The sequence below is a fragment of the Gordonia sp. NPDC003429 genome (assembly GCF_053588575.1).
In genome coordinates, this window is record NZ_JBSFQF010000008.1 from 1 (window position 1) to 115,343 (window position 115,343).

Sequence of the window (115,343 nt, forward strand, 5' to 3'; positions counted from 1 at the left end):
CCACCAACATCACCCCGTGGGCTGCGAGATCGACTGACGATCACAACAAGGAACTGGCTCTAGAACTGCCTGGACCGGTTATCGGGGACCTGCCAAACTCACGATCACGTCGTGTCCGGCATCGAGCAACGCGCACACCAGCCGTGATCCGACGTAGCCGGACGCTCCGGTCACAAGGACTCTCATGGGCGCCACGATAGACACGCTCGAGTGGCGTGGCCCACTTGTGATCGCCCGCCCGCTCCGGTCACGAAAAGGTCACGGCGACGATGTGCTCGCCCGCCGGTACCGCTCGGCGATCGCGGCGTGGCGATCTGCGGCCGCCTCGCATTCCCGTCGCAGCGACTCGGGTTCGATCACGGCGAAGTCATGGCCGAACTTGTGCAACCAATACGCGATCGAGGTGAGGGATCTGCTGTACACCGTGAGCTCGCAACTCGTCTCGTCCGCCGATTCCAATGTGCCCCAGGCGTCGTCGACCATCGGTGAGATCGTCTCGGCGGGCGCGTACACCCGAACCCGTGCGGCGGCCTGGCGATAGACCTCACCGAGGCTGCGCGCCAGGAAGGCGGCGGCATCGCCGCCGGGCAACTCGCGTGGCGTAAACCGTGGTCCGGTGGGTGTTTTCGGGTCGAGCCTGTCGACCCGGAACGAACGCCAGTCCTCCCGGCCGAGATCCCAGGCCAGCAGATACCAACGAAAACCGTTGCGCACCAAACGATGCGGCTCCACCTCTCGGCGGCTCTCGGTGCCGTCGCCGCGGCGATAGTCGAACCGTAGGCGTTCGTGTCGATGGCACGCGGTGGCGATCTCGGTGAGATGCTCGGCCGACACCGTCGCGTCGCCCCTGCTGTGCGGCACCGCATCCATCGACAGCGCATCGAGGCGGTGGCGCAGTCGAGACGGCATCACCTGCCGAAGTTTCGTCAGTGCACCGTCCGACGCCTCGGCCATGTCGGAGACCGAGCCGGTGGAGATCGCGTTGAGCCCGAGCGCGACGGCGAGAACCTCTTGATCGTCGAGCAGCAGGGGAGGCATCTCCGCGCCGGCGCCGAGCCGGTACCCGCCGCCCACCCCGACGGTGGCGTCGACCGGATAACCGAGCTCACGCAGCTTGTCGACATCGCGCCGAACCGTGCGCGTGGTGATGTTCAACCGCTCGGCGAGTGCAGCGCCCGACCACTCGCGCCGCATCTGCAGCAGCGACAGCAGCTGCAGCAGACGTGCCGATGTCTCCAACATGACCTCATCGTGCCCCACATCGCGGACAGATGCCGTCCGCATTGAGGGTCGAGAGTCACCGGTCCGTCGCGGCCGCGGTGTCAGCTCGTGTGCGTCTGGAAGAACTGCCAGATCAGCGACGTCGCCGAGATCGAATCGCTCACCTGTCCGGCTGCGCGGTTGCCGGTGGAGCCCGGCCAGCGGTGTGTGCCACCACGAATGCGGTAGTGGGTGATCTCGCCTCCGCGTAAGCCGCTGCACCACGGCCAGTCGAGGCGGTCGACGAAGACGTTGACCGGCACCGTCACGGGGGTGGTGCCACACCCTGCCTTCGCGGCCCACATGTGCAGCCAGTCGGGCACCGACCAGTACCGCTCGCCGAAGCGCACACCCCCGTCGTAATGGATCACGCCGTCGGCGGTGCCGTGGAAGTCGATGATCGACGCGGCCGGCGCCGCCCCGCAACCGGACATGGTCTGCTGATAGAACGCGCCGCTGACGATGCCGAAGGCGGCGAACTCGCCGGGCATCCGGCAGGCCAGCACCGACACCATTCCACCGCCGTTGGAGCGACCCACCGCGTAGATGCGGTGCGAATCGACGCAGGTCGACGCCCGAACCTCGCGCAGGATAGCGCGGGTGAACGCGATGTCGTCGGAGCGCGGCGACGAGTACGGTGCGCCCTGCCAAGAGACCTTGTTGTCGGTGCCACGCAACCCATCCGGGTACACAACGATCGCCGGGAGCGACGAGAGCCGGGTGTAGGTCTCGAAACTGGTGCTGCGTTCGGCGTGTCCGTGGTAGGCGACGATCAGCGGGTACGACGAGAGACCGGTGTAACCGCTGGGCAGGTGCACCCGATAGGTGCGGCTGACGCCGTCGACCACCGTGGTGTGACCGGTACTGCCCGCGGTGGCGCGAAGTGTGCCGAGCCCGCAGCCCGTGTCGGCCACGACGTGTCGAGGTGCCGCCGCGGCCGGAGGGGTAACGCCGGCGGCGATGACTGCACCGACGAGCACCATCAGCACAAGCGCACGGGTCAGCGATCGCCGGACACAGCGCTGGTCGGGTTCGGGCACGCGCTACAGCCTAGACGGTCGCGATGACACATCGCGCGCGGTAATCGGCCGAAACCTGCGCTCAGGCCGATGCCGCGGCAGAGCCGAGTTCGATCGTTGCCGCCGCGGCGGCGCCCCCCGTCTGCGATCCTGAACCGATGCGGAGGTCGGCACGACGACGGCGATCACCAGTGGTTGCCGCCGTGCTCGTGGCGCTGGCGTGTGCGCTACTCGCGCCGTCGGTGGTCACTCCGGCGGTAGCCGGTGCCGCACCGCGCGCGGTGCGTCCGGTGCCTGCCGGCTTTCTGTGGGGTGTTTCGTCGTCGGGTTTCCAGAGCGAGGGATTTTCCCCGGACAGCAACTGGGTGCGCTACGAGCGGGCCGGTCGCACCGACGATCGAGTGGGCACGTCGGTGGACTTCCGGCATCGCTATGCCTCCGACATCGCGCTCGCGAAAGGACTGGGCGTCAGGGTGTATCGCGTGAGCGTCGAATGGGCGCGCATCGAACCCCGGCCGGGTGTGCTCGACACCCGCGAAATCTCCTACTACGACACCATGATCGCCGCGATCGTCGCCGCGGGGATGCGTCCGATGATCACCCTGGACCACTGGGTGTATCCCGGATGGATCGCCGACCGCGGCGGCTGGGCCGATCCGCGCACCACCGGCGCGTGGCTGCGCAATGCGCGATTCGTCGTCGACCGTTACGCGCACTACCACCCCCTGTGGATCACGATCAACGAACCGACGTTCTACGTGATCAACGAACTACGGATGGGCGGTCTGCCCGCCGCCCTGGCGCCGGCCATGCTCGACCGGCTCGTCGCCGCGCATCGCGCCATCTACCAGCACATCCACCGTCGCGACCACACCGCGATGGTGTCGTCGAACATCGCCTACATGCCGACTGCGGAGCCGGCCATCGACACCACCTTCGTCGACCGGGTGCGCGACACCCTCGACTTCCTCGGCGTGGACTACTACTACGCGGGCACACCGACCGACCTCAGCGCCATCAACGCGGCCACCGGCTCGCCGTGGCAGGCGTCCATCGCCGCCGACGGCCTCTACTACGCCCTGCGCGACCTGGCGCGCCGCAACCCCGGCATACCGCTCTACGTGGTGGAAACGGGGATGCCCACCGAGAAGGGTGCGCCTCGCCCCGACGGCTACCGGCGCGGCGATCACCTGCGTGACCTCGTCTACTGGGTGCAGCGCGCCCTCGGCGACGGTATCCCGGTGCTGGGCCTGAACTACTGGAGTCTCACCGACAACTACGAATGGGGTAGCTACACACCCCGATTCGGCCTCTACACGGTGGACGTGAAGGCCGATCCGGCGCTTCGTCGCCGCCCCACCGACGCGGTGCCGGTCTATCGGCAGATCACCGCGGACGGTGGGGTTCCCGCCGGCTACCGGCCCAGTCGCCCACCGCAATGGTGTTCTGTGGTGGCAGCACCCGACAGCTGTGTTCAACCGGTCCGCTGAGAACGACACGACGATCAGGAGAATCCATGCCACACACCCACATCGACAAGGCCGCGATCACCGACGCACTGCGCGCCCAATGGGCCGCACTGCGAACACTGGCCGGCGAGCTCACCGACGCGCAGTGGTCGGCACCCGCGGTGCTGTCGGGCTGGTCCAACGCCGACGTGATCGCGCATGTCGTCGGCACCGAGAGCATGTTGGCCGGACGCCGACCGCAGGCCGCGGACATCTCCGGCCGCTCGCACGTCCGAAACCCCATCGGCGAACTCAACGAGGGCTGGGTGGAGCATTTCCGCGATCGGCCGCGCGCCGACGTTCTCGCCGCATTCGACGAGATCGTGGGGGTGCGCACCGCGGCACTCGAAGCGATGTCCGACGAGGAGTTCGACGCCGAGGCCATGACCCCCGCGGGCCCCGACACCTATGGGCGTTTCATGCGCATCCGTGTATTCGATTGCTGGATGCACGAACTCGATCTCCGCGACGGCGTCGCGGTCGCACCGCCCTCGGACCCGGTCACGGCGGGCTGGGCGTTCGACGAGATCGAGGCCTCGCTTCCGTTCGTCGTCGGCAAACGCGCAGGTGTCCCGTCGGGCCGACGGGTTCTCATCGAACTCACCGGACCCGGGGGACGCACCGTCCGGATCGCGGTGGACCAGCGCGCCGCCGCGGTCGAGGAGTTTCCCGACGGCGACGCGTCGGCCGATGTGTCCTTGCGGGCCGACACCGCCGTGTTCGCCCGACTCGCGGGCGGTCGGCGCGACGCGGACCCCGGCGCGGTGCGCATCGACGGCGACGAGGCACTCGGCAAGAGCATCCTCGACCGGCTCGACTATGTCATTTGAATAATCCAGGTCATTTGAATAATCCAGCGCGCAGGGGAGTAGCGATCACTACTGCACGGTGGCGGTGGTGACGATGACCGGCGTCGACGGACGGCCGTATTTCGCGTCGGGTTTCGCGGGGACGTAGCCGGCCGCGACGACTCGGTCGAGGACAGCGAGCCCGGCGTCGTCGACGGTGCCGACGATCGTGTAGGCCGCCGGCTGGTCGACCGGTTTGGTGAGCATGAAGAACGCGCTGGCGGCAAACGTCTGCTTCGGGTCCTTGCGGTCGGGCGGATCGACGTTGACCACCGCGATGGAGCCGCGCGGGTAGGTGACCAGTGGTCGTCCCTTGTCGTCGTTGCCGCCGGCCGCGACCAGGTCGGTGGGGAACTCGTCGGGGCTCGACCATCCCGGATTCGAGTCCTGCCCGCCGGTGGGATCGCCGCAGATGAGGTAGCCGTCGCCGACTCGGTGACACGTGGTGTTGTCGTAGAAGCCGGACTTGGTCAGCGACACGATGGCACCGACGTTGCACGGCGCCTTCGCGCGGTCGAGTTCCAGTCCGATCGAACCCGCGGTGGTGTTCATCGTGACGTCCACGGTTCCGGTGTCCGGCTGTTGCGCAGCGGGTTTGGGAGCTTTCGGTCCGGTGACCGGGGTGTCGTGGAACTCGCATGTCGCGGCGGCGACGGGCGTCGACGACGACGTGGCGGGTCCGGGCGGTGGTGAATCGCCGCCACCGGACACCAGAACCACCGCGGTCACCGCGAGCGCGACCACCGCCACGCCGATGATCGAGAACACCGCGATCATCCGCCCGCGCCCGGGCTTCTTCGGCGGCGGCCCGCCCGGCGACCACGGCCCCGAGAACGACTGTGGTCCCGACGCCGACGGCGGTGGGCCGGATGCGCCCCCGCCGCCCGCCGGGGCGGGCGGGCCCGCGGGCCAGGAGCCCTGCGGCCCGGACGGGTGCTGAGCGGCGTGCATATCGGGGCGGCCGTAGAGTCCGCGTGGCATCGTAGGGCCCGATGTCGCGGCCCCACCCAGCGGACCGACCACGGTGGGCCCGGACCCGATCCCGGGCGGCGGTGTCGCCGGCGGACCCGGGCGAGGCGCGAGACCGGGTGCCGGGCCGCGCATCGGTGTCGTGGGTGCCGACAACGCGGCGGCGGCCGCGCGCATCATCTCCCGGGCGCCGGAGTACCGCTCCGCCGGATTCTTCGCCATGCCCTTGGCGATCACCGGGTCGAGCGGCCCGCCGGTTGTCGGCGGTGGTTTGGTGATGTGCGAGGTCATCAGCGCCTGATCGGAGTTGCTCTCGAACGGGGTGTGACCGGTGATGGACTCGTAGAGCACGCAGGCCAGCGAATAGATGTCGGCCGGGGGACCGGCGGGGGCGTCGTCGAATCGTTCCGGTGCCATGTAGGCCAGCGATCCGAGCGCGGTTCCCACCATGGTGTAGCGGGGGTCGGTGGTGCCGTGCGCGATACCGAAGTCGACGAGATACGCGAAGTCCTCCCCGTCGACCAGGATGTTGTCGGGTTTCACGTCGCGGTGGACCAGGCCGTTGCGATGGGCGGCGTCCAACGCACCCGCGATCTGGCTGAGCAGCGCGACCGCCCGTGCCGGGTCGAGTGGTCCGTCGGCCAGGACGGCCCGCAGATCCCTGCCGTCGACCAACCGCATGTCGATGAACAGCAGGCCGTCGATCTCGCCGAAATCGTGGATGGGGATGATGTGCGGGTCGGACAGCCGCGCGGCCGTGCGTGACTCGCGTTCGAACCGGTCGCGGAATTCGGCGCTCTGGATGTACTGCGGTGGAAGCAGTTTCAGCGCGACCGTGCGTTCCTTCGTCGTGTCGTACGCCTCGTACACCTCGCCCATACCGCCGCGGCCCAGCAGCTTTCCTATGCGGTAGGGGCCCAGCTGCTGACCCGTACGCGTGTTCGGCGCGCTCATGGGTTCGGCCCGGTCATGCGTGTGGTGTCCTCCGAGTGGTCGCGCGGCGGTGCGGGTGACGACGCCATCCGCGTCGGATTCGCCCGTTGGGAATGGTGCTCACCCTATCGGCTCGGATGTCGGATCGAGCGACGTGTCGGCCGGTGAGACGACAGCGATCCTGGGCTTTTGACGGGAAATCCGCGATGCCACACTCGCAGATTCGCGGTACTTCAGCGTTTGTCCTTCGTTTGATCGACTTCGCCGACGTCGCCGGGCTGCGGGTCCCGGCGGGCACGCCCGCGACCGAATTGGCGAGCCGCGGCACCCGAGATGGTTCGCGCCGGCAGCGGGTCGCTGAGCAGGGTCCGCACCAGTGCCGCGGACGGTTCCAGCGGAGCGTCGCTGCCCACCACCACCACATTGCCGGTCCGTCTGCCCTTGAGCATCGCGGGGTCCGCGACGAGCAGGACATTCGCGAACACCTCGGCCACCGCGGCCGCGTCGGCCCGGACCAGCTCCAGGTTGCGGCCGTCGCCACAGTTGGCGAGGTACAGACCCCCGGGCGCGAGCACCCGGCGGACCGCACGGACGAATTCCACCGTCGTCAGGTGCGACGGAGCGCGGTCACCGTCGAACGCGTCGCACCTGACGTCGCGGGAACCCTCCGTGAGCGCCTCGACAACCTCACGTGCGTCGCCGACGCGGATGCGCAGGGCGGGCGCCCGTGGCAGGTCGAACCACTCCCGCACCAGTCGCGCCAGGGTGGCGTCGATCTCGACGGCAACCTGGCGGGCGCGCGGATACCGGTCGGCGAGGTAGCGGGGCAGTGCGCAGGCCGCGCCACCGAGATGCAGCACGCGCAGCGGTGGCGTCGCGCCATCCCCACCGTCGCGGTGCCCGTATCGATCCTCGATGACCGCGGCCATCTGCCGCAGATACTCGAAATCCAACGTGGTGGGGTCGTCGGGATGAATGTGCGAGCTGTGCGTGCCATTGATGAGCAGGAGCCAGCCACCCGAGATCGGGTCCGGCTGCAGTTCGGCGATGCCGGTGTCGATGCGGTGATTGCCGGGAACGGGGGTGGGGACTGATCTGACCATCGAGCAGTCCATGCTACCGGTGCGGCGATGCGCGTTAGGATCGCGCGATGACCGATCCGCGTGGCCGCCACCGCCGATGGGCCACCGCGATCGGCCTCGCTGCCGGGTTCGTGCTCGACCGTCTGGTGGCCGACCCGCAGCGGCTGCACCCGGTGGCCGGACTCGGGCGGGCGATCGCGGTCACCGAACACCTGCTGTACGCCGACTCGCGGATGCGGGGAACGATCTTCACGGCGGCCTGGGTGGCCGCGGGCGCCACGGCGGGCACCTGCGCGCAGCGGGTCGCGATGCGTAGCAGCTCACCGATTCCGCTGCTCGTCCTGACCGCGGCCACGACGTGGACGGTGCTGGGCGGGACCAGTCTCGTCCGGGTGGGCGATGAGGTTGCCGACGCGCTGGCCGCCGGCGACATCGGTGCCGCGCGCGCGACGATCCCCAGCCTGTGCGGTCGCGATCCCGAATCGCTCGACGCCGCGGGAATCTGTCGTGCCGCCGTGGAGTCGATTGCCGAGAACACCTCCGACGCCACCGTCGCGCCGCTGCTGTGGGGTGCGGTCGCCGGGGTCCCCGGTCTGCTGGTGTACCGCACGATCAACACACTCGACGCGATGGTGGGATACCGCAACGAGCGATACCGCAGGTTCGGGTGGGCGTCGGCGCGGTTGGACGACGCGGCGAATCTGATCCCGGCGCGGGTGACCGGCGTGCTCACCGCCGCCATGGGTTCCCGATCACGCGCCGCGCTGGGGTCCTGGCGGCGCTACGCGCGGCGTCACCCGAGCCCGAATGCGGGCGTGGTGGAGTCGGCGTTCGCCGGTGCCCTGGGTCTGCGACTCGGCGGCCGTACCGTCTACCCGCACGGTGTCGAGGAGCGACCGGTGCTCGGTCGCGGGCGGCCTCCCGGGGTCGTTGAGTTGCGCGCGGCCGCCACGCTGTCGGAGCGGGTGCAGGCCGCGGCCGTGCCCGTTGCGGTGGCGGTGGTGGCGGGGTCGATCCTCGGGGTCAGCCGCCGTAGCGTTCGGTGAGTTTGTCGCGCACCTGCTGTGGGGCGTGTTCGGTGTCGGGTCCGGCTCCGATCCGGGTCAACTCGTCGTCGGGGCCGGTCGGAGTCTCGCCACGCAGTTCCGCGCGTCGCAGGCGGCGCCGGGCGGCCCGGTCGGGTGGTGGTCGGCGTCCGGCCGCTGGTGCCTCGCCAGGCGCGGGTTCGCTGACGGAGTCCGGGTCGCCGACACCCTCGGCCGCGGCCTTCGCGCGGCGCCGCTGCCCGATCTCGGAGTAGATGAAGTAACCGGCGCCGAGCGGGGCCATGATGCCGAAGGCGAGCCACTGCAGCCCGTAGGACAGGTACGGCCCCGAATCGAGCTGGGGCAGCGGGATCTCGCCGAGTGATCCCGGCTGGTCGGGCGAGAGCTGGATGTAGAACGGATCCATGCGGGTGCCGGTGGCGCGGGCCAGTTCGGGCGGGTCGACGGTGTACATCGACAACGCCCCGTCCACCATCCCCGCGCCGCGCCCGGCGATGGTGCCCTCGGCGGCCCGGATGCGTCCGGTGATGGTCACCTCGCCGGACGGGGGCGCCGGAACGTCGGGCAGTCCGCCCTGCTGTGGCCGCACATAACCGCGGTCGACGGCCAGTACGCGGTCGCCACCGGCCACCCGGAACGGCGTCAGCACCTCCACCGCCGGCTGTTCGTCGACCGAACGAAGACGGACCAGCGCCTGTTTGTCGGTCAGGAACTCGCCGGTCATCGTGACCTCACGCCATTCTTTGCCGGCGTCGAAGACGCCCGGAGTGGTCAGCGATTCCAGCGGAGCCGGTTTGATGGTCACCGCCTGTTCGATCAGGTGATTGCGCTCGGAGGTTCGGGTGTTCTTGCCCAGCTGCCACGGCGCCAGGATGGAAAAGCACAGTGCGGCGAATGCGACCACCACGATGGCCAGGGCGATCCACCCGGGCCGCAGGAAGGTTCGCAGCGTCCGCATACCTCAACGTTACTGTGCATCGCACACCCCGAGACGGCGGCGGGTGGCGATCAGCACCCGATGGTCGGGCGCGTCAGCGCTCCGCCAACTCGGCATTGACCCAGGCGAGCAGGCCGGGCATGGCGCCCTCGATCTGTTCGCGTGCGACGGCGAAGTCGGCTTCGGTGCCGTAATAGGGGTCGGCGAGGTCGAGGTCGTCGCCGGCAGCGGGATCGAAACTGCGCAGCAGCGTCACCCGGTCGCCGAGGCGTTTGCGTTCGAGTTCCTTCACGTGCCCGGCGTCCATGGCAACCAGCAGGTCGGCGTCGAAGTGGTCCGGGCTGAGCTGCGACGCGACGTGACCGTCGGAGTACCCGTGCGCGAGCAGTTCGGTCCGTGCGCGATTGTCGGCGGGCTCGCCCACATGCCAGCCGCTGGTGCCGCAACTCGACACCTGCACCCGGTCGGCGAGTCCGGCGTCGGCGAGCGCGGAACGGAAGATGTTCTGCGCCATCGGCGAACGGCAGATGTTGCCGGTGCACACGAAACACACGTGCAATTGATCAGACACCCAGCACCTTTCGCAGATCGGAGACGGTCTCGACACGCCATGCGGCGTCGTGCCCTTCTCCGGGCAACGCGTATCCCCATCCGACGACGATCGTGGGGATACCGAAAGCCGCCGCACCCTCGACGTCGTGCGATCGGTCGCCGATCATCACAGCCGGCCGATCGAGGCGCGGCGGGCCCGAATCGGGGTCAATGTCCAATTCTGCCAAAGCATGGGCGATCACGTCGGATTTGCTGCGCCGCGAGCCGTCGTCGCTGGCTCCGGCGATCACCTCGAAGTACCCGGCCAGGCCGAAGTGGTCGAGGATGGTGCGCGCGGTGTTCTGATTCTTCGACGTCGCAATCGCCAGTCGTCGGTCACTTGCCGACAGATCGGCCACCAGATCGGCGACACCGTCGAACAACGCATTCTCCAGCCACCCGACGTCGGTGTAACGGCGCCGGTAGGCACGCATCGCGGCGTCGGCGGTGGCCTGGTCGAGCCCCAGCCCGAGCAGGGTGTCGATCATCGGCGGTCCGGCGATTCCCGCCACCACCTCGTCGGGTGGGGGTGGTGCGCCCACCGCGTCCAACGCATGCCGAAAACTGTTGGCGATACCGGCGAAACTGTCGGTGAGGGTGCCGTCGAGGTCCACGAGCAGGGTCGTGGCCGGGTCGCGGGGGTCTGCCTGCAACATCACGGTTCCATCGTGCACGTAGGCTCGTCGGGTATGACGGTCGGGCCGGTCCACGGCGTTCCGGAATGCACGGAGGAACTGCGCGCACCCGGGCGTCACGGCGACGCCGACACGGGTGCCGGGTTGATCGACTTCGCGGTGAATGTGCGGGGCGACCCGCCTGCGTTCCTTCGCGACGCACTGGTGTCCTCGCTCGCCGACGTGACGTCCTATCCGGGCCAGGCACTGGTCACGCGGGCGATCACGACCATCGCCGACCTGCACGGCCGCGACCCCGCCGAGGTGATGCTTCTCGCCGGGGCCGCCGACGGCTTCGAGGCATTGCCGCGGCTGGGCGCGACTCATGCCGCGCTGATCCAGCCGTCATTCACCGAACCCGAGATGGCGCTGCGAGCCGCCGGAACCCGGATCAGCCAGGTGGTGCTGCCGCCGCCGTGGGTGCTGCGCGACACCGACAGTGCCCACCTCGTGCCACCCACCGCCGACCTGGTGGTGCTCGGCAATCCCACCAACCCGACCTCGGTGCTGCATCCACGAGCAGCCATCGAGGCGATGCGTCGTCCCGGACGGATCATCGTCGTGGACGAGGCGTTCGCCGATCTCACCACCCACCCGGTGACCGGTCGGCGTGAACCCGAGTCGCTGGCCGGCGTCGCGCTTCCCGATGTCGTCGTCATCCGCAGCGTCACCAAGACTTTCGGCCTGGCCGGGCTCCGCGCCGGCTACCTGCTCGCCCCGCCCCACCTCGTCGAGCGGCTGAGCCGCGGCCGTCGCCCGTGGCCGGTGTCGACGCCCGCGCTTGTCGCCCTCGCCGAATGCTGTGGTCCCGACGGCCGGCGGTACACCGACCGGGCCGCGGAACAGATGATCGGCGAGCGGGCCGCGATGGTCGAGCGGCTCACCGATGCGGGGGTGGCGGTGTGCACCCACCCGGCCGCGCCCTTCGTACTCGTCGCCATGCCGAACGGATTGCAGGTCAGGCAGGCGCTGCGGGACCGCGGATTCGCGGTCCGCAGTTGTGCCAATTTCGTCGGGCTCACCGACGACCACCTACGGTTGGCGGTACGTCCCGCGCAGCAGGTCGACGCCCTGCTCGATGCCCTCACCGGGGCGCGAAAGGAGGTCGGCGATGGCACCGGCTGAGCAGACCGCGACGACGGTCGGCGACGTGATCGATCTGCTCGATCTGGCCTACCCGCCCGCACTCGCCGAGACGTGGGACGCGGTAGGGCTGGTCTGCGGCGACCGCGACGAACCGGCGCGACGCGCCCTGGTGTGTGTCGACGTGACCGACGCGGTCGTCGACATCGCCTGCGATCCCGACGCCGCCGTCGACATCATCGTCGCCCACCATCCGTTGCTGCTGCGCGGCGTCGAGTCGGTGGCCGCAGACACCCCGAAAGGTCGTGTGCTGCACCGGCTCATCCGGGCGCGCACCGCCCTGTTCACCGCGCACACCAACGCCGACAGCGCACGCCCCGGGGTCTCCGACGCGCTCGCCGATGTCCTCGGCGTACACAACACCTCGCCCATCGAGCCGAAAACCCGCGCGCCGATGGACAAATGGGCTGTGATGGTGCCCGAAGGCAACGCCGAGCAGGTGACCGAGGCGATGTTCGCCGCCGGCGCCGGAGCGATAGGCGAGTACCGCGACTGCGCGTGGTCGGTGGTCGGGACGGGCCAGTTCGAGGCCCAGGACGCGGCCAATCCGGCGATCGGGGAGATCGGGCAGCGCACCCACGTCGACGAGGCACGAGTCGAGATGGTCGCCGCGCGACGCATACGACGCGATGTGCTCGCCGCGCTCCGCACCGCCCACCCGTACGAGGAACCGGCATTCGACGTCCTCGAACTCGCCCCCATCGACTCCGACACGGGTCTCGGACGCATCGGCACCCTGCAACGCCCGATGACCGTGCGCGAGTTCACCGCGCTGGCCGCACGACGACTGCGCACGCCGTGGGGCGTGCGGGCCGCCGGCGACCCCGACGCACTGGTGTCGCGGGTGGCGGTGTGCGGCGGTGCGGGCGACTCGCTCCTCGGCGCCGTCGCCGCAGCGGGCGCCGACCTGTACCTCACCGCAGATCTGCGCCACCATCCGGTCGACGAGGCCACGCGTGCCGGCGGGCCGGTGCTGGTGGATGCGGGGCACTGGGCGACGGAGTTCCCGTGGTGCCCGCAGGTCGTCGAACTGCTCGGTGGTGCCCTCGGGATCGACGCCCGGGTGTACGCGGCGCCCACCGATCCGTTCACCGTGCATGCCGATGCCTGAGCCCACCTGCGGGCGCGTACGGTGGAGCGAACCCGAGACCGAGGAGGTGCGATGAAGATCGATGCTGCGGCACAACGACTCCTACTCGATCTGGCCGACGCCGACGCCGAACTTGCCCGGATCGATCACCGTGGCCGCACGCTGCCCGAGGACGCCGAGATCGCCGAACTGACCCGCAAGCTGGAGTCGACACGCGACGACCACGTCCGCGCCGAGATCTCGGCCGAAGACCTCACCCGCGAGTACCGCCGCGTCGACAGCGAGGTCACCGGCATGTCCGACCGCGAGAAGAAGGACTCCGCGTTGCTGACCGGAGGTGGCCTCGCCGCCAAGGCGCTCTCCGAACTGCAGCACGAGCTCACCGGGCTGGGTCGCCGACGGGCGATGCTCGAGGACGACCTGCTCGAGATCATGGAACGGCAGGAGGCGGTGGAGGCCGAGCGTCAGCGGGCCTCGGCCACGGCCGAACACCTCGAGACCGAACTGGCGGCCGTCCGTGACCGCCGGGACACGGCGTATCAGGAGATCGAAGCCGACCGGCAGGCGGCAACCGAGCGACGCGCGGCGATCGCTGCCGACATCGCGCCGGAACTGTCGGCGATCTACGAGCGGCAGCGTGCCGCGGGCAAGGTGGGTGCCGGACTATTGCGGGCCCGCCGCTGCGGCGCCTGCCGAATGGAGATCGACCGCGGCACGCTCGCGTCGATCGCCGGGGCCGACGCCGACGAGGTGATCCGCTGCGAGGAGTGCGGCGCGGTGCTGGTGCGGACCGGCGAGTCGGGTCTGTGAGCCACCTCGCCGGAGCGCGCCGGCGGTGAGCGCTCCCTCGTGGCAGGGCCAGCGTGCACGGCCGACCCGCATCGTGCTACTCCGGCACGGCCAGACACCGCTGTCGGTGGATCGGCGGTATTCGGGCAGGGGAAATCCCGCGCTCACCGATCTCGGTGAACAGCAGGCGAAGGCCGCCGCCGCACGCATCGCCGCCGAATCCCCCGTCGCCGCCGTCATCAGCTCGCCACTCGACCGTGCCCGGCTGACCGCGCAGGCCGTCGTCGACCGCATCGGTGGCGAGGTGATCTGCGACGCCGGGTTCGTGGAGAACGACTTCGGCGAGTGGGAGGGGCTCACGTTTTCCGAAGCGGCGCATCGTGATCCGAATGTGCACGCGCGCTGGCTCGGCGACCCCACCGTGCCCGCCCCGGGCGGCGAGAGCTTCGCGCAGGTCGCCCAACGGGTGATCGCCGCCAAGGACGAGGTGGTGCGGCGATACCCGGGCGAGACGGTGATCGTGGTCTCGCATGTGACCCCGATCAAGACGTTGCTGCAGCATGCATTGAGGGTGGGACCCGAGCTGTTGTTCCATCTGCACCTCGACCTGGCGTCGGTGTCGGTCACCGAGTTCTTCCCGGACGGCGGGTCGGTGGTGCGGTCGGTCAACGAGACCGCACACCTGCGCTGACCCGTCTGCGGTCCCGCTATCCTGAACGGGCGAACGAGTCGGCCGGGCGGCCGCGGCGCGCGGAACGACCGGTCACCGGGGACGCCGCACGCCGAGGAAAGTCCGGACTCCACAGAGCAGGGTGGTTGTCAACGGCAACCCGGGGTGACCCGCGGGACAGTGCCACAGAGAACAGACCGCCGGTCGCGAGACCGGTAAGGGTGAAACGGTGCGGTAAGAGCGCACCAGCGACACGGGTGACCGCGTCGGCTCGGTAAACCCCACCCGGAGCAAGGCCGAAGCGCGCACCGGTCGGTGCGCGTGCGCGGGTGCACGAGGGCTGCTCGCCCGAGCCCGCGGGTTGGCCGCTCGAGGTACCCGGCGACGGTGTGCCCAGATGGATGGTCGCCGCCGGCCCCGACCCGGGGCCGGAACAGGATCCGGCTTACACGCCGACTCGTTCGCCCCCGTTCTGCGTGCAGCGCCCCGCGGGAGGGTGCGCTCACATACTGTCGCTGGTGTGCAGCGCAGATTCTCCGCACCCGACATCGACTTCGACGCGATCCGTACCGAACTCGGGGTGAGCGAGGACTACGGTGACGCTGCGCTCGCCGAGGCCGAACACGCGGTCGACGCCCATGCCGCCGACCGGGAAGACCGCACCGACCTGCCGTTGGTCACCATCGACCCGCCGGGGTCGAAGGATCTCGACCAGGCCGTGATGATCTCGGTCACCGAGGACGGGTACGAGGTGAACTACGCGATCGCCGACGTGGCCGCGCTGGTGATCCCCGAACACGCACTCGATGCGGAGAGCCGCCGCCGCGGCAGCACCATCTACTTTCCCGACGGATCGGTGCCGCTGCACCCGCGGGTGCTCTCCGAGGGCGCCGGATCGCTGCTGCCCGACCGGATTCGGCCCGCCGTGCTCTGGACGATCCTGGTGACGCCGCAGGGTGCGGTCGCCGACGTGGCGGTGCGCCGCGCGTCGGTACGCTCGGTCGCCCGCCTGGACTACGCGGGGGTGTGGGCCGACGCACGGTCGGGCAGCTTGCACCCCGCGATCGCCGCACTGCCCGCCTTCGGGGAACTGCGACACCGGGTGGCGCTGGCCCGGGGAGCGATCGAACTCGACCTGCCCGATCAGGAGGTCGTGCGCGAACCCGACGGGTGGACACTACAGATCGCACCGAAGACGCCCGCCGACATGTGGAACTCCGAGCTGTCGCTGCTCACCGGCATGTGCGCGGGAACCATCATGCGCGACGCGGGGGTCGGGCTGCTCCGGACCCTGCCGCCCGCCGCGCCCGAGGCCGTCGACGACCTCGCGGCGACCGCCACGGCACTCGGGGTGACGTGGCCCACCGGAGCCACCCCGGGACAGTTCCTCGCCGGGCTACCCGCCGACACTCCGCAAACGCTCGCACTGATGTCGCATGCCGCGTCGCTGATGCGGGGTGCGGGCTATCTCGCGTTGCCTGCCGGGACGGGCGAGAGCCGGACGCAGACGCCGAATGAGATGGTGCACGCCGCGATCGGGGGCGTGTACGCGCACGTGACAGCGCCGCTGCGCCGACTCGGTGACCGCTTCGCCACCGAGGTGTGCCTGTCGGTCACCGCTGGCGAGCCGGTACCCGATTGGGTGATCCGCGCGTTGCCGACGATGCCGAAACTGTTGCGCTCGGCCGATTCACTCGGTTCTGCCGCCGACCGGCAGAGCATCGACCTCGCCGAGTCCGTCGTACTCGCCGACCGCGTCGGCGAACGGTTCGACGCCGTGGTGCTCGCCGCCGCCACCGACACACGTCCGGCGCGCATCGTGATCGACCAACCCGCGATCATCGCCGCGTGTGAGGGCAGTCCCGCGCAGGCGAGCCGGCTTTCGGTGCGGCTCGCCGCCGCCGACCCCGCCACCCGGACAGTGCTGTTCTCGCCCGCGACGTGACGTTCAGAGCTTCTTCGCGGCCTTCCGGTACGCCTCGATCGCGCGCGCACCGTCGAACTCCTGATGCGCGTCGATGCGACCGAGGACGAACAGATCGTGCCCGGACAGTTCGCCCGACGCGGCCAGCTCCGCCAACCGTGACCGGTTGATGTGGGTGTCGTTGTAATCCCCGAGAGCCGACTGGATCTCCTTGGCGACGTCGCCGATCTGCCGATACTTCTTCTTGCCCAACGGCTCGGCGGCGTCGGTGCTGTAGCGCAACCGCTTGGCGCGTTTACGGATGGTGTGCAGATGCTCGGACCACTCGTCGGAGCCTTCGGCGAGGCCGGCCAAGGTGCCCTGCGCCTTGCGGATCTGCTTGCGGCTCTTGGCGATCGCCTTGTCGACGGCATCGGAGGCCGACATGTCCGCGTCCGGGCCCGGCGGCGGGTCGGCGATCAGTTCGTCGATCGCGTCGAGCAATTCGAAGTAGCGGTTCGAGTTCATCGCCGCGTGCGCGGCCCGTATCGCGCGGTCGTGCACCGCCGATTCGGCTCCGGTGAGCACGCTGCGCAGCGCATCCGACGCCGACTCGCTGCGCAGCAGCGACGTGTCGATCGCCAGCTGCACCTCTGAATCGCGGGCCTCACCGAGGATGCGCGCCAACAGTTTCAGTTCGGCGTCGAGGTGCGCGGTGCGCGCCGCGTCGAGCACGGTGGGAAACCCCGAGAGCACGCTGCGCAGGCGTCGGGTGGCCACGCGCATCTGATGCACGGCGTCGTCGGCATCCACTCGGACCAGGGGGTCGTAGGCGATCAACGAGTTGCGATGGATCGCGACGTCGGTGATGACGAGTTCCAGGGCGGTGGGGTGACGCCCCAGTGCGGGCACGGCGTTGTCGGCGGCAGGCGTGGAACCGATTGCCCGGGCGAGCTTGGAAGCGCTCGACGGTTCGGTACCGCCGGCACCGCGCAGCAGCTTGTGGGCTGCTTTGAGCAGCTTGGGGGTGCCGCCCTCGAGGAGTTCGAACTCCCATTCCGACCACTGCTGCGAGGCCCCGCCGGGCAGCAGCGACTGCGCGGTCACGCGATCCTCGGCGAACTCGGCGAGCGGTTCGTCGTCGACGCCGAGCAGGGTGGTGATCGTGCGCGAGGTGGAGATCGCCGCCACCGGGATCAGCGGGCGGTGCCGGGTGAGGGCGAGCACCGGAATCAGCAGCGCGTCGGGGATGTCGCCGTCGGCGGGAGCGTCGTCGAAGCCGATGCGGAGCTCGCGACGTGCACCGGGAACGTCGGCGGGGCGCTTGAGGTGCCAGCCCTCGTCATGGCCGCCGCGGCGCCGGCGCATGGTGATCTTGTTGGTGGCCAGATCGAGGTTCTCGGTGTCGAAGTAGGTGGCGTCGAGGCCGAATGTCTCCGGGACCCTGGCCGACACCACACCGGGCAACACCCTCAGGTCCGGGGCGGCGACGTTCGACCCGACGTCGAACTTCAACTCCACCTCGACCTGTTCGGTTGGCGGCACGGGTCCTCCTGTTCGTCGCTTGAATCCAGTCTAGGGCAGCGGAATCATCGGTCGGCGAAGGCGTCGGTGGCCTCGATGAGGTGATGCTTGATTCCCGGTTCGAACGATGCGTGGCCCGCATCGGCCACGATGTGCAGCGTCGCCGACGGCCACGCCCGGTGCAGATCCCATGCGCTGCGCAGCGGACAGACCACGTCGTAGCGTCCCTGCACGATGACGCCGGGAATGCCGGCAATGCGGTCGATGTCGCGCAGTAACTGACCGTCGTCGAGGAAGCCGTGATGGACGAAGTAGTGGTTCTCGATCGAGGCGAAGGCGAGATCGAAACGTGGGCCCGCGTCCTCCTTCGCCGCCGCGGCCTCCTCGGGTTTGGGTAGCAGGTAGCTGGTGGCCTGCTCCCACCCGGTCCACGCTCGGGCCGCCGACTGCGCGACGTGCGGATCGTCGGAGGTGAGCAGCCGGTGATAGGCGGCGACGAGGTCGCCGTCGCGTTCGTCGTCGGGAATCGGGGCCAGGTACGACTCCCACACATCGGGGTAGATGTGGGCGGCGCCCCCGTTGTAGTACCAGTCGATCTCGCTGCGACGCAGCAGAAAGATGCCGCGCAGTACCAGCTCGGTCACCCGATCGGGGTGTGTCTGCGCGTAGGCGAGACCCAGCGTGGAACCCCACGACCCGCCGAACACCTGCCAGCGATCAATGCCCAGGTGCGATCGCAACGCCTCCATGTCGGCGATCAGCTTGGGTGTGGTGTTCACCGACAGGTCGGCTCCGTCGGCGATGTGCGGACGCGACTTGCCGCAGCCGCGCTGGTCGAACAGCACGATGCGGTAGCGCGCCGGATCGAAGAAGCGTCGCTGGTCCGGCGCGGTACCGCCACCGGGGCCGCCGTGCACGAAGACGGCCGGTTTGCCGTCCGGATTCCCCGAGGTCTCCCAATAGATCTGCTGCCCGTCACCGACGTCGAGGTGGCCCCGTGCATATGGTTCGAGGGCCGGGTAGAAGTCGCGCATGCCCCAACTGTAGGGGGCGCCGATGGCTCGTGCGCCGGTGTCGGCGCACGAGCTGCTCAGTAGCTGTGTTCGGGACCGGGGAACACGCCGCGACGCACCTCGTCGGCGTATGTCGCTGCGGCGGTGCGCAATTGCCCGCCCACGTCGGCGTAGCGCTTGACGAACCGAGCGGTTTTGCCGTGGGTGAATCCGGCCATGTCCTGCCAGACGAGCACCTGGGCGTCGGTTTCGTTGCCCGCGCCGATACCCACGGTGGGGATGGTGAGCTTACGGGTGATCTGGCCGGCGATGTCGGCGGGCACCATCTCCATCACCACGGCGAAGGCTCCGGCCTCCTGCACGGCGATGGCGTCGGCGATGAGCTGGTCGGCGCCATCACCACGGCCCTGCACACGGAACCCGCCGAGTCCGTTGACGCTCTGCGGGGTGAAGCCGATGTGGGCCATCACCGGGATGCCTGCGGCGGTGAGGGTGGCGATCTGCTCGGCGACGCGTTCGCCGCCCTCGAGCTTGACCGCGTGCGCACCCGCCTCCTTGAAGAAGCGCACCGCCGAGGCCAGCGCCTGTTGCGGTCCGGCCTCGTAGCTGCCGAACGGCAGGTCGGCGACCACGAGGGCGTGCGGTGCTCCGCGCACCACGGCGCGGGCCAGCGGGATCAGTTCGTCGATCGACACCGGGATGGTGGTGTCGTAGCCGAGGACGACGTTGGCGGCGGAGTCGCCCACCAGCAGAACCGGGATTCCGGCGTCGTCGAAGATGCGGGCACTCGAATAGTCGTAGGCGGTGAGCATCGACCATTTCTCGCCGCTTTCCTTCATCGCGGCGAGATGATGCACACGGGTGGTGCGGCGCCGGGCCGTGCCGGAATCGGTGGGGGTCGAATCGGGGGTCGCGCCGTATACGGGCACGTCTGAAGAGGTTGCCTCAGGCGACATCGTTGTCTCTTTTCTTCCTCGAGTCCTGCGTGGCAGGTACCCGGGCGGTTGATGACACCCCGATTCTCCCATCAGGCAACCTGTCGGTAACCCGGCACCGGAGTGTCATTGCTCACATCTTCGCCCGGACCGACGCCGTACGATTCGCGGCATGCCGGGCGGATGCGGGGGAGGTCGAGCCCGTCGGCGGGAGTGGTCGCGCCGAGTGCTGCCCGCCGTATTCGTGGTCGCGATCGGCCTGGTGTCTGCCTGCGCGCCCGCATCGCGACCCGGTGACACCGGCGCGATCGGATGGGAAGCGTGCCCGGACGCGCCCGCGGTCGGCGACCTGGCAGGGCGTCTGCAATGTGGTCTGCTGCGCGTGCCGCTGGACCCGGCCACGGGTGGCGGCACCGTGACGCTGGCGCTCGCGCGGCTACGCGCTTCCGGACCCGCGCAGGGCACGGTGGTGATCAATCCGGGCGGGCCGGGCGCCTCGGGGGTGCGGTATCTGCTGGGGGCGGCGCCAAGCCTGAGCGCCATGCGATTCACTCTCGATCACGACGTGGTGAGCTTTGATCCGCGGGGTGTGGGCCGCTCTACGCCGACCGTCCGGTGCCGCACCGACGCCGAACGCGACGCGCAACGCTCGGCCGATCTGGGAGACCGGTCGCCGGCGGGGATCGCCGCCGCAGAACGCGACGCCCGCCGTGTCGCCGGACTCTGCCGCACGCGCGTGGGTAGCGAAGTGCTGACCCGCCTGGGCACCGGCTTCGTTGTCGAGGATCTCGAGCGTATCCGAATCGCTTTGGGAGAGAACCGAATCGACTTTCTCGGGTACTCCTACGGATCCCGGCTGGGCATCGAGTACGCGCGCAATCATCCGTCGCGCATCGGGGCACTGGTCCTCGACGGCGTGGATGATCCCGACGCCGATCCGATCGCCGCGACGCTGGCCCAGGCGCGCGCTTTCCAGGATGTGTTCGCGGGTTTCGCCGCCGACTGCGCCCGGATTCCGGAGTGCCCGCTGGGTGCCGATCCCGCCGGTGCGGTGTCGGAGTACCAGCGCCTGGTCCGGCCGCTGCGGCAACGCCCGGTCCGCGTTGCCGACGGTCGCCTGCTCACCTACGACGCCGCGGTGGAGGCGACCGGCATGGCGCTGTATCGGCGCGACCTCTGGCCCACCTTGCGTTCGGGGTTGGCCGGCATCGCGCCCGGACCTGATGGGCAGAACCGGGGCGCGCAAACCCTGATGTCGTTGGCCGACACGATGGAGGGCCGTGACGCGGCGGGACACTACGACAACTCGGCCGACGCGTTTCTGGCGGTGCGGTGTGCGGACGGTCCGCAGATCACCGATCGCGCGCTGGTGGACCGGTTGGATCGGGAGCAGCGGCAGGCGGCGCCGTATGCCGACGACGGTCGCGGCACCGGCCGTGGTGCGCTTGATGAGTGTGCATTCTGGCCGACATCGGACCGGCGGCCTGAGGAGGCCCCGCGACGAGAAGGCATCGCCGATGGCGCGCCGACACCGGTGGTGGTGGCCACCGTGCACGATCCGGCCACCCCGTACGCGGCGGGGGTTGCGGCGGCCACTCGGCTGCGGGCCCGGTTGATCAGCGTCGGCGGGTACGGCCATACGGCAGCACTGCAGGGAAACGTCTGCGTGGACTCGGCCGTCGATGCCTATTTCTCGCGTCTCGCGATTCCGAACGGCCCTCTCACATGCTGAGATTTGCGGTACATTTCCGCAGCATGTCGAGTTCGAATTGTGAATGTAACACGGATTTAACAGGCTACTTCTAATGTCGGCGATCATGGATCGCCAAAAGGAATTCGTGCTGCGGACCCTCGAAGAGCGCGACATCCGATTCGTGAGGCTGTGGTTCACCGACGTACTCGGCTATCTGAAATCTGTGGCGATCGCGCCGGCCGAACTCGAAGGAGCATTCGCCGAGGGCATCGGATTCGACGGCTCGGCCATCGAGGGTTTCTCGCGTGTATCCGAGGCCGACACGGTGGCCCGTCCCGATCCGTCGACCTTCCAGATCCTTCCGTGGACCACATCCGCCGGCCAGCATCACTCGGCCCGCATGTTCTGCGACATCGTGATGCCCGACGGCACACCGAGCTGGGCTGACTCCCGCCAGGTGCTGCGTCGACAGCTCAACAAGGCCGCCGAGCGGGGTTTCAGCTGCTACGTGCATCCCGAGATCGAGTTCTTCCTGCTCAAGGAGGCGCCGCTCGACGGCAGCGTGCCGACACCGGCCGACTCGGGTGGATACTTCGACCAGGCCGTGCACGACGCGGCCCCCAACTTCCGCAGGCATGCGATCGAGGCCTTGGAGTCGACGGGCATCTCGGTGGAGTTCAGCCACCACGAGGGTGCCCCGGGTCAGCAGGAGATCGACCTGCGCTATGCCGACGCGCTGTCCATGGCCGACAACGTCATGACATTCCGGTACCTCATCAAGGAAGTGGCGATCGGGGAGGGAACCTGGGCGACGTTCATGCCCAGACCCTTCAGCGAGCACCCGGGTTCGGCGATGCACACCCACATGAGCCTGTTCGAGGGCGAGACCAACGCCTTTCACAATCCCGACGATCCGATGCAGCTCTCGGCGACGGGCAAGAAGTTCATCGCCGGAATTCTGCACCACGCCTCCGAGATCAGCGCCGTCACCAACCAGTGGGTCAACAGCTACAAGCGTCTGATCCACGGTGGCGAGGCGCCGACGTCGGCCACCTGGGGAGGCGCCAACCGCTCGGCCCTGATCCGGCTGCCGCTCTACACCCCGAACAAGGCGTCCTCGCGCCGCGTGGAGATCCGCAGCCCCGATTCCGCGTGCAATCCCTACCTCACGTTCGCAGTGCTGCTCGCGGCCGGACTCAAGGGCATCGTGGAGGACTACGAGCTGCCAGACGAGGCCGAGGACGACGTGTGGGCGCTCACCCCGGGCGAGCGGCGGGCGATGGGCTACAAGGAGCTGCCCGGCAGCCTCGCCGAGGCCCTGCACGCGATGGAGGGTTCCGAACTCGTCGCCGAGGCGCTCGGCGAGCACGTCTTCGACTACTTCCTGCGCAACAAGTGGACCGAGTGGAACGATTACCGCAGCCAGGTGACCCCGTTCGAGCTGAAGCGCTACCTGCCGCTGTGACGTGGCCCGGCGAACATGCCACCCGGGGTGGCCGCCGACCCCTACGATGACCTCATGATGCGCATCGTTGTTCGTGTCCTGGTGTATTTGATCTCCGCGGCGATCGGTATTCTCGTCGCCACCGCGATCCTGGACAAGATGACCGTCCACGTGGCCGGCTTCCTGCTCGCGGTGATCATCTTCGCTGCCGCGCAGGCGATCCTCAGCCCGTTCATCGTCAAGTTCGTACATCGAAACGCGGAAGCGTTCATCGGCGGAGTGGGCCTGGTATCCACGTTCGTCGCGCTACTGCTTGCCTCCTTGCTCGGCGGCGACGGCATTTCGATCAGTGGCGTGGGCACCTGGATCGCAGCCACGGTGATCGTGTGGGTGGTGACAGCCCTGGCCACCCTGGTGGTGCCGTGGCTGCTGGCGAAGGCGGGCGTGGCGCACGCCCGTGAGAACCGGGAGAGTGGGGCGAAATAGCGGATTGCACGACCCGCGCTTCCGGCACGATCGGCCGGGCCGCTATTTTCGGGGTGTGACAACTCTTCGTGGCCGTGGTGGCGTGCCGGGCGTGGGGCGGCTGGGTCTACTCGACCCCTCGGCGTCGGTGAGCCTCGACGAGCTGGGGTGGAACGACGAGGAATCGGTCGATCTGCTCTGGGCGCTGTCACGGGCTCCCGACCCCGACCTGGCGCTGCGCGCCATGGTGCGCCTGGCCGCCACGGACGGATCGGAGTGGGCGGAGATCGATGCGCGGTTGCGGTCGAACACCGGATTCCGTGGCCGGCTTTTCGCGGTGACGGGGTCCTCGGACGCGCTGGCCGACCATCTGGTGGCCGAGCCGCAGTCGTGGCGTCTGCTCCTCGAGGACGAACTGCCCGACCGTGACGAGGTCTTCGCGCGGATGCTCGACGCGGTTGATGCGACCGCCGAGCCCGGCGAGATCGAACAGGGCAACAGCATCTACCGTGCCGGATTCAGCGGGCCCCGCGCGGTGGTCGCATTGCGGTTGGCCTATCGCAACCTGTTGATGGAGGTTGCGGCGCACGACGTGGCCTCGACCGTCGAGGACGAACCGGTACTCGCGTTCCCGGAGGTGGGTTCGCGGCTGGCCGATCTTGCTGACGCGGCGCTGACCGCTGCGCTGGCCGTGGCGTTCCGCGAGGTGTGCGCCGACCGGCCGATCCCGGTGCGGCTCGCGGTGATCGCGATGGGCAAATGTGGTGCGCGCGAACTGAATTACGTCAGCGACGTCGACGTCGTCTTCGTGAGCGAACCGGCCGACGGCACGTCGGCGCGGATCGCGGGGGAGATGATGCGCGTCGGTACGCTGGCCTTCTTCGAGGTCGATGCGGCGTTACGACCCGAGGGCAAGGCCGGTGCGCTCACCCGGACGCTGGAATCGCATGTCGCCTATTACCGTCGGTGGGCCAAGACCTGGGAGTTCCAGGCGCAACTCAAGGCGCGCCCGATGACCGGCGACATGGAACTCGGCGAGCGATATCACGAGGCGCTCAACCCGATGGTATGGCAGGCCGCGGAGCGAGACGACTTCGTGCCGGAAGTGCAAGCGATGCGCCGGCGCGTGGAATCGCTTGTCCCGGAAAGCGAACGCGACCGCAACCTCAAACTGGGCAGTGGCAGCATCCGCGATGTGGAGTTCGCGGTGCAACTGCTGCAGATGGTGCACGGCCGGGTGGACGAGACGTTGCGGGTGCGTGCCACGGTGGACGCACTCAACGCGCTCACCGCGGGCGGATACGTGGGACGCGACGACGGCGCAAACCTCACTGCGTCGTATCAGTTCTTGCGCCTGCTCGAACACCGCCTGCAGTTGCAGCGACTGTCCCGCACCCACATGCTCCCCGCGTTCGACGACGAGGAGAACATGCGGTGGCTCGCGCGGGCGGCGCACATCCGCCGCGAGGGCGATCTCGACGCCACCACGGTGCTGCGCAACCAGATCAAACACCAGAGCCTGCGGGTTCGACGACTGCATCAGAAACTCTTCTACCGGCCGCTGCTCGACGCGGCGACCCGATTCAACACCGACGAGCTGACGCTGACCGACGTGTCGGCGCAGCGCCGACTGTCCGCACTCGGTTACGCCCAGCCCGACCGCGCGCTCAGCCACATCCGGGCGCTCGCCTCCACCGGCGGCAGGCGGGGCCAGGTGCAGCGATTGCTGCTGCCGCAGCTCCTCGAGTACATCGGCAACACCCCCGATCCCGACGCCGGGCTGCTGAACTATCGCAGACTGTGCGACCTGATGGACAACGAGTGGTTCCTGCGGCTGCTCCGCGACGACGGTGTGGTGGCCAAACGGCTCATGCACGTGCTCGGCGCGTCGGAGTACATCGCCAACCTGCTGATGCGTTCACCGGAGGTGATCCACCTGTACTCCGACGGCGCCGGCGGCCCCAAACTGTGTGAGGTCGATTCCGGTGAAGTGGCGCGCGGACTCGTGGCATCGACGGTGCGGCAGCCCGATCTGCGGCGCGCGGTGGCGGTGGCGCGATCGCATCGGCGGGCAGAGTTGGCGCGCATCGCATCGGCCGACGTGCTCGGGATGATGGACGTGCCGCAGGTGTGCGCGGCGCTGTCGAGTGTGTGGGCCGCGGTGCTCAATGCCGCTCTCATCTACGCGATCCACGATTCGGAGGTTCGCGACGCCGGGAACGCCGGATCGGGGAGCGAGGAATCCGAAACCGGGGGATCGGGGACCGGGGATGGCGGGATCGACCCGCAGGCCAATGCGCCCGCGCGGATCGCCGTCATCGGAATGGGCCGGCTGGGCGGTGGGGAGCTGGGCTACGGTTCCGACGCCGACGTGCTGTTCGTGTGCCAGCCGAATCCCGGCGTCGACGAGTCGGCTGCCGTGCGGTGGTCGCAGACGATCGCGGAGAAGGTCCGCTCGATGCTGGGCTCCCCGAGCGACGACCCGCCGCTTCAAGTGGACACCGGGCTGCGTCCGGAGGGACGAAACGGCCCGGTGGTGCGGACCCTGGCCGCCTACGCCGCGTATTACGAGCAATGGGCACAGCCGTGGGAGATCCAGGCACTGCTGCGGGCGCACCAGGTGGCCGGCGACGATGCGCTGGGCGTCGAATTCCTGCACATGGCCGACCGGATCCGGTATCCGGCGGGAGGCGTGTCCGCCGACGCGGTCAAAGAGATCCGGCGGATCAAGGCCCGGGTCGACGCCGAGCGACTACCACGGGGAGCCGATCCGGCCACCCACACCAAGCTCGGTCGCGGTGGGCTCGCCGACATCGAGTGGACCGTCCAGCTGATGCAGTTGCGCTACGGTCACCGCTTCCTGTCACTGCACAACACCTCGACGCTGCAGACGCTCGACGCCATCGGCGCCGCGGAACTGTTGAGCGAGAACGACGTCGCCCTGCTCAAGGACGCCTGGCTCACTGCGACGAAAGCGCGTAACGCGCTCGTGCTGGTGCGTGGAAAGCCCATCGACCAGTTGCCCGGCCCCGGCAGGCAGCTCCGGCAGATCGCGTTCGCCGCGGGATGGCCCGACGATCAGGCCGGCGACTTCCTGGAGAACTATCTGCGCGTCACCCGTCGGGCGAAAGCCGTGGTACGCAAGGTCTTCGGAGCGTAATGCGCAGAGCCGCATTCTTTCTGCTGATCGTATTCGGCTGGGTGCTGCTGGCCGTGGTCGCCGTGGCGGTATGGCTGCACTACTACCCCTCGCGTGGCGAACTCAGCATCTACCTGACCAGCGCGGTACCGTACGCCATCGTCCCGGGTGTTCTCGCGCTGGTGCTCTTCGCGGCGTTGCGGCGATGGATGATGCTCTCGCTGACCGTCGTCGCGTCCCTGGCCCTGTGCTACACGCAAGCGCCACTGTGGGTCTCGCAGACCGCACCGGCCGGAGAGCGATTCACCGTGGTGTCGTCGAACCTGCTGTTCGGTGGGGCCGACATCGACCAACTCGCGTCGATCGTCGCCGACGCGGACGCCGATCTGGTATCGCTGCAGGAGTTGACGCCCGAGGCGCTGGCGAAGGTGCGTGCCGGCGGCATCGGCAGACAGCTGCCGTACTCCTACGCGATACCCGGACCGGAAGCGGTGGGTAGCGCGTTACTGAGCAAACACCCACTCACCGATCAGGCACAGATCCCGAACACGGTGCTGCACAATCTGTCTGCGCGCACGTCACTGCCCGGCGCGCCGGACGCGCAGGTACTCGCAATCCATCCCGCCGCACCTCTGCGCGGGCAGAGCAACACTTGGCTCGATGACTTCGGATCGGTCCGGGACTACCTGCGATCGCTTCCACCCGGACCCGCGATCGCGGCCGGCGACTACAACGCAACCTGGGATCAGGCGCGGTTCCGGGAGTTACTGCAGAACGGTTTCGCCGCGGCCACCGACCAGGCCGGGGCGGGATTCGTCCCGACCTTCCCCACCGATCGATGGGCGCAGCAGCCGCTGATCGGTATCGATCACGTCCTCGTGCGCGGGTTCGTGGCGACGTCGGTGCACACTCACGAGCTGCGCGGCTCCGATCACCGGACCATCGTGGTGAACCTGGTGGCCGGGTGAGGTCCACGCGCGTGTGCCGGGATCGCCGGTCGTTGGCGCCCCCTTCGGTGGTATCGCCGTCGGTGGTATGACTGACACATCATGTCCACGTCCACGATCTCCGCGCGCCTGCGTGCGGCAACAGCTGCGGCTCATCAGCAGGCCGAGAACGCGACCTTCGTCGACGACCTGATGTCGGGGCGGCTCGACGTGGATGCCTACCGGCGCCTGGCCACCCAACTGTGGTTCGTGTACCGCGCGCTCGAAGATGTGGGTGATGATCTGGCCGGTGATCCGGTCGCCGACGCGGTTCTCGACGATCGCCTCCGCCGAGCGGCGCGGCTCGACGCCGACCTCGCCGCGCTCGGGGCCGGCGCGGCGAGAACGCCGTTACCGGCCACGCGGCGCTATGTCGATGCGATCAGCGCGACGCGGCACGATCCGGTGCGCTTCGTCGCGCACCATTACACCCGCTACCTCGGTGACCTCTCCGGCGGACAGATTGTGGCGCACCGGATGCGCCTGCACTACGGACTCGACGAGACGACGCTGAGCTTCTACGCATTCGACGGAATCGACAAGCTCAAGCGATACAAGGATGCCTACCGGGAGCGGCTCGATGCGCTCGGACTCGACGACGACGGCGTCGAGCGACTTGTGGCCGAAGCGGTGGCCGCCTTCGGTCACAACCAGCAGATGTTCGCCGACCTCGACGCCGCGCCGGTGACGTGACCCGCGCGGCGCAACCGTTGCGAGAAGGCTAGAGCACTTCCACCCTTGAACCCACAGTGAGCACGATCTCATTGCGGTCGTCGGAGGAGTGGACGAGTTCGACGAGGCGCTCGTCGGTGCCGTGCGGTGAGGTGGTGCGGACGACTCCGTGCATCCCGTCGAAGCTGATGCGGTCTCCGGGGGCCAGATCTTCGACAAAGCGTGTTCTAGGGGCCATGAATTAACGGTAAAGGAAAAGTGGCGAGGACGTGAGGGAAGAAAGTCCCTGACTTGATACTTCTCGGCAATCGCGGTGTTCAGCGCCTCGACTCACGTCGGGCTTCGCAAGGACACAATTCCCTCGAGGACACCCAGATATGCGGTGCCGGTCGGTCCGATCGCGATTCCGGCGTAATTGTTGTTGAACAGTGGTCCACTTCCCGCCGGTCGCTGCCACACGATGGCGCCCGTGCGGAAATCGATGGCCGTCCACGACCAGGGAGCCATGACGCCGGAGTTCTTCGTGTAGGTGTACACCAGCCCCGTGGCCAACGACAGTTTCGGCACCACGCTCGGCGCGGCAACCGTGTGATTGGTCCACCGCACCGAGCAACCCGACTCCGACACGTCCACACGCGCGAAACCCGGCGTCGATGACCCACCCAAAGACGTTCTGGCCGTTGAGTATCCGTAATTGTTCTCCACCACCAGAGAGTTGCCGGCCGCGATGAGGGAGTTCTCGGTGGCGCTCGCGCCGCGCGAGAACACCGGAGTGGTGCACAGCGGTGTGCGGGACGCCGAGGGCCCCGTCCGATACACCACGACATTCATCGGGTCGGCGTTGTCGGCGATCGCGACGTAACCGCCGGGCAGCAACGCCGGAGTGGTGCCGCTGCCGTCGTCGACCTGACCCGGTTTGTGCTGCCGACTGTTGGGGTAGGTCACCCGCCAGTCGATCTGCGGTGTTCCGTCGGCCGCGGCATGCAGCCGCAAGAGTTCGCGGTTGGTCACGACGTAGACGTCACCGTCGGAGCCGGTGGCGAACGAATTCTCGATTTCGCCCTCGGCTCCGGAACCCACCCGAATCACGCGGAGGGTCCCGCTCGCGGCGTCGACCGTCCCGATGACGCCGTTCTCCTTGCCGACGAACCAGAGCAATCCGTTCGAATCGGGCAACGTGGAGGTCAGTGTCTCCGATGGGCGCAGGTGCACACCGATGTCGATGTCGGCGACGCGCACGAGACCATCGCCGGCACTGTTCTCCCCGACGATGAGCAGGTGCCGATCACTGGTGCCGATCACCGCCTGATCGCGGTTGTTGAGATAGAAATACCCGCCGCCGCCGAAGCCGTTGAGCGTGCCGGACTTCGCCGCGCCGGTCACGAGGGAACCCGAATTCGAGGGGAGGGGGTACCGCGCGATCTCGGCCAGCGTGTTCGGGTCGAGGAGGTAGAGCCCGCGGACCGCACCGATGCAGGTCGTCAGGATGCGTCCGCGCCGGTCAAAGGTGATCGAAGCGCATTCTCCCGGAAGACTATTCGACCGTACCGTGCTGAGCCCGGCCGCTGGTCCGGCACGGTGATAGGTGTTGGTCTGCCAGGCGTCGTTGTGGATCGAGGCGTCCGGGTTGGGCGCCATGAAGCGATTCTGATAGAACGGCGCCACACCGTCGACCGGACGTGGGGTGACGGCGGAGTGCAGGCTCATCGTCGGCGCCGCCTGGCCGGGGATCGGGATCACCGGCCCGGCCGCGTGCGCCGGCGACGGTGTGACAAGCGCGATCACCGGCAACAGGAGCGCGAACACTCGGCGAAGCATCATGTCCCACAGTCGATCACCAGAGAGTGCGTCGAGCAAACATCTGTATTGAATTTCTCATCGAGATTTCACGATCCGTCGATGAGTATGCCCAGGCCGTCGAGCACGATGGACAGGCCGAAGTCGAACTGTTCGGCGAAGAAGTCGTCGTCCGGTGTCGCCTCGGCCATCGCCGAGCGGACCGCGGCGGCCAGGCTCGGCATCGACTCGGCGTCGATCACCGCACCGACGAGCGCCTCGTATGCCGGTTCGGCCGCGGTGGCGGTCGGTGTGGGAAACATGCCCAGCTGGGTGCTCTGCCGGACATGTTGCCGCACAAATCCGTCGACGACGAGCAGCGCATTCAGTTTCTGCTGTCCGCTCAGCGCGGTCTCGTCGAAGGCTTGCAGTCCGGTATTGGTCCAGGACAACACATTCGGTCCCATCGGCGGACGAGACAACGGCAGCGTAGCCAACCACGGGTGAGTACGGAAGCCGTCGACAGCTGCTCTCGCCCACGCCGTGATCCGATCACGCCACGAACCCGACGCGGTCAGTGCCGGATCGGCGCGACCGTAGGCCTCCTCGGCGAGGATCTCCAGGACGTCTTCTTTGCTGTCCACATATCGGTAGAGCGACATCGTCGTCATACCCAGTTCGTCCGCGATCGCCTTCATCGTGACCGCCTCCCATCCACTGCGGTCGGCGATGGCTGCGGCGGTCCGCCCGATGTCGCGCACGGTGAGGGTGGGCTTGGGTCCGCGTCGTGGCGTCGGATTCTCGTGTCCCCACAGCAGTGCGAGGTAGCGGGGTATGGGAACACCCTCGTCGTTGGCGGCCATGCCAAGCATTCTACTAACTGCTTGCAAAATACACAGTTAGTCCATATATTTGCGTACGGACTAAACAGTCTACGTCATACGCAGAAAGGAAGTGGTGATCGTGACTCGTTCACCCTGGATCGGACTGACCGCGTTGTGCCTGCCGATGCTGATCGTGTCGATGGATGTCTCGGTGTTGTTCTTCGCGGTTCCCTATATCGCCGCCGACCTGGCACCGACGCCCGAGCAGCAACTCTGGATCTTCGACGTCTACGGCTTCATCCTGGCCGGTCTGCTGCTCACGATGGGTTCGCTCGCCGACCGGATCGGGCACCGACGGCTGTTGATGCTCGGCGCCGCTGCCTTCAGTCTGGCGTCGATCGGAGCGGCACTGTCGACGTCGGCAGAGATGTTGATCGGCGCACGCGCGCTGCTGGCTGTTGCCGGGGCGACCCTCATGCCGTCCACTTTGGCAATGATCCGGCACATCTTCGACGACGAGTCGGCACGCACCAAGGCCGTCGCGACGTGGAACGCCGTGATGGCCGGCGGCGTTGCGGTCGGTCCCATTGTGAGTGGTCTTCTGCTGGAACACTTCTGGTGGGGATCGGTGTTTCTGATCAACGTGCCGGTGATGGCCGTCCTGCTCGTCGTGGCCCCGATCCTGTTGCCCGGAAACACCGGATCGTCGGCACGCCGTGTCGATGTCCTCAGTGCATTGCTCGCCCTGGCTGCTGTGCTGCCTACGGTGGCGGCCATCAAGAACCTCGCCGCCGACGGCTGGTCGTGGGTCCATCTGGTGGTGCTGGGAATCGGACTCGCGTTCGGAGCGGTCTTCGTTACACGCCAACGACGGATCGATCAGCCCATGCTCGACGTAGGGCTGTTGGCCGAACGGCGTTTCGCCACGTCGATCTGGATCAATTTGATCTGCATGTTCGCAATGCTGGGTAATGCCGTGCTGATGACCCAATATCTGCAGTCGGTGCTGGCGTTTTCACCATTGCGCGCCGCGCTGTGGAGTCTGGTGCCCTCGATCGTCGTCGGGGTCGCCGCCCCGGTGGCGGCGGTCGCCGCCGGACGTGTCGGCCGGCCAATGGTGATCGTGGCCGGATTGCTCGTTGCCGCATGCGGATTCGTGGTTCTGGCGGCACTGACCACATCGGATTCGATCGTGAGTGTGCTGATCGGAGCGTCGATACTGGCAGCCGGCATCGTCGCGGCGACCTCCATGATTGCCGACTATGTCGTCAGTGTGGCGCCGGCCGACCGAACCGGCGCTACATCGGGTCTGCTCGAAACGTCGAGTGAACTCGGCGGAGCACTCGGCATCGCGATACTGGGCAGCGTGGTCAACGCTGTGTACCGCACCACGTTTCCGGATGGCGCTGCCACCGGCGAAGCAACTCGCAGCTTGAGCGCTGCCCTGGTCGAGGCCGCCCACCTGACGCCCGAACGCGCTGGGCCGCTCACCTACGTCGCACGTTCGGCGTTCGTCTCCGGACTCACCGCCGCAAGCTGGGTGGGCGCCGGAATTCTACTGGTCACCGCGGTACTGGCGTCCTTGGCGATGCGCCGTCGACCCGTCGAGAAGCCCCCGGAATCGTCGGATGTGCTCTCGCGAGGCTGAACGCAAACCGGTCGAGTCGACCAACCGGTCGCCGACATGAAGCGGCCCGCCCGGACGCGCGGGCGGGCCGAATCATCACGTGCGACAGCCGATCAGCAGTCGTAGTAGAGCGCGAACTCGTAGGGGTGCGGGCGGATCTGCACCGGCTCGATCTCGTTCTCACGCTTGAGCGCGATCCAGGTGTCGATGAGGTCCTCGGTGAACACGCCACCGGCGGTGAGGTATTCGTGATCCTCCTCGAGCTTGTCGATCACCGCGGACAGTGAGGTCGGTGCCTGCGGGATGTCCTTGGCCTCTTCCGGCGGAAGCTCGTAGAGATCCTTGTCGACGGGCTCGTGCGGCTCGATCTTGTTCTTGATGCCGTCGAGTCCGGCCATCATCATCGCCGCGAACGCCAGGTACGGGTTGCCCGAGCTGTCCGGGCAACGGAATTCGAGGCGCTTGGCCTTCGGGTTGTTGCCGGTGATCGGGATACGCACGCAGGCACTGCGGTTGCGCTGACTGTACACCAGGTTGATGGGAGCCTCGTAACCGGGCACGAGACGCTTGTAGGAGTTCACCGTCGGGTTGGTGAACGCCAGCAGCGACGGCGCGTGGTGCAGGATGCCGCCGATGTAGTAGCGCGCCAGGTCGGACAGACCCGCGTAGCCGGCCTCGTCGTGGAACAGCGGCTTGCCGTCCTTCCACAGCGACTGGTGGGCGTGCATACCCGACCCGTTGTCGCCGAAGAGCGGCTTGGGCATGAAGGTCACCGTCTTGCCGTTCGCCCACGCCGTGTTCTTGATGATGTATTTGAACAGCATCACGTCATCGGCGGCGTGCAGCAGCGTGTCGAACTTGTAGTTGATCTCGGCCTGACCGCCGGTGCCCACCTCGTGGTGCCCGCGCTCGAGGACGAATCCCGCGTTCTGCAGGTTGGTCGACATCTCGTCACGCAGGTCGACGTAGTGGTCGTAGGGTGCTACGGGGAAGTAGCCGCCCTTCGGGCGCACCTTGTAGCCCAGGTTGGGTGATCCGTCCGGATCGGTCGGCGAACCGGAATTCCACCAGCCCGACTCCGACTCGACCTCGTAGAACGTGCCGTTCATCTCGGATGCGAACGCCACGGAGTCGAAGATGTAGAACTCTGCTTCGGCGCCGAAGAAGCAGGTGTCGGCGATCCCGGTGGAGGCCAGGTAATCCTCGGCCTTGCGTGCGACGTTACGCGGATCGCGGCTGTAGGCCTCACGGGTGAAGGGATCGTGGACGAAGAAGCTGAGGTTCATCGTCTTGGCCTTGCGGAACGGGTCGATCCGTGCGGTCGTCGCGTCGGGCAGCAGCATCATGTCCGACTCGTCGATCGACTGGAATCCACGGACCGACGAACCGTCGAACGCCAGACCGTCCTCGAACACCGACTCGTCGAAAGCCGACGCGGGGATCGAGAAGTGCTGCATCACACCGGGCAGGTCGCAGAATCGGATGTCGACGTACTCGACACCTTCTGACTTGATGCCCTCGAGAAGTTCTTCGTTGCTGCTGTACACCGTGCGGTGACTCCTTCACTTGTCGCCGGCCAGACGCGCCCCGAGGGTTCGCCTGGCATGCCTGGACCGCCACCGAGAGACAGCAGCGGATCTCTGACTGAAACCTATGGATGTGACGTTGCACGCACGTCAATTGCGTGTTTCTCATCTGTTACGCGCACTCGACGGGGGGCATTACTCACTATTCCCGAAGACGACCATACGTGGAGGGTGAATCGGCCCACTCCCGGATCCGGCGGGTCGCGTACCGCCACCTGCTCCTACCATGGAACCCATGGACTATCGCGCCACCTGTCTCGGCCCGACCCGCCCCGATTCGGCCTGGGTGGGCTGCTGATGGGGCGCGCCACCGGCTCCTGGCTCTCGGGACCGCAGTCCGGCCAGAACGTCGACATCGAGTATCGCGGCGCCGATCTGGGGCTGCCCGAGTACGGGCCGGGCTCGCTGGCCGGCGGATGGCATCGCACCGCGGCGCTGTTGCTGGACTGGCTGATCGCCTACGGTCTCGCGCTGCTGTTCGTGCGTCTCGACTCGCCGACCATCAGCACGATGGTGCTGGGCGTGTGGTTCGTGATCGGCGTGGTGACGGTGTCGATCTTCGGGTTCACACCGGGGCAGTTCGCCCTCGGACTGCGGGTGGCACGCGTCGATCACGGGCCTGACCGCGCGGCCGCCGAGGTTGCCGGCGAAGAGCCGACGGCGGCCGTCGGCCCGGTGCGCGCCCTGGCGCGGCAGGTCCTCATCGTCTTCATCGTCCCGGCCCTGATGAACGACTACAACGGGCGGGCTCTGCACGACCGCGCGACCGGCACCGCGATCATCCGCACCCGCTGACCGGTGGCTACGCCGCCGCCGATCGTCGGCCTCACCACCTATCTGCAGCAGGCACAAACCGGCGTCTGGGATGTGCACGCCAGCTTGTTGCCACATGTGTATCTCGACGGTGTCACGCGCGCGGGCGGGGTGGCGGTGATGTTGCCGCCGCAGGCAATCACCGGGGCCGAGGCCGTGATGGCGGGACTCGACGCGCTGGTGCTGACCGGTGGCAAGGACGTCGACCCGGCACGGTACGGCACGGTTCCGCATCCGGAGAACGACGCCCCGGACCGAGCACGGGACGACTGGGAGTTCGCGCTCCTCGACGCCGCGCTCGCGCAGGGCGTGCCGGTGCTCGGCATCTGCCGCGGAGCGCAGGTGCTCAATGTGGCCCTCGGCGGAACCTTGCACCAGCACCTACCCGACGTGGTGGGGCACTCGGGCCACCGAGCGGGAAACGCGGTGTTCTCGGCGACCGACATCACGGTGACGCCGGGCACCCGGCTCGCGTCGCTGGTCGGTCACCGGGTGACCGCGCAGTGCTATCACCATCAGGCGATCGATCGGGCTGCCGACTCGCTGACCGTTTCCGCATGCGACGCCGACGGGGTGATCGAGGGGGTTGAGAGACCCGGAGAACCGTTCGTGCTCGGGGTCCAGTGGCATCCCGAGGAATCGCCCGACGACCTGCGGCTGTTCACCGGGGTGGTCGATGCCGCGCGCTCACGCCGTGACTCACGGTGCCGATGACGGACGCCGTATCGGGCACGTCACGTGGCAAGTCGACGGCCGCTCAGCGGCGCTTGGCGGCCCGTTGCATGCTGCGCATCTTGGCGTTCGCGGGAACCGGTCCCTTCGGCATCGCCGGGCCGGAGGTCCGGCCGCCCAGGGCCGCCAGACGACCCTCGAGCGCATCCATGCGCTTGCCGTCGATGTTCTTGGGCAGTTTGTTGAGGTGTTTCTCCAGCTTCGACAACTGGACCTGCCCGTCCTCGTTGCCCACGTACACCTCGTAGATCGGGGTGTCGCCCACCACGCGTGCGGCCTTCTTCTTCTCCTGTGCCACCAGCGATTTCACCCGGGTGGGGGAGCCCTCGGCGACGAGAATGATGCCGGGCTTGCCGATCACCCGGTGCACCGCGTCGAGGTGACTGGTACCGGCAACGGCCTGACTCACCCGCCACTGCCCACGCATGTTGCTCAGTGCCCACCCGGCGGCGCCCGGCTGGCCGTCGGCCTTGGTGTACACCGATTTCTGGACACGGCGGCCGAAGAGTACGAAGGCGGCGAGCAAACCGAGGATCACACCCATCGGGGTGAAGAGCCAGACATTCCCGAACGCGAGGCCGAGCACCACGAAGATCGCCACGATCACCGCGAACACGCCGACCATGTACGGGATCAGCCGCTTGTCTTCCTTGCGCTGCATCTGGAAGGCCTGCCACAGCTGTTGGCGACGCTCCTTGGACGCCTTCTTGCGGGCCTGCTTCGCAGCGGCCTTCGCTTCCTTGCTCGTGGACTGCGCCTTTGCCATGCCGTCCAGGATACGGCTCAGCGGGCGAGGCGCTGCAAGAGGCTCGATGCCTCCTGGCTCGCCGACCCCTCCTCGGCGAGATGCGCCATCGCCGGCGACAGGGTCCGCCCGTGGTGTGCCATGGCCTGTGCGTAGAGCCGCCCCGCCCGGTAGGACGAGCGCACCAGCGGTCCGGCCATCACCCCGGCGAAGCCGAGGTCGCGCGCGAAGTCGGAGTGCTCGACGAATTCTTCGGGCTTGACCCACCGCTCCACCGGATGATGGCGCGGCGAGGGCCGCAGGTACTGGGTGATGGTGAGGATGTCGCAGCCGGCGTCGTGCAGGTCGACCATCGCCTCCCGCACCTCGTCGGGGGTCTCGCCCATGCCGAGGATGAGGTTCGACTTGGTGACCAGGCCGAAATCGCGTGCCTGGGTGAGCACATCGAGGGACCGGTCGTAGCGGAATGCGGGCCGGATGCGCTTGAAGATGCGTGGCACGGTTTCGAGGTTGTGGGCCAGCACCTCCGGGCGTGCGTCGAAGACCTCGGCGAGCAGGTCCGGCTCGGCGTGGAAATCGGGAATCAGATTCTCCACGCCGGTACCGGGATTGAGCTGATGGATGGCGCGCACCGTCTCGGCGTAGAGCCACGCGCCCTCGTCGGGGAGGTCGTCGCGGGCCACACCGGTGATGGTCGAGTAGCGCAAGCCCATGGCCTGCACGCTCTCGGCGACCCGGCGGGGCTCGTCGCGATCGAGTTCGGCGGGTTTGCCGGTGTCGATCTGGCAGAAGTCGCAGCGTCGGGTGCACTGTTCACCACCGATGAGGAAGGTGGCCTCCCGGTCTTCCCAGCACTCGTAGATGTTGGGGCAGCCGGCTTCCTCGCACACGGTGTGCAGGCCTTCGCGCTTGACCAGGCCCTTGAGTTCGCTGTACTCGGGGCCCATCGTGGCACGGGTCTTGATCCACTTGGGTTTGCGCTCGATGGGGGTCTGCGCGTTGCGGATCTCCAGGCGCAACAGCTTGCGGCCGTCCGGCGCGTTGGGCGTCTGCGCTGCGACCCGGGAGGTGGACGAGGGGGTGGGATCTCCGGTCACGGTCACCGCACCGATGCTACGCGCGGTGCGGTGAGGGTTCCCGTCGGCGCGGGACCGCGATGGTCGAGGGCGAACGCGACTGCTTCGGCGACCGGACCGATGACATCGTCGACACCGATCGGTGCGCCGGCCTCGGCGCACAGGGACGTGACGCCCGCGTCGGCGATGCCGCACGGCACGATCGCGTCGAAGGCACTCATGTCCGGATTCACGTTGAGGGCGAAACCGTGCAGGGTGACCCCGCGTGCCACCCGGATACCGATCTGACCGAGCTTGCGTTCACCCGCGGCGTCGCACACCCACACCCCCGAGCGTCCCGCCACGCGGCCCGCGTCCACACCGAAGTGGGCGCACACCTCGATCAGCGCCGACTCGATGCGCCGGACATAGTCGACGACGTCGAGGGGCTCGGCGAGTGCCACGATCGGGTACCCGACGAGCTGTCCGGGGCCGTGCCAGGTGATACGCCCGCCCCGGTCGACGTCGACGACCTCCGCGCCGTTGGTGGGCCGGTCGGCGTCTTCGGTCCGCTTGCCCGCGGTGTAGGTCGACGGGTGTTCGAGCAGCAGCAGCACGTCGTGATCGAGCGCACCGCCGGCACGGTCGGCGGCCAGGGCGTGCTGGTGGTCATAGGTGGCGCCGTAGTCGACGACGCCGAGGCGCGAGACCTCGACGGGCGTGTCGACGACGCGGATTGATTCCCGGCGGGTGCGCTCGCTCATCGCCGCCTCAGGCTGTCGCGTAGGCCAGGGCCGCGGAGAGGTCGGGATGAGTGAACTCGAAGTGGTTGTCGGTCAGCACACCGGGTGCAACGCGTTGACTGAACAGAATCATTTCCTCGGCCATCTCGCCGCCCGCCAGCCGGGCCGCGAAGGCCGGCACCTTGAACAGGGTGGGCCGGTGCACCGCACGCCCGAGCTCGTCGACGAACGTGGCGAACCGAACCGCCCCGGGGGCGGCGAGGTTGACGGGACCGCGGACCGACGAGGTCAGCAGGAATTCGATCGCACGTACCTCGTCGAGAAGACTGATCCACGAGAAGTACTGCTCTCCGCTGCCGATGCTGCCGCCGAGACCGAGGGTGAACAACGGCTTGAGCTTGCCCAGAATGCCCCCGGAGGGCGCAAGCACCGGTGCCGTCCGCAGCAGCACCACCCGGGTGTCGGGGCCGGCGTTGGCGGTGGCCGCGTCCTCCCAGTCGGTCACCAGGTCGGCCAGGAATCCGTCACCGGCGGGGGTGGATTCGGTGGCCGGGGTGTCACCGGTGTTGCCGTAGAAACCGGTGGCGCTCGCACTGATGAAGGTGGGCACCGCGGCGTCGCGGACCGCCTCGGCGATCACCTCTGTCGGGGTGACGCGCGAATCACGCAGTTCCTGTTTGAATCTGCCCGTCCACCGCTGGTTGCCAACCCCGACACCGCCGAGACTCACCACCGCGTCCGCACCGTCGATCGCCTCAGCGGGCACCCCGATGGTCTCGGGGTCCCAGGCGAACTCGTCGGCGGCGTGCGGCTCACGCCGGACCAGGCGCCGCACGGTGTGGCCGGCATCGGTCAGCGCGGTGGTCAGGGACGACCCGATCAGTCCCTGTGAGCCCGCGACGGCAATGAGCATCGGTTCCGTCAGAGCCCGAGATCCGCGGCGAACTCGCCGGCCTCGAGTCGCTTCTTGATCGTGGTCAGGAAGCGGCCCGCGTCGGCGCCGTCGATCAGGCGGTGATCGTAGGTCAGCGGCAGATACGACATCGACCGCACCGCGATCGACTCCGAACCGTCCTCACCGGTGATCACCACCGGACGCTTGACGATCGCGCCGGTGCCCAGCATCGCCGCCTGCGGCGGAACCAGGATGGGGGTGTCGAACAGCGCGCCCTGGCTGCCGATGTTGGTGATCGTGAAGGTGCCGCCGGCCAACTCGTCGGGCTTGAGCTTGTTGCTGCGGGCCCGGCCCGCGATGTCGGCGATCGCCCGGGCGAGTCCGGCGATCGACAGATCATCGGCATTGTGGATCACCGGCGAGAGCAGGCCCTGCTCGGTGTCCACCGCGATACCGAGATGCACCTTCTCGTAGTAGGTGATCTCCTTCTTGTCCTCGTCGATCGACGCGTTGACGTTGGGATGCAGCTTGAGCGACTCGACCACCGCCTTGGCGATGAACGGCAGGAACGTCAGGTTGACGCCCTCGGCGGTGCGGAACGAATCCTTGGCCGCCTTGCGTAGCGTGACGATCTTGGTCATGTCGACCTCGAACACCTGGGTGAGTTGTGCGCTGGTCTGCAGCGACTCCCGGGTCTTCTTCGCGGTGATCTGCCGAATGCGGTTGATCTTCTGGGTGGTGCCGCGCAACTCGGCGAGTTCCGGACGGATCTCCTTGCCCGCGCTCGGCGCCGAGGGTGCCGCCGGGGCGGCGGCAGCGGGTGCCGGGGTGGGCTCTGGTTCGGGAGCCTTCTTCGCCTCGGCCGCAGCGAGGACGTCCTGCTTGCGAATGCGACCGCCGACGCCGGTGCCCTTCAGCGAGTTGAGGTCGATGTCGTTCTCCGCGGCCAGCTTTCGCACCAGCGGGGTCACATACGGCGTCGACTCCATGGTCGGCGGCTCGGACTCCGTCGCCTTCGCGGGTTCCGGCTCCGGTTCCGGCTCGGGCTCCGGTTCCGGTTCGGGCTCGGGCTCCGGCTCGGACTTCGCGGGTTCCGGCTCGGGTTCGGGCTCGGGCTCGGGCTCCGGTTCGGGTTCGGGTTCCGGTTCGGGTTCGGACTTCGCCGCCGCGGCGTCTCCGATCACCGCCAGCTTGCCGCCGACCTCGACCACGTCGTCCTCCTCGGCGACGATCTCGAGCAGCGTGCCGGCAACCGGCGACGGAATCTCCGTGTCGACCTTGTCGGTGGACACCTCGAGCAGCGGTTCGTCGGCGGCCACTTCGTCGCCCACCGACTTGAGCCAGTTGGTGACGGTGCCCTCGGTGACCGATTCGCCGAGTTCGGGCATCAGCACGTCCGTGCCCGACGACCCGCTCGGAGCGGCCTTCGCCGTCGGCTTCTCCGCCGGGGCGTCGGAGTCGGTCGAGGGTGCTTCCGGTTCGGGTTCCGGTTCGGCGGCGTCCTCGGGCTCGGTGCCGCCCGACGACGCGGAATCCGATGAGTCGTCGTCGGCGGGCGACTCGCCCTCCTCGCCGATCAGGGCCAGATCGCCGCCGACCTCGACCACGTCGTCCTCATTCGCGATGATCTTGGTGAGCACGCCCGACGTCGGTGCGGGGATTTCGGTATCGACCTTGTCGGTGGAGACCTCGAGCAATGGCTCGTCGGCCTCGACGGTGTCTCCCTCCTCCTTCAGCCACCTGGTGACTGTCCCCTCGGTGACGCTTTCACCGAGGGCGGGCATCTGGACGGAGAAGGCCATCGTTGTTGACTCCTCAACTCGACGTGTGTCTGTGGTGGTGCCGGTGGCGGGTGTGTCACCGGATCCGGGTGGCTGCGGGTGGTCGGCCCCCACGCGTGTAAACCCTACCCGCCGGTGGCCCGGCACACGTGGCATGTCGGCACGAGGGTCACTGTGGGTTCACCGGCGGGTCACCGGCTCACCCGTTCTCGCCGATGTCCTCGAGAACCCGGGCGATGGTGCGGACGGGTACGCCCGTACCACCCTTGGGGGTGTAGCCCCACGGGCCGCTGGTGTTGAAAGCCGGTCCGGCGATGTCGATGTGGGCCCATTGCACGCCCTCGGGCACGAAGTCCTTGAGGAAGAGCCCTGCGACGAGCATGCCGCCCCAGCGGTGCGGTGCCACGTTGGCGAGGTCGGCGACACGGGATTTGAGGTCGGCGCGCAGCTCGCTCGGCAGCGGCATCGGCCAGGCGTTCTCTCCGACCTCTGCCGAGAGTTCGGCCACGCGGTCGCGGAAGTCGTCGGTCCCCATCACACCCGAGGTGCGGTTGCCCAGCGCCACCATCTGCGCGCCGGTGAGCGTGGCGGTGTCGATGAGGTAGTCGGGCTCGTCCTCGCAGGCGCGCACGATGGCGTCGGCGAGTACCAGACGCCCCTCGGCGTCGGTGTTGATCACCTCGACGGTGGTGCCGCCGTACTGGGTGAGGACGTCGCCGGGCCGCTGCGCGGTGCTCGACGGCATGTTCTCGGCCATCGGGACCGTTGCGGTCACCGACACGTCGAGGCCCAGCCGCGCGGCGAGGATCGTCGCGGCGATGACCGCCGCGGCACCTCCCATGTCGGAGGTCATGTTCTCCATGTTCGCGGCCGGCTTGATGGAGATGCCACCGGTGTCGAACGTGATGCCCTTGCCCACCAGAGCGACCTTCTTGGCGCCCTTGGCGCCGGCGTGGGTCAGCCGTACCAGGCGGGGCGGGCGGGAACTGCCCTGTCCCACGCCGATGACGCCGCCGTAGCCGTCCTTGGCCAGTTGCGCGTCGTCGAGGATCTCCACCTTCAGTCCGGCCTTGCTGCCCAACGCCCGAGCACGCTCGGCGAACTCGGCCGGGTAGAGGTGGCTCGGCGGAGTGTTCACGAAGTCACGGGCGATGGCGGTCGCGTCGGCGACGGCGACGGCGTGGTCGAGTTCGGCGGCGGCCGCTTTGCCGGTGTCCTCGACGAGGAGCCGAACGGTGGACGGTGGGGTCTTCTTCGGCCGGGACTTGTCGGAGCGGAATTCGTCGAAACGGTACGAGCCGAGAAAGAACCCCTCGGCCACCGGCGCGATCGCAGCGGTCGCGAGGGTGGTGGCGACCTGCGTGTGCCCGTCGAGCGCACGAGACACGACCCCGGCGGCCTGTCGGAGCTTCTCGTCGTCGTCGAGGTCGTCGGCGGACCCCACGCCGACGGCGACCACGACGTCGACGCCGAGGGTCGGCGGTGCGGGCACCGACGTCACCTCGCCGTGCTTGCCGGTGGCGCCGAGTGCGGTCAACGCGGTGGTGATCGCCGACGCCTGCGCGTCGTCGAGCACGCCGTCGCCCACCACGAGGGTCGGTGGCTCGTCGGCGTCGGGGTCGGGGGAGATGAGGCCGATGACCAGGGCGTCATCCGCCTTGTCGAGGGAAGAGGCCAATTGGGTCTGTGGGCCGCGTGTGCGGTCGACGTTCTCGTTCTTGCTCACGGGTCAACTCTGCCACGTCATTTGGCGGACCGACATCGCTGCCCCGTTCGGTCGGCCGGCGCCGGTGTGGCACCTAGGCTGACGCGGTGACCAGCACTACCAGCGCGTCGCACAACCGACGGAGGTGGCCCCGGGTCGCCGGCGCGGCGATCCTGGTGGCCATCGTCGTTGGGGTGGGCGCGGTGGTTGCGGTGCATCGGGCATCCGACCCCGACGGCACGCTCACCCGTGCGGCGGGCACGCCCTTCCTGGGATCGGCGCGACCGCGTTTTCCCGCCGTCGACACCGCCGGGCTGAGTCCGGTACGGGCGCGGATCGTCGCCATCGTGCACGCCCAGTACGACGAGAACGCGCCCGGCACTACGTATTCCGACGGTGTCGAGGAGTCGTGGTGCGCCGACTTCGTCAGCACCACGATGCGCAAGGCGGGAGTGCCGTTCGACAACCCGAATTCGGGGTCGTGGCGGATCCCCGGTGTGGCGACGCTGACCGACTATCTGCATGCCAGCGGGCGGTGGCGTCCGCCGACCCGCACCCCCGAACCCGGGGACATCGTGCTCTACGACCAACCCAGTCACTTCCGCCAGCACACCAACATCGTCGTCGCACGCCACGGTGACACCGTGACCACTGTCGGGGGTGCCGAGGCGCAGGGCGTCACGCTGGCCCATTTCGACGTGCGCACCGTAGGCGGGATTCAGGGATACGGGGTGCCGTGAGGCGCGAGACCGGTGAATCACCTGGCTGACGCGAGTCCCGCCGGGGATGGTCGCAGGCTGAAGCGGGGTGACCCGTGCTTGCGGCGTGACGCTAACCTGAGCGCCATGACCGAACTGCTCGCCGGACCCATCGCCGATCGTCACAGCGCCCTCGGAGCCACGTTCGCCGAGTTCGGCGGATGGAGCATGCCCGTCTCCTACGCGGGCACCGTCGCCGAACACACCGCGGTGCGCGAGGCGGTGGGCATCTTCGACGTCAGCCATCTCGGCAAAGCTCTCGTCGCCGGGCCGGGCGCGGCGACGTTCGTCAACTCCACACTGACCAACGATCTCGGCAAGATCCGCCCCGGAAAGGCGCAATACACGTTGTGCTGCAACGACTCCGGCGGTGTGATCGACGATCTGATCGCCTACCTGGTGGCCGACGACGAAGTGTTCCTGGTGCCCAATGCGGCCAACACCGCCACGGTGGTGGCGGCGTTGGCCGCGGTCGCACCCGACGGGGTGGAGATCACCGATCAGCATCGGGATTACGCGGTGTTCGCAGTACAGGGCCCCAAGAGTCCCGACGTGCTCGCGGCGGTGGGGTTGCCCACCGAGATGGAATACATGGCCTTCGCCGACGCCGAACTGCGTGCCGGCGACGCCGCCTATCCGGTACGGGTGTGCCGCACCGGATACACCGGCGAACGCGGCTACGAGATCCTGCCGCGGTGGGACGACGCCGGCCCGGTGTTCGACGCTCTCCTCGCGCAGGTGAGTGCGGCCGGTGGCCAACCCGCGGGCCTCGGCGCGCGCGACACACTGCGCACCGAGATGGGATACGCCCTGCACGGGCATGAACTGTCCCCGGACATCACGCCGAATCAGGCGCGCACCGGCTGGGCCGTCGGATGGGACAAACCCGCCTTCTTCGGTCGCGACGCGCTGCGCGCCGAGAAAGAGGCCGGACCCGTCCGCCGGCTGTACGGGCTGCGCGCCACCGGCCGTGGCGTGCCGCGTGCGGGGTTGAGCGTGCTGTCGGGTCCCGGTGGCGAGAAGGTGGGGGAATGCACCTCGGGGACCTTCTCGCCGACGCTCAAACAGGGGATCGCGCTGGCGCTGATCGACACCGCGTCGGGCATCAAGAAGGGCGCCGAGGTGGTGGTCGACGTGCGTGGACGCGCACTAACCTGCGAGGTGGTGATCCCGCCGTTCGTCGAGTCGCACGTGTGACCCCGGGGCAGGGGCCGGTCGGGGTGTACGCCGCGGTTCGAAATCGATTGCGGTGCGGCGCTACCATTGCGCAATGACCTTGCAGTTCACCCGTACCGAGCATCCGCATCCGGTGTCGGAGACGCGGCGCGCGGAGATTCTCTCCGCCCCCGGTTTCGGCAAGTACTTCACCGACAACATGGTGCTGGTGGATTACGACGTGGACCGGGGCTGGCACAACGCGAAGGTGACGCCCTACGGTCCGATCGCGCTCGACCCGTCGGCGATGGTGCTGCATTACGGCCAAGAGGTCTTCGAGGGACTCAAGGCGTACCGGCAGCCCGACGGCTCGATCGCGGCATTCCGGCCCGAGGCCAACGCGTTGCGATTGCAGCGCTCTGCGGAGCGACTGGCGATGCCGCCGCTCCCGGTGGACGACTTCATCGGCTCGCTACGCGCGCTGCTCGACGCCGACAACGAATGGGTGCCCGATGCCGGCGGTGAGGAGTCGCTGTATCTGCGGCCCTTCATGTTCGCCTCGCAGGCCGGCCTCGGTGTCAACGCGCCGTCGGGTCAATACGTGTACGCGGTGATCGCCTCACCGGCCGGGGCGTATTTCTCCGGCGGGATCAAACCGGTGAGTGTGTGGCTGAGCACCGAGTATGTGCGTGCCGCGCCCGGCGGCACCGGGGCCGCCAAGTGCGGCGGCAACTACGCGGCCGCGTTCCTCGCGCAGGCCCAGGCCACCGCCGAGGGCTGTGACCAGGTGGTCTGGCTCGATGCCGTCGAACGTCGTTTCATCGAGGAGATGGGCGGCATGAACCTGTTCTTCGTGTTCGGTTCCGGCGCGGACGCGCGACTGGTCACGCCGGAACTGACCGGGTCGTTGCTGCCTGGTATCACTCGCGAGTCGCTGCTCACCCTGGCGACCGACGCGGGGTTCTCGGTGGAGGAGCGCCGGATCAGCACGGAGGAACTGCGCAAGGGCGTCGCCTCCGGCGACATCACCGAGGTGTTCGCGTGCGGCACCGCCGCGGTGATCACCCCCGTCGGCCGGGTCAAGGGCGAGACCGAGGACTACACCATCGGCGACGGGACCACCGGTGAGGTCACCCAGGCGCTGCGTGACACGCTCACCGGGATTCAGCGCGGCACCTTCGCCGACACCCATGGCTGGATGACCGAGCTGTATCACCGCTGAGGCGGTGTCGGCAGCCGCCCAGAATTTCTTTCCCGTGAAGGCGGGTATCGGGGACCGCAGGTGTCCGCGATACCCGTCATTCTCGTCGTGACCGATCCCCGATCCGAGGAGAGAGCAATGGGATTTCTGGCACCGACCGTCACCGACGAGCACGACGCCCTCACCCGATTCCTGGTGCAGCAATGCGAGCAACTGCGGACCACCGCGCTCGGGCTCGACGACGCGCAGTCGCGGCTGACCCCGACCGCGGGCGCACTGTCCATCCTGGGTTTGCTGACCCACGTCGCACAGTGCGTGGAGATGTGGATGTCGAGCGTGGAGAGCGCACCGGCGCGGCGCACCGTTGAGCAGGTCGCGGAGCTGACCGCACAGATGGGGCTGCCCGTGGAGAACTTCAGCGGGGCGGAGGTACCCGATCTCGGTCTCGACGACGTGGTCGCGGTGTACGACCGGTTGGTGACATCGCTTCCGGCGCGGATCGCGGTGTTCGATCTCGACGCCCGGGTGCCGGTGCCCGACGCGCCGTGGTTTCCCAAGGACCTCGAGTCGTGGAACGTGCGATGGGTGTTGGATCACTTGATCACCGAGGTGGCGCGGCATGCGGGTCAGGCCGACATCATCCGGGAGAGCATCGACGGCGCCATCGCCTATGAACTCAACGCCCGCGCCGAGGGGCAGGAGTGGCACGGCTGATCGACTCGATCCACGATCCGGCTAGATCAACAGCCCAACCAGGGCGATCGCCGTGCCGAGTTCGATGACGGCCCCGAGTACGTCACCGGGGATGCCGCCCATCCGGCGTGCGCAATGTCGGGTGAACATCCACGCGAACCCCAGCACGACGAGCGCGGTGAGCGCCGCCCGCACGGACCCGCCCGGTCCGCTGTCGGCGGCGCCCGCCAGCCCTGCACAGACGATCGCGATCGGGATCCACACCCATATCGACCACCATTGTGTTCCGGCGACCAGGGCGCCGAATCCGTCCGGATGAGCCGGTCGGAGTCGGCGTCGACAGGCGACGATCACCGCCACCCGTCCCAGCAGCACGGCCACGGCGATCTCGGCCCACCGGTGCTGTTCGCCGAGAGCCGCGATACCCGCGGCCTCGATCAGCATCACGACGACGACGGTGGCCACCCCGAACGGCCCGGTGCTGCCGCTGCGCATCACGTCCGCGACCCGTTCGGGCGATCCGTAGCAGCCGAGACCGTCGGCGGTGTCGGCGAGGCCGTCGAGATGCATGCCGCGGGTCAGCAGCGCGAGCGCGGCCACCGTCAACACGCCGATCAGTGTCGGCGGGAGCGCGGTCTGCGACAGCGCCCAGGCGAACGCGGCCGCGATGGCGCCGAGCAGCGCCCCGACCACCGGCACCGCGGTGATGACGGCGCCGCCGAAGCGCCGGTCGATCGTGTGCGGGGCGGGCACCGGGATCACGGTGAGCCACGACAGCGCACCGCCGAGGGCACGGACGGGGCCGACGCGCCCCGTGCGGTCGCGCTCGGTCACGACGGATCAGACGCTCGCGCCGCGCGTCGCCGACTCGGTATCGGCGGATTCGCTGACACCGGCCTCACCGAATGTCGCCATCCCGCGCAGGATGTGCACCGACGAGGTCACCGTGGGCAGCGCCATGAGTGCTCCGCTGCCCTCGCCGAGCCGCATCCCGAGGTCGAGGATGGGTTCGAGGTCGAGGTGCTCGAGTGCGAAGGAGTGCGCCGGTTCCACCGAGCGGTGTCCGGCGACCCACCACCGCGCCGCACCAGGCGCGAGGTCGGCGGCCAGTAGCGCCGCGGCGGTCACCACCACGCCGTCGAGGATCACCGGCGTGCGGCGCACCGCGGCCTGGGCGAGGAATCCCGTCATCGCCGCGATGTCGGCGCCGCCGACGGCGGCGAGCAGGGCGAGGGGATCGTGGATGTAGGCGCGTCCACGTCGCATGCCGTCGCGGATCGCGGCGGTCTTGCGCATCCAGCCCAGGTCATCGATGCCGGTGCCACGGCCCACCACCTCGACCGGCTCGTGCCGGGTGAGCGTGCCGACGATGACGGCGGCGGGCGTGGTGTTGCCGATGCCCATATCGCCGGCGATCAGAAGATCCACGCCGGAATCGACGAGATCGTCGACGATCGCACGGCCGGCGGCGAGAGCCTCGCGGGTCTCGGCGAGGGTCAACGCATCCTCGACCCTCAGGTCGCGGCTGCCGCGTCGCACCTTGAATGTGGAGATCTCCGGGGCGGTGTCGGCGTCGACGGCCATGTCGACGACGCGAACCAGCGCGCCGCCGGCGCGCGCCAGCACATTGACCGCCGCACCACCGGTCGCGATGTTCGCCACCATCTGCGCGGTGACCTCCGGCGGGTAGGCCGAAACACCGTCGGCCGCCACGCCGTGGTCGCCGGCGAAGACCACGACGGTCGGCTGCTCGATCGGCCGGGGCGGGCAGACGCCTTGGCATGCCGAGATCCACACCCCCAATTCCTCGACGCGGCCCAGCGAACCGGTGGGTTTGGTCAGCGAGCGCTGGCGGTCTCGGGCGGCGTCGGCGATCTGTGCGTCGGGCGGATCGATGGCGTCGAAAACCTCGGCGTCGGTGGGATCCACGCGGCCGGCGGTCACCCCGAACGCCGCCGCCGCGGACACGCTCGACGGGGATGTGGGCACGCTCGACGCGGTTGTGGGCACGCTCGACTCGGATGTGGGCACGCTCGACGCGGTTGTGGGCACGTTCGGCAGCTCCACGACCCGGCCGGCCACGACCAGCAGCACGCGATCGCAGACGGCGGCGACGGCGGCGTTGAGCGTCCCCAGCCGGTCCTGGAACACCCGGCCCGCCGGGGTCGGCGGCACCGGCGAGAGTCCCACCTCGGGGCTGATCAGCACGAGGTCGGACTCGAATGAGTCGACGGCCGCGCACAGATCGCCGATGTCGGCGCCCCCGTCACCGCCGGCCCAGCCGTTCGAGGCGTCGAGCCGTGCCGCGAGCCAGTTGCCCAGGTCATCGATCAGCGTGGGGGTGGCTGGCGCATCGCGCAGCGCCGCGGTCAGTTCGGTGGTTTCGACGGTGGTGTAACGGGAGTCGCGCCGGCGTTTGTGGGCGTCGACGCGCGCCACCCAGTCCGCGTCGGAGGTCAACGTCGGACCGGTCGCCAGGTAGCGCACCGCGTCGTGAGCCGCCAACAGCGATTCGCCGACCGCGGATTTGCCCGACCGCACGCCCCCGAGCACCAGCGTGCGGGTGCCCCTCGTGGTCATCCTCGCGTCAGACCGCGTCGCCGGGGGACACCTGCGGCTTGGGCGCCCGCATCATGCGCAGCTGCATCGCGCGCGTGAAGGCGTACCAGCCCAGACGGAAGCCGGTGTCGGTGGAGTCCGGGAATCGTTCGGCCACACGTCGATTCACCATGCGCCCGAGGATCACGCCGTCGATCGCCATGAACAGGACGAACACGAGCAGCACATACGTCGACAACGCCTGGATGCTGGGCAGGAACATCACCACGATCAGCAGGATCGCGAACGGCATGAACAGTCCCGCGAAATTGCGACGGGAGTCCACGAGGTCGCGGGTATAGCGCCGCACCGGCCCCTTGTCCCGTGGCATCAGATACCGTTCGTCGCCGGCCATCATGCGCTCGCGCTGCTCGAGGCGCTGCGCCTTTCGATCGTCGGCGGCCTTGCGCCGGTCCTCCCTGCTCAGCGAGGTCTTGAGTTCCTTCTTGCGGGCGCGCGCCTCGGCGCGGGTGGTGGGCGGCGGCGCCACCGGGCCGCGTCGACGGCCCTGTGCCTCACGTCGTGTCGGCGTCGGCCGACCCTTGCCGGGGGTGTACGCACTGCCCTTCGACTCGGTTGCCTCGTCGGCCTCGGTGTGTGCGGAGTCCTGCGTGGACACCGCGCTTTCGACGGCCGAGTCGTCGTCCTTCTTCCATGGCAACTTCACATCCACGAGGGTAGGTGATCCGCGCTGCCGGGGTTCCCCGACCTCCCTATACTCCCGGCATGCGCATCCTGATCGCGCCGGACTCCTTCGGCAATACCCTCACCGCGGTGCAGGCCGCCGATGCGATCGCCCGCGGCTGGGGTGGTGTCCGTCCCGCAGACGACCTCGTGCGCGCCCCGCAATCCGATGGCGGACCGGGGTTTGTGGATGTGCTCGCCACCCGGTTCGGTCGCACGATCACCGAGACCGTCTCCGGGCCGCTCGGCGCATCGGTGTCGGCGCAGTGGCTGCTCGACGACCGCGATCCCGCGCACCTCGTCGGGTACATCGAATGCGCGCAGGCGTGCGGCCTACATCAACTCGGTGGCGGTCCCACGCGCCGGACGTCGCTGGCCGCCGACACCTACGGCGTGGGTCAACTCGTCGATGCCGCCGTGCGCGCCGGTGTGGCCGAGGTGGTGGTGGGCCTGGGCGGCAGCGCCACCACCGACGGAGGACGCGGCATGATCGACGCCCTCGGCGGCCCCGACCAGGCGACACGACGGATGGCGGGGATCGCGGTGGTGGCCGCGTCGGACGTGGAGAATCCGCTCCTCGGGCCCCTCGGCGCAGCGTCGGTGTTCGGTCCGCAGAAGGGCGCGGATCCGGACACGGTGGGTGTGCTCGAGGAGCGGCTGACGCAGTGGTCGCGCGTCCTGGCCGGGATGTCGGGCAACGACGTGAGCGCCGAACCGGGGGCGGGTGCCGCGGGCGGCCTGGGGGCAGCCCTGCTGGCACTCGGCGGGCACCGCGTGTCGGGTGCGACGGTCGTGGCCGACGCCACCGATCAGGTCGCCGAGGTGAGCCGTGCCGACCTCGTGGTGACCGGCGAAGGCAAGTTCGACTCCCAGACCCTGCGGGGCAAGGTTGTGTCGGCGCTCACCGCCACCGCGTCGGCGGCCGGCATACCCACCGTGGTGTTCGCCGGACAGGTGACCTTGCCCGCCGCCGAGATCGAGGCCGCGGGGATCGCCGCGGCGTACTCGATCGTGGAGATCGCGGGTTCGGTCGAGGTGGCGATGAATGACGCCGACCATCAACTGACCCTGCTGGCCGCGCAGGCCGCCGGGCGGTTCGCGCGGGAATAGCGCGACGGGGAGTACCGTTGATGACGAAATCCGGACACCGGAACCCGACATCCAGATCCTCGACACCGAAATCCTCTTCTCAAGAGCCTGGACACCGACACAAGGAGCATCGATGACCGTGCAGAACGAATCCGGCACCGCCACCACCACCGGTGTCATCCTCACCGACGCAGCTGCGGCCAAGGCCAAGGCACTGCTCGACCAGGAGGGGCGTGACGACCTCTCGCTGCGTATCGCGGTGCAGCCCGGCGGTTGCGCGGGCCTGCGCTACCAGCTGTTCTTCGACGATCGCAGCCTCGACGGCGACGTGACCGCAGAGTTCGCCGGTGTCACCCTCGCGGTCGACCGGATGAGTGCCCCTTATGTGCAGGGCGCCACGATCGACTTCGTCGACACCATCGAGAAGCAGGGTTTCACCATCGACAACCCGAATGCGACCGGCAGCTGCGCCTGCGGCGACTCCTTCAACTGATCGACCGCACCTCCACATCGACCGCACCCCGACGCCGGGGTGCGGTCGATTGTCGTGTGCCCCCCATCGGCCGCCACGCACGGTTGGGTAGCGTGTGGGTGCCGTTCATGTTGTGTTCATCACTGCACCCCGAGAGGTCGTCGCCGTGACAATCGTCGTCTGTGGCTCCATCGCAACCGATCATCTGATGAAGTTCCCGGGCAAGTTCTCCGAGCAGATCCTCGGTGACCAGCTCGATCACATCTCGCTGAGCTTCCTCGTAGAAGACCTGGTGATCCGGCGCGGCGGGGTCGGCGGCAACATCGCCTACGCGATGGGTGAGCTCGGCGGTTCGCCGGTCCTCGTCGGCGCGGTGGGATCGGATTTCCACGACTACCGGCAATGGCTCGAGGCCCACGGCGTGGATTGCAGCGCCGTGCAGGTCTCCGACGTACACCACACAGCGCGATTCATGTGCACCACCGACGAGACGATGGCACAGCTGGCCACGTTCTATGCCGGGGCGATGAGCGAGGCACGCGACATCGACCTTGCCGGCGTGCTCAATCGAGTGGGCGACACCGACCTCGTCCTGATCGGCGCCGACGACCCCGCCGCCATGCTGAGCCACACCAGGACGTGCCGCCGACTCGGCGTCCGGTTCGCCGCCGATCCGTCGCAGCAACTCGCCCGGCTCGACGGGGAGCAGGCGCGTGAGCTCATCGACGGCGCGGCCTATCTGTTCACCAACGAATACGAGTGGGGCCTGCTGCGGCAGAAGACGGGGCTCTCAGAAGCGCAGGTGTCCGAACTCATCGGGGTCCGGATCACCACCCTGGGTTCGGGCGGCGTCGAGGTGGTCGACCGGGACGGCACCCGTACGCACGTCGCGGTGGTGCCCGAAACCGAGAAGGTCGACCCCACCGGCGTGGGCGACGGATTCCGCGCCGGTTTCCTCTCGTCGCTGTCCAAGGGACTCGGCTTCGAGCGGGCCGCGCAGGTGGGTTCGATGGTGGCGGTGCTGGTTCTCGAGACGGTGTCGACACAGGACTGGACCTGGGACCTCGACACCGCGATCGCGCGCATCGAAGGGGCCTACGGCGCCGAGGCGGCCAAGGAGATCGCCGAAGCCCTCTAGGACCGGCGGTTACAGCCGGACGGGGTAGCTGTGGTCGGTGATCTTCGGTTCCAGCGAGCGTTCGACGAAGATCGCGTGCCACACCATGAACATCAGCACCGTCCACAGGCGGCGGCTGTTGTCCACCGTCCCGGCCCGATGCTCGTCGAGCATGCCGAGGATCATCGGCTTGTTCAACAGGTGGTCGGTCTGCGACGAGGTGATCGTGGTGCGCGCCCACTCGTACATCTCCCCGCCGGCCAGCCAGTGCCGGATGGGAACCGGGAAGCCGAGCTTCTTCCGATGCAGCACGTGCGGTGGGACGATCTGCTCGAGTGCCTTGCGCAGCGCATATTTGGTGGTGCCGTGCGAGATCTTCTCGTCGTAGGGGAGTTGTTCGGCGATCGCGAACACCTCCGGGTCCAGGAACGGCACCCGCAGTTCGAGTGAGTTGGCCATCGTCATCTTGTCGGCCTTGACCAGGATGTCGCCGCGCAACCAGGTGAACAGGTCGATGTGCTGCATGCGGGCCACCGGGTCCCAGCCCTTGCTCATCGCGTAGATCGGCGCGGTGACGTCGGTGTGTGTCCACTCGGGCCGGTACTTACGCAGCACCGCGGCGAGCCGTGCCTCGTCGAAGCTGCGCGCGTTGCCGTAGTAGCGCTCCTCGAGTGTCATCGAACCGCGGTGCAGCAGGCTCTTGCCGCGGGTGCCCTCCGGGATTCGGTCGGACATCTTGCCGGCGAGGCGGCGCGCCGAACCGGGTAGCCGGTCGAACGCCGACAACGAGAGCGGTTCCTTGTAGATGGTGTAGCCGCCGAACAGTTCGTCGGCCCCCTCGCCGGAGAGCACCACCTTGACGTGCTTGCGCGCTTCCTTCGCGACGAAGTACAGCGGGACGAGCGACGGGTCGGCCACCGGGTCGTCGAGATACCAGATGATCTCGGGAATCGCGGCGATGTACTCCTCGGGACTGACCACCTTGACGATGTGGCGGGCACCGATCGCCTCCGCCGATTCGACGGCCACATCGATCTCGGAGTAGCCCTCGCGTTCGAAGCCGGTGGTGAAGGTGATCAGGTCCGGATTGTGCCGGATGGCCAGTGCGGCGATCGCTGTCGAGTCGATGCCGCCGGAGAGAAACGAGCCCACGGTGACGTCGGCGCGCATGTGCTTGGCCACCGAATCGGAGAGCACCTCGGCGATCTCGTCGTAGCGTTTCTGCCGGTCGGCGTCGGTGAACGGGCGCACCGTGAACTGGGGGTCGAAGTAGCGGCGCATCGCCGGTGGCTGCCCCGGACGGACCGTTGCGTACGAGCCCGATTCGAGTCGGCGGATCGAGCTGTGCAGCGTCTCGGGCTCGGGTACGTACTGCAACTCGACGTAGTGCTCGAGCGCGCGCACGTCGAGTTCCTCCGACAGCCCGAGGTGGCCGATCAGCTCCAGCAGGCTCTTCTTCTCACTGCCGAATGCGGTGCCGCCCGGGCCCGTCGCGATGAACATCGGCTTGATGCCGAACCGGTCGCGGGCCAGGAACAGGTTGCGTGTCTCGGTGTCCCAGATCGCGAAGGCGAACATCCCGCGCAGGCGGCGTACCGACTCGGGACCCCAGTGGTGGAACGCCGCGACGATGGCTTCACCGTCGCCCTGCGTGGCGAACTGCGCGCCCTTCTCGCGGGCCAGTTGCTCGCGCAACTCGAGATAGTTGTAGATCTCTCCGTTGAAGACCAGTGCGTACCGTTCCGGATTGTCGGTCGGGCCCCAGCGCAGCGGCTGGTGTGAGTGATCGATGTCGATGATGGACAGCCGATTGAACCCGAACACCAGATCGGTGTCGTTCCAGGTGCCCGGTTCGTCCGGGCCGCGGTGGCGCATGCAATGCGAAGCGTCGGCCACCAGCTCGACGGCGTCGGCGGCCGTACCGTCGGCGGACAGAAGACCGAGCAAACCACACACCAGAAAAGCCTCTTTCGACGCGGATGACGGGGGCCGGGATGGATACCCGGGCTGCCTGACGAGTATGCCGTATCCGCGGAAGACCAACCCGTCGGCCGGAGCCGAGCAGGAGGTTCGCGGGCCGTGCGGGCCGCGACGCGCGGAAAACGACGCGCGTTCACACCCCAACCGAAAAAGTTCCCACGAGTTGGTCTACGCTGCGTAGTACATGGCGCGACGACCGTTTTTCGGTGGCTGGGCCCCGTTCACAGAACCGGGGCGGGAACCGAAACCGGACGATGGTGTCAGTGCAGGTCAGGTGGGATGCGACTCGGTGCGCGGCAACTGCGCGGCGGGCGAGCAGGAAGGCGTGAAATTGGCACACGGTGAACGGTCCCGCGTACGGCGTGCAACGTCCGCGTCGCGGAAGGCCAACCGGGTCGGCCTCAAGCGGGTCGGAGCTGTCGTGGCGCTCGGTGTCGGTGCGCTGTTGATGTCGGGTTGCGACGCCCGCACCGCGATGCGATTCGGCTGGCCGGCGGGTGTGACCCCGGAAGCCACCGACATGGGCAATCTGTGGACCTGGTCGGTCATCACCGCGCTCGTCATGGGAATCCTGGTGTGGGGCCTGATCTTTTGGACCATCACCTTCCACCGTCACAAGTCGGCCCCGGGCAAGGACGAGTTCCCCCGCCAGACCGCATACAACGTGCCGCTCGAATTGGCGTATACCGCCATTCCTTTCGTCATCATCGCGGTGCTCTTCTACTTCACCGTCATCGTGCAGACAACGGTGGAGAAGAAGACCGACGATCCCAAGGTCGTCGTCGATGTCACCGCGTTCCAGTGGAACTGGAAGTTCGGCTACCGCGAGGTGACCTTCGCCGACGGCGCCAAGTACGACGGTTTCGTCCGCGGGGCGAACCCCTTCGAACTGCAGGTGCAGCAGAGCGAGAAGATCGGCAGCGGCGAGACCATCGAGATCCCCGGACCCGACGGCGGACGCAGCGATGAGGTGCGCGACTACCTGCAGTTCAACAAGATCGAGACCATCGGTTCGTCCTCGACCATCCCGGTTCTGGTGGTGCCCACCGACCGTCGCATCGAGTTCGACCTGGCCTCGGCCGACGTGGTGCACTCCTTCTGGGTGCCCGAGTTCCTCTTCAAGCGCGACGTGTTGCCGTTCCCGAAGCAGAACCACAGCGACAACTCGTTCCAGGTGTCTTCGATCGAGCGCGAGGGCGCATTCGTGGGCCGCTGCGCGGAAATGTGCGGCACCTACCATTCGATGATGAATTTCGAGGTGCGTGCGGTCTCTCCGGAGGACTTCGACACCTACATCAAGTACCGCGAGGGGCATCCGGCCGTGACGCCTGCGCAGGCGCTGCAGTACATCTGCCAGCAACCCAACTCGGTGGTCACCGTTCCCTTCGACACGCGACGACAGTCCAACGGAACCGCAACGGCGACAGGTGATCCGAACAACACTCGCCTGCCCAACTGCACGATCGGAGCGCAACAGTGAAAATCGAGGCCCGGATCTTCGAACTGCTGACGGTCTTCTTCTTTCTCGCGGGCGTCGTCTACACCATCCTCACCGCGATCACCAGCCGTGGCGTGGAGTGGGTCGGTGTGGTCGGCATGTTCTTCAGCGCCGGCCTGACACTGATCGCGGGCACCTACTTCAGGTTCGTGTCACGGCGCGTCGAGATCCGTCCCGAGGACTACGAGGACGCCGAGATCGAAGACGGCGCAGGTGAACTCGGTTTCTTCAGTCCGGGCTCCTGGTGGCCGATCCTGATCGCCGGCAGCGCCGCACTGTTCGCCATCGGCTTCGCGACGAGCAATTTCTGGCTCGCGATCTTCGCAGCAGCCTGCATCGTGGGTTCGGCGGCAGGTCTGGTGTTCGAGTACGTCGTCGGTCCCGAGAAACACTGACGATCATCAACCTCACGCGCCGCGTCCGGGAGATCCCGGACGCGGCGCGTTCGTGTTGCGCCCGTTCAGATGTGACGGGGCGTGACACTTGTGCCGTACACCTCGAGTGATCGGTAGTCCACCCGGAACCGCGCATCCCGGTAATCCTCGCCGACCTCGCCGTCGTGCGCGACGACCACCGGATCGTCTGCGGTGAACCGGAACTGCGGTGTTTGCACCTCGTGGTAGAGCGGTGACCGCTGCAACCGGCCGGTGAGCGCGCTGGTGGCCAACCGCAGCACCGTGAATCGCCGGCCGGCGTCGATGTAGCGGATGTCGAGCAGGCCGTCGTCGAGCCTGGCACGACGCGCGGGAGCGAACCCCGATGAGCCGTACATCGAATTGCCCAGCAGGAACAACGAGGTCTCGACGGTCCGCCCGTCCACGGCGATCCGCACCGGTTCGGTGTGCCGCACGATGTGCACGAGTGCCCACACCGACGCGGCCACCTTGCCCATCCGGTGTTCGAGGCGTGAGCGGGCCCGCACGAAGTGGGGATAGGCGCCGATGCTCGCCGTGTTGAGAATGAGGCGGGTGTCGTTGAGCCACACCGCATCGACACGTGTCACCGTCCCGGTACGCAGGGCGGCGATGGTGTCGTCGACGGTGGCGCAGCCGATATCGCGGGCGAAGTGATTGAGTGTTCCCGCGGGGAACACGGCCAGCGGGATTCCGGCACCATGGGCCGCGGCGGCCACCGTCGACACGGTACCGTCGCCGCCGGCCACGGCCAGCACCTCGGCACCCGCCGCCGCGGCCTGCGCCACTTCGGCATAGTCGTCGTCGGGGCCCAGTTCCACGATCTCGGCATGCGGCAGTGCTGTGCGTACCCGATCGATGACGTCGCCACCGTTGCCGTCTCCCGCAGTGGGATTGGCGAGCACGACGACGCCCTCTCCGTGCGGTCGAGGACGTGTGCCAACCAGTGACGGGTCGGCGATCGAGATGTGGCGCACGGTGATCGGAGGAGCGATCTGGCCGCCGAGGGTTGCGATTCCGGCGCCGATGCCCCAACCGATGATCACGTCACCCGGGTAGTGCGCTCCGGTGGCGACCCGGGAGAGACCGACCAGGCCGGCCAGCGCGGAGGTGATCAGTCCGGCCGGCGGTGACTCCAGTGCCACACCCACGGCAAAGGCGGCTGCGCTCGCCGAGTGTCCGGACGGCAGCGAGTTGGACGTCGGCTGATGAGCACCGCGTCGCGGGATCGGGACCAGCGTGGGGGTGGGCCGCGGGCGCCGCCGGACGCGTTTGGCCACTTGGTTGGTGAACGCGCTGGTGACCCCCAGGGACAGCACGCCACGCACCGCGCCACGCTGCAGCCGGGTGTTGCCGGTGAGCAACATTCCCCCGGCGATCGCGAACCACAGCTTGCCGTGATCGGCGGCACGCGACAGCGGTGGCATCGTCTCGTCGAGCAGCCGATTCGGTGATCGCGCAAGGGTTTCGAAGAGTTCGGCGTCGAGGGTACCGAGTCCACGGGTGAGCTCACGCACGTGCGACTGCAGGGCGTCCTGGTTTCCCGACCCGGTGGGGTGGGGGAGGGGACGGGGCCGGCGAAGACGTCTGGGGCGCATCAGTCCACCGTAGGTGATGGGACAGGAAAGAAACTCGGCTGCCGACACGATGGACGTGTCGGCAGCCGAGATGTGTCTCGCCCGCGGGTGCGGCTACTCGAGCGGGTTGCCGCCCTTCGCCTGCAGTTCGCGCAACGCCTTCTGTTCGGCGAGTTCGTTCTCGTGCTCGACGTCCACGTTGCGTCGCTGCTCCTCCGGCGGATCGGCCAGCAGAATGGAGCCGGTGCCGGGCGCACCCGACGATCCGAGCTTGTTCATCCGCTTCGGCAGTGCTGCACCCTCGTAGGGCAGCGGAATCGGGTGGCCATGATCGTCGACAGGTCCGAGGGGCTGGTGCACCTCGATGTACTCGCCCTGCGGCAGCCGCTTGATGATGCCGGTCTCGATGCCGTGCTCGAGCACCATCCGATCGCTGCGCTGCAACGCCAGTGCCCAGCGGTAGGCGATGAAGTACGCGATCGGCGGCACGATGATCAGGCCGATACGGCCCATCCACGTGGTCGCGTTGAGCGAGATGTGGAACTTGAGCGCGATGATGTCGTTCATGCAGCTCAACGTCAGGATGATGTAGAAGGACAACGCCATCGCGCCGATCGCGGTGCGCACCGGGGTGTCACGCGGCCGCTGCAGCAGGTTGTGATGGGCGTCGTCGCCGGTGAGGCTCTTCTCGATCCACGGGTAGGCGAACATCACCACGAACATGATCGTGATGATCACGACCACCCAGAAGATCGCGGGAATCGTGTAATGACCCAGGTACAGCTCCCAGGCGGGCATCAGACGCGCCAAACCGTCGGTCCACATCATGTAGATGTCGGGCTGGGAGCCCGCCGACACGTGCGCGGGGTTGTAGGGCCCGAGCACCCAGACCGGGTTGATCTGGAAGATGCCGGCCATGATGGCCAGGATGCCGGCGGTCAGGGCGAACATCGCACCACCCTTGGCAGCGAAGACCGGCATGATGCGGACGCCGACAACGTTCTTCTCGGTGCGTCCCGGGCCGGGGAACTGGGTGTGCTTCTGGTACCAGACCAGCGCGAGGTGTGCGCCGATGAGCGCCAGGATGATGCCCGGGAACAACAGGATGTGCAGCACGTACAGGCGCGGGATGATGATGTCGCCGGGGAACTGGCCGCCGAACAGCGCCCAGTGAATCCAGGTGCCCACCAACGGGATTCCGAGCACGATGCCACTCATGGCCGCGCGGACGCCGGTACCCGAGAGCAGGTCGTCGGGCAGCGAGTAGCCGAAGAAGCCCTCGAACATCGCCAGGATCAGCAGCAGGCAGCCGATGATCCAGTTGGCCTCACGCGGGCGACGGAACGCACCGGTGAAGAAGATGCGCGCCATGTGGATGATGATCGACGCCGCGAACAGCAGTGCCGCCCAGTGGTGCACCTGACGGACGAACAGGCCGCCACGGACCTCGAACGAGATGTTCAGGGTGGTCTCGTACGCCCGCGTCATCATGACGCCGTTGAGTGGCTGGTAGGCGCCGTGGTAGGTGACCTCCGACATCGACGGGTCGAAGAAGAAGGTCAGGTAGACGCCCGAGATCAGCAGGATGACGAAGCTGTAGAGGGCGACCTCACCGAGCATGAACGACCAGTGGCTGGGGAAGACCTTGTTGATCTGCCGCCGCATACCCGACGCGAGGTGATAGCGGCTGTCCATCTCCTCGGCCTGCTTCGCGAGACGATTGCTCATGACTTGCGCTCCCAGAATGCCGGTCCGACGGGTTCGATGAAGTCGCCCGCGGCGACCATGTATCCCTGATCATTCACCGTGAGCGGCAGTTGTGCCAGGGCACGCGCGGCCGGGCCGAAGACCGGCTTGGCGTATTCGAGTGCGTTGAACTGCGACTGGTGGCAGGGGCAGAGGATGCGGTTGGTGCGCTGCTCGTAGAGCGACGTCGGGCAGCCGAGGTGGCTGCACACCTTGGTGTAGGCGTAGTAGTCGCCGTAGTTGAAGCTCTCCTGGCCGCGACGCTTGATCACGTGAGCGCCGTCCTCGGGCCGCAGGCGGATCAGCATCACGGGGTTGGAGACGTAGCGCAATCCCCAGATCAGGCGTTCCCGGGACTCCTCGGTCTCACCGAATCCGTCGGACACACGCCACGGGAACACCGTTTCCATCGCGCCCGAATCGAGGTCTTCGGGTCGCACCAGCGCCACCTGCAGCGGGTTGCCGGTGTCGCGGCGCAGGAAGACCGTCTCGTTGGGTTGGGACTTCGGGTTGTAGATCGGCGACCAGCCGGTGTGCCACAGCGGGGCGTCCTCGCGTTTGGCCCACGGGTTCTTGATGAACCCGCCGAGTCCGGCGACGAGGCCGGTGACCGCGAGGGCGCCGAAACTGAACAACGCGGAGCCGATCAGCATCTTGCGGCGACCCAGCGTCGACGAGGTACCCGAGTCGGTGAGCTCGGCGACGATGGTCTTCTTGTCGAGTTCGGTCGAGCCGGGGCCGTCGTGACGGTCCTGCACCGAGATCTCCGACGGGATGAACTTCTTGGTGATCAGCACCAGAGCGATGCCGATCGACAGGATCGACAGGCCGAATGTCACGCCCAGCAAGGGGGTGTACAGCGTGTACCACCAGTAGCCGGCGGTGCCGGGCATGGCGAAGTGCCAGTGATCCCACAGGAAGATGACGAAACAGGCGATCGCCGAGATTCCCGAGATCGTGAACCAGAGGGCGACCTGGCGCTCCGCGCGCTTCTCGACCTTGGTACCCGGCTCGGGGAAACGCTCGCCGCGGTGGATGATCTCCACGCCGTCGAGGTTGGTGCCGAGCTTGACCAGTTCGTCGTTGCTCATCTGGTCCAGCTCGTCAGGCGACGGGGTGTCCTTACCGCTGGCGCTCATGCTCGTGATCCCATCCACATCGCGGCGGCGACGACCGCCACAACTCCGACAAACCACATCACCATGCCCTCGCTGACGGGGCCGAACCCGCCGAGGCTGAATCCGCCCTGCGGCTTCGACTCGGTGACGTACTTGATGAATCCGATGATGTCCTTCTTCTCGTCGACGGAGAGCTGACGATTGGAGAACTTCGGCATGTTCTGCGGGCCGGTGAGCATGGCCGTGTAGATCTGCTGCTCTTCGACGTGACTCAGGGTCGGGGCGTACTTGCCCGACGACAGCGCGCCACCACGACCGGTGAAGTTGTGGCACGACGCGCAGTTGAGCCGGAACAGTTCGCTACCGCGCCCGAGGTTCTCGCCGCGCAGCGACGACTGCGCGAGCACCGGGAGGACCACGGCCTTCATGCTTCCGTCGGGCTGGCGCTGCATCACCGTCTCGGTCTTGCGGGTGCCGTCGGCGTTGCGCTCGTAATACGGGCGCGGGCCGCCGCCCATCGACTGCACGTAGGCGCCGAGCTGGTCGATCTGCGTCATGTTGAACTTTGCCGGCTTGCGCTGTGCCTGCGCTTCACCGCGGGCTGCGGGCATGCGGCCCGTGGACACCTGGAAGTACACGGCGGCGTCGCCGACCCCGATCAGCGACGGTCCGCGGTCGGGCACACCCTGCAGATTGGCGCCGTGACAGGTGATGCAGGAGCTCTCGTAGAGCTTCTTGCCGTCCTGGATCAGCGCGGCGTCGCTGGTGTCGGCAACCGCTACCTGCGGCTTGGGCGTCAACACCGATGCGATGACGCCGGCCGACAGCAGGCCGGCGAGCAGGAGGAGTGCGCCGCTGGCGCGTCGGCGCAACTTTCGGCGGGCCTTGGCCTTCCGGGCGGCGGCGGCACTCGGCCGGTTCGACGTGACCACGTCGGCCTGACCGGCATCCTCGTCGCTATCCGACGGTCGCGGTGGAGATGAACTCATCTTGGTCTCTCTACTAAGCGGACGGACTCTGTGCTGTGTCTTGGGGCGGCTGCGTCTCGAGCGTCAGCGGTGCCCGCGTCTGGTCAGTGTGTCGTCACGGTCGCGTCACCGGATGAAGTAGATCGTGACGAACAGGGCGATCCAGACGATGTCGACGAAGTGCCAGTAATACGAGACGACGATCGCCGCGGTGGCCTGGTTCGGCGTGAACTTGGCCAGCTTGGTGCGGATCAGCAGGAAGATGAAGGCCATCAGTCCGCCGATCACGTGCAGACCGTGGAAGCCGGTTGCCATGTAGAACACCGACCCGTAGGCGCTCGACGAGAGCGTGGTGCCCTCGTGGACCAGGTGGTAGTACTCGTACGCCTGGCCGCAGACGAAGAAGGCGCCCATGAAGAACGTGAGCAGGTACCAGCGGCGCAGCCCGAAGACGTCACCGCGTTCGGCGGCGAACACCCCCATCTGGCAGGTCACCGACGACAGGATGAGCACGGTGGTGACGGGAATCGCCAGCTTGAGGTTCAGCTCGGTGGGCTCCGGCGGCCAGCCGGCGGGTCCGGCGTTCGCGCGTGCGACGAAGTACATCGCGAAGAGTCCCGCGAAGAACATCAGCTCACTGGACAGCCACACGATCGTGCCGACGCTCACCATGTTGGGACGGTTCAGCGAGTGCACGCGCGAGGTGATGGCTGTTCCTGAGGTACCTACAGCGCTAGTCACAGGTTGAAGTATGACGGTTCGTAGTACGCGGTGACCACTCGGGTCGAATATTCGCGGGAACTATTTCTCTTCGCGCAGGTAGACGACGCCGGTGGGCGGGTTCCGGCGTGTTGCCCGAGCGGGTACGGGCCCGGTTTCGGACGGTGGAAGGTTCTCAGGTTCGAGGGTGCGCACGCGGGCGGGCCGCGACCGATGGTGGTTTGCTCGGTTCATGGCTGCGGGTGAACACGGCGGGCAGGGTGCGGGCGCCTACGACGTGAACGGCCGGCCGGTACCGCCACGACGGTGGGATCGGTTGCGGCGCGCGGTGACCGGGGGTCAGCGCGCATCCGACGAAACGCTGACGCCCGACGATGCGGCGCTCATCGTGGTGGCCGAGTCCGCCGACGACGCGCTGGCCTCGTCGGCGGCGCTCGACGGCTCGATGTGGCGACCCGACGCGCAGTCGGTGGTGCGCCACCTGCTCGCCCTGCCCGACGCCGGGGTGGACGCGGCGGCGACGTTGGCCGCGCTCGACGGATACCGACCGGTCGCCGGTCCCGACAGCGGAGTCCCCGGCGAGGGCGGATTGTCGGGGTTGCGTGCGCCCGCGGGCACGACGGTGGTGGTGTTCGCGCGGGTGCAGCTGGTCGACGCCGTGCACCTGTCACAGGAGCGCTCGCGGATGGCCAGCCTGGCCTCACGCCATGGCGGCGTCGCCCTCGGGTGGCAGATCCTGCAACATCGTGGCGGATGACGGACTGCTCCCGGGGAGGTTCGTCGCACCGGCCCCACTAAGGTGGCAAGGCGTGAGCAGCACGCAGACTTTCACCTGGCCGCAGATCCTCGGTCTGGTCACCGACGGCGTCGACCTCTCCGACGAGCAGGCCCGCTGGGCGATGAACGAGATCATGACCGACAGCGCCACTGCCGCGCAGATCGCGGCCTTCGGTGTCGGCGTCAAGATGAAGGGCGCCGCCCCGGCCGAGTTGTCGGGTCTGGCGCAGGCCATGATCGAGCACGCCACCCTCGTCGACGTGTCCCGGCCCGCGGTCGACATCGTCGGTACCGGCGGCGACCGGTCGCACACGGTGAACATTTCCACGATGACCTCGATCGTGGTGGCGGCCACCGGCATCGCCGTGGTCAAACACGGCAACCGCGCGGCATCGTCGAAGAGCGGTGGCGCCGACGTGCTCGAGGCGCTCGGCGTCACCATCACGCTCGGGGCGGCCGACGTGGCGCGCTGTGTGGACCAGATCGGCATCGGTTTCTGCTTCGCCCCGGTCTTTCATCCGGCCTTCCGGTTCACCGGCCCGCCGCGTCAGCAGATCGGCATTCCGACGGTGTTCAACGTGCTCGGACCGCTGACGAATCCGGCGCAACCCCGACACGGCCTCATCGGGTGCGCATTCGCCGACCTCGCCCCGGTGCTCGCCCGGGCCTTCGCCGACCGGGACAGCTCGGTGCTGGTGGTGCGCGGCGACGACGGTCTCGACGAGTTGACCACCACCACCACGTCGACGGTGTGGCAGGTGGTGGGAGGTGAGGTGCGGACGCTGACGGTGGACCCGGCAGCACTCGGCATCGACTACGTCGAACTCTCGGCACTGCAGGGCGGTGATGCGACGGTCAACGCGGCGATCGCGCGCGACCTGCTGGCCGGCACCACCGGTCCGGTACGCGATGCGGTGCTGCTCAACGCCGCCGGTGCGATCGTCGCCACCGAGCAGACCGGCCCGACCGATGACGCCGGCATGCACGCCATGTTGCGTTCGGGCATGGCCCGCGCGGCCGACGCGATCGACTCCGGCGCCGCGGCGGCGCTGCTGGATCGCTGGGTCGCGCTGTCGGGGGCACTCGCGCGCGCCTGACCCGTCATCGGTTGCTGTCTCTACTCCTCGCCGATGGAGAATCCGCCCTCCACGGTGGAACTGGAGTAGCTCCGGAACGCGATGTGGGTGGCGCTGTGGCGCACCCCGGGCAGTCGATTGATCCGGCCGGTCACCACCTCGGCGATCTGTTCATGATCGCGCACCCGGATCTTCGCGATCAGGTCGACGTCGCCGGCGCACGAATACACCTCTTCGACACCGGGAATGTCGGCGACGGCCTGCGCGGTTTCCGGGATCTGATGGACGTCGGCGTCGATCAGGACGATGGCGGTGATCATGGCCGCAAGCCTAGTGGGCGGGCGGGCACCGCGGTTCGCGACTCACGGGCCTCCCGGGCCGTCTGCGACCACTCGAGTCTGCGCTGTGCGGAGCGGGCGGGTAGCGCGAACGCGTCGGTGGCCGACACGATCCGCGACCCGGTGTCGGTCACCCACCGGTAGAGGAGCGCGGCCTCCTCGGCGGGCGCGCCCAGCAGCGGACCGGCGTCGGCGGCAACCACGGTTTCCGCGGACGCCACCAGGATGTCGACGACGGGCATCGGCGCCACACCGCGGGCAGCGACACCGGCCGCGGCCAGGCGGCCGTGGCGGATCACCGCGATCTCCCATCCTCCCGAGTCGTTGCCGCGGGCCACCACCAGCTGCGCGATCGAGCACAAGGCGGTCAGGCGTTGGCAGCGGGCAAGGTTGTCGATCGTTGCCGCCACCCGGTCGCGGTGGCGGGCCGCGGTCTCGAACATGTGCGCCGCGGAGAGCCGTTCGAGGCGACCGGTGAGCGTGTCGAGCAGGTCGTCGCGCTGCCCGGTGAGGAGGTCGACGGTGGCGGTGACGCGTGGCAGGTAGTCGGGCACGGTCTGGGGACGGGTGTCGGCGGCCGCGCAACCGCCGACCGGTGATCCGCCGTCCTCGGGTGTGCGACACCAATGATGCGTCGCCGAACCGGAGAGTCGGGTGGTGCAGGTCCGCAGACCCGCTGCGCGGGAGATGGTGTCGGCGATGGCCGTGGCGGTGGTGCGGTTGGGCACCGGCCCGAGACTGACGTCGCCGGGGGAGCGGGTGACGCGCAGCCGGGGGAACCGTTCGGCGCTCACCGTCACCCACCAGCCCCGGCAGGGCTGGGTGGACCGCTTGTTGTAGGCGGGGGCGTGGGCGGAGAGCAGCCGCAGCTCACGCACACCGGCCTCCAGCGCGTGGGCGCATTCGACGTAGTCGACGCCGGTGGCGAGCATCACCATCTCGCCGATGCGTCGGCGTGGGTCGGCCCCGGTGAAATAGCTGCGCACTCGGCGCCGCAGATCGGTGGCGGTGCCGACGTAGAGAACCTCGCCGGACGGCCCCCGGAACAGGTAGACACCGGGCCGGGCGGGCAGGTGATCGGCGAGGTGACGTTTGGCACGCAGGCGTGGGTCGGTCCGGGGCAGATAGCGCGTGAGTTCGCGATAACTCTGGATTCCCTGATTGCCCACCCGCTCGAGCAGGTGGTGGAACACCTCGACGGTGGCACGCGCATCATCGAGTGCGCGGTGGGTGGGGCGCACGGAGACGTCGAAGAGGTCGGCGAGCGCCGACAGCCGCACCGTTGGTGCCTCCTCGCGCGACAGGATGCGTCGCGCCATCGTCACCGTGCACAGCGTGGCGGTGAACGGCCAGTCCAGATGGAGCCGCAGCGCGTTCTGGCGCAAGAAGGTCATGTCGAATCGCGCGTTGTGGGCCACCAGGATCGAGCCGCGCGCGAACTCGATGAACGAGGGCAGCACCTGCGCGATCGGCGGGGCCGCGAACACCATGGCCTCGGTGATGCCGGTGAGCGACACGATCTGCGGGGGGATCGACCGCTCCGGGTCGACGAGCGTGGCGAATTCGCCGATCACCTCACCCCCACGGATCTTGACCGCGCCGATCTCGGTGATCCGATCATCGGTTGCGCTGCCGCCGGTGGTCTCGAGGTCGACGACGACCAGTGTTGTCTCGAACAGGGAGCGGTCGGAGAAGTCGTCGGCGACGCCATCGTCGGCGAGATCGGTGAAGGAGAGTTGATGGCCCGAGACTGTCACACCGCGAACGTTAGTTCGATGGGACGACAGTTCTGTCGAGCGACGCCCGTGACGGATGGTTCCGGCGGTTACGGCCGGTGCCGTCGTTGTGGGCCTCACTCGGCGCGTAACGGTTTTGTCGGTGCCGGTGCCTAGTGTGCGTCTCGAACGCAGATCGACCGAACTGAGTCGTCTCCGGACCAGAAGTCGCCTCGGACGAGTAGGGGAAGCCGCCCGATACGACGCGAGGAAACACTCCGACCCGACGGCCGACCACAAATGAGATGGAGATCACATGTTGCACATCGACTGCACGACTTGTCCCGGTCGTCACAAGGCCTGTGCGGGCTGCATGATGAACGTGCTCTTTACCGGTCCCAACTGCGAAAACGCACCCAGGGACGGGGTCGTGACCGAGGTGGCCGCCCCCGCCGACCCCGACGCCGAAATACTCGCGGCGATCGATGTGTTCGCCGCGTCTGCAATGGCGTCGAGTTCTGCTGCACGATCCGCAAGAAGTGGTATCCGCACAGGTCAGAACACCGCCGGGCGACTCGGTCCGCGTGCGTTGCGGGTGAGCTGACGCGACACGGTTTTTTCGGATCGTGTCCCCTAGTGGACAGACACGCATCCGATTTCGTAACCTTTCCGAGACCTTTGCGGAGCGTCCCGCTCCAACAGGAGTGGTTCGCAACGGTCACCGCTCAATCGCCGAAGCCCAAATGGCAACGGCGAACCGGGGAACCACACTTTTTCGGCGCAATCCGAATCGGGGTGAGTCGCGCTCTCCATGCGGGTGTTTGCACCTGCAACGACGCGCGTAGGGCCATTTCTTCCGGCCCGAATCCGACAGCTAACCCGGTCGGCGGTCGAGGGAGAAGACAAAGGAGAACACGCTTCGTGGCCAAACATCGTTTGGAACAGCCCGACCGCGGCAAGGTTGCCAAGAAGGCGGTGATCGCCGGATCGATCACGCTCGGTTCGCTCGCCGCCGCCGCCGCAGGTCCGGCCCTGGCCGCCCCGGTCCACGTGCCCAATCTCGGGAATTTCGAGCTGCCCGGTGTCGACACCAAGCAGATCCCACAGCAGTTCCAGCCCGCCGCGAAGCCGGTTGCCAAGCCCGCGCCCGCTGCCACCGTCGAGATCCCCAACCTCGGCAAGTTCAGCGTCCCGGGCATCAGCGACGGCCAGGTACCGCAGCAGTTCAAGCCCAAGGGCGGCCCGTCGCTGCTGGCCCCCGTGCTCACCGCAGGCCAGAAGGCAGTGAAGGCGGCGGAGAGCAAGATCGGTGCTCCTTACTCCTACGGGTCGGCCGGTCCGAATGCCTTCGACTGCTCTGGACTCGTCTACTGGTCCTACAAGCAGGCCGGACGCACCATTCCGCGCGACAGCTACGGTCAGCTCGGCGGCGGACGCGCGGTGACACTCGCCGATGCGCAGCCCGGCGACGTGCTCATCTTCAATGGCGGAAGCCACGCGGGCCTCTACATCGGCAACGGGCAGTTCATCCACGCCTCCACCTACGGTGTGCCCGTCAAGAAAGATGTGGTCAAGAACTGGGAGCTCACCGGAATCCGGCGTTACTGAGCGTCGCGAAGCCAGCAGAGTATGAGGTCGGGCGGGTCGCGCACACACGCGTGATCCGCCCGAACCGGTCACCGGACGTGCCCACCCCCGTAGGGTGGTCGGCACTGCCGCGGCACACCGCGGGTCCGGCGACCGAAAGCGGTTAGGAGTAGGAACACCGTGGTTTCGGTACCTTTCGGGTCGGGTTCGGCCGCGTCGACGCGGATGCGACCTGCGATGTTCGTCATCGCGCTCCTCGTTGCGCTTCTCGCGGTCACCCAACTCGGCGCGATCACGGGTGCGCCACGCGCGACCGCGGAACCCACCCGCACCGCCGACCAGCTATTGGCCCGCTACACCCAACTCAGCACCGACGCCGAGAAGTCGGCCGAGGCCATGCACAACGCGCAGATCGAGTACGACAAGCAGCGGGGGATCGTCGCCGCGGCCCGCAAGGCGTCCGCCGATGCGCAGGGCAAGCTCGACACGTCTCGCGTGACGCTCGACCGCTACCAGAAGCGGGTCGACACGATCGTGCGCGCGAGCTATAAGGGTGCACGCGTCAACCGGTTGTACGCGGTGCTGGTGAGCGACTCGCCGCAGTCGTTGCTCGACCAGATGTCGGGCCTCGAGATGATCTCGCGCCGCGCCGCAGCCGATCTGAAGGGGCTCAAGCGAGCCCGCGCCGAGACCGCGGTCGCCAAGAACGACGCCGACCGCACCGCTGCCGCGGCCACGGTGGCCGTTTCCGCCGCCGAGCGGGTTCGTGGCGACCTGCAGGCCAAGCAGGCCGATCTCCAACTCCAGGCCGTCCAGGTGCGCGCGATCTATCAGACGATGACCGGCAAACAACTCGCCGAATTGCGTGGACCGAAGTTCGATTTCGACCCCCGCTTCATCCCGAAGGGCACTGCGGCGTCCCTGGTGGCGGTCCAGGCGGCCATCACCCGGATCGGAGACCCTTACGTGTGGGGTGCGACGGGCCCGGATTCCTTCGACTGCTCGGGACTGATGGTGTGGGCCTACCGGCAGGCAGGCAAAACCCTTCCCCGCTCGAGTGAGGCACAGATGGCCTCGGGTACACCGGTCGATCGCAACAACCTCAAGCCCGGCGACCTGATCATCTACTATTCCGACGCCCACCACGTCGGCATGTACGTCGGCGACGGCTACGTCATCCATGCCTCCACGTTCGGGGTGCCGGTGAAGGTGGTTCCGATCGACCAGGCCGGGCCATACGCGGCGGCACGCCGTTACGCCTGACCCGCGGCCGCGCGCTGTGTGTGCCGCACGCCGCAGCATCGGTCGATTCCTGGTGTGCCTGACCCTGGGCTCTGCGGTCGCCGGTAGCACCCTCTCATGTTCGTCTCCGCCCACGTCCACGTCGGGCACGTCGGGCACGTCGGTGGCCACCACGACCACCAATCCGAACGTCTACCTGCAACAACGCGCCGAGGGTGTGCAACGGCTGCTCGACGACCTGACCCGCGACATCCGATCCGGCGATCAGGCGGCACTGCGTGCCCTGTTCGACGCGGGCGCGGATCGTGCATTCGTGGCGCGGTTCACGGTGGCCGCCGACAACCTCTCGGCCGACGCGTCGCGGGGCGGCAGCACGTCCTCGTCGTCGTCCGCGAGTAGCGCCGATGCGCGGGGCGGGGCATTGAAGCTGCGCGACTTCGCCTACCGGCTCGCGCCCACGGAAGAGGCCGAGATCCAGGTGCCGCCGGAGGTGGCCGGTCGGCTGGATGCGGCGGGCAGTACCGATACGTGGGTGGCGCCGGTGGAGTTGCACTACGCCCTCGGCGGGGCGGCGCTTCCGGGTGTCGACGAGCCGGACGTGGTCGTCGACACCCAACTGATCGTCGCTCGTTACGACAGCGGGGAGGGTGACACCTGGCGACTTGTCGGCGATCAGCGCCTGCTGAGCGAACCGGTGCCCGATCCGCAGCTCTGGGAGCTGCCCGGGCTCGCCGCCACCGACGTGTTGACCGGCGGCGGGGTGTCGGTGGTGGCGTCGTATCCGGGGACGGCGCAGACCGTCACACGTGTCCGCGGCCTACTCCCGGGCGCGGTGTCGGCCGTGACCGCCTTCTGGGGCACCGAGTGGCCACGCCGTGCGGTGGTGGTGGCCACCGCAGAGCCCGCCGAGTTCGGTGTGGCCGGCAGCAGTACGACCGATACGCAAGCGGCCGCTGCGGCCACCACATTCGGCACCGTCGACCGAGGCGTGGCGTCGGGTCAGCGGATCGTGCTGACGCCGTCTGCGCGGGACCTGGCGTCGCCGGTGCTCGGTGTGGTGGTGCGCCACGAGCTGACACATGTCGCGACTCGTACGGTCACAGCGGCGGATGCGCCGATGTGGATGACGGAGGGTCTCGCGGAGTACGTGGGCCGCAAGGGCACCTACGTTCGGCTCGAGGATGCCGCGCCCGATCTGGCCGCCGCGGTACGCGCGGGCGGTCCACCGCGGCAGTTGCCGACGAATGAGCAGTTCGCGGTGTCGGGACCGGAATCGGCCCTGGCCTACCAGTCCGCGTGGTCGCTGGCCGCTTTCGTCGCCGACCGATACGGTGAGGTCCGACTGAAGGCGCTCTACCGCGGGGTCGCCGCCTCGGGTGTTGTCGCCCGTCAGGACGTCGCCATCTCGACGGCGCTGGGCGTCACGCGTGCGCAACTTGTGGCGTCCTGGCAGCGGTGGCTCACCGAACAAGTGCCCGGATGAGGAGATAAGTGCATCGAACCCTATTGGTGACCAACGACTTTCCGCCGCGTGCCGGCGGCATCCAGGAGTATCTGCAGAACCTGGTCGAGTTGCTGCCCGCCGACGACATCGTGGTGTATGCGCCGCGCTGGCGCGGGCGGAGTCACGTCGAGTTCGACGCGCACGTTCCCTACCGGGTGTATCGGCACCCGACCACCCTGATGCTGCCCACTCCGTTCGTGGCCCGTCGTGCGGCCGAGATCGTTCGCGCCGAGAAGATCGACACCGTGTGGTTCGGTGCGGCGGCACCACTGGCCGTGCTGGCACCGCACCTACGCCGCGCGGGTGCCCACCGCGTCATCGCCAGCACGCACGGACACGAGGTGGGCTGGTCGATGTTGCCGGTGGCCCGAAATGTCTTGCGTTACATCGGCAACCACACCGATGCCATCACCTACGTCAGCAAGTACACGCGCGGCCGGTTCGCCTCGGCATTCGGTCGTGACGCTGCGTTGGAGTATCTGCCACCGGGCGTCGACACCCGACGGTTCGTTCCCGACGCCGCGGCGCGCGCGAGAGTGCGCGAGCAGTTGGGGCTGGGGGATCGGCCGACCATCGCGTGCGTGTCGCGGCTGGTGCCGCGCAAAGGGCAGGACATGTTGATCCGCGCGCTCCCGCTGATCCGGCGCGAGATCCCCGACGCGGCGCTGGTCATCGTCGGCGGCGGACCGTATGCGAAGAAGCTCCATCAGCTCGCCGCCGACGAAGGAGTTGCCGAGCACGTGATCTTCACGGGTTCGGTTCCCGCCGAAGAGCTCCCGAGTTATCACAACGTCGGTGACGTTTTCGCGATGCCGTCGCGCACCCGGGGCGGCGGACTCGACGTGGAGGGATTCGGGATCGTTTACCTGGAGGCATCCGCGTCGGGTGTGCCGGTGGTTGCGGGTAGGTCCGGAGGTGCACCGGAAACGGTGCAGGAAGGTGTCACCGGCACCGTTGTCGACGGCACCGACGTCGCTGCCATCGCACTGGCGATCCTCGGCATCCTCGGAGACAGAGCGGCCGCGGCGCGCATGGGCGCGGCAGGCCGGCGCTTCACCGAGGATCACTGGCAGTGGGGGCACATGGCCGCGCGGTTGCGGCAGTTGCTGTAGCTGCGGCAGTTTGGGGTAGCCCGCGGATCTCACTCGCCAACCGTCCGCGGTGATCCGACCCGCCGCGTGCGAGCTAGAAGGGCGGGTCGCCACCCGCGTTGTTGCGCTTGCGGTTTCGGTGTCGCTCGGCACGCCGACGGGCATGTTTGTTCGCGGCCCGGGTGCCGGATCGGCGGGCCGGGTTGCTGGGGGCGGGGTCGTCGGGGTGGCGATCCCGACGCCGTCGGCGGCGGGGTGGTGGTTCGGGTGGTTCGAAGCGGATGCCGCGCAGGCCCGGGAAGAGGTCTTCGAGGGTTTCGGCATCCGCAGGGATGACAAATCCCTCGGGAGTGATGAACTCGGTGACCAGGCGCCCATTGCTGTCGCGGTACTGGTCGTCGGTCCACTCTCCGAACGTCTTATGCAGATGACCCGTTCGGCACTTGGCGTTGAGATTGTCCGCGACGGTGGTGCCGCCGTCAGCCGGATCGTGGTGGTTGTACTCCTCGACGTGATCGAGGTCGGCCCGCCACGCGGAGTACTCGCAACCGGGTTCGGAGCAGTAGCCGTCGCGGCAGCGGACGTACGTGTCGAGTGCGTTCGACGGGTGATACGGGTCCGCGGGCTGATGGGCCGGTAGGACGACGGTGCCGTCCGGACCCGGGTGCGCGTCAGGTGGCACCAGTGGTGCGATGATCGCACCGGGCCGCGCCGCCAGGTCGCGCACGTGGGTGTCGCCGATGATGCCGTGGCCGTCGAGGAAGCCGGTGAGTGCTTCCACGTCGATCGTCGCCGGGGCGGTGCCGGGCGTGCTGGGGATGTCTGGGGTGTGGGTGTCCGGGGTGGCGGTGAGCGTGGCTTCGCTGCAGACCACGTGGATGACGATTTCGGGGTCGGCCGGCGGGATGGTGGCGGGGTCGGGAATGGTTGCGGCGCAGTTGTCTTGGCCGCACTGACATTCGAAACGAGTTCCCGACAGCAGCGCGAACATGGCGTCGGAGGCGCGTTGCGGACGTGTGCGGCCGTCGTGGTCGCAGGCGGCGTCGGCGAGCGCGTGAACGCCCGCTGCGGCGATGCGGATGTTCTCGGCTGTCATCACTCCGGTGATCTCGCCGACGCCGTCGCCCAAGTTCTCCGTCCACATGCCACGTTTGTCCAGGGCCTCGCGGCGACGTTCCCGGACGCAATGGGGGTCGGCTCGGAAGACTATGCGGTCGGCCATGTCACGCAGCCGGGCCCGGGTCCACGCGCCCTTCTTCCCACGGAGGGTGGCCGCGATGGCCCCGTCGACGACGGGCATCAACGCATTGCGTTCCTCGATCAGATCGGTGCGGGCGATGATCAGGCGGGCCTGCTCGTCGGTGACGAGACCGTCACGCAGACAATCGAACACCTCGGGGAGGCGATCGCGCAGTGCGACCGCGTCGCCGAGCATCGATTCCGCGCGGCGACGGGGGAGCGCATAGAGTTTCGCGATGCGTGCGGCGGCGTCGGCGAATCCGTCGACAATCAGGCCGTCGCCGATCTCGCGGGCGGCGACCAGCCGGTCGTAGAGGACTGCGACGATCCGGTAGCGCGCCCATGCGAGGTACGACTCGCCGCGACGGATGGCGTCGAGGCTGCCGAGCAGCGACACCATCTCGTCCTCGTCGGGGTAGGCCGGGTCCACCCCACCGAGAAACTCGGTGGGTAACACGGACCACGACGATGCTGACATCCGGTGACGCTCCTATCGCACAGAGGGAAGGGATTTGACCCTGCTCTGTGGCGGGCACGCACGATGTTCGGTTGTTGCGGCCATCGCCGGATTCTGGTCACGTCATCGGAGATGGAGGGCACGTGCCTCGACCGGAAGGATCACGGACCGGTGCCCTTCGACCGACTCCACCCGAAACGGACCAAATCCGAAACGGACCAAATCCGAAACGGACCAACCCGAAACGGACCAAACCCGAGACGGGGGCGTCGATCGATCGTGGTTTCACCGTAAACCGTGCCACCGACAAATCGCGGCGCCGCAGCTCACGGCGCCGCAGCGCATGCGGACCGCCGCGTGTTACTTGCCGTAGATCGCGGCGATGTCGTGGGCGTACTTGTCGACCACGACGTTGCGCTTCACCTTGAGTGTCGGTGTCATCTCACCGCTCTCCTCGGAGAAGTCCGACGGCAGGATGCGGAACTTCTTGATCGCCTCGGCGTGCGACACCGTCTTGTTGGCCTCGTCGACCGCCGCCTGGATCTCGGCGCGCAGGTCGGGGTCGTCGGCCAGATCGGAGACCGTTGCGTCGGCGGGCTTGCCGGTGCTCTGCTTCCAGCCGGGGAAGGCCTCCGGGTCGATCGTGATCAGCGCACCGATGAAGGGCTTCTGATCGCCGACCACCACCGCCTGCGACACCAGTGGGGTGGCGCGCATGATGTCCTCGAGGCCCGACGGTGAGACGTTCTTGCCTCCCGCGGTGACGATCAGTTCCTTCTTGCGGCCGGTGATGGTGATGAACCCGTCGGCATCCACCTTGCCCAGGTCGCCGGTGTGGAACCAACCCTCCTCCAGTGCCGTTGCGGTGGCCTCCGGGTTGTTCCAGTACTCCTTGAACACGACGCCGCCGTGCAGGAGCACCTCGCCGTCGTCTGCGACACGAACCTCGTTGCCCGGCAACGGTTTACCGACAGTGCCAACGCGCGACGCACCGGGTACGTTGACGCTGAACGCGGCCGTGGTCTCGGTGAGTCCGTATCCCTCGTAGACGGGGATGCCCACGCCGTTGAAGTAGTGGCCGAGGAAGGCGCCCAGCGGCGCGCCGCCGGAGATGGCCAGCTCGCACTGGCCGCCCAGTGCGGCCCTGAGTTTGCTGAACACCAACACATCGAAGATCTTGTGCCGCACCTTGAGAAACGGGCCGACGCGACCGCTTTCGGTCGCCTTGGAGTAGGCGACGGCGGCCTGGGTGGCCTCGTGGAAGATCCGCGCCTTGAGGCCGCCGCCCTTGCGGGCGCTCTGGTGTGCGCTGTTGTACACCTTCTCGAACACGCGCGGCACCGAGAGGATGAGTGACGGCTGGAAATTGCCGAACGTGGCCACGATGTTCTTGGTGTCGGAGGTGAAGCCCACCTCGACGCCGGCCTCGATCGCGACCAAGGTGATCGCGCGGGCCAGCACGTGTGCCAGAGGCAGGAACATCAACAGCCGCTTCTCCGGTCCGAGCAGAGTCCGGAGGTTGCTCTCCAGAACGCCTCGTACCTCGGAGAGCATGTTGGCGTGCGTCAGTTCGCACCCCTTGGGCAAACCGGTGGTCCCGGAGGTGTAGATCAGCGTGGCCGGATACTCCGAGTGGAGTGTCATGCGGCGCTTGTGAACCTCGTCGTCGTCGACCTCGGCGCCGGCGGCGGTCAGTGCGGCCATGATGCCGGGACCGTTCTCCTCGTCGATCTGGAAGACCTGGACGGGGCCGGGCAGCGAGTCGAGACTGTCGAAGGCGACGCGGTGCTTGGCGTCCTCGACGATGATCGCGACAGCGCCCGAGTCGCGCATGATCCAATCGATCTGAGGTGCAGACGAGGAGTCGTAGATGGGCACGGTGGTGGCCCCGGCGCTCCAGATGGCGAAGTCGAGCAGGCACCACTCCAGGCGAGTGCTCGAGAGCAGTGCCACGCGGTCGCCCGGTGCGATCCCCGAGGCGATCAGTCCCTTGGCCAGTGCCGTGACCTTGGCCGCTGCCTCGTCGGCGCGAACCGGAACCCATTCGCCGCGTTCCTCACGCCGGAACACGGTCTTGCCCGGTGTGCGCTCGGCGATCCCGAACAGGATGTCGGTGCAATTCTCATCGGGTCCGACGGTGAACGCGGCGGGCGCGCTGAACTCACTTTGGATGGCACTCATATGCTGCAGGAACCTTTCGCCACCGGGGCACTGTCGATGTGTCGTTTTTGATCGTATCGCTGCGCGTCATCGACTCGAAATCGTCCGTCTGCGCAGGCCCGCGGAAGCGGGGTGCGCAGGTCTCTACCCGGCTTTGGGGCGAGTATGTGAAGCTAAGTGTTGTGACGAGCATCCAGGTGGCCGACGAGACGTTCGTTGCCGCCGCCCCAGAACTCGCGGCCACCGCGCTCGACGACCGTGGCCGGTGGCGACACTGGTGGCCCGACCTGCGACTCACGGTCACCGCCGACCGTGGTGCGCAGGGAGTGCGGTGGACCGTGGCCGGACCCGTCGCGGGCACGATGGAGATCTGGTGCGAACCCGTCATGGACGGTTTCGTGCTGCACTACTTCCTCCACGGCGAACCGGCGGGCGCGGTTGCCGGTGGGGATCTCGTCGCGCTGAATCACCGGTACCGGGTGCTGGGTAAGCGCATGTCCTTCGAGATCAAGGATCGACTCGAATCCGGTCGCAGTGTCGGTGATCCGGCGGTCACCGCCGCAGGTGTGGACGGCTGATGGCCGACTACACCGAACGGTCCATCGTGATCGGTGCCGACGCTGACGAGATCATGTCGGTGATCGCCGATTTCGAGAACTACCCGGCGTGGGTGACGGCTGCGCGCGAGGTCGAGGTGACCGAGAAGGATTCAACCGGGCGCGCCCGCGAGGTGCGGTTCGTGCTCGATGCCGGGGTTCTGCAGGACACCTATGTGCTCCGCTATGACTGGGGCGCGATCGGCGACGAGGTTTCCTGGGAGCTGGTCTCCAGCGATCTGCAGAAGGACCAGCGCGGACGGTACCTGCTCAGCCAGCAGGTCCCCGGATCGACGAAGGTCACCTATCAATTGATGGTGGATCTGATGGTGCCCATGATCGGCCAGCTCAAACGACGTGCCGAGAAGGCGATCACCGACGCCGCGCTCAACGACCTCAAGAAGAGGGTCGAAGGCTGATCGATCTCACCCCCATCCACGTCGTTCTCGGGCCGGGCGGCGCCGGTGTGTCGATGATCGCGGCCGCGGGCGCGGTGCTTCGACCACGGGGCCGGTCGCGTGATGTCGGCGTGGGGGACGAGCGGCGGCACACCCTGCTCATCACCGTCGACCGCTGGACTCCGGTGCCGGAGATCCTCGGGGTGTTTCGCGCGCCCGGTGAGGCGATCGCGGTCTCGAACCATCTGCACCTGTTGTGCCTGGATCGGCTGGACCTGACCACCCGGTCCTGGTCGGCGTTCACCGCATTGCTCGTCGACGCGTCGAGCCGCTCGAAGATGTCACCACCCGCACTGGACACGGTGGCCGGGATCGACGCGGCCGAGGTCGTCGCCCTGCCCGGAATCGACGACTTCCTACTCATGCGACGCATCCGCGACGAGGCGGTGAGCGGACGCTGGCATCGTATCGTCGTCGACCTGTCGGGGGTCGGTGACCCATACGCGGTCCTCGACGCGGGATCGGTGCTGCGCCAGGCGCTGAATCGGCTGTGGCCGCGACACCGGCGGCTCTCCGCGGCGGCCGAACGTCCGGCCATGGCGCAGTTGACGGCGGCTCTCGACGCGATCGACCGGGACTGTGCCGATGTGACCGAATTGCTCACCGACGCCACCGCGGTCGCGGTCCACCTGGTGGTCGGTGCCGACGATCGCGGCGCGCGTCTGCTGCCCGAGCACCTCGCGACCATCGATCTGCTCGGTCTGCCACTGACCGCGGTGCACGTCAACGAGGGCGTGTCAGCCGTGCCCCGCGAGATCGGAGCGGAGGCGGTGGTGGCCGACCCCGCGGTGACGGTGCGGCGCATCACCCGGTCGGTCGAACCGCTGGACAGGGCCGCCCGATTGCGGAAACTCGCAGTGGCGCTGGGGGATCCGAACGGATGTGCGCGGGGGACCGCGGCGGCGGAGGTCACCGCCCGGCCCGCCGACCATGCCGACCCGGTGTACGAACTCGCCTGGTCGCAACGCCTGCCTCGTCCCGACGAACTGATGCTGGGACGCTCCGGTGACGACCTGTTGGTGACCGTGAGCGGCGTACGGCACTGCCTGGGATTGCCGTCAGTGCTGCGTCGCTGCGTCGTGGTGGATGCGTCGTGGGACGGTGGCCGCCTCCATGTGTTGTTCCGGCCGGACCCGGCGGTCTGGCCTCGTCGGTGACCGACCGGGTACCGTGTGCGGGCATGACCGACGATCGCAACGAGCGCGGCCGCGGCACCGATCCGACGGGCGAGGACGGCGCGGCGCCGGGCGGCGATCCCGTGCGTGAGTTCATCCTCGGTATCGCGGCCCAGATCGATCAGCTCGCCTCGCTCATCGGCGGTGGCGTTCGCGGCTTCGAGACGGGCCGGGCACCCGGCGGGTCCACCGGTGCGGGTGCAGGCGGCGGTGCGGGTGCCGGCGGCGCGAGTGCCGCGACACTCCTCGACGCCGCAGGTGAGATCTCATCGTTGCTCGGTGAGATCGGCGACCTGCTCGCGCGGCTGATCGCCGCACTGATCGCCGTCCTCGAAGCGGTGGCCAAGGCGCTGCGAGCCACTCCGGCCCCTTCGTCCCCACCCCCGCGGAATTATCAACCGATCGCGGTGCGACTCGGACCCGGCACCTCATCGACCCCGCAGTCACCCACCGTGCCCGGTCCGCGTGTGCGTGCACCTGAAGGTGAAAAGTAATGGGGGACTTGACTATCGGTATCGACGTCGGCGGCACCAGCGTGCGGGCGTCGGTGGTCGACGATCGGGGCGCCATGCTCGACACGCTGCGTGCGGCCACGCCGCCCACCGCGGCGGCGCTCGAACACTGTCTCGAGCGGCTCATCGGCGAACTCACCTCACGGTGGGCGGCGCGGGCGGTGGGACTGGCGGTGGCGGGCTTTCTCACCCCGGACCGTCAGGTCGTCCGGTTCGCCCCGCACCTTCCGTGGCGGGAGGCCAGGGTGGGCGAGGAGATGACCGCACGCGTCGGGATCCCGGTGATCACCGAGCACGACGCGAACGCCGCCGCCGTTGCCGAACACCGCTTCGGCGCGGCAGCCCGCGGGCACAACTCCCTCGTACTGGCCATCGGCACCGGGATCGGTGCCGGGCTGCTCATCGACGGCGCACTCTATCGCGGCAGCTTCGGGGTGGCCCCCGAACTGGGCCACCTGACGGTGGTGCCCGACGGTAGGCCGTGTTCGTGCGGCAAGCGCGGGTGCTGGGAAAGGTATTGCAGCGGAACGGCACTCGTCGACACCGTGGTGGAACTCCTCGCCGATGCCGACTGGGGCAGAAGCCAGCTGGCCGCCGACGTGGCCGGCGATCCAGGGTCCCTGACCGGTCGACGCGTGGCCGGGGCCGCAGCCGACGGTGATCCGGTTGCCATCGCCGCTTTCGCCGCGTTCGCCGCCTCACTCGGACAGGGCCTGGCGATGATCGCCGACATCTTCGATCCTGATCTGATCGTGCTCGCCGGCGGCGTGGGTGCCGCGTCGGGGCTGTTCCTCGACGAGGCCCGCGAACATTACGCACGCTCGGTCACCGGTGCCGGCCACCGGCAGCTCGCGAGGATTCGCGGCACCCAGCTCGGAGAGAACGCGGGCGTGATCGGGGCCGCCGAGGTGGCCCGCGTGTCACTGGCCGAGCGCGGCGCCGCGCTCGCGTAGCGGGGTGCGCTCGGGCCGCGAGTGTGAGGACCGGCGCGGGTGATGGCATGACGGATGCACAGGCGGGTGAGTAAAGTTCACTCCCAAAGACGTGTCGCGCATTTCCGTGCGGCGGCGGTGTGAGTGGCGTAACGGAGTGAATGTCGATGTGGTACTACACCTTCAAGTACGTGTTGCTGGGTCCCCTGCTGCGTCTGCTGGGCCGTCCCACGGTCGAAGGCCTGGAGAACATCCCTGATCGGGGCCCGGCCATTCTCGCCAGCAACCACCTTGCCGTGATGGACAGCTTCTTCCTGCCGCTGATGGTGCCGCGGCGCATCTACTTCCTGGCCAAGAGCGAGTACTTCAACGGCACCGGGATGCGCGGCGGATTCCAACGTTGGTTCTATACGGCCGTCGGCCAGATCCCCATCGACCGTTCCGGGGCGGAGGCCGCCGCGGGTGCGCTCACCGCCGCCCGACGACAGCTGGAGAAGGGCGACCTGATGGGCATGTACCCGGAGGGCACCCGCTCGCCCGACGGCAGGCTCTACAAGGGCAAGACCGGCCTGGCGCGTGTTGCGCTGGACACGGGCGTCCCCGTGATTCCGGTGGCGATGATCGGGACGAATACGTTCAACCCGCCGGGCACCGTGTTCCCCCGTCCGACCAAGGTGACCGTGCGCATCGGCAAGCCGCTGAACTTCGCACGCTACGAGGGTATGCAGGGCAACCGGTTCATCGAGCGCGCCATCACCGACGAGATCATGTACGAGCTCATGCAATTGTCCGGTCAGCAGTACGTCGACATCTACGCCGCGAGCCTGAAGGAATCCAAGTCCCGGGAGCCGGGGGACGCGGAGTCGGGGGCCGGGGAGTCCGGAAAGCCGGATGCGCCCGAGTCCGCCTCCGCCGCGTGAGGTCGACCAGCCGCCGTCGGATGACGGGACCGGTCGTTCAGGCCGAGTGACTCCCGGCGAGTTCTCTATCGGCATTCGCTGCCCGGGATGTGCGCTCACCGTGCAACGGCAGCCGCCAGAGAACGACGAGAACCGCCACGCCCCAGATCGAATAGGCGTTGCCGAGCACATGGTCGAGAAGGGACCAGTGGCGGACCGCCGGTGACAGGAATTGGAATGGTCCGATCGCGAAGATGAGCACACCGGTCACCACGAGGGTCAAATAGGCGATCTGGGCGGCGCGTGCCGTCGAGCGCATCGCGACCACAGCGCACGCCAGGATGAGCGGGATGGACCACACCCAGTGGTGCGCCCACGACGTGGGGGACACCAGCAGACCCCACACGGCCACCGCGCAGGTCGCCAGGACGGCGTTCACCCGGTCACGCGGCCCGGCACCGGGCGCGAACGAGGTGGCGGGTCGGCAGGCGAACACCGCGGCGGCCGCGAGCGCCGTGGCCGCCAGTGAACTGAGTACCCAGGCGAGCTGTTCGGCGCCGACGGAGTCGGGGAGGATGCGGATCCACATCGCATTCAGATTCTGATTGATGCGACCGGCGGGGTCCCCGATGCGGGTGGTGTGGAAGAGCGTGTGCGTCCAGTAGCCGAGAGAATCGCCGGGCAGCCAGATCCAGGCGAGCGCCCCGGCAAGCAGGAACGTGGCCCCCGCGGTGAGGGCGGCGCGCCACCGGCGTGCGGACGCGAACACCGCGATGAACACCAGCGGGGTGAGCTTGATCGACGCCGCGAGCCCGACGAGCACCCCCTGGGCGGGCGCCAGGTGGCGCAACCGGCCGCGCCCCACCAGGAACACGTCGACGATGATCATCGCCAACAGGATGATGTTGATCTGCCCGAAACCCAGGGTCATCCAGACCGGGTTGAACCACAGTGCGCCGGTGGTGACCGCCAGCGCCATCCACCACCGGTTGGCCGCGATCCCGACCCCGAGCAGGGTGAGAGTGATGTGCACGACGACCACGAGCAGCGCGATGCTCAGGATCGAGATCAGGACGCCCGCCACGGCCAGCGTCATCGCACCCAGCGGGACAAAGGTGAGCGCGGCGAACGGGGGATAGGTGAACGGCAGCCAGATCCCGTCGGCGGTGAACGGCATCGATCCGTCGGCGTAGAGGCTCTGACCCTGCTGCCAGATCTGCGCACCGAGCCGGTAGACGTCCAGATCGATCCGGGTGCGGGTACCGAAACTGGAGGTGAACGGCACCCCGACGATCTGCAGCGCCGCCGATGCCACGAACGCGACCGCGATCAGCGCGCCGACCCGCCGCGACGGCGACCATCGACGCAGTCGCTCATCTGCGGCGCTGAGGAATGTGCGCATGGGTCGCTTTCACTTCTGCTGGGTGACGAATACTTACCAGTATGCGTTTCTTCTACGACTCGGAGTTTATCGAGGACGGCCGGACGATCGAGCTCATATCGATCGGTGTCGTCGCTGAGGACGGTCGAGAATACTACGCGGTGTCGAGCGAATTCGATCCCTCGCGGGCCGGCGACTGGGTGCGTGCCAACGTGCTGCCCAAGCTGCCGTCGCCGTCGTCGCCGCTGTGGCGGTCACGACGCCGCATCCGCGAGGACCTGCTGGAGTTCTTCACCGCCGAGGGCAATGACGTCGAACTGTGGGCGTGGGTGGGTGCCTACGATCACGTGGTGCTCTGCCAATTGTGGGGGCCGATGACGGCGTTGCCACGGGCCATTCCCCGCTTCACGCGGGAACTCAAACAGCACTGGGAGGCAGCCGGCCGGCCCGCACTGCCACCCGCGCCCGCCGACGCCCACGACGCGCTCAGCGATGCCCGGCACAACGCGCGTCGCTGGCGGGCCATCGAGGCGTCCGGACGCCCGGAGGGTACGGACTCGCCCTGACGTGGCGCGATCTCGCCGAATACTGCGGGCCACTCCCGCCGGTTCCGTGCGAGGGTGCGGTGCCAAGGGTGCGAACACCCTCACCTACCCTGGTCTGGTGGTGACGAACTGGACCGTGGACGTTCCGATCGACGAGCTGCCCACCCTGCCCCCGCTGCCCGGTGACCTCGAGCAACGATTCGTCGATGCGATGAGCCGTCCGGCCTTGCAGCAACCGAGCTGGCCGGCCGAGGAAGCCCGCAAGATGCGCACGGTGCTCGAGAGTGTGCCGCCCATCTGCATGCCCGCCGAGGTCGAGGCGCTGTCGACGCAACTCGCCGACGTCGCCGAGGGCCGGGCGTTCCTGCTGCAGGGCGGTGATTGTGCGGAGACATTCGCCGACAACACCGAACCGCACATCAAGGGCAACATCCGAACCCTGCTGCAGATGGCGGTGGTGCTCACCTACGGCGCGAGCATGCCGGTGGTCAAGGTGGCCCGGATCGCCGGACAGTACGCCAAGCCGCGCTCGGCCGACATCGATGCACTGGGACTGCCGTCCTACCGCGGCGACATGGTGAACGGTTTTCCCGCCGAAGAGGCGGTGCGCGCGCACGATCCCTCGCGATTGGTGCGCGCGTATGCGAACGCCGCCGCCGCGATGAACCTGGTGCGCGCACTGACCAGCTCGGAGGCCGATTTACGCCGCGTCCACGACTGGAACCGCGAGTTCGTGCGCATTTCACCCGCCGGTGCCCGCTACGAGGCGCTCGCGGCGGAGATCGACCGCGGACTGCGATTCATGGACGCGTGCGGCGTCACCGACTCGAGCCTGGCCTCGGCGGCGATCTTCGCCTCACACGAAGCCCTCGTACTCGACTACGAGCGCGCGATGCTGCGTCTGGCCGCCGATCCCCGCACCAACGCGAATCCACCGGTCGGTCCGCGGTCGTCCGCGGGCCCCGATGAGGACCGGAAGGTGCTCTACGACCTGTCGGCGCACTTCCTTTGGATCGGTGAACGCACCCGGCAGCTCGACGGCGCCCACATCGCGTTCGCCGAACTCGTGCGCAACCCCATCGGCGTCAAGATCGGACCCACCACCACCCCGGAGCAGGCCGTCGAGTATGTGCAGCGCCTCGACCCCCACAACGAACCGGGCCGGTTGACACTCATCGCCCGCATGGGTCAGCAGAAGGTGCGCGAGGTACTGCCCGGCATCGTCTCGGCCGTGGAGGCCACCGGCCACAAGGTGATCTGGCAATCCGACCCCATGCACGGCAACACCCACTCGTCGCCGTCGGGTTTCAAGACGCGAGACTTCGACCGCATCGTCGACGAGGTACAGGGATTCTTCGAGGTCCATCGCGCGCTGGGCACCCATCCCGGCGGCATCCACATCGAGCTCACCGGCGAGAACGTCACCGAATGTCTCGGCGGGGCACAGGACATCTCCGACCTCGACCTCGCCGGCCGCTACGAGACCGCCTGCGATCCCCGGCTGAACACCCAGCAGTCACTGGAACTGGCGTTCCTGGTGGCCGAGATGCTGCGTGGTTGATCCCGCCTTCGGCGGGGGCGGTTGATCCCGCCTCCGGCCGGGGTGGTTGATTCCGCCTTCGGCGGGGGCGATTGATCCCGTCAGCCGAGCGCCCACCTGATCAGAAGAGCGCCGGCCCACCAACCCGCGCCACCGGCACCGGCTGCCACCAGCAGTACGATCACCAGCCACACCAGCACCTGCACGCGGCCGCCGGTCACCTCGGACGCCGATGACTCGTCCACGATGTGCGCCGACGGTTGTGCCCGCACAACGGATTCCGGGCGCGGCGGAACATCGGACGCGGTGCGCGGGGGTCCTGCGGGCGTCGACACCACCCGCGTTCCGTGCGGTTGCGCCGGAACCGCGGCATGCGCTGCCCGTACCCGCGCCATCGTGTCCCGTTCGGCGGAGCGCCGGGGCGCGGGCACCGTGAACGGCGGCAGATCGAGCAGATCGGCCACCTCGAGCAGGGCGTCGCGCATCTCGAAACCGTCGGCGTAGCGATCTGCGGGTCGGCGTTCGGTGGCCCGCAGGATCACCTCGTCGAACTCCGCGGGCACCCCGTCGATCACATCTCCCGGCGCGGGGACGTCGTAGGTGAGGCGCTGATAGGCCAGGCCCAGCGGTGAGTCGCCGTGGAAAGGCGTTCGCCCGGTGAGCATCTCGAACATCATCACGCCCATCGAATACACGTCGCTGCGGGCGTCGGCATGCGTGGACTCGACTTGCTCGGGGGAGAGATACGCGGCGGTACCGAGGATGACGCTGGCCGAGGTGACACCCGCTTCGGCCACCGCCCGCACGAGCCCGAAGTCGGCGACCTTGACCTCCCCGGAGTCCGAGATGAGCACGTTCTCCGGCTTGACGTCGCGGTGCACGAGGCCCGCCGCGTGGGCGGTTCCCAGTCCACCGAGCACCGGGTCGGCGACGGCGACCACCGCGTGCGGTGGCATCGGTCCCCGTTCGCGCAGCAGCTCGCGCAGACTGCCGCCCTCGACGAGTTCCATCACCAGGAATGCGGTGCCGTGGTCGATGCCCTGGTCGTAGACCGCAACCAGGCCCGCATGCTTGAGCCCGGCGACCGCCCTGGCCTCGAATTCGAAGCGCTGCAAGAACTGTGGGTCGCCGGAGTACCGGGCGTCCATCACCTTCACCGCCACGTCCCGACCCAGCCGCAGGTCGAGTGCCAGGTAGACCGCCGACATCCCGCCGCGGGCGATGGGCGCGTCGATGCGGTACCGATCCTCGAGGATCGACCCGAGCAGAACATCGACGGGGCTGTTCACGAGAGACGAATCTACCCGCGAGGCGGTAGAGAACGTTGTCACCGGCTGCGTGCCGTCGTGGCGGCACCCCCTTCGTGTTCCCCGCAACCGTGCTGGGGAATTGTGGCTGCCCCGCCGCGGGCGAACCGGTAATCTCGGGCGGGTGAGTTCACTTCCGCTCTCGCCGGACACCCTCGCCGCCGCTGTCGAGACATTCACCGTCGATGAGGTCGCCGACCGGTTGGGGGTGTCGACGAATCGCGTTCGCAACCTCATCCGGGATCATCATCTGCTCGCCGTGTCCCGCGGCGGACAACCCGCCATCCCGTGCGTCTTCTTCGACGACGCGGGCATCGCGAAACACTTCACCGGACTCGTCGAGGTACTCCTCGACGGCGGCTACACCCGCGACGAGGTGATGGCGTGGTTGTTCACCCAGCAGGACGATCTCGCGCTGACCCCGGCCGACGCGCTGCACACGCATGCGGCGCGTGAGGTGATCCGCCGCGCGCAGGCGCAGGCGTTCTGACCGCTGCTCAGGCTGACCCCTGCTCAGGCGGTCTTGGTGCGGAAGATGTGCACGTACCCGCACGTGTCGCAGGTGGCCGACCGCGACGTCGCCTCCCAGATATGCGAGTCGGGGTACGCATCACGCCGGCGCTCCAGGGTCATCTCCCGCACCCAGAACTTCGTACCCTCGCCGCACGCGAGGCAGGTGAACGGCCGGCTGCGGACGGTGACACTGATCGGTTCGGCCTGTCCCGGTGAAGCACCCACCGCATGAGTGTATCGGCCCGCGCGGTCAGCCCCAGGCCCGTCGGGCCAGTACACCCACCCTCAGCGGGTCTGGTCTGAGTGATGCCCAGGCGGCCACCCCGGCCAGCGTGAGCGCGAGCAGCGTCTCGGGAAGCTTGTAGAACAGGATCGAATCGTCGGGCTGGAACACGATCAACATGAACACCGACACCGCGACCACCACCGCCCGCGCCCGCGCGGGCAGCGTGAACGCCACCACGACGCACAACAGCCACGTGTAATACCAGGGCAGCGTGGATGGTTCGAGCACCAGAACCGCCAGCATCGCCCAGCACAGGCCGGCCATCGCGGCACGCTCGGTGGGCCGGGAACGCCACCACAAACACACCAGGATCACGGCGAGCACCACCTGACCCACCATTCGGGTGACCGACAGCACCGGCTGCAGATTCAGCGCGACGAACGGAGCCGCCACCAAGGTCACCAGATGGCCGATCAGCGTGGGCAGCGTGAACCAGTTGATGATGCGATCCGCCCAGCCCAGTCCGGTCAGCCAGCCCAACCCGAGTCCGGTGACGGCCGTACACGCGGCGAACACGGCCAACGGGATGACGGCCACCGCGGCGAACACGCCGGCCACGTCGCGGGCACCGACCCCGCGTCGTGCCCTCAGATGCGCCAGCCAGATCCACACCATGAACGGCACCGCGATCCCGGCGGTGATCTTGATCGACACCGCGAGGCCGAGCACCACCAGTCCGGCTGCGTGACGTCCGGTGGCCACCAGGGTCACCCCGGCGACCAGCACACCCATCATCAGCAACTCGACGTGCGGACCGCCCACCAGGTGGATGAGCACCATCGGGTTGAACAGCACCAGCCACAACCCGGCCTGAGGGGAGGCGCCGAAGTGGGTGGCCAGGCGGGGAATCGCCCACAGCGACAGGAACAATCCGGGCAGCAACACCAACCGCATGGCCAGCACGCCGAGGATCACATGGTCGCCGGTGAGCGCGCTGACCGCCCGGGTGATCGTGACGAACAGCGGTCCGTACGGAGCAGTGGTGGTGGCCCACACCTGGGCCATCGAATCCACCAGCGGTCCCGGACGATGCGCCGGGCCGTCGGTGTAGGGATTGAAGCCGGTGACGAACAGTGCGCCCTGGCCGAGGTAGGCGTACACGTCACGGCTGAACAAGGGCACAGTCACGGCCAGGGGTGCCGACCAGGCGAGCACCCATCGACGCAAGGAGCGCACCGGGACCGTACATCCCGACGCGTTCAACGCACGGCCCAGCCGAATCCACGCGATCACCATGGCCGCCACGCCCGCCCAGAAGGCCATGCCGCACAACGTCTTACCGTGCCCATAGGTGAGCCAGCTCAGTCCCAGGTTGGTGAGGACGGGATGGTTGCGGGGAATGTCGGCGACCCCGAACCCGCCCAGGCACACCAGGATCGAGCCCACCACACCGAGCCGGAGGTCGAACCGGACCTTGCTACTCATCCGGGGCTACTCATCGGCGCTCAGGCATCGCGGTGGGCGATCCGATGGGCCATCGCGATCAGTTCCGTGCGGATGTCATCGCCGATCTCGGTGCCGCGCAGCGTGTTCACCGCCGAATCCAGCAGCGCGTCGATTTCGCGTTCCACCTCGTGCACGGCGCCCACGTCGACGAGGATGCCGCGTGCGGTCGAGAGTTCCTCGGGTGAGAGTTCCGTGCCGATCACCGATCGCAGATCGTCGGCCAACCCGGGATCGGTGTCCTGTGCGCGGGTGAGGCCGACGGCGAGCAGTGCCGTGCGCTTACCCGCCACCAGATCGTCGCCGGACGGCTTGCCGGTACGCTCCGGATCGCCGAAGACGCCGAGCAGATCGTCGCGCAGCTGAAAGGCCAACCCCAGATCTCGCCCCACCGACCGCAGATCGTCGATCAGCGTCTCCGGTGCGCCCGCGAGAGTGGCGCCCAATTCGAGCGGACGGGCAACGGTGTAGGCGGCGGTCTTGAACTCCATCACCCGATAGGCCGCCGCGACCGACTCGTCACCGCTGACCTCGTTGACGATGTCGAGGAATTGTCCGGCGAGCACCTCGGTGCGCATCGCCGCCCACGTCAGCCCCACCCGGGCCGGCAGCGCCCGCGGCGTCGACCCGGTGCCCACCGGGCGGCCGGCGGGAACCGCGGTGAACGGCGTGTGCCCATGCACGAGGTCGTCGGCCCACGCCAGCGCCAGGTCGCCCGCCAGGATCGCCGCGGCCACACCGTGTTCGGCGGCGTCGCCGTGCCACTGGGCGTCGGCGTGGCGGCGTTCGAAGACGCGATGCACGGTGGGGCGGCCCCGTCGGGTGTCGGAATGATCGATGATGTCGTCGTGCACCAGAGCGCAGGCCTGCACGAGTTCGAGTGCGGCGCAGACCCGTAACGCGTCGGCGTCGGTGACCGCTCCCTCATCGGGCTCTGTCTCGCCGGTCCCCGTCGCGCCGGCGGCGCCTCGGGCGGCGGCCACTGCGGAGCGTCCGCACAACCACCCGGCGTAGGCGAAGGTGGGCCGCACCCTCTTGCCGCCGCTGAGTACGAAGTCGGCGACCACCCGGGTCGCGTCACCGACCACCGGCGCTATCGCGTCCGCGGTGGCGATCGCGGGATCCAGGAATCCCCTGAGTACCTCCTCGACCGCGGTGGGTACCTCCGACAGCGACGTGGGTGCGGGAACGGTCGAGGTCACCCGTTCAGGCTAGCCCGTACACTGGGCCGGTGAACGCAACCTCCCCGGCGCCGTCGGTCGTCGAGCGGCTCGCCGCGCCCCATTCCGGCCCGGTGCCGTTCTCGGTCGAGTTCTTTCCGCCACGAGATGCCGAGGGCGAGGCCCGGCTGTGGCGTGCGGTGCGGATCTTCGAGCGACTCGACCCGGCGTTCGTGTCGTTGACCTACGGTGCCGGAGGATCGACCCGCGACCGCACGGTGCGAATCACCGGCCAGATCGCCGCCGAGACCACGCTGCTGCCGGTTGCTCATCTGACCGCGGTCAACCACAGCATCGCCGAATTGCGGTCGCTGGTGGGCGCTTACGCCGACCAGGGCATCTCCAACATTCTCGCGTTGCGCGGCGACCCACCCGGCGATCCGTTGGGCGAGTGGGTCAAGCACCCCGACGGCGTTGCGTATGCCGAGGAACTGGTGCGCCTGATCGAGGTCCTGGGCGACTTTCACGTGGGGGTGGCGTCGTTCCCGGAAGGCCATCATCGCGCGCCGGATCTCGACCACGACACCCGTGCGCTGGTCAACAAGCTGCGGGCGGGTGCCGAGTACTCCATCACCCAGATGTTCTTCGACGTCGATTTCTATCTACGCCTGCGTGACCGGGTGGTGGCCGCCGATCCCGAGCAGGGTGCCAAACCGATCATCCCCGGGATCATGCCGATCACCTCGCTGGCGAGCGTGCGCAGGATGGTCGAGCTGTCGGGGTCGGTGATCCCACCGCAGGTGGAGGCGCGGCTGTCGGCAGCAGCCGGCGACGGACCCGAGGAGGATCGGGCGGCGGTGCGTGCCACCGGGATCGATCTGGCCACCGAGATGTCGCAGCGACTGATCGCCGAGGGGGTACCGGGCCTGCACTTCTGCAGCCTCAATTTCGCCAAGGCGACCTGCGAGGTGCTCGGGCGCCTCGGCGTCGACACGTCCGACGCATTGCCGCTGACCGTCCGGGGCTGAGCGTCGGCCCGAGGGGAGGGTCAGGCCCCTTCTGCGCCGCTGCGGGTTGCGGTCTCCGTCGGCGGTCGTCCTTCGGCATCGCCGTTCGATTTCGGCGCCGCGGGAGGGTTGGTGCGTGACCGGCCACTGCCGTCGGACCGCGGTCGTCCCGGCCGCGGAGTGCGGTCACGCTGGTTGTAGGCGAGGTAGATCACGGCGCCCACCACGATCACACAGACGATCACCAGGAGCCACGTCCATCCCGGGAACGCCGCGGTCGCCGGGTCGGCGTAGGTTGCGTCGGCGGTGAAGTCGGCGGCCTTGCCCGCCGCGGGTGTCCATGTGACGGAGGTGTCCGAATCCTGCTGGCCGTTGGTGGCGGTGATCGGCCCGGCAAACGCCAGCGTGAGCTTCACGTAGTCGCGCCCGGGAATCAGCGAACTCAGGTCGGCGGTGCCGCGGAAGCGCACCACGTCGCCGCTGCGCTTCGCGTTGAGCTGCATCGTCATCGCGGAATCGCCGAACGAGTTGGCGATGATGTCGCCGAGCTGATTGAGCTGTCCGGAGGTGAGATCGGAGAACGTCGCCCTCGTGCCCACGAGGGTGGCGCCCTGTCCGGTGGTTCCCGGTTGTGGCGCCGGAGCCGACTGCGCGGTGTTCCCGCTGGTGTCACCACTGCCGTTTGCGTTCTTGTCACCGTCGTCGGGCCCCTGCCGGTAGTCGGTGAGGGACACGTTGCCCGACATGGACTCGGGAACGTCGAGTTTGGGTGCGCCGCGCGGATTGTCGGGTGAGGTGGCCACGATGACCGTGCCCGCGAACCGATCGCCGACAGTGGTCGACCGGGTGAGGCACCCCGACAACAGCGGCGTCGCCATCAGCAGCGCGACGATCGAGATCACCGTCGAGGCGCGCAGCGTACGGGCAGACCGTGCGGATGGACCTCCCGACAGGTGGCCGGGGGTACCGAGCGGGGTCAGTGATCGCGGAATCGGCGGCTGCACACCGATCATGGTGCCAGACCCGCACCGCGGCCTCGGGCATCCCGGTCCCGCGCGTGTACCGGCCGCCGGTCAGCCTCCGGTGACGGCGCGCCGAAATGCGCGTCGGCCGAGCGCCAGTCCGGCCGCGATCCGTCCGCTGGCCCCGGTGACGCCGCCGCCGGGATGCGTCGATGCCCCGGCCAGCAGGATGCCGTCGGCGCCGGGCACCGAGTGTCCCGACAGATCCGGGTGGGGGCGATACATGAACATCTGGTCGATGCTCATCTCGACGTGCATGATGTTTCCGCCGATCAGGCCGAGTTCGGACTCGAGGTCTGCCGGAGTCTGGATATGGCGGTGCTCGACGGAGTCGCTGAAGCCGGGTGCGTGGCGATCCATCTCGTCGAGAATGGCCGCGGTCGCCGGGTCGGCCGCCGCCGACCACGATCCCCGAGCGAGATGACGCGGGTGCCACTGGGCCCAGATGGTCACCAGATGCTTGCCAGCGGGTGCCAGCGTGGGGTCGATGGCGGAGAAGCTCATCGTCACGCAGGCCGGCCGCGGCGGCAGTTCGCCGACGGCGGCTGCGGCCTCTGCCCGCCGCAGGAGCGCGCGGTCGGTGACCATCAGTCCGAGGCCCGAGTGCACACCATGGGCGGGCAACCCGGCGGGCAGGTCGCGGTAGGTGGGGAGGCCACGGGTGGCCAGGCGCACCGCCATCCCGATCCCGTTCCCGATGACGATCTGGCGGCGCCAGCGGTCGACGAGGCCGGGAGCGACCACCGAACCGGCGGCGAGCAGGTCGAGAGTGGTCATGACATGACAGGCGGCCACCACCCGGTGTGCGCAGTGCGACCCGCCGTCGCCGGTGGTGACCCGCCAGTGGTCGTCGCATCGGGTGATCGACTCCGCGCCCGCACCCGTGATGAGCTCCCCGCCCTCGGCGGTGAGACGCCGTATCAGCGCCTCGGTGAGGGCGCCGCTTCCGCCGAGTGCCCGGCCGGGCGGGACGTCGTGCATCAGCGCGGCAAAGCCGACCATCGGCGCGGTTCCCGGCGCGGTCATCGGCGGTCCCGACTGGGCACCGAACCACGCCAGGGCAGCCTTGAGGTGCTCGGAATCAAACCATCGGTCCAGCAGCGCGTCACCCGATGCCATCAGCTCCTGGGTGAGCGAGAGCATCCGGCCGCCACGTGCGCCGACCGCGGCCCCGGGGCGGGCGGTGGTTGCGGTGTGCCCGAGTCCGGCGAAGGCCATACCGAATCGGCCCAGGGTGGCCGGCTCGTAGAACGAGCGCATCACCGCCCGGGCGCGCGGTGCCCAGACACCTACGAAGCGCCGGTACGCATCGGCGTCGGCTGCGCCGCAGGCGGCGGCGATCGACGCACAGGTCTCGTCGAGGTCGGTGCGGAACACCAGCGCGGGTGCCTTCGCGGTGGCGGGACAGAACGCCCACGGATCGCAGTCGATGTAGCGCAGGCCGTAGGCGCCCAGGTCCAGTTCGTCGAGGATCGGGGAGTGCCGGATCATCAGGTGCGCCGACGATCCGCGGTCGACGCGATAGCCGGGAAACCGTTCCACCGTCGACACGGCGCCGCCGGGGACGACGTCACGTTCCACCACGCGGACCGTGCGCCCCGCCGCGGCAAGATATGCCGCGGCGATCAGGCCGTTGTGGCCGGCGCCCACCACAACCGCGTCCAGCGGGGATCGATGGCTCATCGCGGACCTCAGCGTGCCATCGGGGGTGGATGGGGAGCCCAAGTGCGTTCGGGCACCGGTTGTCGCGCCGTCAGCGGCAGCCGGCGCCCGAGAAAGGCAAAGGGCCGGGGATCGCCGGAAAACGTGAAGTTGCGCAGGACGTCACCGAATCCCATCCGCCGGTACAGCGACCACGCACGGTTGCGTTCGGCGGGTATCTCCGGCGTGGAGAGCAGGACGTGGTTTTCCGGGCGGTCGGCGAGGAGCGCGGTCAGCAGTTCGTGCCCGATTCCGCGTCCCTGCGCGTCGGGATGCACATGCAGTTCGGTCAACTCGAAGTAGCCGGTGGCGATATCGTCGATCGCCGCACGGCTCCGGCCGGCCTGACGAAGCCCGGTCCGGAGCTGCTGGTTCCACCACTGGTCGTCGGAGCCACGGTAGCCGTAGGCGATGCCGACCATGACCTCGTCTCCGGTCGGGGAGACGGGCGGGCCCACTCGACGGCGCAACGCATCGGGAGTGAGCAGCCGGTCGGCCGGAGGTTCGGCCAGCGCGGCAAGGGCGCTCCACCCGGGTCGGGCGATGTGCTCGCGCCACAGCGACGCACGGTGGTGCTCGGTGCCACGCGGATAATCCATGGCAGTCACATAGATGTGCAGCGCGGGCTCCAACCAGACCGGGGTGTCCTGCCCGGTCAGGCGCACGAGGCGAATGGCCAACTCGCTCGTCGTCCTTCCTCGCCGGTCTGCGTTCGGTGCCGGCGCCCGGTGACCCGGTGTCGGCGCTCGGGAATGCGGCGGCTGCTCGGTGCGCTCTTCCTCTTGAAGAGTACGGCCGCACTAGCTATATTGAATATGTCGAACGGGTGTTCGAGGAATGCGCCTCCGCAAGCTGTTCATCGCCGCCCGCGACAACGATGAGTGGTCCGGTGGCGGGCGAGGGAAGCGCCTGCCACCGGCCCACCACCCGACAAGTCGGCACCACAGATCAATACGCGGACGTGGACCGGCGCGACGTTCTGGGATGGGACGCGACGTTCTGGGATGGGACGCGACGTTCTGGGATGGGAGAGGAGGGGCGGCATGCGGCAGACGGGTAGATCGGGCAGGAACGGATCGGGCGAGAGCGGGCCCGCGCGCCATGCTGCACGGCCCGAGATCGACCCCATCGTGGTGCGTCGCTCGCGTGATCTGCTCGAACGGGCCCAAATGGTCTTCGACAACGCCGATGCGGTGCCCGACGATCCTGAACGATTCCGGCAGTTCTACCTTGCAGCGTTGCGCGCGGCCGGTGCGGCGCTGGCCATCTACGAACCCCCGGGCCGGCCGGTGCGGCGTGTCTCGGCAAACGCCTGGTCGCGCATTTCTGCCACCGTTCCGGCCCTCTCGGACTTCGCGGCCCGGTTCGCCGACCTCTCCCGCACCCGCATGGAGATCGAGTCGGGTATTCGCCGATCGATCGACCCGGCCGCGGCGGCGCGGCTGCGGCGGGAGGTCGTCGCCTTTCTCGCTGCCGTCGAGGATCAGTTGATCGCCTATGAGCAGGGCCGACTCGCCCATCAGGCCGTCGATCGAATCGGACGCTCCGCCTGATGGGGACTTTTCGATCAGGTTTTCACGCGAGATGGATGACAAGCAGACGTAATGGTGGTCGTGCTTGCGTTCTGCTCGTATCATTGAGGTCTGAGGCCGCGAACACATGTCACGGGACGGGCGTCCGCGGCGCCACTTCTCGATGATGTGTCGTCGGTAACAGGTAAGGGAGGGTCGGTGCCACTCTCGGAGCACGAGCAGCGCATGCTCGAACAGATCGAAAGCGCGCTGTACGCGGAGGACCCCAAGTTCGCGTCGAGCGTCAAGCGTCGGCGGCTGGGCAGGTCGTCGGGGCGTCGTCGCTTACAGGCGGCCGCGATCTTCGTCGTCGGACTGGTTCTGCTGATCGTGGGTCCGCTGGTGGGTTTGACCGTCGGCAGCTTGCCGATCATCAGCCTCGTCGGGTTCCTCATCATGTTCGGTGCCGGCCTGTTCGCCCTGTGGGGAGGTGGCAAGGAGCGTCCCGAGGCCGGTCCGACCGCAGGCAAGGGTGGTGGCCGTTCGTCGTCACCCAAGCGCAAGTTCACCGAGCGAATGGAAGAGCGCTTCAACCGCCGCTTCGACCAGCAGTGATTGATTACACCTGATCCGGTCTGACAGGCCGGTGACCACCACGAAAGCCGCACATCACCAGATGCGCGGCTTTCGTCTTTTCTGACGTTTCCGATCGTCGATCGCGCACCTTTCCCCACGCCGTCCCACCGTGTCGCCCACTCGTCCCTCCGGGCTCCCCACTTTGCCCCACGGGGTCACCGGGAGCGCCCTCAATAGCCACTTTTATTGCTTTTCTTCACATCTGTATCCATGTTTGTGCGATGGCGCGGTGATCCGTGCGCCTGTTTCCCCCACCATGTTTTTGCTCCTCTAGCTGCATTGATTCGCTCGACACGCCCGCTCCGGGGGTGTTTGGGGTGGAAAGTGGTGGAAAGTGGGGTACAGTGGCAGCACTGGGTGAGACGAACCGGATCGCCTGACCCAGGGGCGGGAGGTATCGGCGGCCATGAGCTTTGTCGGCACCTACACGCCCAAGTTGGACGACAAGGGGCGGCTCACGCTGCCCGCGAAGTTCCGCGACGCACTGGCAGGAGGTGTGATGGTCACGAAGGGACAGGACCACAGCCTGTCGGTGTTTCGCACCGAGGAGTTCACCGCGATCGCCGAACGGATCGTCGAGGCATCGCGGAACGATCCCGAGGCCCGTGCGTTCCAGCGGTACTTCTTCGCGAGCTCCGACGAACAGCGGCCGGACGGGCAGGGACGAATCACCCTGTCCGCCGACCACCGCAAGTACGCCGGACTGTCCAAGGAATGCGTCGTGGTGGGCAGTTTCGACCACCTCGAGATCTGGGACGCGCAGGCATGGCGCGACTACCAGAACGAACACGAGGAGAACTTCTCGGCAGCAAACTCCGCCGCACTCAACGCGGTCCTGTAGCCGAGACGAGCGAGCAGTGAACAGGGCTCCGGTTGGATCGAGGCCCCGACCCGGATCGACCCTGGCGTACTTCCCCAACGCCAGGTGCGTGACCGGGCCGGGACCCCGCTCCAACCGGGACCGTCGAAACAATTGCGGATGGCCGCTTCCCTCGCGCGCGTGCCGTCGGCATCATCGGGAGGCCAGGGCGGTGAACGCGCAGTACGACGACGAGCACCGCTCGGGCGAGTACGGCCACATCCCGGTGATGGCCCGATCCGTGATCGACCTGCTCGCACCCGCACTCACCCGGGACGGCGTCGACGAACCGGTGGTGGTGGACGCGACCCTCGGCGCCGGCGGCCACTCCGAACTGATTCTCACGGAGTTCCCCGCGGTCCGCGTCATCGGCATCGACCGCGACGCATCGGCGTTGCGCATTGCGTCGGACCGGTTGTCCCGCTTCGGAAGTCGGGTCTCCTTCCATCAGGCCCGGTTTGATCAGGTCGCAGAGGTGCTCGCCGAGGCGGGTGTCGACGGAATCGACGGCGCACTGTTCGACCTCGGGGTCTCCTCGATGCAGTTGGACCGGCCCGACCGCGGCTTCGCCTATGCCGTGGACGCGCCCCTGGACATGCGGATGAACCCCGACGACGAGGTGACCGCGGCCGACATCCTCAATACCTATTCGCACGGCGATCTCGCGCGCATCCTCGCCGATTACGGTGATGAGCGTTTCGCCGGCCGGATCGCCTCGGCGGTGCTGCGTGAACGGGAGTCCGAGCCATTCACCACCAGCGGACGGCTCGTCGAACTGCTCTACGCCACCATTCCCGCGGCGACGCGTCGCACCGGCGGGCACCCCGCCAAACGCACCTTCCAGGCGCTGCGCATCGAGGTGAACCATGAACTCGACGCTCTCGCACTGGCCTTGCCCGCCGCGCTCGACGCGCTGCACGTGGGCGGCCGCGCGGTGGTGATGAGCTATCAATCGCTCGAAGACCGGATTGTCAAGCGAGAGTTCGCATCCCGCACCACGTCGACGTCGCCGAGGGGGCTGCCCGTCGAACTGCCCGGCACCGCGCCACGGTTCACGTTGGTCACCCGCGGCGCGCAACGCGCCGACGAGGACGAACTCGCCGCCAACCCGCGGTCGGCGCCGGTACGGGTGCGCGCCATCGAACGTGTCGAGAAGGGACAATCATGACGTTGCTCGACGACCGCCGAACCGCCGCCGACACGGCGCCCGAACAGACACCTCGCACCCGCAGGTCGGGACTCGACAGCGACCGCCCAAACCGCTCGCGGTCTGCTCAGCGCGCCATCGACCGGCGACGCAGCCGCCTCGCCGCGAACCCCGGGGCCGGAGAGGCGCCGCGCGTGGCCGTCGGCCAATCGCGGCGCAGCATCGTTCAGCGCATTCGCGCGGTGCCCTTTGTGGTTCCGGTGCTCGCGTTGCTGGTCCTCGGACTCGGCCTGAGCCTGTGGCTCTCGACCAAGGCTGCGCAGGATTCCTACCGCCTCGGAGTGGAACGAAAAGAGAACCAGGCACTCATGGATCGCCGCGATTCGCTCAAACGCAGCTACGAGTCCGGTGATTCGGCACCCGAATTGTCCGACAAGGCAAGCCGTCTGGGCATGATCCCGGCACAGAACCCGGCCCGCATGGTGGTGGGCGCCGACGGGCGTCCGCGGGTGCAGGGCACACCCGAGCCCGCCGCGGGTAAACCGATGGGAACCATCAACCCCGAGGACAAGCCCGACCCGACCACCAAGATCGACAAAACCAAGATCGACGACTCACTCGGCCTCGGCGGCAGCTCGAACGCGCCCCAGAACAGCGGCCAACAAGACGGCGGCCAACAAGACGGCGGCCAACAAGACAACGGCCAGCAGGGCAGCGGCCAGCAGGGCAACGGCGATGCTCCGGCACCCACCGGCCCCACCGCACCCGCGCCGGGACCGGCCGCCGCACCCAACCCGAACGTCGCACCGCCGGCTGCGACGTCGGGACAAGCGCCGACGAATGGCAACCCGCCGGGGACAAATTCGGGGGCAGCCCGCTAGGGCGGTGGACAATTGACAACCATGACACGCGCCAGTTTTCAGCGACTCGGCGACCGGTCCGGCGCGTCGGAACCCCGACCGGGACGCGGCAAGCCCGGCGGCCCCACCGGTTCCGGCGGCCGCGGTTCCGGTGGGGGAGGCCGGGGCGGTGGCGGACGCAAGCGCACCCACACATTCGACTTCCGCAGCCGGGCAGCCGGAATCGTCATCCTCCTCGCAGTTCTCGCGGTGGCGGCCCGGATGATCGTCGTCCACACCATCGAGGCATCGTCGATTTCGGCGGAGGCCGCCCAGCAGCGCGAGTACACCCAGGTGCTCACCGCCAAGCGTGGAGCCATCCTCGACCGCAACGGACGGCCCCTCGCCTACACCGACGAAGCGCGCGCACTCACCTTCCTGCCCAAGGCCGTTCGCAAGTCGATCGAGGCCGAACACAAGAAGAATCCAGAGTATCCCGACGTCGACAAGCGGATGCACGAGATCGCCGGTGGTGTCTCATCCGCCCTCGGCGGATCGATCAGCTCCGATGATCTGTACAAGAAGATGACTGGAGACGACACGTTCGTCTATCTCGCGCGTTCGGTGAGTCCGGAAGTGGCCGCGCGGATCATCGCCCAGTACCCCGAGGTGGGAGCCGACCCGCAGGCCATCCGCCTCTACCCGGGAGGATCGTTGGCCGCCAACGTGATCGGCGACGTCAACTACGACGGCAACGGTCTCATCGGGCTCGAGGCGTCCCTGGATTCGACGCTCGCCGGAACCGACGGGTCCAAGACCTACGACCGCGGCTCCGACGGTGCGGTGATCCCCGGCAGCACCCGCAACGTGCACCCGGCGATCAACGGTGCCACGGTGCGATTGACCATCGACTCCGACATCCAGTGGTTTGTGCAAAGCGAGGTCACCAAGGCCAAGGCGGCGTCGGGTGCCAAATCGGCGTCGGCCGTGGTGCTCGACGCGCGCACGGGCGAAGTTCTCGCGATGGCCAACGACGGCACCTTCAACGCATCGAAACCGCTTGCCGAACAAAAGGATGCCGACCTGGGTAACCCAGCGGTGACCTCACCGTTCGAGCCCGGGTCGGTGAACAAGGTGGTCACCGCGTCCGCGGCCATCGAGTACGGGCTCACCACCCCCGGCGAGGTGCACCGGGTGCCGGGCAGCATCAACATGGCCGGCGTCACGGTGAACGACGCGTGGTCGCACGGCGTCGAGCCCTACACCACGACGGGCATCTTCGGAAAGTCCTCCAACGTGGGCACCCTGATGCTCGCACGGCGGGTCGGTGAGCAGCGATTCGCCGACATGGTGACCCGATTCGGACTGGGCCAGCGAACCGGCGTCGGCCTGCCGGCCGAGAGCGCCGGCGAGGTGCCCGCGCTGAGCCAGTGGTCGGGAGGTTCCTTCGCGAACCTGCCGATCGGTCAGGGTCTGTCGATGACACTGCTGCAGATGACCGGGATGTACCAGGCCATCGCCAACGACGGACTGCGGGTGCCGCCACGCATCCTGCTCTCCGAGCAGCGCGACGGCGACGACGTCGAGGACTCCGACCGGCCGACGCCGGTTCGGGTGGTCTCTCCGCAGACCGCACACACCGTCCGCGACATGTTCCGCGCGGTGTTCCAGGAGGATCCGATGGGCGTCCAGTCGGGCACCGGTTACAAGGGTGCCGTCGCCGGGTACCAGATGTCGGGCAAGACCGGTACCGCGCAGCAGGTCGATCCGTCCTGCGGTTGCTACTCGAACTCCAGCTACAACATCACGTTCGCCGGCATCGCACCCGCCGACAATCCGCGGTACGTCGTGGGCATCATGTTGGACAACCCCAAGCGCAGCTCCGACGGCAGTGGCGGGCAATCCGCCGCCCCGTTGTTCGGCACCATCGCATCGTGGATGTTGCAGCGGGATCAGGTGCCGCTCTCGCCCCGTCCCACCCCTTGGCTGACCCTCGACGCGCGCTGAACGAGCCGCCGCGGCAGTGTGGCCGCGCGGGGGCCACGGGTGTGCTCGACGCTGACCGGTATCGTGAGTGCGTTCCGCCCAGGCATGCGCACTCGTGGGCGCCGTACCCGAGCGCAGCAAGTGGACCCCAACGAAGCACGTCGGTCCCAGCGCAGTTAGTAGTGAGGAGACGATCGGACGATGACGTCGAATCGCCGCACTCGTGACGCGGGTAGACCCGCCCACCTCACGCCGACCCCGGTGTCGGTGCTCTCGGCCGCCACCGGCGCCCGGATGGACCTGATCGGCAGCGCCGACGCCGACACCACGGTGTCCGGGGTGTCGTTGCGCGCGCAGGACATCGTTTCCGGCGATCTGTTCGCCGCGCTTCCCGGTGCGCACACCCACGGCGCCCGCTACGCCGCGGAGGCGGTCGCACGCGGCGCCACCGCGGTGCTCACCGACGCGGCCGGACGGGCCGAGCTGGCCCGGGTGCTGCCGCCCGAATCGTCGTGCGCCGTCCTGGTGCACGCACATCCGCGCGCCATCCTCGGCGGGGTCAGCGCCCGCGTATACGGCAACCCGTCGCAGCGCCTCAAGCTGATCGGCATCACCGGTACGTCCGGTAAGACCACCACCTCGTACATGGTGGAGGCGGCCATGATGGCGGCCGGGCACACCGTCGGGCTCATCGGTACCGTCGAGACACGAGTGGACGGCGTGGCGCAGCCCAGTGCGCTGACCACCCCCGAGGCACCCACTCTGCAGGCGCTGCTCGCCGCAATGGTCGAGCGTGGCGTGGATGTGGTGGTGATGGAGGTGTCGAGTCACGCGCTGGCACTGGGCCGGGTGGACGGCGCGCATTTCTCACTGGGCGCCTTCACCAACCTGTCCCAGGACCACCTCGACTTCCACCACACCATGGCTGCCTATTTCGATGCCAAGGCGCGATTGTTCGCCCCGGCCTCACCGATCCACGCGGTGCGGTCGGTGATCTGCGTCGACGACGAATGGGGCGGTCGCATGGCGGAGGTGGCCCGCGGTGAGTCCGGGCCCGCCGCGCTGCCGCCGGTCACGGTGTCCACCGGAGCCGTCGCCGCGAACTGGCACGCGGGCCCCTCACGCGTGGCGGCCGACGGCGCGCAGCAGACCACCATCACCGATCCCGAAGGCGCGACGCACCAACTCACCGTGCGGTTACCCGGCCGCTACAACGTCGCCAACGCGCTGCTGGCGACCGCGATTGCCGTTGCCGCCGGTGCCGCGGTCGACACGTCGGCCGCAGCCATCACCGACGTGTCGGTGCCCGGCAGGCTGCAGCGCATCGAGCGTGGCCAGGAGTTTCTCGCCATCGTCGACTATGCCCACAAGCCGGGGGCGGTGCAGGCCGTTCTGGCCACCCTCGCCGCCCAGGCGCGCGGCCGCATCGCGGTGGTCATCGGGGCCGGTGGCGACCGGGACAGCGCCAAGCGTCCCCTGATGGGCGCTGCGGCCGCCCGTGGCGCCGATCTCGTGGTGGTGACCGACGACAATCCGCGCACCGAGGATCCGGCGGCGATCCGCGCCGAGATGCTCACAGGCGCCCGCACGGTTCCCGAGGCCGACCGGCGACCCGGCGTCGAGATCCGCGAGATCGGCGACCGACGATCCGCGATCGCCGCAGCCCTGGCCTGGGCGCGGCCCGGAGACGTCGTACTCGTCGCGGGCAAGGGTCACGAGGCGGGCCAGGAGATCGACGCGGTCAAGCACCCGTTCGACGATCGCGATGTGGTGGCCGAGGAACTCGACCGGCTCGTCGCCGCGCAGGTGATCGCGACCACCACCGATCTCGCCGGAGGTCGGATCGGTGACTGAGCCGGATGTGCCGGTCACCGTTCTGGTGGTACCGGCACCCGCCGACGTGGCGGCCACCTCCACCATGCTGCGGGCATCGGTGACCCGGTCCCGTGCCGCCGGACTCGACGAGCCGGCGCGCACCTGGGCCATCATCGGTGAACTCCTCACCGCCGAGGGACTCAGCGAGAACGAGCGGGTGGTCGAACACGACCGGCTCGGGCGCCTCGCAGTGCGCCTGGCCGTCGACAAGACGCTCTGTGTGGGCGACTCGCGAGCCGTGCGTGCGCTCTATCAGGGCGCGGTCATGGAAGGCTCGTGGGGCGACGAGGTCCGGATCGTGGCCGACCCCGGCGAGATCGCGGCGGTGCTGGGCGACGACGACTGGACCCCGATGCCGGGCGATACTGTGCTCATCGCGGGCATCGACCCGCTGGCCACGGGACTCACCGGAGCCATTCCGACCGCCGACATCACCATCGAGGAGAGCAGCGAGTGAAGCCGAGGGGGACCGTACGGTGACCCAGATCCTCATAGCGGGTGCCATCGCGGTGGCGGTGTCGATCATCTTGACGCCGCTGTTGATCCGTGTGTTCTCGCGTCAGGGCTTCGGGCAGGAGATCCGCGTCGAAGGCCCGCAGAGCCATCAGACCAAACGCGGCACGCCGTCGATGGGCGGTGTCGCGATCATCGTCGCGCTGTGGGCGGGCTACTTCGGCTCACACATCGCCGGGGTCTTCCTCGACGCCGGCAACGGGCCCACCGCGTCGGGTCTGCTGGTGCTCGGGTTGGCCACATCGCTGGGAATCGTGGGTTTTCTCGACGATTTCATCAAGATCCGCAAACACCGCAACCTGGGCCTGAACAAGACGGCCAAATCGATCGGGCAGTTCGTGGCCGCGATCCTGTTCGGTGTTCTGGTCCTGCAGTTCCGCAACGAATCGGGGTACACACCGGCCAGCACCCACCTGTCGTATGTGCGCGACATCGACGCCATCTCGATGGGTGCGTTCGCCTTCGTCATCTTCTGCTGGCTGGTGGTCGCGGCGTGGTCGAACGCCGTCAACTTCACCGATGGCCTCGACGGGCTGGCCGCCGGGTCGATGGCAATGGTGCTCGGCTCCTATGTGCTGGTGGCGTTCTTCCAGTTCGTCAACGCGTGCGCCGGCGGCGCCAAACCCGCCAACGCGATTCCTCAGGGCTGCTATCACGTCCGCGACCCGCTGGACCTGGCGCTGATCGCGGTCGCGGGTGGCGGTGCGTGCCTGGGGTTCCTGTGGTGGAACGCCGCCCCGGCGAAGATCTTCATGGGTGACACCGGATCACTGGCACTCGGCGGAATGCTGGCCGGGCTGTCGATCACCACGCGGACCGAACTGCTCGCGGTGGTCATCGGCGCACTGTTCGTCGCCGAGATCATGTCGGTGGTGATCCAGATCGCCTTCTTCCGCACCACCGGCCGACGCGTGTTCCGCATGGCGCCGTTCCACCACCACTTCGAACTGGGCGGGTGGGCGGAGACCACCGTGATCATCAGATTCTGGTTGCTCACCGCCATCGCCTGCGCACTCGGGCTCTCGCTGTTCTACGGCGAGTTCCTCGCGTTCAACGGGTAGCGCGATGCCCACCGAAGCGACCGGACCGGGTTCCGGCAGCCCGAATCCCGCTCGACTGGATCTGGCCGGCATGCGGGTGGTGGTCGCCGGTGGCGGCACCGCCGGTCGCTCGGCCGCGGCATATCTGCTGGAGGCCGGTGCCGCGGTCACCGTCGCCGACGACCGCTACGCGGGAGACGTCGACGGGGCGGGCGCGCCGGGCGCGCCTGCTGCCGACGGTGCACGTCGGATCGGGATCGATGCGGTGCTCGCCGACGAGAACTGGGCCACCAGCGTCGACCTGATCATCGCCTCTCCTGGTTTTGCGCCCACTCACCCGCTGATGGTGGCCGCGGGCGAACACGAGATCCCGGTGTGGGGTGAGGTGGAGCTGGCCTGGCGTGTGGACCGCGCGGGTCTGCTGGGAGCGCCGCGCACCTGGCTGGTGGTGACCGGGACCAACGGCAAGACCACCACCACGTCGATGCTCACCGACATCGTCACGGCGTCGGGGATGTCGGCGGCCGCCTGCGGCAACATCGGGCTCCCGGTACTCGACGCGATGCGCACGCCGACGCGGATCGACGTCCTGTGCGCCGAACTGTCCTCCTTCCAGCTGTACTGGGCTCCCTCGATCGCACCGGACGCCGGAGTGGTGCTCAACGTGGCCGACGATCACCTCGACTGGCACGGCTCGTTCGCCGCCTATGCCGCGGCGAAGGAGATCGCGCTGCGCGGCACGATCGGGGTGGTCGGGCTCGACGATCGGGTCGCGTCACGGCTGCCGGTGCCCGGGCGTCGGGTCGGGTTCACGCTCGGCGAGCCGCAACCCGGCGAACTCGGGGTGATCGACGGCGAACTGGTGGATCGGGCGTTCGCGCCGCGGCGTCGGCTGGTCTCGGCGGCGTCGATCCATCCGGCCGGGCCGTCGGGTGTCTCCGACGCGCTGGCGGCCGCGGCCCTGGCCCTGGGCATCGGTGTGGAGGCCGACGCGGTGGGTGCCGCGCTCACCGGTTTCCGACCTGCCGGCCACCGCGGCGAGGTGGTCGAGAACATCGACGGCATCGACTTCGTCGACGACTCGAAGGCCACCAATCCGCACGCGGCGCAAGCCGCCGTCGCCGCGCACGCGCGAGTCGTGCTGATCGCCGGTGGCTTGTTGAAGGGCGCGTCGATCGACGGGATGATCACCGCGGTCGCAGATCGGCTCGCCGGCGTGGTCGCCATCGGACGGGATCGGGACCAGATTGTCGAAGCGATCGCGCGACACGCCCCAGAAGTCCCAACAGTCACAGTATTCACAGGGGACGATGGCCGGGTGAACGTAAACTGCGCCATCGGCCCGGATGTGGGTTCGCCGCGGAGCCAATCCGCTGTCGTGTCGGGCGATCCGGCGACCGCGGTGATGGACCGCGCTGTCGCCGAGGCCTGGACGCTGGCCACGGGAGGGTCGGGCCGACCCGACGCCATCCTGCTGGCACCCGCGGCCGCCTCCCTGGACATGTTCAGCGGGTACGGCCGCCGCGGGGACGCCTTCGCGAACGCCGCGCAGGCGCTGGCCGGGCGGCTGCGGACGCCGTGACCGCGGCAGACGAGCGCAAGCAGGCACCCGCCCACGCGTTCACCGGCCTGCCCGCGACGGTGGCCGAGGGTGTGCGCAGCCTGTTGAGCCGACCGCTGGCGTCGTACCACCTGATCCTCACCATGGCTCTGCTGATGACGTCCTTCGGCCTGATAATGGTGCTCTCCGCGTCGTCGGTGGAGGGCTACTCCAAGGAGGGCTCGGCCTACGGCCTGTTCGCCACCCAGGTGATCTTCGCGGTGATGGGCCTGGCTGTCTTCTATCTGACACTGCGCCTGCCCGTGAGGCTGCTGCGCCGTTCCGCCGCACCGATGATGATCGTCACCACCGTGATGCTGGCACTGGTGCTCATCCCCGGTATCGGCACGCTGTCGCAGGGCGCCCGGCGCTGGTTCGTGATCTACGGTCTGTCGGTGCAGCCCTCGGAGTTGGTGAAGGTCGCGCTGTGCGTGTGGGGAGCGCATCTGCTCGCCTCGCGGCGCCGTGAGCACGCATCGCTGAAAGAACTGCTCATCCCGCTGGTGCCGGTGGGCATGCTGATCTGCCTGCTGATCATCCTTGAGCCGAATCTGTCGACCACCATCACGATCGCCATCATCATCGGTGCGCTGCTGTGGTTCGCCGGTCTGCCGGTCAAGGTGTTCGCGACCTTCGCGGTGGTCGGCGGCGCAATCGCGGTGATCCTGGCGATGGTCGAGAGCTACCGGTCCGAGCGGGTGATGAGCTTCCTCGGAAGCGTCAACGACCCGCAGGGCGCCGGTTACCAGGCGCGCCAGGCCACCTATGCGCTGGCCAACGGCGGTGTGTTCGGTGTGGGGCTCGGACAGAGCCGGGCCAAGTGGAACTACCTGCCCAATGCGCACAACGACTTCATCTTCGCGATCATCGGCGAGGAGCTCGGCCTCATCGGCGGGCTGCTGGTGGTCTTCTTGTTCGTGGTGCTGGCCTTCGCCGGTTTCCGCATCGCGCACCGGTCCACCGACCCCTTCCTGCGCCTGATGACCTCGACCATCACCGTGTTGATCACCGCGCAGGCGTTCATCAACATCGGCTACGTGATCGGCTTGCTGCCGGTGACCGGCATCCAGCTACCACTGCTCTCCGCGGGCGGAACGTCGACGCTCACGGTGTTGGCGATGCTGGGGCTGCTCGCCAACGCCGCCCGGCACGAACCGGAGGCGGTGGCGGCGCTGACCACCGGGAACACCGCACGGATGAACAGGCTCCTGCGTCTGCCCACCCCGGTGGCCTACCAGCCCACGCGGTCGGAGCAACTGCGCGACCGCCTCGACGCCCGCGGCCGCACGCCCGCAGCCGGCGCACGCCCGTTCCGGCGGCGGCCCGCGCCCACACCGCCGCCGCAACATCCACCACGGTGGCGGCGCATGTTCGGCGCCGCGAGCGAGCCCACACCGCCCACCGATCATCGTCGGGCGCCGCGCAGCAGCGGAGTGCGGGTCGACTACCGTGTGGGTTATTCGGGCAGCGCGTCCACGTCGCGATCCGCGACGGCGGCGTCGACCGCCGCGTCCCGACGGTCACGTGCCTACCCCCGCGCCGGTGGAGCCACGCGACGGTCGAGTGGCGCCGGCCGGTGATGTCGGACCGCGTGCGCCGCGGTCGAATCGAATGAACGGGAGTTGAGGCGTCGAATGGCTGCGGGTCGCAAGGACACGGCCGACGGACAGAGCGGTGAGCGCGACCGGGAGCTGTCGGTGGTGGTCGCCGGCGGCGGCACCGCCGGTCACATCGAACCCGCACTCGCGGTGGCCGATGCCGTGCGGCGGCTGGACCCCACCGCTCGGGTCACTGCCCTGGGCACCACCCGCGGCCTCGAGACCACCCTGGTCCCCGAACGGGGCTACGAACTCGCACTGATCCCGCCCGTGCCGCTCCCACGTAAAGCAGGTGTCGAGCTGGCCAGAACGCCCGGCCGGTTGACGCGGTCGGTACTGGCCACCCGCAAGGTCCTCGCCTCCGTCGACGCCGACGTCGTGATCGGATTCGGGGGCTACGTCGCGATGCCCGCCTATCTCGCCGCGCGCGGCCACCTGCGGGGTAAGCGGCGGCTGCCGATCGTGATCCACGAGGCCAACGCGAGTGCGGGCGTGGCGAACAAGGTGGGTGCCCGCGTCGCCGACGTGGTGATGGCGGCCGTGCCCGGTTCGGGACTCGAAGGTGCCGAGGTGGTGGGCATCCCGGTGCGCGGCGTCATCGCCGAACTCGACCGCGGCGAGTTGCGCGCCAAGGCCCGGCACTACTTCGGTCTCGACGAGGACGCCCCCACGTTGCTCGTGTTCGGTGGTTCCCAGGGCGCCCAGCGGCTCAACGAGGCCGTGGCCGGCGCGGCGGACGCGCTCGGCCGGGCGGGCATCGGGGTGCTGCACGCGTACGGACCCAAGAACACCATCGACCCGGTGTCGCCGCCGGACGCACCGCCGTACCGGGCGGTCGGATATCTCAAGCGGATGGATCTCGCATATGCGGCCGCCGACCTGGTGATGTGCCGATCGGGTGCGATGACGGTCGCCGAGGTGTCGGCGACGGGGCTGCCGGCGATCTACGTTCCGCTGCCACACGGCAACGGTGAACAGCGCCTCAATGCGTTGCCGGTCGTGGAGGCCGGCGGCGGCATCCTCGTCGACAACGACGAGGTGACCGCCGAGTGGGTGGCGCGCGAAGTACCCGCCCTGTTGTCCGACCCCGCCCGTCTGGCGCTGATGTCGTCGGCTGCCGCAGGTACCGGGCACCGCGATGCGGCCGATGCGGTGGCACGCGCCGCACTCGACCTGGCCGCGCAACACCGGGATGGGATCTCGTGAGGCGCGACGACGTGACCGCCGCGGGCGTTTCGTTCCCCCGGATCGGCCGGTGACCGGTGACAATTGACAGTGTGACGGGAGAATACGACCGCCCCGGGGTGCGGGAACTGCCCACGCAGCTCCGCCGGGTGCACATGGTCGGGATCGGTGGTGCCGGGATGTCGGGGCTCGCGCGCATCCTGCTCTCCCGTGGCGGGCAGGTGTCGGGTTCGGACGCCAAGAACAGCCGCGGCATCCTCGCGCTGCGTACCCGCGGTGCACGCATCCAGGTGGGACACGATCCGTCGGCCCTCGATCAGATTCCCGGCGGCCCGTCGGTGGTGGTCACCACACACGCCGCGATCCCCAAGACCAACCCCGAGCTCGTCGCCGCACGGTCACGCGGCATCCCCATCCTGCTGCGACCGCACGTTCTCGCCGACCTGATGTCGGGGTACCGGACGTTGCTGGTGGCCGGCACCCACGGCAAGACGTCCACCACGTCGATGGCGGTGGTGGCGCTGCAACACGCCGGCTCCGACCCGTCGTTCGCCATCGGCGGTGAGCTCAACGAGTCGGGCACCAACGCCCATCACGGCAGCGGCGAGGTCTTCGTCGCCGAGGCCGACGAGAGCGACGGCTCACTGCTCGAGTACAGCCCCGACGTCGTCGTCATCACCAACATCGAGGTGGATCACCTCGACTTCTTCGGCACCGTCGAGGCCTACGTGGCAGTGTTCGACGCGTTCACCGAGCGGATCCGGCCCGGTGGGACCCTGGTGGTCTGCCTGGACGATCCGGGAGCGCGTGCGCTGGCGCAGCGGTGTGCCCCGGGTCTCGCGGCGCGTGGTGTCACCGTGCTCGGCTACGGCGAAGGCGCCGACGAGGTGGTGATCGACGGTGTGCTCGGCACGGCCACACTGGTCGAATGGAGGCCCAGCGACGGCGGGGGGGAGGTGCGGGTACGGTTCGCGCCGCCGCTCGTCGAGACCGCCGAGGAGCACGTGCTGCATCTCACGCTTCCCGGAATCCACATGGCGCGCAACGCTATAGGTGCAATTGTCGGCGCCGTCCGAGTTGGCGGTGACCTCGCGCAGGTCATCGCGGGCATCGAGGCGTTCGGCGGTGTTCGACGCCGGTTCGAATTCAAGGGACGCGCGGGTGATGTCGACGTATTCGACGATTACGCCCACCACCCGACCGAGGTGGCCGCAGTGCTCACCGCCGCGCGCGGTGTGGTGGGCCATGCCGATGCAACGCGCCCACCGGGCAAGGTGATCGCCGTCTTCCAGCCCCATTTGTACTCGCGCACAAGAGAATTCGCTGAGCGCTTCGCGGCCGCCCTCGATCTCGCCGACGAGGTCGTCGTCGCCGATGTGTACGGAGCGCGCGAGGAGCCGATCCCGGGGGTGAGCGGGCGTTCGATCGCCGATCGGCTCACCTCGCCGCACACGTTCGTACCCGATTTCTCCGCGCTGGCCGGCGTGGTCGCCGATCTCGCCTCTCCCGGCGACGTCATCCTCACCCTGGGTGCCGGCGACATCACCATGCAGGGTCCGGAGATCCTGGCCGCGCTCGCCGCGCGCGACCACGCCGAGTCCGCGCAGGTGACCCCGGAGGCCGGATCATGACGAGGTGGGGCCAGGTGGGCCGTGGACCGCGACTGCTGCTGGGCACGATCGCGGTCGTCATCGTGATCGTCGGTCTCGCGCTGATCGCCTATTTCACCCCGCTGATGTCCGTACGGAGCACCGACATCGCCGGGACCAAGGCCGTCGGTCGTGCCGAGATCCTGCACGCCGCCGGCGTTCCCGACGGCACGCCGCTGCTGCAGGTCGACACGCGTGAGGTGGCCCAGCGCGTTGCCGCCATCCCGTCCATCGAATCGGCGCGGGTGCAGCGGGAGTACCCGTCGTCGCTGACGATCAGTGTGGTGGAACGACAGCCCGTGGCCCGGGTGATCGACGGGGACACGGTGCACATACTCGACCGCAATGGCGTGCCGTACCTGCGTTACCCCGTCAAGGGGCTGCCCGGCGAGTTCAGCGCGCTGCCGGAGTTCGTGACGAGCAGTCCGGGGCCGACCGACCCCACCACCCTCGCGGCGATGAAGGTCGTCGGCGGACTACCGCCGAAACTCGCCGAGCAGGTGGTGAAGGTGAGCGCCACGTCGCCGGTCGACATCGAGTTGATCTTGTCGCGCAACCGCACCGTGGTGTGGGGTGACTCTCAGCGTGGCGACGAGAAGGCGCGAACGCTGGGATACCTGTTGGCGCGCGACGCATCGCAGTTCAATGTCTCGAGCCCGGAGTTCCCGGCCTACCGCTGAGCGTCCCGAGACGATTTTCGCACCGCAACTTCACGACACGCCGCGCAGCTTGCTGGCCCGCGGGGCCACCGGTGCCTAGCGTCTTCACCAACAGACCACTTGACATAACTCTAAATCTATGGTTCAGGTTTAGGGTTTTTCCAACAGAGGAAGGCGAGCGTCATGACGCCACCGCACAACTACCTGGCCGTGATCAAGGTCGTCGGCATCGGCGGCGGCGGCGTGAACGCCGTCAACCGGATGATCGAGCAGGGACTCAAGGGAGTGGAGTTCATCGCGATCAACACCGATGCCCAGGCGCTGTTGATGAGCGACGCGGACGTGAAGCTCGACGTCGGCCGCGACTCCACGCGCGGCCTGGGCGCCGGCGCCGACCCCGAGGTGGGACGCAAGGCCGCCGAGGACGCCCGCGACGAGATCGAGGAACTACTCAAAGGCGCCGACATGGTGTTCGTGACCGCCGGGGAGGGTGGTGGTACCGGCACCGGCGGCGCTCCCGTGGTCGCGACCATCGCGCGCAAGCTCGGCGCGCTCACCGTCGGTGTGGTCACCCGGCCGTTCGCGTTCGAGGGCAAGCGTCGTGGCAACCAGGCCGAAGCCGGCATCGCCGCGCTGCGCGAGTCGTGCGACACCCTCATCGTGATCCCCAACGACCGTCTGCTGCAGCTCGGCGACGCCCAGGTGAGCCTGATGGACGCCTTCCGTAGCGCCGACGAGGTGCTCCTCAACGGCGTCCAGGGCATCACCGACCTGATCACCACGCCGGGCCTGATCAATGTCGACTTCGCCGACGTCAAGGGCGTCATGAGCGATGCCGGCAGCGCCCTGATGGGCATCGGGTCGGCGCGCGGTGAGGATCGCGCCAAGAAGGCCGCCGAGTCGGCGATCAACTCGCCGCTGCTCGAGGCGTCGATGGAGGGCGCACGCGGTGTGCTGATCTCCATCGCCGGCGGCAGCGACCTCGGTCTGTTCGAGATCCACAACGCGGCCACCCAGGTGCAGGAGGCCGCGCACGAGGACGCGAACATCATCTTCGGCACCGTGATCGACGACAACCTCGGTGACGAGGTGCGCGTGACCGTCATCGCGGCCGGATTCGACGGTGGCGCGCCACGCAAGCGGATCGACACGCCCGCGGTGGGCAACACCGCGGTGGGCGCGGGCCAGGCAGGTGCGGTGGGTACGGCGGAGAAGAGTGACCCGTTGTTCGGTGAGATGCCGCGCGCCGGTGGCGACCCGTTCACCGAGCGCCCGGCCGAGCGACCCCGCCGCAACACGGTGACCCTCGACGACGATGACGTCGACGTGCCGTCGTTCATGAAGCGCTGAAACACGACCCATGCGCACACGTCGCGTGGTCACCACGCGGGCCGGGGGTGTCTCGCGGCCGCCGTACGACAGCTTCAACCTGGGCGACCACGTCGGCGATGATCCGCGCGCCGTGGCGGCCAACCGCGAGCGGCTGGCCGCTCAGATCGGACTGCCCGCCGCGTCGGTGGTGTGGATGGAGCAGATCCACAGCCGTAACGTCGCCATTGTGGACGGGCCGCTCGACGGTCCGGTGGAGGCCACCGACGCGCTGGTCACCAGCACCCCCGGACTGGCGCTCGCCGTGCTCTCGGCCGACTGTGTGCCCGTCCTGCTCAGTGACGACGAGGCCGGGGTCATCGCCGGAGCGCACGCGGGGAGGGTCGGCGCCCGGATCGGCATCATCCCGGCGACGCTGCGGGCGATGATCTCGCTCGGGGCGCGCCCCGAACGCATCGGAGCCTTCCTCGGTCCGGCCGCCTGCGGTGGTCAGTACGAGGTGCCGCCGGAGATGCAGCGCGACGTCGAGGAACATCTTCCCGGCAGCGCCGTCACCACCGACAAGGGCACCACCGGCCTCGACCTGAGGGCGGGACTGCGTCGGCAACTCCTCGCGGCCGGAGTGGCCGCGGTGGCCGAGGACCCCCGGTGCACCATCGAGGACGACGAACTCTTCAGTCACCGCCGCGGAGCCCCGACGGGCCGGTTGGCGTCTGTGATCTGGATCGATCCCGAGGCCGTTCCGGCATGACCGGCGTCGACGATCCGCGCACCGCAGAACTGTCGCAGCACCTCGCCACCGTGCACGAGCGCCTCGCCGCGGCCGTCGCTGCGGCCGGTCGTCGGCCCGACGACGTCGAGTTGCTGGTGGTCACGAAGTTCTTTCCGGCCGACGATGTGGCCCGCCTGATCTCCTTGGGGGAGAGGGCTTTTGGCGAGTCGCGTGAACCCGAGGCGAGCCGCAAGATCGCCGCCCTGCGCGCCGGCGACGCCTCCGGGCCGATCGCTGCGGGCGATGTGTCGTTCGACATGATCGGATCGGTACAGACCAAGAAGGCCCGATCGGTGGCCCGGTGGGCACGGTCGGTGCACTCGGTGGACCGCGAGAAGTTGGTGGAGCACCTTGCGCGCGCCGCCGATGCCGCGCGCGCCGAGGGCGCCCGGACCGAGCCGCTCGGTGTGAACCTGCAGGTGAGTCTCGACGGTGATCCGACGCGGGGCGGCGCGCTGGAGTCGGAGTTGCCCGCGCTCGCCGATCGAGTGATGGCATCGGATTCCCTGCGGCTGTCGGGGCTGATGGTGATCGCACCGGTCGACGGTTCCGCGGACCGGTGGATGGCGCGGGCACAGCTCGTCCATCAAGCGTTTGTCGCACACTATCCGCAGGCCACGACCCTTTCCGCCGGAATGTCGGGTGACCTGGAGGCTGCCGTGGCACACGGTTCGACATGCGTGCGTGTCGGTACCGCGATCCTGGGACAACGGCCGCTAGTCTCTCAGTAATCACATTGGTCACAGCAGAATCATTCAGAAACAAGATCCACTCAGACAACAGCTGCAACGACCGCCGCGGGTCGATGACAGAGAGGCCGGACATGACCACGATGCAGAAGTTCAAGGCGTATTTCGGCATGGTGCCTCCGAGCGAGTACGAAGACGACTACTTCGACGAGCCAGGGCCGGGGCCGATTCGTCCACCGTCACGTGAGCGTGCCTACCGCGACGACTACTATGGCGGCGCCCCGATCCGCGAGGGCTACGACGATCCCTACGGCGAACTCGCGTATCGCGACGCTCCGGAGGCCGCATACGACGACCGCCGGTTCGGTCCGGGATTCGACTCGGCGCCCGGCTACGAGCAGGGCTACCAGGGCGACTACACCTACAACGGAGCGCGTCACGCCGCCGAGGTGGCCGAGCGGGTTCGGCCGGTCTCACGCCTCGAACCGCTGCAACGCTCGAGCGGTGCCACACTGCGGGCCGCCGGAGCGATGGCGCCGGCAGCAACGGCCGAACTCGAGCGCGTCTTCGCCGACGGGCCGTTGCACAAGATCACCACGCTGCGCCCGGGCGACTACAGCGAGGCCCGCACGATCGGTGAGCGCTTCCGCGACGGCAACCCGGTCATCATGGATCTCGTCGACATGAGCAACGACGACGCCAAGCGGCTCGTCGATTTCGCCGCGGGTCTCGCGTTCGCGCTGCGCGGCTCCTTCGACAAGGTGGCGACCAAGGTGTTCCTGCTCTCGCCGGCCGACATCGACGTCTCACCCGAGGACCGCCGCAAGATCGCCGCGACCGGCTTCTACAACCACGACTGACCCGGGAGCGGTTGCTCAGCGTCCAATCGGCACAGCCCACGCGACATCCGGTGCGCCGTACGCACCGGATTCACCGGGGGCACGACATTTCAGGCACTCTTGACTCGTGGCGATTCTGTTCGAAGTCCTCTACATAGCGCTGTTCGTCTACTGGCTGCTGTTGCTGGCGCGGCTGGTGGTGGAACTCGTACGCACCTTTGCCCGTGAATGGCGGCCGACCGGGATCGTGGTGGTCGTCATCGAGATCATCTTCACCGCCACGGATCCGCCCATCAAGGCGCTACGGCGGGTGTTGCCGCCCATTCCGCTCGGTCCGGTGCGGCTCGACCTGTCGCTGATGATCGTGATGATCGTGGTGCTCATCGCGATGCAGATCGTCAACCAGTTCCGGGTGCACGAGGCCGCTGCGGCGCTGGCGATGGGGTTTTTCTGAGGCCCCAACCGCCATTGTGTCGCAGTTGATGTCATCGGCCCGGGCCGGTGCCGACTGTGGCGCCTGTATTCGTCGGACCAGGTGTTCTACCGTGGAGTGTCATCATCCGATGTCCGTTGAGTTGCGACCCGGCATCGAATACCTGCGACAATCGGTTCGGATGTGACAGGATGGGACGCCAGTTACAGTTTTTGACTGGTATGAATAATGAGTGACAGTCTGTAGATGCAGGCTGACCGGCCCGTCCTAAGTGAACACAAGATCGAGACGATACCTAAGGGGAACCGACATGCGGCTGACACCAGCTGATGTGCACAACGTCGCGTTCAGCAAACCGCCGATCGGTAAGCGCGGCTACAACGAGGACGAGGTCGACCAATTCCTCGACTTTGTCGAGGCGGAACTCGCCCGGCTCATCGAAGAGAACTCCGACCTCAAACAGCGGGTCGAGGAACTCGAGGGGGAACTCGCCGAAGGGGGAGCTGCCACCCCCGCGCCCGCTGAGGACGCGACGCAGGTGCTCTCCGTGGCTCAGCCCGAGGCTCCGGCCCCGGCGCCGCAGCCCGCCGCGGCACCGGTTGCCGCGCCCACCGACGACGACACCAACGTGCGCGCCGCACGGGTGCTCGCACTCGCCCAGGACACCGCCGACCGGCTCACCGGCAGCGCTCGGCAGGAGTCCGACAGTCTCCTCGCCGACGCGCGGTCGCGGGCCGACGCGATGGTGTCGGACGCGCAGTCGAAGTCCGAGGCGATGCTCGCCGATTCGCGTCAGCGTTCCGAGGCGATCCTCGCCGACGCCCAGACCAGGTCGGAGGCTCAACTCCGCCAGGCCCAGGAACGTGCCGATGCGCTGCAGAGCGATGCCGAGCGCAAGCACAGCGAGATCATGGGCACCATCAACCAGCAGCGCGGTGTGCTCGAAGGGCGTATTGAGCAGCTCAAGACGTTCGAACGCGAGTACCGCACCCGGCTCAAGACCTACCTCGAGTCGCAGCTCGAGGAGTTGCAGCAGCGGGGCAGTGCCGCGCCGGTCGAGAGCGGTCGGCCCGACCAGTCGTTCTCGTCCGACCCGGGTAATGGCGGATTCACGAGCTACTCGCAGAGCTGATCCGCTCGCCACGGGCGGACCGACGATTGCCGGACGAGTGACAACGTGTTGAGTTTGGCGCTGGGCGCCACCCTCGTTGGGTTTGTGCTGCTCGTCATCGGTCTGATCACCGGGACGGTGTGGCTGGCAGTGGCCTGCATCGTGGTCTGCCTCATCGGGCTGGGCTTTCTCATCGCCGACATCGTGCGGTCGGGACGTGGCGACGACGGTGATGCACGGTCGGGCACGTTCACGGGTAGCGGGGAGTCTGAGGACGCGGGCTCCGAGGACCCGGGCTCCGAGGACCCGGGCTCCGAGGACGCGGGCTCCGAGGACGCGGGCTCCGAGGACACTGTCTCGACGCAGACAGCCCCGAACGACGCGGGCTCCGAGGATTCCGGCAAAGAGGAACTCGACCCGGAACAGCAGCGCGCCCAGTTGTGGCGTGGTGTGGTCGATCCGACGAGTGGCGAACCGGCACCCGATACCTCGGGTACCTCGATCGAGCGCAAACAGGGCACCTACGACGACTACCTGCGGGCGGTCGGCGACAATCCGGATGAGGTCCGTACGCCGGGAACATCCGCGCCCCCGTCTTCACCGGGTCAGCAGGCTCCGGGTCAGCCGACGCCGCGTCGGCCCGTGCCGCCGGAACCGTCGGCACCCGACGACCCGGACACCGATACCTTCCCCGCGCAATCCGCGGGCGAGAATCCGCACAGCGGTGGGCAGAAGATCGACCCGCTGCATCCCGACTGGCGGCCGCCGTCGGAGTGATGGCCTCGCCGGCACACGGATTTCGGAACCGGGCGATGTCGCGGCTAGACTGGTGCACGCGATGATCCGGCCATCACCGGGGAGCCCCCGGAAGAACCGAGCCGAGCGCTCTCAGTAGAACCGGGCGGGCGTGGCCCGTCACAGCCACGGACCCTGTCGACGCCGATGGCGTCGAGTGGTCGTGAGAGGCGTCGACGCCGCCACCGGGCGGTCCCGACGCAAGCGGGGTGG

At 68.3% G+C, this 115,343-nt stretch carries 105 protein-coding genes, 1 other RNA gene, 1 pseudogene and 1 riboswitch; of the genes and pseudogenes, 65 read left to right on the forward strand and 42 right to left on the reverse strand.

The window, feature by feature from the left end; all coding sequences use genetic code 11:
* Positions 1-96: 96 nt before the first annotated feature.
* The 3 genes and pseudogenes from ACWDSI_RS11340 to ACWDSI_RS11350 all read right to left on the reverse strand — a co-directional run.
* A pseudogene (locus tag ACWDSI_RS11340) lies at positions 97-186 on the reverse strand (NAD-dependent epimerase/dehydratase family protein); the annotation flags it as partial.
* Positions 187-258: 72 nt separating this feature from the next.
* Positions 259-1,242, reverse strand: a complete 984-nt coding sequence (locus ACWDSI_RS11345; RefSeq protein ID WP_449747213.1) for a helix-turn-helix transcriptional regulator — start codon at positions 1,240-1,242, stop codon at positions 259-261.
* A gap of 80 nt (positions 1,243-1,322) precedes the next feature.
* Entirely contained in the window at positions 1,323-2,300 is a 978-nt protein-coding gene (locus ACWDSI_RS11350) for an alpha/beta hydrolase family esterase (RefSeq protein WP_449747212.1), read from the reverse strand.
* Between the two features lie 137 nt (positions 2,301-2,437).
* On the opposite strand from ACWDSI_RS11350, the gene ACWDSI_RS11355 reads away from it, so the two are divergent.
* A complete protein-coding gene (locus ACWDSI_RS11355; RefSeq protein WP_449747211.1) occupies positions 2,438-3,769 on the forward strand; it encodes a family 1 glycosylhydrolase in 1,332 nt (443 codons plus the stop codon).
* Between the two features lie 26 nt (positions 3,770-3,795).
* Positions 3,796-4,617 (forward strand): maleylpyruvate isomerase family mycothiol-dependent enzyme, encoded by an 822-nt coding sequence (locus ACWDSI_RS11360; protein WP_449756598.1) that lies wholly within the window; start codon positions 3,796-3,798, stop codon positions 4,615-4,617.
* Between the two features lie 48 nt (positions 4,618-4,665).
* Here the strand turns inward: ACWDSI_RS11360 and ACWDSI_RS11365 are convergent, their stop codons facing one another.
* Positions 4,666-6,558 carry a protein kinase domain-containing protein gene (locus ACWDSI_RS11365; protein WP_449756599.1) on the reverse strand — a complete coding sequence of 631 codons (1,893 nt, stop codon included), beginning with the start codon at positions 6,556-6,558 and terminating at the stop codon, positions 4,666-4,668.
* A 212-nt stretch (positions 6,559-6,770) separates the two neighbouring features.
* Complete coding sequence (locus ACWDSI_RS11370; RefSeq protein WP_449756600.1) at positions 6,771-7,640, reverse strand: spermidine synthase; 870 nt, start codon at positions 7,638-7,640, stop codon at positions 6,771-6,773.
* Between the two features lie 47 nt (positions 7,641-7,687).
* Between ACWDSI_RS11370 and ACWDSI_RS11375 the strand changes: the two genes are divergently transcribed.
* Positions 7,688-8,665: a cobalamin biosynthesis protein gene (locus ACWDSI_RS11375; protein ID WP_449756601.1), complete on the forward strand. Its 978-nt coding sequence runs from the start codon at positions 7,688-7,690 to the stop codon at positions 8,663-8,665.
* Here ACWDSI_RS11375 and ACWDSI_RS11380 read toward each other — a convergent pair.
* The 3 genes from ACWDSI_RS11380 to ACWDSI_RS11390 form a co-directional block, all read right to left on the reverse strand.
* Positions 8,643-9,623 carry an SURF1 family cytochrome oxidase biogenesis protein gene (locus tag ACWDSI_RS11380; protein WP_449756602.1) on the reverse strand — a complete coding sequence of 327 codons (981 nt, stop codon included), beginning with the start codon at positions 9,621-9,623 and terminating at the stop codon, positions 8,643-8,645. The genes ACWDSI_RS11375 and ACWDSI_RS11380 overlap by 23 nt on opposite strands.
* Before the next feature lie 73 nt (positions 9,624-9,696).
* A complete protein-coding gene (locus ACWDSI_RS11385; RefSeq protein WP_449747205.1) occupies positions 9,697-10,173 on the reverse strand; it encodes a low molecular weight protein-tyrosine-phosphatase in 477 nt (158 codons plus the stop codon).
* Positions 10,166-10,849 carry an HAD hydrolase-like protein gene (locus ACWDSI_RS11390; RefSeq protein WP_449747204.1) on the reverse strand — a complete coding sequence of 228 codons (684 nt, stop codon included), beginning with the start codon at positions 10,847-10,849 and terminating at the stop codon, positions 10,166-10,168. The genes ACWDSI_RS11385 and ACWDSI_RS11390 overlap by 8 nt, the downstream gene beginning before the upstream one ends.
* Before the next feature lie 33 nt (positions 10,850-10,882).
* Between ACWDSI_RS11390 and cobC the strand changes: the two genes are divergently transcribed.
* From cobC to ACWDSI_RS11420, 6 genes are all read left to right on the forward strand, one after another.
* Entirely contained in the window at positions 10,883-11,992 is a 1,110-nt protein-coding gene (gene cobC, locus ACWDSI_RS11395) for an Rv2231c family pyridoxal phosphate-dependent protein CobC (RefSeq protein WP_449747203.1), read from the forward strand.
* Positions 11,979-13,121, forward strand: a complete 1,143-nt coding sequence (locus ACWDSI_RS11400) for a Nif3-like dinuclear metal center hexameric protein (RefSeq protein ID WP_449747202.1) — start codon at positions 11,979-11,981, stop codon at positions 13,119-13,121. Before cobC ends, ACWDSI_RS11400 begins: the two co-directional genes overlap by 14 nt.
* A 51-nt stretch (positions 13,122-13,172) precedes the next feature.
* Entirely contained in the window at positions 13,173-13,910 is a 738-nt protein-coding gene (locus ACWDSI_RS11405; protein WP_449747201.1) for a zinc ribbon domain-containing protein, read from the forward strand.
* A gap of 25 nt (positions 13,911-13,935) precedes the next feature.
* Positions 13,936-14,580, forward strand: coding sequence for a histidine phosphatase family protein (locus ACWDSI_RS11410; RefSeq protein ID WP_449747200.1), 645 nt, complete (start codon positions 13,936-13,938; stop codon positions 14,578-14,580).
* Between the two features lie 34 nt (positions 14,581-14,614).
* An RNA gene (gene rnpB / locus ACWDSI_RS11415) (RNase P RNA component class A) lies at positions 14,615-15,023 on the forward strand.
* 56 nt (positions 15,024-15,079) lie between these two features.
* On the forward strand, positions 15,080-16,504 hold the full coding sequence (locus ACWDSI_RS11420; RefSeq protein WP_449756603.1) for an RNB domain-containing ribonuclease: 1,425 nt from the start codon (positions 15,080-15,082) through the stop codon (positions 16,502-16,504).
* Positions 16,505-16,507: 3 nt separating this feature from the next.
* On the opposite strand, the gene ACWDSI_RS11425 is transcribed toward ACWDSI_RS11420, so the two are convergent.
* The 3 genes from ACWDSI_RS11425 to panB are packed head-to-tail and all read right to left on the reverse strand — an operon-like array spanning position 16,508 to position 19,955.
* Entirely contained in the window at positions 16,508-18,007 is a 1,500-nt protein-coding gene (locus ACWDSI_RS11425) for a CYTH and CHAD domain-containing protein (RefSeq protein ID WP_449747198.1), read from the reverse strand.
* A 44-nt stretch (positions 18,008-18,051) separates the two neighbouring features.
* Positions 18,052-19,020 carry a prolyl aminopeptidase gene (pip, locus tag ACWDSI_RS11430; RefSeq protein WP_449747197.1) on the reverse strand — a complete coding sequence of 323 codons (969 nt, stop codon included), beginning with the start codon at positions 19,018-19,020 and terminating at the stop codon, positions 18,052-18,054.
* Positions 19,021-19,076: 56 nt separating this feature from the next.
* The gene (gene panB / locus ACWDSI_RS11435; RefSeq protein ID WP_449756604.1) at positions 19,077-19,955 is read right to left on the reverse strand and encodes a 3-methyl-2-oxobutanoate hydroxymethyltransferase; all 879 of its coding nucleotides are present in this window, start codon (positions 19,953-19,955) and stop codon (positions 19,077-19,079) included.
* Between the two features lie 205 nt (positions 19,956-20,160).
* On the opposite strand from panB, the gene ACWDSI_RS11440 reads away from it, so the two are divergent.
* The 6 genes from ACWDSI_RS11440 (at position 20,161) to ACWDSI_RS11465 (ending at position 28,354) form a co-directional block, all read left to right on the forward strand.
* Positions 20,161-21,666: an alpha/beta hydrolase gene (locus tag ACWDSI_RS11440; protein ID WP_449756605.1), complete on the forward strand. Its 1,506-nt coding sequence runs from the start codon at positions 20,161-20,163 to the stop codon at positions 21,664-21,666.
* 85 nt (positions 21,667-21,751) lie between these two features.
* Positions 21,752-23,092 (forward strand): type I glutamate--ammonia ligase, encoded by a 1,341-nt coding sequence (gene glnA, locus ACWDSI_RS11445; protein WP_449756606.1) that lies wholly within the window; start codon positions 21,752-21,754, stop codon positions 23,090-23,092.
* Positions 23,093-23,146: 54 nt separating this feature from the next.
* Complete coding sequence (locus tag ACWDSI_RS11450; protein ID WP_449747193.1) at positions 23,147-23,557, forward strand: hypothetical protein; 411 nt, start codon at positions 23,147-23,149, stop codon at positions 23,555-23,557.
* Between the two features lie 55 nt (positions 23,558-23,612).
* Positions 23,613-26,696 (forward strand): bifunctional [glutamine synthetase] adenylyltransferase/[glutamine synthetase]-adenylyl-L-tyrosine phosphorylase, encoded by a 3,084-nt coding sequence (locus tag ACWDSI_RS11455; RefSeq protein ID WP_449747192.1) that lies wholly within the window; start codon positions 23,613-23,615, stop codon positions 26,694-26,696.
* Positions 26,696-27,643 (forward strand): endonuclease/exonuclease/phosphatase family protein, encoded by a 948-nt coding sequence (locus ACWDSI_RS11460; protein ID WP_449747191.1) that lies wholly within the window; start codon positions 26,696-26,698, stop codon positions 27,641-27,643. Before ACWDSI_RS11455 ends, ACWDSI_RS11460 begins: the two co-directional genes overlap by 1 nt.
* An 81-nt stretch (positions 27,644-27,724) precedes the next feature.
* Positions 27,725-28,354 carry a biliverdin-producing heme oxygenase gene (locus ACWDSI_RS11465; protein ID WP_449756607.1) on the forward strand — a complete coding sequence of 210 codons (630 nt, stop codon included), beginning with the start codon at positions 27,725-27,727 and terminating at the stop codon, positions 28,352-28,354.
* A 28-nt stretch (positions 28,355-28,382) separates the two neighbouring features.
* Here the strand turns inward: ACWDSI_RS11465 and ACWDSI_RS11470 are convergent, their stop codons facing one another.
* The 3 genes from ACWDSI_RS11470 to ACWDSI_RS11480 form a co-directional block, all read right to left on the reverse strand.
* Positions 28,383-28,571, reverse strand: coding sequence for a hypothetical protein (locus ACWDSI_RS11470; RefSeq protein ID WP_449747189.1), 189 nt, complete (start codon positions 28,569-28,571; stop codon positions 28,383-28,385).
* A 92-nt stretch (positions 28,572-28,663) separates the two neighbouring features.
* A complete protein-coding gene (locus ACWDSI_RS11475) occupies positions 28,664-30,154 on the reverse strand; it encodes a hypothetical protein (RefSeq protein WP_449747188.1) in 1,491 nt (496 codons plus the stop codon).
* Positions 30,155-30,219: 65 nt separating this feature from the next.
* Positions 30,220-30,972, reverse strand: a complete 753-nt coding sequence (locus tag ACWDSI_RS11480; RefSeq protein WP_449756608.1) for a TetR/AcrR family transcriptional regulator — start codon at positions 30,970-30,972, stop codon at positions 30,220-30,222.
* 145 nt (positions 30,973-31,117) lie between these two features.
* Between ACWDSI_RS11480 and ACWDSI_RS11485 the strand changes: the two genes are divergently transcribed.
* Positions 31,118-32,581, forward strand: a complete 1,464-nt coding sequence (locus tag ACWDSI_RS11485; protein WP_449747249.1) for an MFS transporter — start codon at positions 31,118-31,120, stop codon at positions 32,579-32,581.
* 92 nt (positions 32,582-32,673) lie between these two features.
* Here the strand turns inward: ACWDSI_RS11485 and glnA (ACWDSI_RS11490) are convergent, their stop codons facing one another.
* Entirely contained in the window at positions 32,674-34,107 is a 1,434-nt protein-coding gene (glnA, locus tag ACWDSI_RS11490; RefSeq protein WP_449747186.1) for a type I glutamate--ammonia ligase, read from the reverse strand.
* Between the two features lie 336 nt (positions 34,108-34,443).
* Between glnA (ACWDSI_RS11490) and ACWDSI_RS11495 the strand changes: the two genes are divergently transcribed.
* Positions 34,444-34,941 carry an RDD family protein gene (locus ACWDSI_RS11495; RefSeq protein WP_449747185.1) on the forward strand — a complete coding sequence of 166 codons (498 nt, stop codon included), beginning with the start codon at positions 34,444-34,446 and terminating at the stop codon, positions 34,939-34,941.
* 3 nt (positions 34,942-34,944) lie between these two features.
* Positions 34,945-35,673, forward strand: a complete 729-nt coding sequence (locus ACWDSI_RS11500) for a gamma-glutamyl-gamma-aminobutyrate hydrolase family protein (protein ID WP_449747184.1) — start codon at positions 34,945-34,947, stop codon at positions 35,671-35,673.
* A 43-nt stretch (positions 35,674-35,716) separates the two neighbouring features.
* On the opposite strand, the gene ACWDSI_RS11505 is transcribed toward ACWDSI_RS11500, so the two are convergent.
* From ACWDSI_RS11505 to ACWDSI_RS11530, 6 genes are all read right to left on the reverse strand, one after another.
* Positions 35,717-36,457: a DUF4191 domain-containing protein gene (locus tag ACWDSI_RS11505; RefSeq protein ID WP_449747183.1), complete on the reverse strand. Its 741-nt coding sequence runs from the start codon at positions 36,455-36,457 to the stop codon at positions 35,717-35,719.
* 17 nt (positions 36,458-36,474) lie between these two features.
* The gene (gene lipA, locus ACWDSI_RS11510) at positions 36,475-37,533 is read right to left on the reverse strand and encodes a lipoyl synthase (protein ID WP_449747248.1); all 1,059 of its coding nucleotides are present in this window, start codon (positions 37,531-37,533) and stop codon (positions 36,475-36,477) included.
* A 2-nt stretch (positions 37,534-37,535) separates the two neighbouring features.
* Positions 37,536-38,255: a lipoyl(octanoyl) transferase LipB gene (gene lipB / locus ACWDSI_RS11515; RefSeq protein WP_449747182.1), complete on the reverse strand. Its 720-nt coding sequence runs from the start codon at positions 38,253-38,255 to the stop codon at positions 37,536-37,538.
* Between the two features lie 7 nt (positions 38,256-38,262).
* Positions 38,263-39,147 (reverse strand): TIGR01777 family oxidoreductase, encoded by an 885-nt coding sequence (locus ACWDSI_RS11520; RefSeq protein WP_449747181.1) that lies wholly within the window; start codon positions 39,145-39,147, stop codon positions 38,263-38,265.
* An 8-nt stretch (positions 39,148-39,155) separates the two neighbouring features.
* Positions 39,156-40,931, reverse strand: a complete 1,776-nt coding sequence (sucB, locus tag ACWDSI_RS11525) for a 2-oxoglutarate dehydrogenase, E2 component, dihydrolipoamide succinyltransferase (RefSeq protein WP_449756609.1) — start codon at positions 40,929-40,931, stop codon at positions 39,156-39,158.
* Positions 40,932-41,109: 178 nt separating this feature from the next.
* Positions 41,110-42,636: a leucyl aminopeptidase gene (locus ACWDSI_RS11530; RefSeq protein ID WP_449756610.1), complete on the reverse strand. Its 1,527-nt coding sequence runs from the start codon at positions 42,634-42,636 to the stop codon at positions 41,110-41,112.
* 86 nt (positions 42,637-42,722) lie between these two features.
* Here ACWDSI_RS11530 and ACWDSI_RS11535 point away from each other — a divergent pair, with 86 nt between their 5' ends.
* From ACWDSI_RS11535 to ACWDSI_RS11550, 4 genes are all read left to right on the forward strand, one after another.
* A complete protein-coding gene (locus ACWDSI_RS11535; RefSeq protein WP_449756611.1) occupies positions 42,723-43,355 on the forward strand; it encodes a CHAP domain-containing protein in 633 nt (210 codons plus the stop codon).
* A 105-nt stretch (positions 43,356-43,460) separates the two neighbouring features.
* Entirely contained in the window at positions 43,461-44,570 is a 1,110-nt protein-coding gene (gene gcvT, locus ACWDSI_RS11540; RefSeq protein ID WP_449756612.1) for a glycine cleavage system aminomethyltransferase GcvT, read from the forward strand.
* 73 nt (positions 44,571-44,643) lie between these two features.
* Positions 44,644-45,750, forward strand: coding sequence for a branched-chain amino acid aminotransferase (locus tag ACWDSI_RS11545; protein WP_449756613.1), 1,107 nt, complete (start codon positions 44,644-44,646; stop codon positions 45,748-45,750).
* A 117-nt stretch (positions 45,751-45,867) separates the two neighbouring features.
* Entirely contained in the window at positions 45,868-46,443 is a 576-nt protein-coding gene (locus ACWDSI_RS11550; protein WP_449756614.1) for a mycothiol transferase, read from the forward strand.
* 21 nt (positions 46,444-46,464) lie between these two features.
* Here ACWDSI_RS11550 and ACWDSI_RS11555 read toward each other — a convergent pair whose 3' ends face one another.
* From ACWDSI_RS11555 to ACWDSI_RS11565, 3 genes are read right to left on the reverse strand one after another with little or no spacing between them, the layout of a single operon-like run.
* Positions 46,465-47,256, reverse strand: a complete 792-nt coding sequence (locus ACWDSI_RS11555; RefSeq protein WP_449756615.1) for an adenosylcobinamide-GDP ribazoletransferase — start codon at positions 47,254-47,256, stop codon at positions 46,465-46,467.
* A 6-nt stretch (positions 47,257-47,262) separates the two neighbouring features.
* The gene (cobT, locus tag ACWDSI_RS11560; RefSeq protein ID WP_449756616.1) at positions 47,263-49,002 is read right to left on the reverse strand and encodes a nicotinate-nucleotide--dimethylbenzimidazole phosphoribosyltransferase; all 1,740 of its coding nucleotides are present in this window, start codon (positions 49,000-49,002) and stop codon (positions 47,263-47,265) included.
* A 7-nt stretch (positions 49,003-49,009) separates the two neighbouring features.
* The gene (locus ACWDSI_RS11565) at positions 49,010-49,687 is read right to left on the reverse strand and encodes a DUF3043 domain-containing protein (RefSeq protein ID WP_449747172.1); all 678 of its coding nucleotides are present in this window, start codon (positions 49,685-49,687) and stop codon (positions 49,010-49,012) included.
* 59 nt (positions 49,688-49,746) lie between these two features.
* On the opposite strand from ACWDSI_RS11565, the gene ACWDSI_RS11570 reads away from it, so the two are divergent.
* From ACWDSI_RS11570 to ACWDSI_RS11580, 3 genes are all read left to right on the forward strand, one after another.
* Complete coding sequence (locus ACWDSI_RS11570) at positions 49,747-50,814, forward strand: glycerate kinase family protein (protein WP_449747171.1); 1,068 nt, start codon at positions 49,747-49,749, stop codon at positions 50,812-50,814.
* A 112-nt stretch (positions 50,815-50,926) separates the two neighbouring features.
* Positions 50,927-51,286 carry a HesB/IscA family protein gene (locus tag ACWDSI_RS11575; RefSeq protein ID WP_449756617.1) on the forward strand — a complete coding sequence of 120 codons (360 nt, stop codon included), beginning with the start codon at positions 50,927-50,929 and terminating at the stop codon, positions 51,284-51,286.
* A 145-nt stretch (positions 51,287-51,431) separates the two neighbouring features.
* Entirely contained in the window at positions 51,432-52,403 is a 972-nt protein-coding gene (locus ACWDSI_RS11580; RefSeq protein ID WP_449747169.1) for a carbohydrate kinase family protein, read from the forward strand.
* Positions 52,404-52,412: 9 nt separating this feature from the next.
* Here the strand turns inward: ACWDSI_RS11580 and asnB are convergent, their stop codons facing one another.
* Positions 52,413-54,338 carry an asparagine synthase (glutamine-hydrolyzing) gene (gene asnB, locus ACWDSI_RS11585; protein ID WP_449756618.1) on the reverse strand — a complete coding sequence of 642 codons (1,926 nt, stop codon included), beginning with the start codon at positions 54,336-54,338 and terminating at the stop codon, positions 52,413-52,415.
* Between the two features lie 349 nt (positions 54,339-54,687).
* Between asnB and ctaC the strand changes: the two genes are divergently transcribed.
* Both ctaC and ACWDSI_RS11595 read left to right on the forward strand, forming a co-directional pair.
* On the forward strand, positions 54,688-55,842 hold the full coding sequence (gene ctaC / locus ACWDSI_RS11590) for an aa3-type cytochrome oxidase subunit II (protein WP_449747167.1): 1,155 nt from the start codon (positions 54,688-54,690) through the stop codon (positions 55,840-55,842).
* On the forward strand, positions 55,839-56,255 hold the full coding sequence (locus ACWDSI_RS11595; protein WP_449747166.1) for a cytochrome c oxidase subunit 4: 417 nt from the start codon (positions 55,839-55,841) through the stop codon (positions 56,253-56,255). Before ctaC ends, ACWDSI_RS11595 begins: the two co-directional genes overlap by 4 nt.
* Positions 56,256-56,320: 65 nt before the next feature.
* Here the strand turns inward: ACWDSI_RS11595 and ACWDSI_RS11600 are convergent, their stop codons facing one another.
* The 5 genes from ACWDSI_RS11600 to ctaE form a co-directional block, all read right to left on the reverse strand.
* Positions 56,321-57,871 carry a diacylglycerol kinase family protein gene (locus ACWDSI_RS11600; protein WP_449747165.1) on the reverse strand — a complete coding sequence of 517 codons (1,551 nt, stop codon included), beginning with the start codon at positions 57,869-57,871 and terminating at the stop codon, positions 56,321-56,323.
* 93 nt (positions 57,872-57,964) lie between these two features.
* Complete coding sequence (gene qcrB, locus ACWDSI_RS11605; protein WP_449747164.1) at positions 57,965-59,578, reverse strand: cytochrome bc1 complex cytochrome b subunit; 1,614 nt, start codon at positions 59,576-59,578, stop codon at positions 57,965-57,967.
* Positions 59,575-60,735 carry a cytochrome bc1 complex Rieske iron-sulfur subunit gene (qcrA, locus tag ACWDSI_RS11610; RefSeq protein ID WP_449747163.1) on the reverse strand — a complete coding sequence of 387 codons (1,161 nt, stop codon included), beginning with the start codon at positions 60,733-60,735 and terminating at the stop codon, positions 59,575-59,577. Before qcrA ends, qcrB begins: the two co-directional genes overlap by 4 nt.
* Positions 60,732-61,703, reverse strand: a complete 972-nt coding sequence (gene qcrC / locus ACWDSI_RS11615; RefSeq protein WP_449747162.1) for a cytochrome bc1 complex diheme cytochrome c subunit — start codon at positions 61,701-61,703, stop codon at positions 60,732-60,734. Before qcrC ends, qcrA begins: the two co-directional genes overlap by 4 nt.
* 105 nt (positions 61,704-61,808) lie before the next feature.
* Entirely contained in the window at positions 61,809-62,423 is a 615-nt protein-coding gene (ctaE, locus tag ACWDSI_RS11620; RefSeq protein ID WP_449747161.1) for an aa3-type cytochrome oxidase subunit III, read from the reverse strand.
* Positions 62,424-62,634: 211 nt separating this feature from the next.
* On the opposite strand from ctaE, the gene ACWDSI_RS11625 reads away from it, so the two are divergent.
* A complete protein-coding gene (locus ACWDSI_RS11625) occupies positions 62,635-63,159 on the forward strand; it encodes a hypothetical protein (RefSeq protein WP_449747160.1) in 525 nt (174 codons plus the stop codon).
* A gap of 52 nt (positions 63,160-63,211) precedes the next feature.
* Complete coding sequence (trpD, locus tag ACWDSI_RS11630) at positions 63,212-64,276, forward strand: anthranilate phosphoribosyltransferase (protein WP_449756620.1); 1,065 nt, start codon at positions 63,212-63,214, stop codon at positions 64,274-64,276.
* Between the two features lie 20 nt (positions 64,277-64,296).
* On the opposite strand, the gene ACWDSI_RS11635 is transcribed toward trpD, so the two are convergent.
* On the reverse strand, positions 64,297-64,575 hold the full coding sequence (locus ACWDSI_RS11635; RefSeq protein WP_449747158.1) for an Lrp/AsnC family transcriptional regulator: 279 nt from the start codon (positions 64,573-64,575) through the stop codon (positions 64,297-64,299).
* On the reverse strand, positions 64,572-66,350 hold the full coding sequence (locus ACWDSI_RS11640; RefSeq protein WP_449756621.1) for a DEDD exonuclease domain-containing protein: 1,779 nt from the start codon (positions 66,348-66,350) through the stop codon (positions 64,572-64,574). The genes ACWDSI_RS11635 and ACWDSI_RS11640 overlap by 4 nt, the downstream gene beginning before the upstream one ends.
* Positions 66,351-66,738: 388 nt before the next feature.
* On the opposite strand from ACWDSI_RS11640, the gene ACWDSI_RS11645 reads away from it, so the two are divergent.
* The 5 genes from ACWDSI_RS11645 (at position 66,739) to ACWDSI_RS11665 (ending at position 71,753) form a co-directional block, all read left to right on the forward strand.
* The gene (locus tag ACWDSI_RS11645) at positions 66,739-66,912 is read left to right on the forward strand and encodes a hypothetical protein (RefSeq protein WP_449747156.1); all 174 of its coding nucleotides are present in this window, start codon (positions 66,739-66,741) and stop codon (positions 66,910-66,912) included.
* Between the two features lie 116 nt (positions 66,913-67,028).
* Positions 67,029-67,212, forward strand: a riboswitch (cyclic di-AMP (ydaO/yuaA leader).
* Positions 67,213-67,229: 17 nt separating this feature from the next.
* Positions 67,230-67,916: a C40 family peptidase gene (locus tag ACWDSI_RS11650; RefSeq protein ID WP_449747155.1), complete on the forward strand. Its 687-nt coding sequence runs from the start codon at positions 67,230-67,232 to the stop codon at positions 67,914-67,916.
* Positions 67,917-68,132: 216 nt separating this feature from the next.
* Complete coding sequence (locus ACWDSI_RS11655) at positions 68,133-69,158, forward strand: NlpC/P60 family protein (protein WP_449747247.1); 1,026 nt, start codon at positions 68,133-68,135, stop codon at positions 69,156-69,158.
* Between the two features lie 142 nt (positions 69,159-69,300).
* Positions 69,301-70,620 (forward strand): hypothetical protein, encoded by a 1,320-nt coding sequence (locus tag ACWDSI_RS11660; RefSeq protein WP_449747154.1) that lies wholly within the window; start codon positions 69,301-69,303, stop codon positions 70,618-70,620.
* 8 nt (positions 70,621-70,628) lie between these two features.
* The gene (locus ACWDSI_RS11665; protein ID WP_449747153.1) at positions 70,629-71,753 is read left to right on the forward strand and encodes a glycosyltransferase family 4 protein; all 1,125 of its coding nucleotides are present in this window, start codon (positions 70,629-70,631) and stop codon (positions 71,751-71,753) included.
* A 73-nt stretch (positions 71,754-71,826) separates the two neighbouring features.
* Here the strand turns inward: ACWDSI_RS11665 and ACWDSI_RS11670 are convergent, their stop codons facing one another.
* Positions 71,827-73,449: a DUF222 domain-containing protein gene (locus ACWDSI_RS11670; protein WP_449747152.1), complete on the reverse strand. Its 1,623-nt coding sequence runs from the start codon at positions 73,447-73,449 to the stop codon at positions 71,827-71,829.
* A gap of 339 nt (positions 73,450-73,788) precedes the next feature.
* Positions 73,789-75,609 (reverse strand): AMP-dependent synthetase/ligase, encoded by a 1,821-nt coding sequence (locus ACWDSI_RS11675; protein WP_449747151.1) that lies wholly within the window; start codon positions 75,607-75,609, stop codon positions 73,789-73,791.
* Positions 75,610-75,755: 146 nt separating this feature from the next.
* Here ACWDSI_RS11675 and ACWDSI_RS11680 point away from each other — a divergent pair, with 146 nt between their 5' ends.
* The 6 genes from ACWDSI_RS11680 to ACWDSI_RS11705 all read left to right on the forward strand — a co-directional run bounded on the left by ACWDSI_RS11680 (position 75,756) and on the right by ACWDSI_RS11705 (position 80,181).
* Positions 75,756-76,166 carry a hypothetical protein gene (locus ACWDSI_RS11680; RefSeq protein ID WP_449747150.1) on the forward strand — a complete coding sequence of 137 codons (411 nt, stop codon included), beginning with the start codon at positions 75,756-75,758 and terminating at the stop codon, positions 76,164-76,166.
* Positions 76,166-76,603 carry an SRPBCC family protein gene (locus tag ACWDSI_RS11685; RefSeq protein WP_449747149.1) on the forward strand — a complete coding sequence of 146 codons (438 nt, stop codon included), beginning with the start codon at positions 76,166-76,168 and terminating at the stop codon, positions 76,601-76,603. Before ACWDSI_RS11680 ends, ACWDSI_RS11685 begins: the two co-directional genes overlap by 1 nt.
* Positions 76,604-76,656: 53 nt before the next feature.
* Positions 76,657-77,799 (forward strand): ArsA family ATPase, encoded by a 1,143-nt coding sequence (locus ACWDSI_RS11690; RefSeq protein ID WP_449747148.1) that lies wholly within the window; start codon positions 76,657-76,659, stop codon positions 77,797-77,799.
* 23 nt (positions 77,800-77,822) lie between these two features.
* The gene (locus ACWDSI_RS11695) at positions 77,823-78,311 is read left to right on the forward strand and encodes a hypothetical protein (RefSeq protein WP_449747147.1); all 489 of its coding nucleotides are present in this window, start codon (positions 77,823-77,825) and stop codon (positions 78,309-78,311) included.
* A complete protein-coding gene (locus tag ACWDSI_RS11700; RefSeq protein WP_449747146.1) occupies positions 78,311-79,282 on the forward strand; it encodes an ROK family protein in 972 nt (323 codons plus the stop codon). The genes ACWDSI_RS11695 and ACWDSI_RS11700 overlap by 1 nt, the downstream gene beginning before the upstream one ends.
* A gap of 146 nt (positions 79,283-79,428) precedes the next feature.
* On the forward strand, positions 79,429-80,181 hold the full coding sequence (locus ACWDSI_RS11705; protein ID WP_449747145.1) for a lysophospholipid acyltransferase family protein: 753 nt from the start codon (positions 79,429-79,431) through the stop codon (positions 80,179-80,181).
* 37 nt (positions 80,182-80,218) lie between these two features.
* Here the strand turns inward: ACWDSI_RS11705 and ACWDSI_RS11710 are convergent, their stop codons facing one another.
* The gene (locus ACWDSI_RS11710) at positions 80,219-81,562 is read right to left on the reverse strand and encodes a glycosyltransferase 87 family protein (protein WP_449756622.1); all 1,344 of its coding nucleotides are present in this window, start codon (positions 81,560-81,562) and stop codon (positions 80,219-80,221) included.
* 41 nt (positions 81,563-81,603) lie between these two features.
* Here ACWDSI_RS11710 and ACWDSI_RS11715 point away from each other — a divergent pair, with 41 nt between their 5' ends.
* Both ACWDSI_RS11715 and ACWDSI_RS11720 read left to right on the forward strand, forming a co-directional pair.
* On the forward strand, positions 81,604-82,107 hold the full coding sequence (locus tag ACWDSI_RS11715; protein WP_449747143.1) for a polyadenylate-specific 3'-exoribonuclease AS: 504 nt from the start codon (positions 81,604-81,606) through the stop codon (positions 82,105-82,107).
* Positions 82,108-82,207: 100 nt separating this feature from the next.
* Positions 82,208-83,647, forward strand: coding sequence for a class II 3-deoxy-7-phosphoheptulonate synthase (locus tag ACWDSI_RS11720; RefSeq protein WP_449747246.1), 1,440 nt, complete (start codon positions 82,208-82,210; stop codon positions 83,645-83,647).
* 80 nt (positions 83,648-83,727) lie between these two features.
* Here ACWDSI_RS11720 and ACWDSI_RS11725 read toward each other — a convergent pair whose 3' ends face one another.
* The gene (locus tag ACWDSI_RS11725; protein ID WP_449747142.1) at positions 83,728-84,915 is read right to left on the reverse strand and encodes a protein kinase domain-containing protein; all 1,188 of its coding nucleotides are present in this window, start codon (positions 84,913-84,915) and stop codon (positions 83,728-83,730) included.
* A gap of 142 nt (positions 84,916-85,057) precedes the next feature.
* Between ACWDSI_RS11725 and ACWDSI_RS11730 the strand changes: the two genes are divergently transcribed.
* Positions 85,058-85,423: an Rv2175c family DNA-binding protein gene (locus tag ACWDSI_RS11730; RefSeq protein WP_449747141.1), complete on the forward strand. Its 366-nt coding sequence runs from the start codon at positions 85,058-85,060 to the stop codon at positions 85,421-85,423.
* A 23-nt stretch (positions 85,424-85,446) separates the two neighbouring features.
* On the opposite strand, the gene ACWDSI_RS11735 is transcribed toward ACWDSI_RS11730, so the two are convergent.
* Genes ACWDSI_RS11735 through ACWDSI_RS11745 form a run of 3 tightly spaced genes read right to left on the reverse strand, consistent with a single transcriptional unit; the run spans position 85,447 to position 88,377 of the window.
* A complete protein-coding gene (locus tag ACWDSI_RS11735) occupies positions 85,447-85,671 on the reverse strand; it encodes a hypothetical protein (protein ID WP_449756623.1) in 225 nt (74 codons plus the stop codon).
* A 25-nt stretch (positions 85,672-85,696) separates the two neighbouring features.
* The gene (locus ACWDSI_RS11740; protein ID WP_449747139.1) at positions 85,697-87,157 is read right to left on the reverse strand and encodes an alpha-(1->6)-mannopyranosyltransferase A; all 1,461 of its coding nucleotides are present in this window, start codon (positions 87,155-87,157) and stop codon (positions 85,697-85,699) included.
* Positions 87,158-87,177: 20 nt separating this feature from the next.
* Positions 87,178-88,377 carry a polyprenyl synthetase family protein gene (locus ACWDSI_RS11745; RefSeq protein WP_449747138.1) on the reverse strand — a complete coding sequence of 400 codons (1,200 nt, stop codon included), beginning with the start codon at positions 88,375-88,377 and terminating at the stop codon, positions 87,178-87,180.
* Between the two features lie 29 nt (positions 88,378-88,406).
* Here ACWDSI_RS11745 and ACWDSI_RS11750 point away from each other — a divergent pair, with 29 nt between their 5' ends.
* Positions 88,407-89,363: a methylenetetrahydrofolate reductase gene (locus ACWDSI_RS11750; RefSeq protein ID WP_449756624.1), complete on the forward strand. Its 957-nt coding sequence runs from the start codon at positions 88,407-88,409 to the stop codon at positions 89,361-89,363.
* A gap of 20 nt (positions 89,364-89,383) precedes the next feature.
* Here ACWDSI_RS11750 and ACWDSI_RS11755 read toward each other — a convergent pair whose 3' ends face one another.
* The 3 genes from ACWDSI_RS11755 to ACWDSI_RS11765 are packed head-to-tail and all read right to left on the reverse strand — an operon-like array spanning position 89,384 to position 92,745.
* On the reverse strand, positions 89,384-90,355 hold the full coding sequence (locus ACWDSI_RS11755) for an LppM family (lipo)protein (protein ID WP_449747136.1): 972 nt from the start codon (positions 90,353-90,355) through the stop codon (positions 89,384-89,386).
* A 60-nt stretch (positions 90,356-90,415) separates the two neighbouring features.
* Positions 90,416-92,047: a phytoene desaturase family protein gene (locus ACWDSI_RS11760; protein ID WP_449756625.1), complete on the reverse strand. Its 1,632-nt coding sequence runs from the start codon at positions 92,045-92,047 to the stop codon at positions 90,416-90,418.
* Between the two features lie 8 nt (positions 92,048-92,055).
* Entirely contained in the window at positions 92,056-92,745 is a 690-nt protein-coding gene (locus tag ACWDSI_RS11765) for a GNAT family N-acetyltransferase (RefSeq protein WP_449747135.1), read from the reverse strand.
* Positions 92,746-93,108: 363 nt separating this feature from the next.
* Between ACWDSI_RS11765 and ACWDSI_RS11770 the strand changes: the two genes are divergently transcribed.
* The 21 genes from ACWDSI_RS11770 (at position 93,109) to ACWDSI_RS11870 (ending at position 115,112) form a co-directional block, all read left to right on the forward strand.
* A complete protein-coding gene (locus tag ACWDSI_RS11770) occupies positions 93,109-93,618 on the forward strand; it encodes an SAV_6107 family HEPN domain-containing protein (protein WP_449756626.1) in 510 nt (169 codons plus the stop codon).
* A gap of 177 nt (positions 93,619-93,795) precedes the next feature.
* Positions 93,796-94,191, forward strand: coding sequence for a DUF3040 domain-containing protein (locus ACWDSI_RS11775; protein WP_449747133.1), 396 nt, complete (start codon positions 93,796-93,798; stop codon positions 94,189-94,191).
* A gap of 427 nt (positions 94,192-94,618) precedes the next feature.
* Positions 94,619-95,053 (forward strand): division/cell wall cluster transcriptional repressor MraZ, encoded by a 435-nt coding sequence (mraZ, locus tag ACWDSI_RS11780; RefSeq protein WP_449747132.1) that lies wholly within the window; start codon positions 94,619-94,621, stop codon positions 95,051-95,053.
* A 247-nt stretch (positions 95,054-95,300) separates the two neighbouring features.
* Positions 95,301-96,239 carry a 16S rRNA (cytosine(1402)-N(4))-methyltransferase RsmH gene (gene rsmH / locus ACWDSI_RS11785; RefSeq protein ID WP_449747245.1) on the forward strand — a complete coding sequence of 313 codons (939 nt, stop codon included), beginning with the start codon at positions 95,301-95,303 and terminating at the stop codon, positions 96,237-96,239.
* On the forward strand, positions 96,236-97,099 hold the full coding sequence (locus ACWDSI_RS11790) for a hypothetical protein (RefSeq protein WP_449756627.1): 864 nt from the start codon (positions 96,236-96,238) through the stop codon (positions 97,097-97,099). Before rsmH ends, ACWDSI_RS11790 begins: the two co-directional genes overlap by 4 nt.
* A 21-nt stretch (positions 97,100-97,120) precedes the next feature.
* Positions 97,121-99,064 carry a peptidoglycan D,D-transpeptidase FtsI family protein gene (locus tag ACWDSI_RS11795; RefSeq protein ID WP_449756628.1) on the forward strand — a complete coding sequence of 648 codons (1,944 nt, stop codon included), beginning with the start codon at positions 97,121-97,123 and terminating at the stop codon, positions 99,062-99,064.
* A gap of 180 nt (positions 99,065-99,244) precedes the next feature.
* Complete coding sequence (locus tag ACWDSI_RS11800) at positions 99,245-100,897, forward strand: UDP-N-acetylmuramoyl-L-alanyl-D-glutamate--2,6-diaminopimelate ligase (protein WP_449747129.1); 1,653 nt, start codon at positions 99,245-99,247, stop codon at positions 100,895-100,897.
* The gene (locus ACWDSI_RS11805) at positions 100,890-101,375 is read left to right on the forward strand and encodes a UDP-N-acetylmuramoyl-tripeptide--D-alanyl-D-alanine ligase (protein WP_449747128.1); all 486 of its coding nucleotides are present in this window, start codon (positions 100,890-100,892) and stop codon (positions 101,373-101,375) included. The genes ACWDSI_RS11800 and ACWDSI_RS11805 overlap by 8 nt, the downstream gene beginning before the upstream one ends.
* Before the next feature lie 19 nt (positions 101,376-101,394).
* Positions 101,395-102,492: a phospho-N-acetylmuramoyl-pentapeptide-transferase gene (mraY, locus tag ACWDSI_RS11810; protein WP_449747127.1), complete on the forward strand. Its 1,098-nt coding sequence runs from the start codon at positions 101,395-101,397 to the stop codon at positions 102,490-102,492.
* Between the two features lie 4 nt (positions 102,493-102,496).
* Positions 102,497-104,053, forward strand: a complete 1,557-nt coding sequence (gene murD / locus ACWDSI_RS11815; RefSeq protein WP_449747126.1) for a UDP-N-acetylmuramoyl-L-alanine--D-glutamate ligase — start codon at positions 102,497-102,499, stop codon at positions 104,051-104,053.
* Positions 104,050-105,651: a putative lipid II flippase FtsW gene (gene ftsW, locus ACWDSI_RS11820; protein WP_449747125.1), complete on the forward strand. Its 1,602-nt coding sequence runs from the start codon at positions 104,050-104,052 to the stop codon at positions 105,649-105,651. Before murD ends, ftsW begins: the two co-directional genes overlap by 4 nt.
* A 54-nt stretch (positions 105,652-105,705) precedes the next feature.
* Entirely contained in the window at positions 105,706-106,875 is a 1,170-nt protein-coding gene (gene murG / locus ACWDSI_RS11825; protein WP_449756629.1) for an undecaprenyldiphospho-muramoylpentapeptide beta-N-acetylglucosaminyltransferase, read from the forward strand.
* A gap of 71 nt (positions 106,876-106,946) precedes the next feature.
* The gene (murC, locus tag ACWDSI_RS11830; protein WP_449756630.1) at positions 106,947-108,485 is read left to right on the forward strand and encodes a UDP-N-acetylmuramate--L-alanine ligase; all 1,539 of its coding nucleotides are present in this window, start codon (positions 106,947-106,949) and stop codon (positions 108,483-108,485) included.
* A complete protein-coding gene (locus ACWDSI_RS11835; RefSeq protein WP_449747122.1) occupies positions 108,482-109,183 on the forward strand; it encodes a cell division protein FtsQ/DivIB in 702 nt (233 codons plus the stop codon). Before murC ends, ACWDSI_RS11835 begins: the two co-directional genes overlap by 4 nt.
* Before the next feature lie 162 nt (positions 109,184-109,345).
* Positions 109,346-110,512, forward strand: a complete 1,167-nt coding sequence (ftsZ, locus tag ACWDSI_RS11840; protein ID WP_449747121.1) for a cell division protein FtsZ — start codon at positions 109,346-109,348, stop codon at positions 110,510-110,512.
* Between the two features lie 10 nt (positions 110,513-110,522).
* Positions 110,523-111,242, forward strand: a complete 720-nt coding sequence (gene pgeF, locus ACWDSI_RS11845) for a peptidoglycan editing factor PgeF (RefSeq protein WP_449756631.1) — start codon at positions 110,523-110,525, stop codon at positions 111,240-111,242.
* Positions 111,239-111,994, forward strand: coding sequence for a YggS family pyridoxal phosphate-dependent enzyme (locus ACWDSI_RS11850; RefSeq protein WP_449756632.1), 756 nt, complete (start codon positions 111,239-111,241; stop codon positions 111,992-111,994). Before pgeF ends, ACWDSI_RS11850 begins: the two co-directional genes overlap by 4 nt.
* 92 nt (positions 111,995-112,086) lie before the next feature.
* Positions 112,087-112,812, forward strand: a complete 726-nt coding sequence (locus ACWDSI_RS11855; protein WP_449747118.1) for a cell division protein SepF — start codon at positions 112,087-112,089, stop codon at positions 112,810-112,812.
* 106 nt (positions 112,813-112,918) lie between these two features.
* Complete coding sequence (locus ACWDSI_RS11860; protein ID WP_449756633.1) at positions 112,919-113,245, forward strand: YggT family protein; 327 nt, start codon at positions 112,919-112,921, stop codon at positions 113,243-113,245.
* A gap of 289 nt (positions 113,246-113,534) precedes the next feature.
* Entirely contained in the window at positions 113,535-114,356 is an 822-nt protein-coding gene (wag31, locus tag ACWDSI_RS11865; RefSeq protein ID WP_449747116.1) for a DivIVA-like cell division protein Wag31, read from the forward strand.
* A 45-nt stretch (positions 114,357-114,401) separates the two neighbouring features.
* Positions 114,402-115,112 (forward strand): hypothetical protein, encoded by a 711-nt coding sequence (locus ACWDSI_RS11870; RefSeq protein WP_449756634.1) that lies wholly within the window; start codon positions 114,402-114,404, stop codon positions 115,110-115,112.
* The last annotated feature ends 231 nt before the right edge of the window (positions 115,113-115,343 follow it).

Coding starts and splice junctions, on each gene's coding strand:
- ACWDSI_RS11715 (WP_449747143.1), top strand. CDS start 81,604: ATGCGTTTCTTCTACGACTCGGAGTTTATCGAGGACGGCCGGACGATC.
- ACWDSI_RS11685 (WP_449747149.1), top strand. CDS start 76,166: ATGGCCGACTACACCGAACGGTCCATCGTGATCGGTGCCGACGCTGAC.
- ACWDSI_RS11740 (WP_449747139.1), bottom strand. CDS start 87,157: ATGAGTAGCAAGGTCCGGTTCGACCTCCGGCTCGGTGTGGTGGGCTCG.
- qcrC (WP_449747162.1), bottom strand. CDS start 61,703: ATGAGTTCATCTCCACCGCGACCGTCGGATAGCGACGAGGATGCCGGT.
- ACWDSI_RS11355 (WP_449747211.1), top strand. CDS start 2,438: ATGCGGAGGTCGGCACGACGACGGCGATCACCAGTGGTTGCCGCCGTG.
- ACWDSI_RS11625 (WP_449747160.1), top strand. CDS start 62,635: ATGGCTGCGGGTGAACACGGCGGGCAGGGTGCGGGCGCCTACGACGTG.
- qcrB (WP_449747164.1), bottom strand. CDS start 59,578: ATGAGCAATCGTCTCGCGAAGCAGGCCGAGGAGATGGACAGCCGCTAT.
- ACWDSI_RS11505 (WP_449747183.1), bottom strand. CDS start 36,457: ATGGCAAAGGCGCAGTCCACGAGCAAGGAAGCGAAGGCCGCTGCGAAG.
- pgeF (WP_449756631.1), top strand. CDS start 110,523: ATGCGCACACGTCGCGTGGTCACCACGCGGGCCGGGGGTGTCTCGCGG.
- ACWDSI_RS11460 (WP_449747191.1), top strand. CDS start 26,696: ATGCGCAGAGCCGCATTCTTTCTGCTGATCGTATTCGGCTGGGTGCTG.
- ACWDSI_RS11375 (WP_449756601.1), top strand. CDS start 7,688: ATGACCGATCCGCGTGGCCGCCACCGCCGATGGGCCACCGCGATCGGC.
- mraZ (WP_449747132.1), top strand. CDS start 94,619: ATGAGCTTTGTCGGCACCTACACGCCCAAGTTGGACGACAAGGGGCGG.
- ACWDSI_RS11465 (WP_449756607.1), top strand. CDS start 27,725: ATGTCCACGTCCACGATCTCCGCGCGCCTGCGTGCGGCAACAGCTGCG.
- ACWDSI_RS11705 (WP_449747145.1), top strand. CDS start 79,429: ATGTGGTACTACACCTTCAAGTACGTGTTGCTGGGTCCCCTGCTGCGT.
- ACWDSI_RS11575 (WP_449756617.1), top strand. CDS start 50,927: ATGACCGTGCAGAACGAATCCGGCACCGCCACCACCACCGGTGTCATC.
- ACWDSI_RS11670 (WP_449747152.1), bottom strand. CDS start 73,449: ATGTCAGCATCGTCGTGGTCCGTGTTACCCACCGAGTTTCTCGGTGGG.
- pip (WP_449747197.1), bottom strand. CDS start 19,020: ATGCGCGACTTCTACCCGGCCCTCGAACCATATGCACGGGGCCACCTC.
- ACWDSI_RS11635 (WP_449747158.1), bottom strand. CDS start 64,575: ATGATCACCGCCATCGTCCTGATCGACGCCGACGTCCATCAGATCCCG.
- wag31 (WP_449747116.1), top strand. CDS start 113,535: ATGCGGCTGACACCAGCTGATGTGCACAACGTCGCGTTCAGCAAACCG.
- ACWDSI_RS11470 (WP_449747189.1), bottom strand. CDS start 28,571: ATGGCCCCTAGAACACGCTTTGTCGAAGATCTGGCCCCCGGAGACCGC.
- ACWDSI_RS11485 (WP_449747249.1), top strand. CDS start 31,118: ATGCTGATCGTGTCGATGGATGTCTCGGTGTTGTTCTTCGCGGTTCCC.
- ACWDSI_RS11365 (WP_449756599.1), bottom strand. CDS start 6,558: ATGAGCGCGCCGAACACGCGTACGGGTCAGCAGCTGGGCCCCTACCGC.
- cobT (WP_449756616.1), bottom strand. CDS start 49,002: ATGACCACGAGGGGCACCCGCACGCTGGTGCTCGGGGGCGTGCGGTCG.
- ACWDSI_RS11760 (WP_449756625.1), bottom strand. CDS start 92,047: ATGAGCCATCGATCCCCGCTGGACGCGGTTGTGGTGGGCGCCGGCCAC.
- ACWDSI_RS11770 (WP_449756626.1), top strand. CDS start 93,109: ATGCGGCAGACGGGTAGATCGGGCAGGAACGGATCGGGCGAGAGCGGG.
- ACWDSI_RS11370 (WP_449756600.1), bottom strand. CDS start 7,640: ATGGTCAGATCAGTCCCCACCCCCGTTCCCGGCAATCACCGCATCGAC.
- ACWDSI_RS11795 (WP_449756628.1), top strand. CDS start 97,121: ATGACACGCGCCAGTTTTCAGCGACTCGGCGACCGGTCCGGCGCGTCG.
- murG (WP_449756629.1), top strand. CDS start 105,706: ATGGCTGCGGGTCGCAAGGACACGGCCGACGGACAGAGCGGTGAGCGC.
- ACWDSI_RS11405 (WP_449747201.1), top strand. CDS start 13,173: ATGAAGATCGATGCTGCGGCACAACGACTCCTACTCGATCTGGCCGAC.
- ACWDSI_RS11755 (WP_449747136.1), bottom strand. CDS start 90,355: ATGATCGGTGTGCAGCCGCCGATTCCGCGATCACTGACCCCGCTCGGT.
- glnA (WP_449756606.1), top strand. CDS start 21,752: ATGGATCGCCAAAAGGAATTCGTGCTGCGGACCCTCGAAGAGCGCGAC.
- panB (WP_449756604.1), bottom strand. CDS start 19,955: ATGTCGCCTGAGGCAACCTCTTCAGACGTGCCCGTATACGGCGCGACC.
- ACWDSI_RS11695 (WP_449747147.1), top strand. CDS start 77,823: ATGACCGACGATCGCAACGAGCGCGGCCGCGGCACCGATCCGACGGGC.
- ACWDSI_RS11400 (WP_449747202.1), top strand. CDS start 11,979: ATGGCACCGGCTGAGCAGACCGCGACGACGGTCGGCGACGTGATCGAT.
- ACWDSI_RS11475 (WP_449747188.1), bottom strand. CDS start 30,154: ATGATGCTTCGCCGAGTGTTCGCGCTCCTGTTGCCGGTGATCGCGCTT.
- ACWDSI_RS11390 (WP_449747204.1), bottom strand. CDS start 10,849: ATGTTGCAGGCAGACCCCCGCGACCCGGCCACGACCCTGCTCGTGGAC.
- ACWDSI_RS11545 (WP_449756613.1), top strand. CDS start 44,644: ATGACCTTGCAGTTCACCCGTACCGAGCATCCGCATCCGGTGTCGGAG.
- ACWDSI_RS11675 (WP_449747151.1), bottom strand. CDS start 75,609: ATGAGTGCCATCCAAAGTGAGTTCAGCGCGCCCGCCGCGTTCACCGTC.
- ACWDSI_RS11360 (WP_449756598.1), top strand. CDS start 3,796: ATGCCACACACCCACATCGACAAGGCCGCGATCACCGACGCACTGCGC.
- qcrA (WP_449747163.1), bottom strand. CDS start 60,735: ATGAGCGCCAGCGGTAAGGACACCCCGTCGCCTGACGAGCTGGACCAG.
- ACWDSI_RS11480 (WP_449756608.1), bottom strand. CDS start 30,972: ATGGCCGCCAACGACGAGGGTGTTCCCATACCCCGCTACCTCGCACTG.
- ACWDSI_RS11600 (WP_449747165.1), bottom strand. CDS start 57,871: ATGCGCCCCAGACGTCTTCGCCGGCCCCGTCCCCTCCCCCACCCCACC.
- sucB (WP_449756609.1), bottom strand. CDS start 40,931: ATGGCCTTCTCCGTCCAGATGCCCGCCCTCGGTGAAAGCGTCACCGAG.
- ACWDSI_RS11520 (WP_449747181.1), bottom strand. CDS start 39,147: ATGCTCATTGCCGTCGCGGGCTCACAGGGACTGATCGGGTCGTCCCTG.
- ftsZ (WP_449747121.1), top strand. CDS start 109,346: ATGACGCCACCGCACAACTACCTGGCCGTGATCAAGGTCGTCGGCATC.
- ACWDSI_RS11380 (WP_449756602.1), bottom strand. CDS start 9,623: ATGCGGACGCTGCGAACCTTCCTGCGGCCCGGGTGGATCGCCCTGGCC.
- ACWDSI_RS11450 (WP_449747193.1), top strand. CDS start 23,147: ATGATGCGCATCGTTGTTCGTGTCCTGGTGTATTTGATCTCCGCGGCG.
- ACWDSI_RS11835 (WP_449747122.1), top strand. CDS start 108,482: ATGACGAGGTGGGGCCAGGTGGGCCGTGGACCGCGACTGCTGCTGGGC.
- ACWDSI_RS11655 (WP_449747247.1), top strand. CDS start 68,133: ATGTTCGTCATCGCGCTCCTCGTTGCGCTTCTCGCGGTCACCCAACTC.
- ACWDSI_RS11800 (WP_449747129.1), top strand. CDS start 99,245: ATGACGTCGAATCGCCGCACTCGTGACGCGGGTAGACCCGCCCACCTC.
- ACWDSI_RS11690 (WP_449747148.1), top strand. CDS start 76,657: ATGATCGCGGCCGCGGGCGCGGTGCTTCGACCACGGGGCCGGTCGCGT.
- lipB (WP_449747182.1), bottom strand. CDS start 38,255: ATGAGCGAGCGCACCCGCCGGGAATCAATCCGCGTCGTCGACACGCCC.
- cobC (WP_449747203.1), top strand. CDS start 10,883: ATGACGGTCGGGCCGGTCCACGGCGTTCCGGAATGCACGGAGGAACTG.
- ACWDSI_RS11495 (WP_449747185.1), top strand. CDS start 34,444: ATGGGGCGCGCCACCGGCTCCTGGCTCTCGGGACCGCAGTCCGGCCAG.
- ACWDSI_RS11710 (WP_449756622.1), bottom strand. CDS start 81,562: ATGCGCACATTCCTCAGCGCCGCAGATGAGCGACTGCGTCGATGGTCG.
- ACWDSI_RS11550 (WP_449756614.1), top strand. CDS start 45,868: ATGGGATTTCTGGCACCGACCGTCACCGACGAGCACGACGCCCTCACC.
- ACWDSI_RS11855 (WP_449747118.1), top strand. CDS start 112,087: ATGACCACGATGCAGAAGTTCAAGGCGTATTTCGGCATGGTGCCTCCG.
- ACWDSI_RS11570 (WP_449747171.1), top strand. CDS start 49,747: ATGCGCATCCTGATCGCGCCGGACTCCTTCGGCAATACCCTCACCGCG.
- ACWDSI_RS11700 (WP_449747146.1), top strand. CDS start 78,311: ATGGGGGACTTGACTATCGGTATCGACGTCGGCGGCACCAGCGTGCGG.
- ACWDSI_RS11850 (WP_449756632.1), top strand. CDS start 111,239: ATGACCGGCGTCGACGATCCGCGCACCGCAGAACTGTCGCAGCACCTC.
- murD (WP_449747126.1), top strand. CDS start 102,497: ATGCCCACCGAAGCGACCGGACCGGGTTCCGGCAGCCCGAATCCCGCT.
- gcvT (WP_449756612.1), top strand. CDS start 43,461: ATGACCGAACTGCTCGCCGGACCCATCGCCGATCGTCACAGCGCCCTC.
- ACWDSI_RS11345 (WP_449747213.1), bottom strand. CDS start 1,242: ATGTTGGAGACATCGGCACGTCTGCTGCAGCTGCTGTCGCTGCTGCAG.
- ACWDSI_RS11790 (WP_449756627.1), top strand. CDS start 96,236: ATGACGTTGCTCGACGACCGCCGAACCGCCGCCGACACGGCGCCCGAA.
- rsmH (WP_449747245.1), top strand. CDS start 95,301: ATGGCCCGATCCGTGATCGACCTGCTCGCACCCGCACTCACCCGGGAC.